Origin of the sequence: Variovorax ginsengisoli, assembly GCF_030486595.1 — a bacterium.
GTDB classification, from domain to species: domain Bacteria; phylum Pseudomonadota; class Gammaproteobacteria; order Burkholderiales; family Burkholderiaceae_C; genus Variovorax; species Variovorax ginsengisoli_B.
Genome location: NZ_JAUJZH010000005.1, coordinates 110,510 through 220,533, shown reverse-complemented (window position 1 = coordinate 220,533; position 110,024 = coordinate 110,510). Strand labels below are relative to the sequence as shown.

General features: G+C 69.5%; 111 protein-coding genes and 1 tRNA gene (2 of these 112 running past the window's edge). 47 read left to right on the top strand and 65 right to left on the bottom strand.

Features of this window, described 5'->3' with window-relative positions:
• On the bottom strand, window positions 1-903 hold the 5' portion of the coding sequence (gene hrcA, locus QZH52_RS09485; RefSeq protein WP_286525301.1) for a heat-inducible transcriptional repressor HrcA. 105 nt of this gene lie to the left of the window's left edge; 903 of the gene's 1,008 nt are visible here — the first part of the coding sequence; the start codon lies at window positions 901-903; its stop codon lies off the left edge, out of view.
• A gap of 28 nt (window positions 904-931) precedes the next feature.
• Between hrcA and QZH52_RS09480 the strand changes: the two genes are divergently transcribed.
• From QZH52_RS09480 to rapZ, 3 genes are read left to right on the top strand one after another with little or no spacing between them, the layout of a single operon-like run.
• Window positions 932-1,828 (top strand): NAD kinase, encoded by an 897-nt coding sequence (locus QZH52_RS09480; RefSeq protein ID WP_301807279.1) that lies wholly within the window; start codon window positions 932-934, stop codon window positions 1,826-1,828.
• 1 nt (window position 1,829) lies between these two features.
• Window positions 1,830-3,512 carry a DNA repair protein RecN gene (gene recN / locus QZH52_RS09475; protein ID WP_301807276.1) on the top strand — a complete coding sequence of 561 codons (1,683 nt, stop codon included), beginning with the start codon at window positions 1,830-1,832 and terminating at the stop codon, window positions 3,510-3,512.
• A complete protein-coding gene (rapZ, locus tag QZH52_RS09470; RefSeq protein WP_286534703.1) occupies window positions 3,509-4,384 on the top strand; it encodes an RNase adapter RapZ in 876 nt (291 codons plus the stop codon). The genes recN and rapZ overlap by 4 nt, the downstream gene beginning before the upstream one ends.
• 10 nt (window positions 4,385-4,394) lie before the next feature.
• Here the strand turns inward: rapZ and mutY are convergent, their stop codons facing one another.
• The 3 genes from mutY to mutM form a co-directional block, all read right to left on the bottom strand.
• Window positions 4,395-5,429, bottom strand: a complete 1,035-nt coding sequence (mutY, locus tag QZH52_RS09465) for an A/G-specific adenine glycosylase (protein ID WP_301807273.1) — start codon at window positions 5,427-5,429, stop codon at window positions 4,395-4,397.
• A gap of 19 nt (window positions 5,430-5,448) precedes the next feature.
• Complete coding sequence (locus QZH52_RS09460; RefSeq protein ID WP_301807271.1) at window positions 5,449-7,407, bottom strand: dynamin family protein; 1,959 nt, start codon at window positions 7,405-7,407, stop codon at window positions 5,449-5,451.
• Between the two features lie 72 nt (window positions 7,408-7,479).
• Window positions 7,480-8,295 carry a bifunctional DNA-formamidopyrimidine glycosylase/DNA-(apurinic or apyrimidinic site) lyase gene (mutM, locus tag QZH52_RS09455; protein ID WP_301807269.1) on the bottom strand — a complete coding sequence of 272 codons (816 nt, stop codon included), beginning with the start codon at window positions 8,293-8,295 and terminating at the stop codon, window positions 7,480-7,482.
• Window positions 8,296-8,378: 83 nt separating this feature from the next.
• Between mutM and QZH52_RS09450 the strand changes: the two genes are divergently transcribed.
• From QZH52_RS09450 to QZH52_RS09415, 8 genes are all read left to right on the top strand, one after another.
• Window positions 8,379-10,169, top strand: coding sequence for a tetratricopeptide repeat protein (locus QZH52_RS09450; RefSeq protein ID WP_301807267.1), 1,791 nt, complete (start codon window positions 8,379-8,381; stop codon window positions 10,167-10,169).
• Window positions 10,170-10,180: 11 nt separating this feature from the next.
• Window positions 10,181-10,660, top strand: a complete 480-nt coding sequence (locus tag QZH52_RS09445) for a lipoprotein insertase outer membrane protein LolB (RefSeq protein WP_301807265.1) — start codon at window positions 10,181-10,183, stop codon at window positions 10,658-10,660.
• Entirely contained in the window at window positions 10,657-11,523 is an 867-nt protein-coding gene (gene ispE, locus QZH52_RS09440; RefSeq protein ID WP_301807261.1) for a 4-(cytidine 5'-diphospho)-2-C-methyl-D-erythritol kinase, read from the top strand. Before QZH52_RS09445 ends, ispE begins: the two co-directional genes overlap by 4 nt.
• A 72-nt stretch (window positions 11,524-11,595) precedes the next feature.
• A tRNA-Gln gene (locus QZH52_RS09435) sits at window positions 11,596-11,672 on the top strand.
• A gap of 65 nt (window positions 11,673-11,737) precedes the next feature.
• Window positions 11,738-12,712, top strand: a complete 975-nt coding sequence (locus QZH52_RS09430) for a ribose-phosphate pyrophosphokinase (RefSeq protein WP_286506086.1) — start codon at window positions 11,738-11,740, stop codon at window positions 12,710-12,712.
• An 85-nt stretch (window positions 12,713-12,797) separates the two neighbouring features.
• Window positions 12,798-13,457 carry a 50S ribosomal protein L25/general stress protein Ctc gene (locus tag QZH52_RS09425; protein WP_286534711.1) on the top strand — a complete coding sequence of 220 codons (660 nt, stop codon included), beginning with the start codon at window positions 12,798-12,800 and terminating at the stop codon, window positions 13,455-13,457.
• A gap of 79 nt (window positions 13,458-13,536) precedes the next feature.
• The gene (gene pth, locus QZH52_RS09420; RefSeq protein WP_301807257.1) at window positions 13,537-14,169 is read left to right on the top strand and encodes an aminoacyl-tRNA hydrolase; all 633 of its coding nucleotides are present in this window, start codon (window positions 13,537-13,539) and stop codon (window positions 14,167-14,169) included.
• A gap of 39 nt (window positions 14,170-14,208) precedes the next feature.
• Window positions 14,209-14,646 (top strand): hypothetical protein, encoded by a 438-nt coding sequence (locus QZH52_RS09415; RefSeq protein ID WP_301807254.1) that lies wholly within the window; start codon window positions 14,209-14,211, stop codon window positions 14,644-14,646.
• Here QZH52_RS09415 and QZH52_RS09410 read toward each other — a convergent pair.
• Window positions 14,643-14,936, bottom strand: coding sequence for a YfhL family 4Fe-4S dicluster ferredoxin (locus tag QZH52_RS09410; protein ID WP_286534714.1), 294 nt, complete (start codon window positions 14,934-14,936; stop codon window positions 14,643-14,645). The genes QZH52_RS09415 and QZH52_RS09410 overlap by 4 nt on opposite strands.
• A gap of 63 nt (window positions 14,937-14,999) precedes the next feature.
• Here QZH52_RS09410 and QZH52_RS09405 point away from each other — a divergent pair, with 63 nt between their 5' ends.
• The 7 genes from QZH52_RS09405 (at window position 15,000) to QZH52_RS09375 (ending at window position 23,074) form a co-directional block, all read left to right on the top strand.
• Window positions 15,000-15,950, top strand: coding sequence for an ABC transporter permease (locus QZH52_RS09405; RefSeq protein WP_286534715.1), 951 nt, complete (start codon window positions 15,000-15,002; stop codon window positions 15,948-15,950).
• A gap of 82 nt (window positions 15,951-16,032) precedes the next feature.
• On the top strand, window positions 16,033-16,914 hold the full coding sequence (locus tag QZH52_RS09400; RefSeq protein ID WP_301807249.1) for an ABC transporter permease: 882 nt from the start codon (window positions 16,033-16,035) through the stop codon (window positions 16,912-16,914).
• Window positions 16,915-16,921: 7 nt separating this feature from the next.
• Window positions 16,922-17,911, top strand: a complete 990-nt coding sequence (locus QZH52_RS09395; RefSeq protein WP_301807246.1) for an ABC transporter ATP-binding protein — start codon at window positions 16,922-16,924, stop codon at window positions 17,909-17,911.
• Window positions 17,908-18,738 (top strand): ATP-binding cassette domain-containing protein, encoded by an 831-nt coding sequence (locus QZH52_RS09390; RefSeq protein ID WP_301807243.1) that lies wholly within the window; start codon window positions 17,908-17,910, stop codon window positions 18,736-18,738. The genes QZH52_RS09395 and QZH52_RS09390 overlap by 4 nt, the downstream gene beginning before the upstream one ends.
• 91 nt (window positions 18,739-18,829) lie before the next feature.
• Entirely contained in the window at window positions 18,830-20,323 is a 1,494-nt protein-coding gene (locus QZH52_RS09385) for an ABC transporter substrate-binding protein (protein WP_301807240.1), read from the top strand.
• Window positions 20,320-21,726 (top strand): amidase, encoded by a 1,407-nt coding sequence (locus QZH52_RS09380; RefSeq protein WP_301807237.1) that lies wholly within the window; start codon window positions 20,320-20,322, stop codon window positions 21,724-21,726. The genes QZH52_RS09385 and QZH52_RS09380 overlap by 4 nt, the downstream gene beginning before the upstream one ends.
• A 13-nt stretch (window positions 21,727-21,739) precedes the next feature.
• On the top strand, window positions 21,740-23,074 hold the full coding sequence (locus QZH52_RS09375) for a tetratricopeptide repeat protein (RefSeq protein WP_301807235.1): 1,335 nt from the start codon (window positions 21,740-21,742) through the stop codon (window positions 23,072-23,074).
• On the opposite strand, the gene glxR is transcribed toward QZH52_RS09375, so the two are convergent.
• From glxR to QZH52_RS09335, 8 genes are all read right to left on the bottom strand, one after another.
• Window positions 23,075-23,953 carry a 2-hydroxy-3-oxopropionate reductase gene (gene glxR, locus QZH52_RS09370; RefSeq protein WP_286534722.1) on the bottom strand — a complete coding sequence of 293 codons (879 nt, stop codon included), beginning with the start codon at window positions 23,951-23,953 and terminating at the stop codon, window positions 23,075-23,077. It lies immediately after the preceding gene.
• A 13-nt stretch (window positions 23,954-23,966) separates the two neighbouring features.
• Complete coding sequence (locus tag QZH52_RS09365) at window positions 23,967-24,755, bottom strand: HpcH/HpaI aldolase family protein (RefSeq protein ID WP_301807227.1); 789 nt, start codon at window positions 24,753-24,755, stop codon at window positions 23,967-23,969.
• 16 nt (window positions 24,756-24,771) lie between these two features.
• Window positions 24,772-26,103, bottom strand: coding sequence for a glucarate dehydratase (gene gudD / locus QZH52_RS09360; protein ID WP_301807225.1), 1,332 nt, complete (start codon window positions 26,101-26,103; stop codon window positions 24,772-24,774).
• Between the two features lie 144 nt (window positions 26,104-26,247).
• Window positions 26,248-27,207 carry a Bug family tripartite tricarboxylate transporter substrate binding protein gene (locus tag QZH52_RS09355; RefSeq protein ID WP_301807223.1) on the bottom strand — a complete coding sequence of 320 codons (960 nt, stop codon included), beginning with the start codon at window positions 27,205-27,207 and terminating at the stop codon, window positions 26,248-26,250.
• 97 nt (window positions 27,208-27,304) lie between these two features.
• Window positions 27,305-28,336, bottom strand: coding sequence for a LacI family DNA-binding transcriptional regulator (locus QZH52_RS09350; RefSeq protein WP_301807219.1), 1,032 nt, complete (start codon window positions 28,334-28,336; stop codon window positions 27,305-27,307).
• Window positions 28,337-28,363: 27 nt separating this feature from the next.
• Window positions 28,364-29,182 carry a phytanoyl-CoA dioxygenase family protein gene (locus QZH52_RS09345; protein WP_301807218.1) on the bottom strand — a complete coding sequence of 273 codons (819 nt, stop codon included), beginning with the start codon at window positions 29,180-29,182 and terminating at the stop codon, window positions 28,364-28,366.
• Between the two features lie 35 nt (window positions 29,183-29,217).
• Window positions 29,218-30,600, bottom strand: coding sequence for an amidase family protein (locus tag QZH52_RS09340; RefSeq protein WP_301807216.1), 1,383 nt, complete (start codon window positions 30,598-30,600; stop codon window positions 29,218-29,220).
• A 74-nt stretch (window positions 30,601-30,674) separates the two neighbouring features.
• Window positions 30,675-31,343 (bottom strand): histidine phosphatase family protein, encoded by a 669-nt coding sequence (locus QZH52_RS09335; RefSeq protein WP_301807214.1) that lies wholly within the window; start codon window positions 31,341-31,343, stop codon window positions 30,675-30,677.
• A 71-nt stretch (window positions 31,344-31,414) separates the two neighbouring features.
• On the opposite strand from QZH52_RS09335, the gene QZH52_RS09330 reads away from it, so the two are divergent.
• A complete protein-coding gene (locus QZH52_RS09330; protein ID WP_301807211.1) occupies window positions 31,415-32,125 on the top strand; it encodes an alpha/beta fold hydrolase in 711 nt (236 codons plus the stop codon).
• A gap of 179 nt (window positions 32,126-32,304) precedes the next feature.
• Here the strand turns inward: QZH52_RS09330 and pcp are convergent, their stop codons facing one another.
• The 8 genes from pcp to QZH52_RS09290 form a co-directional block, all read right to left on the bottom strand.
• Complete coding sequence (gene pcp / locus QZH52_RS09325) at window positions 32,305-32,952, bottom strand: pyroglutamyl-peptidase I (RefSeq protein ID WP_301807209.1); 648 nt, start codon at window positions 32,950-32,952, stop codon at window positions 32,305-32,307.
• A complete protein-coding gene (pxpA, locus tag QZH52_RS09320) occupies window positions 32,949-33,686 on the bottom strand; it encodes a 5-oxoprolinase subunit PxpA (RefSeq protein WP_286506060.1) in 738 nt (245 codons plus the stop codon). The genes pcp and pxpA overlap by 4 nt, the downstream gene beginning before the upstream one ends.
• Entirely contained in the window at window positions 33,676-34,716 is a 1,041-nt protein-coding gene (locus QZH52_RS09315) for a 5-oxoprolinase subunit C family protein (RefSeq protein ID WP_301807205.1), read from the bottom strand. The genes pxpA and QZH52_RS09315 overlap by 11 nt, the downstream gene beginning before the upstream one ends.
• Window positions 34,716-35,375, bottom strand: coding sequence for a 5-oxoprolinase subunit PxpB (gene pxpB / locus QZH52_RS09310; protein WP_301807203.1), 660 nt, complete (start codon window positions 35,373-35,375; stop codon window positions 34,716-34,718). The genes QZH52_RS09315 and pxpB overlap by 1 nt, the downstream gene beginning before the upstream one ends.
• Before the next feature lie 61 nt (window positions 35,376-35,436).
• On the bottom strand, window positions 35,437-35,940 hold the full coding sequence (gene coaD / locus QZH52_RS09305) for a pantetheine-phosphate adenylyltransferase (RefSeq protein WP_301807200.1): 504 nt from the start codon (window positions 35,938-35,940) through the stop codon (window positions 35,437-35,439).
• Between the two features lie 45 nt (window positions 35,941-35,985).
• A complete protein-coding gene (locus tag QZH52_RS09300; protein WP_301807197.1) occupies window positions 35,986-36,639 on the bottom strand; it encodes an RsmD family RNA methyltransferase in 654 nt (217 codons plus the stop codon).
• Window positions 36,640-36,676: 37 nt separating this feature from the next.
• Window positions 36,677-38,020 (bottom strand): M16 family metallopeptidase, encoded by a 1,344-nt coding sequence (locus tag QZH52_RS09295; RefSeq protein WP_301807194.1) that lies wholly within the window; start codon window positions 38,018-38,020, stop codon window positions 36,677-36,679.
• A 17-nt stretch (window positions 38,021-38,037) separates the two neighbouring features.
• Window positions 38,038-39,501 (bottom strand): M16 family metallopeptidase, encoded by a 1,464-nt coding sequence (locus QZH52_RS09290; RefSeq protein ID WP_301807191.1) that lies wholly within the window; start codon window positions 39,499-39,501, stop codon window positions 38,038-38,040.
• Window positions 39,502-39,530: 29 nt separating this feature from the next.
• Here QZH52_RS09290 and ftsY point away from each other — a divergent pair, with 29 nt between their 5' ends.
• From ftsY to rpoH, 3 genes are all read left to right on the top strand, one after another.
• Window positions 39,531-40,760: a signal recognition particle-docking protein FtsY gene (gene ftsY, locus QZH52_RS09285; RefSeq protein ID WP_301807188.1), complete on the top strand. Its 1,230-nt coding sequence runs from the start codon at window positions 39,531-39,533 to the stop codon at window positions 40,758-40,760.
• Window positions 40,761-40,824: 64 nt separating this feature from the next.
• Complete coding sequence (locus QZH52_RS09280; RefSeq protein WP_286534739.1) at window positions 40,825-41,286, top strand: Mpo1 family 2-hydroxy fatty acid dioxygenase; 462 nt, start codon at window positions 40,825-40,827, stop codon at window positions 41,284-41,286.
• A gap of 105 nt (window positions 41,287-41,391) precedes the next feature.
• Window positions 41,392-42,333, top strand: coding sequence for an RNA polymerase sigma factor RpoH (gene rpoH / locus QZH52_RS09275; protein ID WP_286506051.1), 942 nt, complete (start codon window positions 41,392-41,394; stop codon window positions 42,331-42,333).
• 49 nt (window positions 42,334-42,382) lie between these two features.
• Here the strand turns inward: rpoH and QZH52_RS09270 are convergent, their stop codons facing one another.
• Genes QZH52_RS09270 through QZH52_RS09245 form a run of 6 tightly spaced genes read right to left on the bottom strand, consistent with a single transcriptional unit; the run spans window position 42,383 to window position 47,442 of the window.
• On the bottom strand, window positions 42,383-43,219 hold the full coding sequence (locus QZH52_RS09270) for a DNA alkylation repair protein (RefSeq protein WP_286534740.1): 837 nt from the start codon (window positions 43,217-43,219) through the stop codon (window positions 42,383-42,385).
• A 4-nt stretch (window positions 43,220-43,223) separates the two neighbouring features.
• Complete coding sequence (locus QZH52_RS09265) at window positions 43,224-43,829, bottom strand: SCO family protein (RefSeq protein ID WP_286534741.1); 606 nt, start codon at window positions 43,827-43,829, stop codon at window positions 43,224-43,226.
• 8 nt (window positions 43,830-43,837) lie between these two features.
• A complete protein-coding gene (gene cyoE, locus QZH52_RS09260; RefSeq protein ID WP_301807177.1) occupies window positions 43,838-44,743 on the bottom strand; it encodes a heme o synthase in 906 nt (301 codons plus the stop codon).
• A complete protein-coding gene (locus QZH52_RS09255; RefSeq protein ID WP_301807172.1) occupies window positions 44,740-45,927 on the bottom strand; it encodes a COX15/CtaA family protein in 1,188 nt (395 codons plus the stop codon). Before QZH52_RS09255 ends, cyoE begins: the two co-directional genes overlap by 4 nt.
• Before the next feature lie 8 nt (window positions 45,928-45,935).
• Entirely contained in the window at window positions 45,936-46,661 is a 726-nt protein-coding gene (locus QZH52_RS09250) for a redox-active disulfide-containing membrane protein (RefSeq protein WP_301807169.1), read from the bottom strand.
• On the bottom strand, window positions 46,603-47,442 hold the full coding sequence (locus QZH52_RS09245; protein WP_301807166.1) for an SURF1 family protein: 840 nt from the start codon (window positions 47,440-47,442) through the stop codon (window positions 46,603-46,605). The genes QZH52_RS09250 and QZH52_RS09245 overlap by 59 nt, the downstream gene beginning before the upstream one ends.
• A 36-nt stretch (window positions 47,443-47,478) precedes the next feature.
• Between QZH52_RS09245 and QZH52_RS09240 the strand changes: the two genes are divergently transcribed.
• Window positions 47,479-47,700 carry a twin transmembrane helix small protein gene (locus QZH52_RS09240; RefSeq protein WP_286525382.1) on the top strand — a complete coding sequence of 74 codons (222 nt, stop codon included), beginning with the start codon at window positions 47,479-47,481 and terminating at the stop codon, window positions 47,698-47,700.
• Between the two features lie 71 nt (window positions 47,701-47,771).
• Here the strand turns inward: QZH52_RS09240 and QZH52_RS09235 are convergent, their stop codons facing one another.
• The 8 genes from QZH52_RS09235 to QZH52_RS09200 form a co-directional block, all read right to left on the bottom strand.
• Entirely contained in the window at window positions 47,772-48,653 is an 882-nt protein-coding gene (locus QZH52_RS09235) for a cytochrome c oxidase subunit 3 (RefSeq protein ID WP_301807161.1), read from the bottom strand.
• A 49-nt stretch (window positions 48,654-48,702) separates the two neighbouring features.
• Window positions 48,703-48,912, bottom strand: coding sequence for a DUF2970 domain-containing protein (locus tag QZH52_RS09230; RefSeq protein WP_286525386.1), 210 nt, complete (start codon window positions 48,910-48,912; stop codon window positions 48,703-48,705).
• Window positions 48,909-49,541, bottom strand: coding sequence for a cytochrome c oxidase assembly protein (locus QZH52_RS09225; RefSeq protein ID WP_301807158.1), 633 nt, complete (start codon window positions 49,539-49,541; stop codon window positions 48,909-48,911). The genes QZH52_RS09230 and QZH52_RS09225 overlap by 4 nt, the downstream gene beginning before the upstream one ends.
• A gap of 19 nt (window positions 49,542-49,560) precedes the next feature.
• On the bottom strand, window positions 49,561-49,671 hold the full coding sequence (locus QZH52_RS09220; RefSeq protein WP_286525389.1) for a cytochrome oxidase small assembly protein: 111 nt from the start codon (window positions 49,669-49,671) through the stop codon (window positions 49,561-49,563).
• A 13-nt stretch (window positions 49,672-49,684) separates the two neighbouring features.
• A complete protein-coding gene (gene ctaD / locus QZH52_RS09215) occupies window positions 49,685-51,322 on the bottom strand; it encodes a cytochrome c oxidase subunit I (protein ID WP_301807151.1) in 1,638 nt (545 codons plus the stop codon).
• 36 nt (window positions 51,323-51,358) lie between these two features.
• Window positions 51,359-52,543: a cytochrome c oxidase subunit II gene (coxB, locus tag QZH52_RS09210; protein WP_301807148.1), complete on the bottom strand. Its 1,185-nt coding sequence runs from the start codon at window positions 52,541-52,543 to the stop codon at window positions 51,359-51,361.
• Window positions 52,544-52,610: 67 nt separating this feature from the next.
• Window positions 52,611-53,087: a DUF2244 domain-containing protein gene (locus QZH52_RS09205; protein WP_286506034.1), complete on the bottom strand. Its 477-nt coding sequence runs from the start codon at window positions 53,085-53,087 to the stop codon at window positions 52,611-52,613.
• Window positions 53,088-53,209: 122 nt separating this feature from the next.
• The gene (locus QZH52_RS09200; protein ID WP_301807145.1) at window positions 53,210-54,124 is read right to left on the bottom strand and encodes a methyltransferase domain-containing protein; all 915 of its coding nucleotides are present in this window, start codon (window positions 54,122-54,124) and stop codon (window positions 53,210-53,212) included.
• A 22-nt stretch (window positions 54,125-54,146) separates the two neighbouring features.
• On the opposite strand from QZH52_RS09200, the gene QZH52_RS09195 reads away from it, so the two are divergent.
• Window positions 54,147-54,863: a ComF family protein gene (locus QZH52_RS09195; RefSeq protein WP_301807142.1), complete on the top strand. Its 717-nt coding sequence runs from the start codon at window positions 54,147-54,149 to the stop codon at window positions 54,861-54,863.
• A gap of 26 nt (window positions 54,864-54,889) precedes the next feature.
• A complete protein-coding gene (locus tag QZH52_RS09190) occupies window positions 54,890-55,351 on the top strand; it encodes a tRNA (cytidine(34)-2'-O)-methyltransferase (protein ID WP_301807140.1) in 462 nt (153 codons plus the stop codon).
• Between the two features lies 1 nt (window position 55,352).
• Here QZH52_RS09190 and QZH52_RS09185 read toward each other — a convergent pair whose 3' ends face one another.
• Together QZH52_RS09185 and QZH52_RS09180 are read right to left on the bottom strand one after the other, a co-directional pair.
• On the bottom strand, window positions 55,353-55,811 hold the full coding sequence (locus tag QZH52_RS09185; protein ID WP_301807139.1) for a MaoC family dehydratase: 459 nt from the start codon (window positions 55,809-55,811) through the stop codon (window positions 55,353-55,355).
• Between the two features lie 73 nt (window positions 55,812-55,884).
• The gene (locus QZH52_RS09180) at window positions 55,885-56,505 is read right to left on the bottom strand and encodes a ParA family protein (protein WP_301807137.1); all 621 of its coding nucleotides are present in this window, start codon (window positions 56,503-56,505) and stop codon (window positions 55,885-55,887) included.
• 78 nt (window positions 56,506-56,583) lie between these two features.
• Here QZH52_RS09180 and kefF point away from each other — a divergent pair, with 78 nt between their 5' ends.
• Complete coding sequence (gene kefF / locus QZH52_RS09175; RefSeq protein WP_301807135.1) at window positions 56,584-57,222, top strand: glutathione-regulated potassium-efflux system oxidoreductase KefF; 639 nt, start codon at window positions 56,584-56,586, stop codon at window positions 57,220-57,222.
• Window positions 57,223-57,224: 2 nt separating this feature from the next.
• Window positions 57,225-59,078 (top strand): glutathione-regulated potassium-efflux system protein KefC, encoded by a 1,854-nt coding sequence (gene kefC / locus QZH52_RS09170; RefSeq protein ID WP_301807132.1) that lies wholly within the window; start codon window positions 57,225-57,227, stop codon window positions 59,076-59,078.
• Between the two features lie 9 nt (window positions 59,079-59,087).
• Here kefC and QZH52_RS09165 read toward each other — a convergent pair whose 3' ends face one another.
• The gene (locus QZH52_RS09165; protein ID WP_301807129.1) at window positions 59,088-59,954 is read right to left on the bottom strand and encodes an amidohydrolase family protein; all 867 of its coding nucleotides are present in this window, start codon (window positions 59,952-59,954) and stop codon (window positions 59,088-59,090) included.
• Between the two features lie 116 nt (window positions 59,955-60,070).
• Here QZH52_RS09165 and QZH52_RS09160 point away from each other — a divergent pair, with 116 nt between their 5' ends.
• The 10 genes from QZH52_RS09160 to QZH52_RS09115 all read left to right on the top strand — a co-directional run bounded on the left by QZH52_RS09160 (window position 60,071) and on the right by QZH52_RS09115 (window position 72,537).
• A complete protein-coding gene (locus QZH52_RS09160) occupies window positions 60,071-60,844 on the top strand; it encodes a crotonase/enoyl-CoA hydratase family protein (RefSeq protein ID WP_286525407.1) in 774 nt (257 codons plus the stop codon).
• A gap of 20 nt (window positions 60,845-60,864) precedes the next feature.
• A complete protein-coding gene (locus tag QZH52_RS09155) occupies window positions 60,865-62,775 on the top strand; it encodes a feruloyl-CoA synthase (protein ID WP_301807125.1) in 1,911 nt (636 codons plus the stop codon).
• A gap of 77 nt (window positions 62,776-62,852) precedes the next feature.
• Complete coding sequence (locus QZH52_RS09150) at window positions 62,853-63,617, top strand: SDR family NAD(P)-dependent oxidoreductase (protein WP_301807122.1); 765 nt, start codon at window positions 62,853-62,855, stop codon at window positions 63,615-63,617.
• Between the two features lie 45 nt (window positions 63,618-63,662).
• Entirely contained in the window at window positions 63,663-64,802 is a 1,140-nt protein-coding gene (locus tag QZH52_RS09145) for an ABC transporter substrate-binding protein (protein WP_301807119.1), read from the top strand.
• Window positions 64,803-64,938: 136 nt separating this feature from the next.
• Window positions 64,939-65,979 (top strand): branched-chain amino acid ABC transporter permease, encoded by a 1,041-nt coding sequence (locus QZH52_RS09140; RefSeq protein WP_301807117.1) that lies wholly within the window; start codon window positions 64,939-64,941, stop codon window positions 65,977-65,979.
• A gap of 1 nt (window position 65,980) precedes the next feature.
• A complete protein-coding gene (locus tag QZH52_RS09135) occupies window positions 65,981-67,792 on the top strand; it encodes a branched-chain amino acid ABC transporter ATP-binding protein/permease (RefSeq protein ID WP_286534761.1) in 1,812 nt (603 codons plus the stop codon).
• A gap of 1 nt (window position 67,793) precedes the next feature.
• A complete protein-coding gene (locus QZH52_RS09130) occupies window positions 67,794-68,522 on the top strand; it encodes an ABC transporter ATP-binding protein (protein ID WP_286534762.1) in 729 nt (242 codons plus the stop codon).
• Between the two features lie 23 nt (window positions 68,523-68,545).
• Window positions 68,546-70,273 (top strand): tannase/feruloyl esterase family alpha/beta hydrolase, encoded by a 1,728-nt coding sequence (locus tag QZH52_RS09125; protein WP_301807112.1) that lies wholly within the window; start codon window positions 68,546-68,548, stop codon window positions 70,271-70,273.
• A gap of 10 nt (window positions 70,274-70,283) precedes the next feature.
• Complete coding sequence (locus QZH52_RS09120) at window positions 70,284-72,014, top strand: acyl-CoA dehydrogenase family protein (RefSeq protein WP_301807110.1); 1,731 nt, start codon at window positions 70,284-70,286, stop codon at window positions 72,012-72,014.
• Between the two features lie 40 nt (window positions 72,015-72,054).
• Complete coding sequence (locus QZH52_RS09115; RefSeq protein ID WP_286534765.1) at window positions 72,055-72,537, top strand: MarR family winged helix-turn-helix transcriptional regulator; 483 nt, start codon at window positions 72,055-72,057, stop codon at window positions 72,535-72,537.
• Between the two features lie 71 nt (window positions 72,538-72,608).
• Here QZH52_RS09115 and QZH52_RS09110 read toward each other — a convergent pair whose 3' ends face one another.
• Both QZH52_RS09110 and QZH52_RS09105 read right to left on the bottom strand, forming a co-directional pair.
• Complete coding sequence (locus QZH52_RS09110; RefSeq protein ID WP_301807107.1) at window positions 72,609-72,827, bottom strand: hypothetical protein; 219 nt, start codon at window positions 72,825-72,827, stop codon at window positions 72,609-72,611.
• Window positions 72,828-72,882: 55 nt separating this feature from the next.
• On the bottom strand, window positions 72,883-73,641 hold the full coding sequence (locus QZH52_RS09105) for a sulfite exporter TauE/SafE family protein (protein ID WP_286534767.1): 759 nt from the start codon (window positions 73,639-73,641) through the stop codon (window positions 72,883-72,885).
• A 63-nt stretch (window positions 73,642-73,704) separates the two neighbouring features.
• On the opposite strand from QZH52_RS09105, the gene lhpI reads away from it, so the two are divergent.
• Window positions 73,705-74,631: a bifunctional Delta(1)-pyrroline-2-carboxylate/Delta(1)-piperideine-2-carboxylate reductase gene (gene lhpI, locus QZH52_RS09100; protein WP_286534768.1), complete on the top strand. Its 927-nt coding sequence runs from the start codon at window positions 73,705-73,707 to the stop codon at window positions 74,629-74,631.
• On the opposite strand, the gene QZH52_RS09095 is transcribed toward lhpI, so the two are convergent.
• From QZH52_RS09095 to QZH52_RS09075, 5 genes are read right to left on the bottom strand one after another with little or no spacing between them, the layout of a single operon-like run.
• Window positions 74,628-75,638 carry a Bug family tripartite tricarboxylate transporter substrate binding protein gene (locus QZH52_RS09095; protein WP_436411555.1) on the bottom strand — a complete coding sequence of 337 codons (1,011 nt, stop codon included), beginning with the start codon at window positions 75,636-75,638 and terminating at the stop codon, window positions 74,628-74,630. The genes lhpI and QZH52_RS09095 overlap by 4 nt on opposite strands.
• Window positions 75,639-75,691: 53 nt before the next feature.
• The gene (locus tag QZH52_RS09090; protein WP_301807105.1) at window positions 75,692-76,420 is read right to left on the bottom strand and encodes an SDR family NAD(P)-dependent oxidoreductase; all 729 of its coding nucleotides are present in this window, start codon (window positions 76,418-76,420) and stop codon (window positions 75,692-75,694) included.
• A 58-nt stretch (window positions 76,421-76,478) separates the two neighbouring features.
• Window positions 76,479-77,684: a 3-oxoadipyl-CoA thiolase gene (gene pcaF, locus QZH52_RS09085; RefSeq protein ID WP_301807103.1), complete on the bottom strand. Its 1,206-nt coding sequence runs from the start codon at window positions 77,682-77,684 to the stop codon at window positions 76,479-76,481.
• 21 nt (window positions 77,685-77,705) lie between these two features.
• Window positions 77,706-78,347 carry a 3-oxoacid CoA-transferase subunit B gene (locus tag QZH52_RS09080; protein WP_301807101.1) on the bottom strand — a complete coding sequence of 214 codons (642 nt, stop codon included), beginning with the start codon at window positions 78,345-78,347 and terminating at the stop codon, window positions 77,706-77,708.
• Window positions 78,348-78,349: 2 nt separating this feature from the next.
• Window positions 78,350-79,051: a 3-oxoacid CoA-transferase subunit A gene (locus QZH52_RS09075; RefSeq protein ID WP_301807100.1), complete on the bottom strand. Its 702-nt coding sequence runs from the start codon at window positions 79,049-79,051 to the stop codon at window positions 78,350-78,352.
• 126 nt (window positions 79,052-79,177) lie between these two features.
• Here QZH52_RS09075 and QZH52_RS09070 point away from each other — a divergent pair, with 126 nt between their 5' ends.
• Complete coding sequence (locus QZH52_RS09070; protein ID WP_301807098.1) at window positions 79,178-79,963, top strand: IclR family transcriptional regulator; 786 nt, start codon at window positions 79,178-79,180, stop codon at window positions 79,961-79,963.
• 23 nt (window positions 79,964-79,986) lie between these two features.
• On the opposite strand, the gene QZH52_RS09065 is transcribed toward QZH52_RS09070, so the two are convergent.
• Complete coding sequence (locus QZH52_RS09065; RefSeq protein ID WP_301807467.1) at window positions 79,987-80,820, bottom strand: CsgG/HfaB family protein; 834 nt, start codon at window positions 80,818-80,820, stop codon at window positions 79,987-79,989.
• 181 nt (window positions 80,821-81,001) lie between these two features.
• Complete coding sequence (locus QZH52_RS09060) at window positions 81,002-82,351, bottom strand: TAXI family TRAP transporter solute-binding subunit (protein WP_301807097.1); 1,350 nt, start codon at window positions 82,349-82,351, stop codon at window positions 81,002-81,004.
• A 168-nt stretch (window positions 82,352-82,519) separates the two neighbouring features.
• Here QZH52_RS09060 and QZH52_RS09055 point away from each other — a divergent pair, with 168 nt between their 5' ends.
• A complete protein-coding gene (locus QZH52_RS09055; protein WP_301807095.1) occupies window positions 82,520-83,746 on the top strand; it encodes an ABC transporter substrate-binding protein in 1,227 nt (408 codons plus the stop codon).
• An 11-nt stretch (window positions 83,747-83,757) separates the two neighbouring features.
• Here the strand turns inward: QZH52_RS09055 and QZH52_RS09050 are convergent, their stop codons facing one another.
• Window positions 83,758-84,405 carry a GNAT family N-acetyltransferase gene (locus QZH52_RS09050; protein ID WP_301807093.1) on the bottom strand — a complete coding sequence of 216 codons (648 nt, stop codon included), beginning with the start codon at window positions 84,403-84,405 and terminating at the stop codon, window positions 83,758-83,760.
• Between the two features lie 196 nt (window positions 84,406-84,601).
• Between QZH52_RS09050 and QZH52_RS09045 the strand changes: the two genes are divergently transcribed.
• Complete coding sequence (locus QZH52_RS09045; protein ID WP_301807090.1) at window positions 84,602-86,077, top strand: metallophosphoesterase; 1,476 nt, start codon at window positions 84,602-84,604, stop codon at window positions 86,075-86,077.
• Window positions 86,074-89,754, top strand: a complete 3,681-nt coding sequence (locus QZH52_RS09040; protein ID WP_301807088.1) for an alpha/beta fold hydrolase — start codon at window positions 86,074-86,076, stop codon at window positions 89,752-89,754. Before QZH52_RS09045 ends, QZH52_RS09040 begins: the two co-directional genes overlap by 4 nt.
• Here the strand turns inward: QZH52_RS09040 and QZH52_RS09035 are convergent.
• From QZH52_RS09035 to QZH52_RS08960, 16 genes are all read right to left on the bottom strand, one after another.
• Complete coding sequence (locus QZH52_RS09035) at window positions 89,735-92,305, bottom strand: ATP-binding protein (protein ID WP_301807086.1); 2,571 nt, start codon at window positions 92,303-92,305, stop codon at window positions 89,735-89,737. The two genes, QZH52_RS09040 and QZH52_RS09035, sit on opposite strands and share 20 nt — an antisense overlap.
• A 173-nt stretch (window positions 92,306-92,478) precedes the next feature.
• Complete coding sequence (locus tag QZH52_RS09030) at window positions 92,479-93,246, bottom strand: class I SAM-dependent methyltransferase (RefSeq protein WP_286534781.1); 768 nt, start codon at window positions 93,244-93,246, stop codon at window positions 92,479-92,481.
• Between the two features lie 17 nt (window positions 93,247-93,263).
• Window positions 93,264-94,136 (bottom strand): intradiol ring-cleavage dioxygenase, encoded by an 873-nt coding sequence (locus QZH52_RS09025; RefSeq protein WP_301807083.1) that lies wholly within the window; start codon window positions 94,134-94,136, stop codon window positions 93,264-93,266.
• Window positions 94,120-95,196: a branched-chain amino acid ABC transporter permease gene (locus QZH52_RS09020; protein ID WP_286534783.1), complete on the bottom strand. Its 1,077-nt coding sequence runs from the start codon at window positions 95,194-95,196 to the stop codon at window positions 94,120-94,122. Before QZH52_RS09020 ends, QZH52_RS09025 begins: the two co-directional genes overlap by 17 nt.
• A gap of 7 nt (window positions 95,197-95,203) precedes the next feature.
• Window positions 95,204-96,175, bottom strand: a complete 972-nt coding sequence (locus QZH52_RS09015) for a Bug family tripartite tricarboxylate transporter substrate binding protein (RefSeq protein ID WP_301807078.1) — start codon at window positions 96,173-96,175, stop codon at window positions 95,204-95,206.
• Window positions 96,176-96,207: 32 nt separating this feature from the next.
• Window positions 96,208-97,809, bottom strand: coding sequence for an alkaline phosphatase family protein (locus QZH52_RS09010; RefSeq protein ID WP_301807076.1), 1,602 nt, complete (start codon window positions 97,807-97,809; stop codon window positions 96,208-96,210).
• Window positions 97,810-97,815: 6 nt separating this feature from the next.
• A complete protein-coding gene (locus QZH52_RS09005; protein ID WP_286534786.1) occupies window positions 97,816-98,676 on the bottom strand; it encodes a branched-chain amino acid ABC transporter permease in 861 nt (286 codons plus the stop codon).
• Between the two features lie 15 nt (window positions 98,677-98,691).
• A complete protein-coding gene (locus QZH52_RS09000) occupies window positions 98,692-99,393 on the bottom strand; it encodes an ABC transporter ATP-binding protein (protein ID WP_301807074.1) in 702 nt (233 codons plus the stop codon).
• A gap of 55 nt (window positions 99,394-99,448) precedes the next feature.
• On the bottom strand, window positions 99,449-100,168 hold the full coding sequence (locus tag QZH52_RS08995) for an ABC transporter ATP-binding protein (protein ID WP_301807072.1): 720 nt from the start codon (window positions 100,166-100,168) through the stop codon (window positions 99,449-99,451).
• A 5-nt stretch (window positions 100,169-100,173) separates the two neighbouring features.
• On the bottom strand, window positions 100,174-101,433 hold the full coding sequence (locus QZH52_RS08990) for an ABC transporter substrate-binding protein (RefSeq protein ID WP_301807070.1): 1,260 nt from the start codon (window positions 101,431-101,433) through the stop codon (window positions 100,174-100,176).
• Window positions 101,434-101,457: 24 nt separating this feature from the next.
• On the bottom strand, window positions 101,458-102,921 hold the full coding sequence (locus QZH52_RS08985) for an aldehyde dehydrogenase family protein (RefSeq protein WP_301807465.1): 1,464 nt from the start codon (window positions 102,919-102,921) through the stop codon (window positions 101,458-101,460).
• Between the two features lie 53 nt (window positions 102,922-102,974).
• On the bottom strand, window positions 102,975-103,436 hold the full coding sequence (locus QZH52_RS08980) for a nuclear transport factor 2 family protein (RefSeq protein ID WP_301807068.1): 462 nt from the start codon (window positions 103,434-103,436) through the stop codon (window positions 102,975-102,977).
• 120 nt (window positions 103,437-103,556) lie between these two features.
• A complete protein-coding gene (locus tag QZH52_RS08975; RefSeq protein WP_286534791.1) occupies window positions 103,557-104,564 on the bottom strand; it encodes a hydroxyquinol 1,2-dioxygenase in 1,008 nt (335 codons plus the stop codon).
• 18 nt (window positions 104,565-104,582) lie between these two features.
• Window positions 104,583-105,092 (bottom strand): cupin domain-containing protein, encoded by a 510-nt coding sequence (locus QZH52_RS08970; RefSeq protein WP_301807065.1) that lies wholly within the window; start codon window positions 105,090-105,092, stop codon window positions 104,583-104,585.
• Window positions 105,093-105,248: 156 nt separating this feature from the next.
• Entirely contained in the window at window positions 105,249-105,620 is a 372-nt protein-coding gene (locus QZH52_RS08965) for a hypothetical protein (protein ID WP_286534793.1), read from the bottom strand.
• A gap of 12 nt (window positions 105,621-105,632) precedes the next feature.
• On the bottom strand, window positions 105,633-106,583 hold the full coding sequence (locus QZH52_RS08960; RefSeq protein WP_286525468.1) for a LysR family transcriptional regulator: 951 nt from the start codon (window positions 106,581-106,583) through the stop codon (window positions 105,633-105,635).
• 57 nt (window positions 106,584-106,640) lie between these two features.
• Here QZH52_RS08960 and QZH52_RS08955 point away from each other — a divergent pair, with 57 nt between their 5' ends.
• Window positions 106,641-107,075, top strand: coding sequence for a DUF1841 family protein (locus QZH52_RS08955; RefSeq protein ID WP_301807062.1), 435 nt, complete (start codon window positions 106,641-106,643; stop codon window positions 107,073-107,075).
• Between the two features lie 146 nt (window positions 107,076-107,221).
• On the opposite strand, the gene QZH52_RS08950 is transcribed toward QZH52_RS08955, so the two are convergent.
• A complete protein-coding gene (locus QZH52_RS08950; protein ID WP_286534796.1) occupies window positions 107,222-107,899 on the bottom strand; it encodes a c-type cytochrome in 678 nt (225 codons plus the stop codon).
• 130 nt (window positions 107,900-108,029) lie between these two features.
• Here QZH52_RS08950 and QZH52_RS08945 point away from each other — a divergent pair, with 130 nt between their 5' ends.
• The 4 genes in view from QZH52_RS08945 to QZH52_RS08930 are tightly spaced (at most 6 nt apart) and all read left to right on the top strand, a layout consistent with a single transcriptional unit that may run on beyond the window.
• Complete coding sequence (locus tag QZH52_RS08945) at window positions 108,030-108,872, top strand: AAA family ATPase (RefSeq protein ID WP_286525473.1); 843 nt, start codon at window positions 108,030-108,032, stop codon at window positions 108,870-108,872.
• Window positions 108,869-109,129 (top strand): hypothetical protein, encoded by a 261-nt coding sequence (locus QZH52_RS08940; protein ID WP_286370025.1) that lies wholly within the window; start codon window positions 108,869-108,871, stop codon window positions 109,127-109,129. The genes QZH52_RS08945 and QZH52_RS08940 overlap by 4 nt, the downstream gene beginning before the upstream one ends.
• Window positions 109,130-109,131: 2 nt before the next feature.
• Window positions 109,132-109,752, top strand: a complete 621-nt coding sequence (locus QZH52_RS08935) for a GNAT family N-acetyltransferase (protein WP_286534799.1) — start codon at window positions 109,132-109,134, stop codon at window positions 109,750-109,752.
• Window positions 109,753-109,758: 6 nt separating this feature from the next.
• Window positions 109,759-110,024, top strand: the start of a protein-coding gene (locus QZH52_RS08930) for a vWA domain-containing protein (protein WP_286534800.1). It continues 922 nt past the right edge of the window; only the first 266 of its 1,188 coding nucleotides appear in the window; its start codon is at window positions 109,759-109,761; its stop codon lies beyond the right edge, outside the window.

Here is a 110,024-nt window from a genome sequence, read left to right as displayed (position 1 = left end):
GCCGACCACCTGGCCATCGACCTCGTAGTTCGCACTGACGATCGACAGGTCGTCGAAGGGCACGACCTGGCTTTCGCCGCCGATGAAGATGCGCACCCCCTCAGCCTGGCTCGAGACATCGAGCAGGCGCATCAGCTGGGTCTTCTGCTCGAACAGCTCGAAGGCGCGCCGCAGGTGGCCCATGTCGCTGGAGAAATCGGTGACCGCCAGCAGGTTGCGCTCGCCGGCGATGACGACTTCGTCCTGGGCCTCGGTCATGACTTCGGAGCTGACCTGCACCGCGGCCTGCATCAGCGCCGCGATCTCGCCGCGCAGCTGCTCGACCTCGGACTGCAGACGGTCGCGCACCTGCTCGATCGACAGCCCGGCGAAATGGGCGTTGATGTAGTTCGCGGCCTCGACCAGCTGCGACTGCGTGTAGTCGACCTCGGGGAAGATGACCCGGTTCTGGACGTCGCCGTCGGGCGCCACGATGATCACCAGCAGCCGGCGGTCCGACAGCCGCAGGAACTCGATCTGCCGGAACACCGAGGCCCGCCGCGGCGCCATCACGACGCCCACGAACTGCGACAGGTTCGACAGCAGGTGGGCCGCATTGGCGATCACCTTCTGCGGCTGGTCGGCGGCCAGGCTCGGCGCCGACGCGAACTGCTCGCGCTCGGCGGTCAGCATGGTGTCGACGAAGAGGCGGTAGCCGCGCGCGGTCGGGATCCGACCCGCCGACGTGTGGGGGCTTGCGATCAGCCCCAGCACCTCGAGGTCGGACATCACGTTGCGGATCGTCGCCGGCGAGAGATCCAGGCCCGGCGCACGGGAAAGCGTGCGCGAGCCGACCGGCTGCCCGTCGGCGATATAGCGCTCGACGAGAGTCTTCAACAGCAACTTGGCACGGTCGTCCAGCATCGAATGATTTTAATGTTGTAATTTGTGAATGAGCTCCCGCTTTCGGCATGTCGCACTGATCGGTAAATACCAGGCCTCCGGCGCCCGGGCGCAATGCGGCGCGCACGACGACGTGATGGAAGGCATCGGCGCCTTCCTCGAATCGCAGGGCTGCAAGGTGTTCGTCGAGAAGTCGCAGGCCGACCCGGTCGAAACCGGCCCCTACCCGGCGCTGACGGTCGAGGAGATCGGCCAGCACTGCGACCTGGGCCTGGTGGTCGGCGGCGACGGCACGATGCTGGGCATCGGCCGCCAGCTGGCGCCGCACGACGTGCCGCTGATCGGCATCAACCGCGGCCGCCTCGGCTTCATCACCGACATCTCGCTCGACAACTACCAGGCGACGCTGATCCCGATGCTGGCCGGCGAGTACGAGGAAGACCTGCGCACCCTGATGCAGGCCAAGGTGATCCGCGACGGCCAGTCGGTGTTCGACACCCTGGCCATGAACGACGTGGTTGTCAACCGGGGCGCCACCTCGGGCATGGTCGAGCTGCGGGTCACGGTCGGCCGCCACTTCGTGGCCAACCAGCGCGCCGACGGCATGATCATCTCGACGCCCACCGGCTCGACCGCCTATGCCCTGTCGGCCGGCGGGCCACTGCTGCATCCGGCGGTGCGCGGCTGGGTGCTGGTGCCGATCGCGCCGCACACGCTGTCGAACCGGCCGCTGCTGCTGCCCGACGCCGACGAGGTCACGATGGAGCTGGTGGGCGGTCGCGATGCGAGCGCCAATTTCGACATGCAGTCGCTGGCCACGCTGGCCATCGGCGACCAGGTGATGGTGCGCCGCTCCGACTACCGGGTGCGCTTCCTGCACCCCAAGGGCTGGAGCTATTTCGATACCTTGCGCAAGAAACTGCATTGGAACGAAGGGGGATCTTGAGATGGCGTTGAGGCGCATTGCGCTGCGGGACTTCGTGATCGTGCGGGCCCTCGAGCTCGATTTCTCGGCCGGCTTCACGGTGCTCACCGGCGAGACCGGTGCCGGCAAGTCGATCCTCATCGATGCGCTGCAGCTGGCGCTTGGCAACCGGGCCGATGCCGGCGCGGTGCGCGAGGGTGCCGATCGGCTCGACGTCAGCGCCGAGTTCGACGCCGACCCGGGCCTGGCCGGCTGGCTGGACGAAGGCGGATTCGAGGCCGGCGACGCCCTGCTGCTGCGCCGCACGGTCGACCTGCAGGGCCGCAGCCGCGGGTGGATCAACGGCAGCCCGGCAACGGCCACCCAGCTGCGGGAGCTCGGCGACCGGCTGCTCGACATCCATGGCCAGCACGCCTGGCAAAGCCTGACCCGCCCCGAGGCCGTGCGCGGCCTGCTGGATGCCTATGCCGGCGTCGACACCGGCGCGCTCGACAGCGCCTGGCAGGCCTGGCGGCAGGCGATCGGCGCGCTCGACACCGCCCGTTCGGCCCAGGATTCGCTGCAGCGCGAACGCGAGCGCCTCCAGTGGCAGGTCGCCGAGGTCGCCAAGCTGGCGCCGGGCGAGGACGAATGGGAAGAGCTGTCGGCCAGCCACACCCGGATCTCGAATGCCCAGGCCCTGATCGATGCCGCCGAAGGCGCCGCCAGCGCCCTTGAGGACGACGACAGCGGCGCCCTGGCGGCCCTGAGCCGCGCGGTCGCGCTGCTGCAGAACTGCGAGCACATCGAGCCCGAATTCAAGGCGCTGGGCGAGGTCCTGGCCTCGAGCGTGGCGCAGGCCTCGGATGCCGCGCATTCGCTGCACAGCTACCTGCGCCAGGCCGACACCGATCCCGAGCGGCTGGCCGAACTGGACGAGCGCATGGGCAGCTGGATGTCGCTGGCGCGCCGTTACCGGCGTCCGCCGGCCGAACTGCCGGCCCTGCTGGCGGGCTGGCAGGCCGAACTGAAGGCCCTCGATGCGCAAAGCGACCTCGACGCGCTCGAGCGCACCGAACAATCGGCGCGGCAGACCTATCTGAAAGAGGCCAAGGCACTGGCCAAGGCCCGCAAGCAGGCGGCGCCGAAGCTCTCGCAGGCGGTCACGCAGGCCATGCAGGATCTCGGCATGAAGGGCGGCCGCTTCGAGGTCGCGCTGCAGCCGCTGGCGCAACCCGGCCGCGCCGGTCTCGAGGAGATCGCGTTCCTGGTCAGCGGCCATGCCGGCAGCACGCCGCGCTCGATCGGCAAGGTGGCGTCCGGCGGCGAGCTGTCGCGCATCGCCCTGGCCATCGCGGTCACGACCAGCGAACTCGGTGCCGCCCAGACCCTGATCTTCGATGAGGTCGATGCCGGCGTCGGCGGTGCGGTCGCCGAGACCGTCGGCCGGCTCATGAAGCAGCTCGGCCGCGACCGCCAGGTCCTGGCCGTGACCCACCTGCCGCAGGTGGCGGCCTGCGCCGACCACCATCTCGTGGTGGCCAAGCGGCAGACCGCCGCCAAGGGACAGGACGCCGCACGCACCGAAAGCAGCGTCGCGGTGCTCGACGCCGAGGGCCGGGCCCAGGAAGTCGCACGGATGCTCGGCGGCGAACGCGTCTCGCGCACCTCGCTCGCCCATGCGCGCGAGATGCTGGGCCAGAAGACGGAGGCCGCGGCATCGTGAACCTCGAACTGGTCCTCATCACCGGGATGTCCGGTTCCGGCAAGTCCGTCGCGCTGCACGCGCTCGAGGACGCCGGCTACTACTGCGTCGACAACCTGCCGCCCGAGCTGCTGTCGCCTTTCATCGCGCTGCAGCAGCAGCAGCAGGCCACCAAGGTGGCGATCGCGATGGACGTGCGCAGCGGCGTCTCGCTGCCGCTGGTGCCGCAGCAGCTGGAGGCGCTGCGCCAGCAGGGCGTGTCGCTGCGCTCGCTGTTCCTCGACGCCACCACCGATGCGCTGGTGCGCCGCTATTCCGAAACGCGGCGCCGCCATCCGCTGTCGCGCCAGGAAGGCCGCACCGACATGCCCGAGCAGCAGCGCGTGCTGATGCAGGCGATCGAGCTCGAACGCGAGCTGCTCGCCGACCTGCGCGACGGCGCCGACGTGGTCGACACCAGCATCATCCGGCCGCCGCAGCTCCAGAGCTACGTCAAGGCGCTGATCTCGGCGCCCGACAGCGCGCTGACCCTGGTGTTCGAGTCCTTCGCCTTCAAGCGCGGCGTGCCGCTCGATGCCGATTACGTGTTCGACGTCCGAATGCTGCCCAATCCGCACTATGTGCCGGCCCTGCGCGCCCTGACCGGGCGCGACACGCCCGTGATCGAGTGGCTGCGCGAGCACGAGGACGTGGCGCGCATGTACGGCGACATCGAGCAGTTCCTGCAGCGCTGGCTGGATGCCCTGGCGCGCGACCATCGCAGCTACGTCACGGTGGCGATCGGCTGCACCGGCGGCCAGCACCGGTCGGTGTTCCTGGTCGAACAGCTGGCGCGCGGCTTCGGCGAGCGCTGGGCGGCGCTCAAGCGCCATCGCGAACTCGACGGAGCTTGAGCGTCCAGCCTCAGCCGCGCTCGCTGACCAGCAGCTTGCGCACCGGCGCCGGAAGTCCCAGGCCGCGCCATTCGGCGCCCGCGAACCACCCGCCGCTCTCCGCCAGCGGCCGCACGCCGCGGCTCTCGACGGCGACCGGATGCAGATGCAGGTCCTTGTGCGTCAGCACGTGCACGAAGGGCGGTTCGTCGCGGGCGCCGGCGCGGTCCCGGGCGCCCAGCGTCTCCAGCAGCGCCTCGCGGCTGTCGAACACCGGCAGGCTGTAGAGACCGGCCCAAATCCCGCGCGCGGGCCGCTTTTCCAGCCACACGCGCCCATCGACGTCGTGCGCCAGCAGCATCCAGAGCGACTGCGCGCTGCGCCGCAGCTTGCGGGTCTTGACCGGGTAGCGCTCGGGCGCACCCTGCTTGCGCGCCCCGCACAGGTCGCTCACCGGGCAGATCATGCAGTTCGGCTTGCGCGGCAGGCAGACGGTGGCGCCCAGGTCCATCAGCCCCTGGGTGTAGCGGGCGATGGCCTTTCGATCCTCGGCCGGCGGCAGCAGCCCGGTGGCCTCGTTCCACAGCAATCGCTCCTGGGCAGCCGACGACAGGTCGCCGTCGAATGCCAGCAGCCGCGTGAGCACCCGCTTGACATTGCCGTCCAGGATCGCGACCCGCTCGCCGAAGCAGAAGGCCGCGATGGCCGCCGCGGTGGAGCGGCCGATGCCGGGCAGGCTCTGCAACTCGGCTGCGGTGCGCGGGAATTCGCCGCCGAAACGCGCGACCACCTCCTGCGCGCAGCGGTGCATGTTCCGCGCGCGGCTGTAGTAGCCGAGCCCGCTCCAGAGCCCGAACACCTCGTCCTCGGTGCCCGCGGCGAGCGCTGCCACGTTCGGAAACCGCTCGAGAAAGCGCGCGAAGTAGCCGAGCACGGTGCTCACCTGGGTCTGCTGCAGCATCACCTCGGAGAGCCAGACGCGATAGGGGTCACTGGTGTTCTGCCACGGCAGTTCGCTGCGGCCGTGGCTGGCCTGCCAAGCGACGACCCGCCCGGCAAAGTCCACGACTCTTCCCTGCGGGTCTTCAGGCGACAAGTTCGGTCCGCGCCGCGGGGGCGTGCGGCGCTTCGTTGCTCGCGAGCAAGGTGGTGAGTTCGGCCAGCCGCCGATGCAGCTCGCCCAGGTTGGCTTCCTGGGCCGCCAGCTCGGCCAGGCGCTCGTCCAGATTGCCCGCCGCGCCCTGGATGCGCTCCACGGCCTCGATGCGCTTGGTGAAATTGCGGCGCCGTTCCTTGAGCTGGGCGTCGAGCTGGGCGCCGGCGCCCTTGCTCCAGCGCTCCACCTCGGTCATGGCCGCCTCGTTGACCACCCGCAGCCGGCTCGCCAGCGCGCGCACCAGCTTGTCGCAGAAGTCGGGCTGTGCCAGCTTGAGCATGTTGCCCACGCCGAGGTAGTGGATGTGGCTGCGCTCGATCTGGTCGAGCTGCTGCTCGAAGCCCGACAGGTCGGGCTCGGGCGGCGCCTGCAGCGTGAAGCCGTGTTCGGCGTTGAGCTGCCGGAAGGTGGCGTGCAGCATCGACTGGATCTCGGCGCTGGTCGCCTGCACTTCGCGCAGGTTGTTGCGCAGCGACTCGAAGGTCTCGCCATAGACCTTGCGCACGCTGAACTTGATGCCGCGGCGCTTCAGCGCGGCCGACAGGCGGCCCATGTCGGCCTTGAGCGCGGTGCTGCCGAGCACCGCATAGACCTCGCGCAGCAGCTTGCCCTGCACCGAGCGCAGCGCCAGGATGCGGGTGTTGCTGCCTTCGAACTCGGTCTGCTCCGCCTCGATGCGGCTGCGCATGTGGCGGATCACCGATCCGTTCTTGCCGCGCAGGCCCTGCAGCTCCAGCGCCTGCTCGGACAGGTCGCGCTGGCGCACGTTGAGGATGCGCGCCGCCTCGGTTCGGAGCGCGACGATGCCGGCGTCGACGGCAAGCCGCAGCATGACTTCGCGCTTGCCGAGCAGGCCTTCGCCGAGCACGGCCTCGAGCGCCGGCAGCCGGCTCGCCTGCAGCAGCGGCACATCGCGGCGGATCTTGGCCTGCAGCCCCTTCTGCGCCGACACCGGCAGCACCTGCGCCAGCGGCACGCCCAGCAGTTCGGCCGCGCCCTTTCGCTGGCGCTGGATCTGGGCATCGATCTGGGCCGGCGTGCTCAGGATGTCCCACATCGTGTCGATCTTGTTCAGCACCACGATGCGGGTTTCGCTCAGGTCGCCCTCGGTGACCAGGTGCTGGCGCCAGATGGCCAGGTCGGAGCGGGTCACGCCGGTGTCGGCACCGAGGATGAAGACCACCGCATGGGCCTGTGGAATCAGGCTCACCGTCAGTTCGGGCTCGGCGCCGATCGCGTTCAGTCCGGGCGTGTCGAGGATCACCAGGCCCTGCTCCAGCAGCGGGTGCGGCATGTTCAGCACCGCGTGGCGCCAGCGCGGGATCTCGACCCGGCCATCGGCATCGGGCACCGGGTTGTCGTCGGGGACGTCGTCGCTCCAGAAGCCGAGCGCGCGCGCCTCCTCGAGCGGCACCCAGCGCACCTCGGCGACCTTGCCCATCGCCTGCGACAGCAGTTCGGCGTTCTCGACGTCGATCGCGATCTCGGTCCAGCGCTCGGGTTCGTCGCGCCAATGGGCGAGCGAATGGGCCTCGAGCCGGGTTTCGATCGGCAGCAGGCGCAGGCTCGGCTGCAGCGCCGGGTCGTAGCCCAGCTCGGTCGGGCACATGGTCGTGCGGCCGGCGCTGGCCGGCATGATCCGGCGCCCGTAGCCAGCGAAGAAGATGGCGTTGATCAGCTCGGACTTGCCACGCGAGAACTCGGCCACGAAAGCCACCATGACCTTGCTGGTGCGCAACTGCGACTCCAGGTCGCGCAGCCGCTCGGCGACGCTCTGGTTCAGCAGGTCGTTTTCATTCAGCCAGCGGGACAACCACTTGAGGCGGTGCGCAAAGTTGCGCCGCCAAGCGCCGTGCTTGTCGAATTGCTGATTGAAGGAATCGGTCAAAGCAGGATTTGTAAGGGCGACTTACAAAATATAGCATCGCAGGCTGCGTACCGCCTCATTCGCCGTTGGGATTCAGTGCTTTTGGCACACTGGGCAGAAATACGTGGCCCGCTGGCCCTGGCGCATCATCCGCACCGGTGTCGCGCAGACCCGACACGGCTCGCCCTTGCGCCCGTAGACCGTGGCCTCGAGCTGGAAATATCCGCTCTGGCCGTCGACATTGGAGAAATCGCGCAGCGTGCTGCCGCCGCGTTCTACCGCCCGCGCCAGGATGTCGCGCACCGCCGCATGCAGGCGCAGCGCCCTCGGCCGGCTGATGCGCGCGGCCGACAAGGTCGGCCGGATGCCGGCCAGGAAGAGGGCTTCCGAGGCGTAGATGTTGCCCACGCCCACCACCACGTCGCCGGCCAGGAGCACTTGCTTGATCGGGGCCCGGCGGCGGCGCAGGCCGGCATGGAAGGCCTCGAAGTCGAAGCCGTCGCCCAGCGGCTCCATGCCGAGTCCGCCGAGCAGCTTGCGCGCCAGCGGCGAAGCCTCGTCCTCGACGTAGACCACGGCGCCGAAGCGGCGCGGGTCGTTGAGCCGCAAGGTGCCGCGGCTGGTGACGAGGTCGAAGTGATCGTGCGTGCCGGGCGCCGGCAAGGCGGTGTCGAAGCGCAGGCTGCCCGACATGCCCAGGTGCATCAGCAGCAGGCCGGCGTCGAGGTCGACCAGCAGGTACTTGCCGCGCCGGCGCACGCCGAGCACGCCGCGCCCGGCGAGGGCGCCCGGCTCGACCGCCAGTGCCCAGCGCAGCGGCTTGCCGACCCGCACGGACTCGATCCGGGCGCCCGCGATGCGATCCGCGAATCCGCGACGGGTGACTTCGACTTCGGGGAGTTCTGGCATGGGCGAGCAGGCTGACACGAAAAAACGCCGGCGTTGAGACCCCACGTCCCATGGCGCAAAAGCCTTGGATTATTATGGCTGCGATGACCTTCACGCTCCGCCGATCCCGCCTTGCGGCGGCCGCTTTCCTGGCCCTGATCGCGCTTGCGGCGCAAGGCCAGACCCCGCCCCCCGCCCCTCTCGTCGATCCGGCACAGGCTGCGGCAAAGCCGGAATCCGCCAAGTCCAGCGCCCCCGCCCAGCCCTCGGCGATGACCGCCGACCTGTTCTACGAAGTGCTGCTGGGCGAGCTCAGCGCCCGTTCCGACCCCGGCGCCGCCTACGGCCTGGTACTCGACGCCGCCCGCCGCGCCCGCGACGGCAAGCTGTTCCAGCGCGCGGTCGAGATCGCGCTGCAGTCGCGCTCCGGGGACTCGGCCCTCGAAGCCGCCCGGGCCTGGAAGGACAGCCTGCCTGATTCGCGCGAGGCGCGCCGCGTCGAGCTGCAGATCCTGATCGCGCTGAACCGCATCGCCGATACGGTCGAGCCGCTGCGGGCCGAGATCGCCGCCACGCCGCAGATCGAGCGTCCATTTCTGATGGCCGTGATCGCCCGCAACTATTCGCGGGCCACCGACAAGAAACTCGCCGCCTCGGTGGTCGAACAGGCGCTGGTCGACGAGCTGGCGAACCCCGCCACCGCGGGCGCCGCCTGGGCCACCGTCGGCCGGCTGCGGCTGGCCGCCGGCGACACCTCCGGCGCGCTCGATGCGGCCATCAAGGGCCAGCAGCTGGATCCGACCTCCGAAGGCCCGGCCATGCTGGCGCTCGAGATCATGGATCCGGGCCAGCCGCTGGCCGAGCCGATCGTCAAGCGCTACCTGGCCGGCCCCAAGGTCCTGCCCGAAATGCGCGTGGGCTATGCCCGCGCCCTGGTCGAGGGCCGCCGCTACGCCGAGGCCTCGAGCGAACTCGCCGCCCTCACCGCAGCCCGCCCCGAGCTGCCCGAACCCTGGCTGCTGCTCGGCAGCCTGCAGACCCAGGCGCGCCAGGACAAGGCGGCCGAAACCTCGCTCAACCGCTTCATCTCGCTCGCGCCCGACATTCGCGACCCGGAAGGGCGCGAGCGCGGCCTGACCCAGGCCTACCTGCTGATGGCGCAGCTGGCCGAGCGGCGCAAGGATTTCACCGCTGCCGACGGCTGGCTGGCCCGCATCGACAGCACCGACGACCTGGTCGGCGCCCAGGCGCGCCGCGCCGCGCTGCTGGCCCGCCAGGGCAAGCTGCCGCAGGCGCGCGAACTGGTGCGCAGCCTGCCCGAACGCACCGCCGACGAAAAGAAGCAGAAGTTCCTCACCGAAGTGCAGCTGCTGCGCGACGCCAAGCAATACCAGGCCGCTTTCGACATGCTGGCCCAGGCCAGCGCCGCGGCACCGACCGACGTCGACCTGATCTACGACCAGGCCATGGTGGCCGAGAAGCTCAACCGCCTCGACGAGATGGAGCGCCTGCTGCGCCGGGTGATCGAGCTCAAGCCGGACAACCAGAACGCCTACAACGCGCTCGGTTATTCGATGGCCGATCGCAAGGTACGGCTCGAAGAAGCGCGCACGCTGATCCAGAAGGCCGTGCAGCTGGCGCCCGATGACCCGTTCATCGCCGACAGCCTGGGCTGGGTCGAGTACCGGCTCGGCAACACGACCGAGGCGCTGCGCATCCTCGAAGATGCCTACAAGCGCCGGCCCGACCCCGAGATCGGCGCCCACCTGGGCGAGGTGCTGTGGGCCGCCGGCCAGCGCGATCGCGCGGTGAGCATCTGGAAGGAAGCGTCGCTCGCGGATGCGGACAACGAGACGCTGCAGGAAACGCTCAAGCGCCTGCACGTGAAGCTTTGAACCGGCGCGGGTTGCTGCTAGCCGGCGGCGCCGGCCTGCTGGTGCTGGCGGGCTGTGCGAGTCCGGGCGGCGCGCCCGGACCCGGCACCACCACCGAAGCCTGGAGCGGGCGCCTGTCGCTGCGCCTCGAAGGCGACGCCAGCCAGAGCTTCTCGGCGCTGTTCGAACTGCGCGGTGCGCCGCGGGCCGGCGACCTGATCCTCACGAGCCCGATCGGCAGCACCCTGGCCCAGCTCCACTGGGCACCGGGCGAGGCCGTGCTCAGGAACGGCAGCGAAACCCGCCGCTACGACTCGGTCGACGCGCTGATCGAGGCCGCCACCGGCGCCGCGATCCCGGTCGGCGCGCTGTTCGCCTGGCTGGCCGGCCGCGACGAGCAGGTGCCCGGCTGGCGGCCCGACCTGTCGCAAGTGGCCGCGGGCCGCCTGCAAGCCACGCGCGAATCACCGAGGCCCCGGGCCGACCTGCGGATCGTCTTCGAACGCGCATGAAGGCGCTCTACGACCTGCCGGCGCCGGCCAAGCTCAATCTCTTCCTGCACATCACGGGCCGGCGCGCCGACGGCTACCACCTGCTGCAGTCGGTCTTCATGCTGATCGACTGGTGCGACACGCTGCATGTCGAGCGGCGCGCCGATGGCGCGATCAGCCGCGAGGACCTGACCACGCCGCTGCCGGCCGACGACCTGGTCGTGCGCGCGGCCAGGGCCTTGCAAGCCGAGGCGCGAACGACGCTGGGGGCCCACATCGGGGTCGCCAAGCAGGTGCCGGCCCAGGCCGGCATGGGCGGCGGCTCCTCCGACGCAGCCACCTGCCTGCTGGCCCTCAATCGTCTCTGGGGGCTGAACCTGCCGCTCGCGACGCTCGGGCGCATCGGCCTCGCACTGGGCGCCGACGTTCCTTTCTTCCTGCGCGGACGCAACGCCTGGGTCGAGGGAATCGGCGAGATAATCACGCCCGTCGAACTCCCACCGGGCTGCTTCGCGGTCGTGAAACCGCCCGAGGGAATCGATACCCGAGAGATTTTTTCAGCAGAGGATCTGCAACGCGCAACTCCTACTGCTATAATCTCGGGCTTTGCTGCACATAGCGAATCGCGTCAGGGCCAGATCGAAAAAAGATGGGACTTTGGCAGAAACGACCTGCAGCCAGTTGCCCAGCGGCTTTGTCCCGCGGTCACCGAAGCCATCGAATGGCTCGGCCACCAAGGACTCGAAGCGCGGATGACCGGTTCGGGAAGTTCGGTGTTTGCAGCGATGCCGCATGACGCGGAACTCGCCGAGGCCCCCGAGGGCTGGCAGGTTCGCAAATGCAGCAACCTGGCCGTTCACCCCCTCGTGGGTTGGGCGGTCTGAGAAGATAATCAGGTCGCTCACGCGATCTGATGCGACATATATCGGTTGGCGACATTGGTCGTCGACCCGTGTAGGGGAGTCGCCAAGCTGGTTAAGGCACTGGATTTTGATTCCAGCATGCAAAGGTTCGAATCCTTTCTCCCCTGCCAAATTCACTCACGAGAATTTTGGCGGCTCTCCCGAAAGAGCCAATTCGCATTGCCGGGACGCACTCATGCAGGCTCAACACCCTGACTTCATGGTTTTCACCGGCAACGCCAATCCGGGCCTTGCCGCCGAGATCTCGCACAACCTGGGCACTTCGCTGGGTGCCGCGCGGGTCGGTCGCTTCTCCGACGGCGAAGTCACCGTCGAGATCAACCAGAACGTCCGCGCCCGCGACGTGTTCGTGGTCCAGTCGACCTGTGCCCCGACCAACGAAAACCTGATGGAACTGCTCATCATGGTCGACGCGCTCAAGCGCGCATCGGCCGAGCGCATCAGTGCCGTGATCCCCTACTTCGGCTACGCGCGCCAGGACCGCCGTCCGCGCTCCAGCCGGGTGCCGATCTCGGCCAAGGTGGTGGCCAACCTGCTCGAGACCGTGGGCGTGGCCCGGGTGCTCACCATGGACCTGCACGCCGACCAGATCCAGGGCTTCTTCGACATTCCGGTCGACAACATCTACGCCTCGCCGGTCCTGCTGGGCGACCTGCGCCAGAAGAACTACGAAGACCTGATCGTGGTCTCGCCCGACGTCGGCGGCGTGGTGCGTGCCCGGGCGCTGGCCAAGCAGCTCAATTGCGACCTCGCGATCATCGACAAGCGCCGCCCGCGCGCCAACGTGAGCGAAGTCATGCACGTGATCGGCGAGATCGACGGCCGCAACTGCGTGATCATGGACGACATGATCGACACCGCCGGCACGCTGGTGAAGGCGGCCGAAGTCCTGAAGGAACGCGGCGCCAAGAAGGTCTATGCGTATTGCACGCACCCGATCTTCTCGGGCCCCGCCATCGAGCGCATCGCCCAGGGCTCGGCGCTCGACGAAGTGGTCGTGACCAACACGATCCCGCTGTCCGACGCCGCCGTCGGCTGCACCAAGATCCGCCAACTGTCCGTGGCGCCGCTGATCGCCGAAACGATCCAGCGCATCGCCAAGGGCGAGTCGGTGATGAGTTTGTTCTCGGACCAGGAAAACCTGTTCTGAGCAAAGAGCCGGGCTTCCCGCAGCGGAAGCCCATTTTGAAAACCGGAGCCGCACTGGTCGCGGTCGGCTTCCACAGGAGTTATCCATGAAATTCGTCGCTTTTGAGCGCGCCAAGCAGGGCACGGGTGCGAGCCGCCGTCTCCGCATCACGGGCAAGACGCCCGGTATCGTCTACGGTGGCGAAGGCCAGCCGCAACTCATCGAGATCGATCACAACGCGCTGTGGCACGCCCTCAAGAAGGAAGCCTTCCACTCGTCGATCCTCGAGATGGAACTCGCCGGCGCCACCACCAAGGTGCTGCTGCGCGACGTGCAATACCACCCGTTCCGCCAGCTCGTGCAGCACGTCGACTTCCAGCGCGTCGATGCCCGCACCCGCATGACGGTCAAGGTGCCGCTGCACTTCAAGGGTGAAGAAGAGTCGACCGCCGTCAAGCTCGACCACAACCTCGTGAACCACGTGATGAACGAACTCGAAGTCAGCTGCCTGCCGGCCGACCTGCCCGAGTTCATCGAAGTCGACCTGTCGGGCCTGACCAAGAACGCCACCGTGCACGTCAACGACATCAAGCTGCCCAAGGGCGTGAAGTTCGTGAGCCACGGCAAGATCAACCCGGTCGTGGTCTCGGCCGTGCCGCCGCTGGTCGCCGAAGAGCCTGCAGCCGGCGCCGAAGGCGCTCCGGCCGAAGGTGCCGCCGCACCGGCCGCCAAGGCCGACGCCAAGGCACCCGCGAAGAAGAAGTAATCCCGCTTCGCGATCGCGCCTGAACGGCCCGCCCAGTGCGGGCCGTTTTCGTTGGCGCGCCAAGTCACAATCCGTCCTCATGATCAAGCTGTTTGTAGGCCTCGGAAATCCGGGCCCTGAATACGAGGCCACGCGCCACAACGCGGGCTTCTGGTGGATCGACGCACTGGCCCGCGACCTGAAGCTCACGCTGGCGCCCGAGCGCAGCTACCACGGGCTGGTGGCGCGCACCCAGGTCGGCGGCAAGCCGCTCTGGCTGCTCGAGCCGCAGACCTTCATGAACCTTTCGGGCAAGTCGACGGCCGCGCTGGCGCGCTTCTTCAAGATCGAGCCCAGCGAGATCCTGGTCGCGCACGACGAACTCGACGTGGTGCCGGGGCAGGCCAAGCTCAAGTTCGGCGGCAGCCACGCCGGCCACAACGGCCTGCGCGACATCCACGCGCAACTCGGCACCGGCGACTACTGGCGGCTGCGGATCGGCATCGGCCATCCGGGCGTCAAGTCCGAGGTCGTGAACTGGGTGCTCAAGAAGCCGCTGAAGGAACAACGCGAGGCGATCGAGGATGCAATTGTGCGCTCGCTGCATGCTTTTCCGGCCCTGGTGGCCGGCGAGATGGACAAGGCGACCCTGCTCATCCACACGAGCAAGCCGCCGCGCCCCAAACCACCGCGGCGCGAGCCCGGCGACGGGGGTGCACCCGCCGCGGGCTAGCGGAAGCAAGCGAGAAGAAGGAAAGGGAGACAACAAAAAATGAGTCTGTCACAAGCACGAATCGCCACCCGCGGCAGCCTGCTGCTGGCCGGCGCCTGCCTGCACTGGGCCGCCACGGCACAGGGCGCCAGCGGCATCTGGCGCTGCGGCAACAGCTACACCGATCAGCCCTGCGACACCGGCCGGGCCCTGCCGCTCGACGAGGCGCCGGGCGCGGCGCGAAAACGCGAAGCCGACCAGGCGACGCGCGAAGCCCGCGCCGAGGCCCAGCGCATGGAGCGCGATCGCCTGCGGCTCGAAGCCGCGCAGGGTCCCGGGCAGGCGATCCTGATCGACAACGCGCCACGCGCCCGGGCGGCCGCGCCGGAACCCCGTGATGTTTCGATGAAGAAGGGCAAGCCGCGTAAGGACCCGCAGTACCTGAGCCCGCGGGATCCCTCGGCAGCGCCCAAGAAAAAGCGCCCTGCGAAAGACTAGGGCGCCGGGACCGGCCCGGGCTGCGCCGCGGCCCTGGCCGCTTTCTCGGCTGCCAGCCGCTCGAACTTCTGCCACAGCGTCTCGCGCGTCTCGACATGCGCGGGATTGGTCGGGATGCACGCGACCGGGCACACCTGCACGCACTGCGGTTCGTCGAAGTGGCCCACGCATTCGGTGCACTTGTGCGGGTCGATCTCGTAGATCTCCTCGCCCATGTAGATCGCGTCGTTGGGGCACTCCGGCTCGCAGACGTCGCAGTTGATGCATTCGTCGGTGATCATCAAGGCCATGGCCCGATTATCGATGCTCTCGGGCACGGACGTTGCGTGTCGGGTTATGCTGCGCCCCGCCCTATGAGTCTGTTCCTGTTCAAGCGTTTCCTGACCCTGATCGCCACCCTGATCGGCGCCTCGGTCATCGTTTTCCTGGTGCTCGAGATCCTGCCCGGCAATGCCGCCCAGATGCTCATGGGCCCGGACGCCTCACCCGAGGCGGTGGCCGCGCTGGCCGCCAAGCTGGGGCTCGACCAGCCGGCCTGGAGCCGCTACTGGCACTGGATCGGCGGCCTGCTCACCGGCCAGCTCGGCGACAGCTACGCCTACAGCTCGCCGGTCCTCGACCTGATCCTCGAGCGGCTCGCCCTGACCGTGCCGCTGGCGCTGCTGGCGATGGCCTTCACCACGGTGCTGGCGCTGGCGGTCGGCGTGACCGCGGCGGCCCGCCACAACAAGCTCGGCGACGTCGGGCTGATGGGCCTCACGCAGGTCGGCATCGCGATCCCGAATTTCTGGTTCGCGATCCTGCTGATCCTGGTGTTCTCGGTCCAGCTGCAGTGGTTTTCGGCGGGCGGCTTCGAGGGTTGGGGCGAGGGCATCCTGTCCGGGCTCAAGTCGCTGCTGCTGCCGGCCCTGTCGCTGGCCGTGGTGCAGGCCGCGATCCTGGCGCGCATCACGCGCTCGGCGGTGCTGGAGGTGATGCGCGAGGACTTCGTTCGCACCGCCCGCGCCAAGGGCGTGTCGCAGCGGGCGGTGCTCTGGGGCCACGTGCTTCGCAACGCCATGATCCCGGTGGTCACGGTCATGGGCATGCAGTTCTCCGAACTGCTGGCCGGCACCATCGTGGTCGAGAACGTGTTCTACCTGCCCGGCCTGGGCCGGCTGATCTTCCAGGCCATCAGCAACCGCGACCTGATCGTGGTGCGCAACTGCGTGATGCTGCTGGCCGCGATGGTGGTCATCGTCAATTTCGTGGTCGACGTGCTGTATGCCGTGATCGACCCGCGCATCAAGGCTTCCGACATATGAGCGCAGCGCCGGGCCGCCCCAAGCAAGCTCGCGCCCCCTCGGGGGGCAGCGAGGACACGAAGTGCCGAGCGCGGGGGCACGCATGAGCGCAGTACCCGCTGCGGTGCCCAGCGCGGCCGCCTTCAAGGTCCCCGGCTTCTGGCGCCGCGCGCTGCGGCACCGCAGCTTCACGATCGGCGCAGTGCTCAGCCTGCTGCTGGTGGCGGCGGCCGCCGTGTCGCTGGTGTGGACCCCCTGGTCGCCCTACGAGATGGACCTCGCGAGCAAGCTGCAGAAGCCGAGCTGGGCGCACTGGCTCGGCACCGACACCTTCGGCCGCGATGTCGCCTCGCTGCTGCTGGTGGGCGCCCGCGCCTCGATCCTGGTCGGCGTGATCGCCGTCGGCATCGGCCTCACGGTGGGCACCGCGCTCGGCCTGCTCGCTGCAGCTCGCCGCGGCTGGGTCGAGGAAGCGATCATGCGCCTGACCGACTTCACGATGGCCTTCCCGGCGATCCTGTCGGCGATCATGATGACCGCGGTGTTCGGCGCCGGCATCGTCAATGCGATCGTCGCCATCGGCATCTACAACATCCCGACCTTCGCGCGCATCACGCGGGCCTCGGCCAACGCGATCTGGTCGCGCGAGTACGTGGCGGCCGCCCGCGCCTGCGGCAAGGGCGCGTTCGCCATCACGATGCAGCACGTGCTGCCCAACATCTCGGCGGTGCTGATCGTGCAGATCACGATCCGCTTCGCGGTCGCGATCCTGGCCGAGGCGGCGCTGTCCTACCTCGGCCTGGGCACGCAGCCGCCGCAGCCTTCGTGGGGCCGCATGCTGAGCGAGGCCCAGACCATGATGTTCCAGGCCCCCCTGCTGGCCGTGTTCCCCGGCATGGCGATCGCGCTGGCGGTGCTGGGCCTCAACCTGCTGGGCGACGGCCTGCGGGACCTGCTCGATCCCCGCCTTGCGCGCGCCCGCTGAACCTCCCATGCCTCTTCTCGAAGTCAACGACCTTCATGTGCAGCTGCAGACGCAGCGCGGCCCGGCCGAGGCGGTGCGCGGCATCGGCTTCACGCTGGAGCGCGGCGAGACGATGGGCATCGTCGGCGAATCCGGCTGCGGCAAGTCGATCACGGTGCAATCGCTGATGGGCCTGCTGCCGGCCAGCGCCAAGGTCAGCGGCAGCATCCGCTTCGAGGGATGCGAACTGGTCGGCCTGCCCGAGCGCGAGATGTGCAAGCTGCGCGGCGATCGCATCGGCATGATCTTCCAGGAGCCGATGACCGCGCTGAACCCGGTCCACACGATCGCCCGCCAGGTCGGCGAGCCGCTGCGGCTGCACCGCGGCCTCTCGGCCGCCGAGGCGCGCAAGGAGGCGCTGGCGCTGCTCGAGCGCGTCGGCATCCCCGATGCGGCCTCGCGCCTCGACGCCTATCCGCATCAGTTCTCGGGCGGCCAGCGCCAGCGCATCGGCATTGCGATGGCGCTGGCCTGCGGGCCCGACCTGCTGATCGCCGACGAGCCGACCACCGCGCTCGACGTCACGATCCAGAAGCAGATCCTCGAGCTGATCCGCGGCCTGGTCGCGGAGCGCGGGATGGCGTTGATCCTGATCTCGCACGACCTCGGCGTGATCGCCGAGAGCGTCTCGAAGATGCTCGTGATGTACGGCGGCAGCGTGGTCGAGAGCGGGCCGACCGCCGCGGTCTTCGCCGAACGCGCGCATCCGTACACGCAAGGCCTGTTCGCGGCCCGCCCGGCGCTCGGCGCGCCGCGCGGCCTCAAGCTCGCGACCATCCGCGGCAGCGTGCCTGAACTGGTCGACCTGCCGCCGGGCTGTCCGTTCGCGGGACGCTGCCGCTACACGGTCGACGCCTGCGAGGCCACGCGCCCGCCGGCGGTCTCGCTGCCGCGCGACCACCGGGTGCGCTGCATACGGCTCGACGAGATCGCGGCCGTTGCGGGAGCCGCCGCATGACGCAGTTCGATCCGGACCCGAAGTCGGCCGCGCTGCTCGAAGTCACGGACCTGGTGCGCCACTACACGCTGCCGCGCGAGCGGCTGTTCGGCCCGGCGCCGATGGTGAAGGCGCTCAACGGCGTGAGCTTCAGCGTCCGGCCCGGCCAGAGCCTGGGCATCGTCGGCGAATCGGGCTCGGGCAAGTCGACCATCGCGCGGCTCGTGATGGCGCTCGACCGGCCGACTTCCGGTCACGTCAAGCTCCTCGGACGCGACCTGCACGCCTTGCCGAAAGACGCGCTGCGCGCCGCCCGCCGCGATGTCCAGATGGTGTTCCAGGACCCCTACGGCTCGCTCGATCCGCGCCAGACGGTCGCGCGGATCGTCGCCGAGCCGCTCGAAGCGCTGGCCGAGACCAGCCGGGCCGAGCAGCGCGAACGGGCCGGCGAATCGCTGGCCGCCGTCGGCCTGCGCAGCACCGACCTGCACAAGTACCCGCACGAGTTCTCGGGCGGCCAGCGCCAGCGGATCGCCATCGCGCGGGCGCTGATCACGCGGCCGAAGCTGATCGTGGCCGACGAGCCGGTGAGCGCGCTCGACGTCTCGGTGCAGGCCCAGGTGCTCAACCTGATGCAGGACCTGCAGCAGCAGTTCGGCATCAGCTACCTGCTGATCAGCCACGACCTGGCGGTGGTCAACCACCTGTGCGACGAGGTCTGCGTGCTGCATCGCGGCCTCGTGGTCGAGCGTGGCGCGCCGCGGCACCTCTTCGCGCACGCGCAGCATCCCTATACCCGGGCCCTGCTGGACGCCGTGCCGCGCGCCGAACCGCTTGCTTCGGCATGATCGCGCTTGAGCAAATGCTTGCCGCACGGGCGCCGCTTCGCGATGATGTAACACTGTATTTCCCATCCGCCTTTCCCTGGAGTCCTGAACCATGCTGAATCGCCGCACCCTCCTGACCACCGCCGCACTCGCCACCGTGCCGCTCGCGCTGCCGCAGGCCGCACTGGCGCAGGGCCGAAAGGACGCGATGGTGATCGGCATGGCGCTCGAACCGCCGGGCCTGGACCCGACCGCCGGCGCCGCCTCGGCGATCGGCGAGATCGTCCTCTACAACATCCTCGAGACACTGACCAAGATCAACTCCGACGGCAGCGTCACGCCGCTCTTGGCCGAGAGCTGGGAGGTCTCGCCCGACCTGCGCACCTACACCTTCAAGCTGCGCCGCGGCGTCAAGTTCCAGAATGGCGAGCCCTTCAATGCGCAGGCGGTCAAGTTCTCGTTCGACCGCGCCGGCGGCGAGAAGAGCACCAACAAGGACAAGCGCACCTTCGCCAACTTCAGCACCCAGGTGGTCGACGACCACACGGTGGTGATCATCAACAAGGAAATCGACCCCGACCTGCCCTTCGTGCTGGGCCAGGCGACCGCCGTCATCGTCGAGCCCAAGAGCGCCGACACCAACGCCACCAAGCCGGTCGGCACCGGCCCCTACAAGCTCGACAGCTGGAACAAGGGCAGTTCGCTGGTGCTCTCCAAATGGGACGGCTTCCGCAATCCGGGCGCCGCCAAGATCAACAAGGTCAGCTTCCGCTTCATTGCCGACCCGGCGGCCCAGGCCGCCTCGCTGCTGGCCGGCGACGTCGACGCTTTCCCGCGCATCGGCACGCGCGTCGTGCCGCAGTTCAAGAACAACCCGCAGTTCCAGGTCATCCTGAGCGGCTCGCGGGCCAAGACCATCCTGGCGATCAACAACAAGCGCAAGCCCCTGGACGATGTCCGCGTGCGGCGCGCGATCCTGATGGCGATCGACCGCAAGGCCTTGATCGAGGGCGCGGTCGACGGCTTCGGCGTGCCGATCGGCAGCCACTACGTGCCGGGCGCCGCGGGCTATGTCGACACCACCGGCGTGAACCCGTTCAACATCGAGAAGGCCAAGGCGCTGCTGGCCGAGGCCGGCGTGAAGACGCCGCTGGAACTCACGATGACCTTGCCGCCGCCGCCGTATGCGCGCCAGGGCGGCGAGATGATCGTGGCCCAGCTGGCCAAGATCGGCATCAACGTGAAGGTCCAGAACGTCGAATGGGCCCAGTGGCTCAGCGGCACCTACGGCGGCGGCCACGACTTCGACCTCAGCATCGTCTCGCACGTCGAGCCCTTCGACCTCGGCAACTATGCCAAGGCCGACTACTACTGGGGCTACCAGTCGAAGGACTTCAACGCGCTGTTCGACAAGATCAAGACCACCGGCAACGCGGCCGAGCGCAACAAGCTGCTGGGCGACGCCCAGCGCCTGCTGGCCAGCGATGCGGCCAACGGCTTCCTGTTCCAGCCCGTTTGGCCGACCGTGGCGAAGAAGAGCGTGCGGGGGCTGTGGAAGGACATGCCGATCTTCGTCAACGACCTGTCGGCGCTGTCCTGGTCGTGACGGGCGCGCTGCATGACCTGTCGGCGCGCGAACTGATCGCCGGCTACCGCGCCAAGCGCCTCTCTCCGGTCGAGGTGACGCAGTCGGTGCTGGACCACGTCGGGCGCTGGGAGCCGCGGCTGCAGGCCACCTGGCTGCTGCGCCCCGAGGCCGCGCTGGAACAGGCCCGCGCGGCCGAGGCGCGCTGGACCCGCGGCGAGCCGCTGGGCCCGCTCGACGGCGTCCCGACCACGATCAAGGAGAACATCGCGACCCGCGGCGACCCGATGCCGGCCGGCACCGCGGCCACCGACCTGCGGCCGGCGGCGGTCGACGCGCCGCCCGCGGCCCGGCTCAAGGAAGCCGGCGCGGTGATCCTGGCGAAGACCACCATGCCCGACTACGGCATGCTGTCCTCCGGCCTGTCGAGCTTCCATGTGCTGGCGCGCAATCCCTGGGACCTGTCGCGCACGCCGGGCGGATCGAGCGCCGGCGCCGGCGCCGCGGCGGCCGCGGGCTACGGCCCGCTGCACATCGGCACCGACATCGGCGGTTCGCTGCGCCTGCCGGCCGCCTGGTGCGGCATCTTCACGCTCAAGCCCAGCCTGGGCCGGATCCCGATCGACCCGCCCTACATGGGGCGCGCCGCCGGTCCCATGACGCGCACGGTGGCCGACGCGGCGCTGATGATGGCGCCGCTGTCGCTGGCCGACGCGCGCGACAGCATGAGCCTGCCGCCGGAGGCGATCGACTGGTCCGGCTTCGACGTCGGGGTCGAACACCTGCGCGGCCTGCGCATCGGCCTGCTGCTCGACGCCGGCTGCGGCCTGGCGGTGGAGCCCGAGATCCGCGCCGCGGTCGAGCATGCGGCACGGCTCTTCGAACGCGCGGGCGCGATCGTCGAGCCGATGCAGCCCTTCATGACGCAGACCATGCTCGACGGCATGGACCACCTGTGGCGCATGCGCTCGCGGGTCGACATGAACGCGCTGCGCCCCGACCAGCGCGCCAAGGTGCTGCCCTACATCCGGCAGTGGGCCGACAGTGCCGAGGGCTTCAGCGGCGAGCACGTGTTCAGGGCTTTCAGCCAGTTCCACGCGACCCGCGTCGCCGCGGTGGCGGCCTGCGCCGGCTACGACTATGTGATCTCGCCGACCGCACCCAACCTGCCGGCCGCGGCCGAGGCGCCGTCGCCCACCAACGATCCGCTGCGCCCGCTGGAGCACATCGGCTTCACGGTGCCGTTCAACATGTCGGAGCAGCCGGCGGCCTCGATCAACTGCGGCTACAGCAGCGGCGGACTGCCGATCGGATTGCAGATCGCCGGCAGGCGTTTCGACGACCTGGGAGTGCTGAAGGTCTCGCGCGCCTTCGAGCAGATCCGCGACCCGCAGCGGCCCTGGCCCGAACCGCCGCGCGACTGAGCGGCGCGACGCCATGCGCAGCACCGACAGCCTCGGCAATCCGGTCACGCTGGACGACGCGGCGAGCCTGCCGGCGGTCAATGCCTTCGTCGAGGGCTTCATCGCCTGCGAGGCCCGGGCGGTCGACACGCTGGCCGCCGCCCATGACCCGAGCCCGCTGGTGCAGGCCTACTGCGCCACCCTGCACCTGTTTGCCGAATCAAAGGATGCAGTGGCCAACGCGCGCCCCTTCCTCGAACGCGCCCAGGCCGGCGCGTCGCGCGCCACTCCGCGCGAGCAGCGCTACATCGACGCGGTCGCCGCCTGGGCCGCGGGCGACATCGCGCGCGCGATCGCGCTGCACCAGGAGCAGGCACTGGAGCATCCGCGCGACCTGGCCTCGCTCAAGCTCGGCCAGTACCACTGCTTCAACAGCGGCGACTGCCCCGGCATGCTGCGGCTCGCGCTGGCCGCGCTGCCGGCGGCCGGCGACGTCGCGTACCTGCACGGAATGGCCGCCTTCGGCTACGAGCAATGCCACCTGATGCGCGAGGCCGAGGCCAGCGCGCGCCGCGCAATCATGATGCGTCGCAAGGAGCCGTGGGCACACCACGCGCTCGGCCACGTGATGCTGACCGAGGGGCGCCTGGCCGAAGGGCTGGCCGTGATGCGCGCGCTCAGCGACACCTGGGTCGGGCTCAACTCCTTCATGGTCACGCACAACTGGTGGCACGTGGCGCTGTTCCTGATCGACCTCGGCCGTGACGCCGAGGCGCTCGAGGTCTACGACCGTGAGGTCTGGGGCGTGGTCAAGGACTACTCGCAGGACCAGATCGGCGCCGTCTCGTTGCTGGCGCGCTTCGAGCTCGCGGGCATTCCGGTCGAAGATCGCTGGCAGGACCTGGCCAGCCACCTCGCGCAGCGCCTCGACGACCACGTGCTGCCCTTCCTGGACCTGCAATACCTCTACGGCCTGGCACGTGCGGGCCGGGACGAGGCCGACCTGCTGCTGCGCAACATCGAATCCTTCGCACCGCATGCGCCGCCTTCGAGCCGCGATGCCTGGCAGCGGGTCTGCGTGCCGGCGGCGCACGGGCTGCGCGCCCACGCCCGCGGCGACTTCGCGGCGGCGATCGATGGCCTGGGGCTGGCCCTGCCGCGCCTGGTCGAGATCGGCGGCAGCCATGCCCAGCGCGACCTGTTCGAGCAGGTGTACCTCGATGCGCTGGTGCGCCTCGGCACCGAGGCTTCGCTGGCCGGCGCCCAAGGCATCCTGCAGCAGCAGGTCAACCGCCAGCCGGAGTCGCTGCGCTTGAGAAAGCAGGCCGCCGCGGTCTGCGCACGGCTGGGCCTGCCTGCGTTCGGCTGATCAGCCCGCCGCCACCTCGTGCGCGGCCATCTGCTCCAGCGCCTTGACCAATGCGGAATGGTCGAGCTGGTCCCAGCCATGGGCGGCGCAGGACTGCATCAGCTGCGCCGCCGAAGCGGTCTGGGGCAGTGACACGTCCATCTCCTTGGCACCGGCGAGCGCCAGGCTCAGGTCCTTCTGATGCAGCGCGATGCGGAAGCCCGGATTGAAGGTGCGCTTGATCATCCGCTCGCCGTGCACCTCGAGGATGCGGCTGGCCGCGAAGCCGCCCATCAGTGCCTGCCGCACCTTGGCCGGGTCGGCGCCGGCCTTGCTCGCGAACAGCAGCGCCTCGCCGACCGCCGCGATGTTGAGCGCCACGATGATCTGGTTCGCGACCTTGGTGGTCTGGCCGTCGCCGTTGCCGCCGACCAGCGTGATGTTCTTGCCCATGGCCTCGAACAGCGGCCGGGCGCGCTCGAACACGGCCTCGTCGCCGCCCACCATGATCGTCAGGCTGCCCGCCTTGGCGCCGACTTCGCCGCCCGACACCGGCGCGTCGAGGTAGTCGCAGCCGAGTTCATTGATCTTCTTGGCGAAGCGCTTGGTCTCCATCGGCGCGATCGAGCTCATGTCGATCACGGTCTTGCCCTTGGAGAGGCCCGAGGCCACGCCGTCCTCGCCGAACAGCACCTGCTCGACGTCGGGCGTGTCGGGCAGCATCAGGATCACGACCTCGGCCGCGCGCGCGACCTCGGCGTTGGTCTTGCAGACGGTGGCGCCCTGCAGGGCGTCGGGCACCTTGCTGCGCGTGCGCACGACCATCTCGTGGCCGGCCTTCATGAGGTTCTGCGCCATCGGCGCGCCCATGATGCCGAGGCCGATGAATCCGATCTTCATGTGATGTTCCCTTTCAGTAGGTGGAGGAGCCGGGCGCGGCCGGTGCGGCGCGCATCTTGGAAAGCACTTGCTGCGAGCCGGCGGCCATCAGGCGCGCATCCGAGCTCACGGTGACGAACTGGAAGCCCTTGGCGATGCGCGCCAGCGCGCCCTCGGGCGTGCCGTTGTGGATGCCGGCCACCAGGCCGTGCGCCTTGGCGCGCTCGAGGATGTGGTCGATCGCCTGCGCCGCCGGCGGATCGACGTCGTCGAACACCGGTCGGCAGCCGAGGGCCAGCGAGAGGTCCGAGGGACCGATGTAGACCGCGTCCAGCCCCTCGACCGACATGATGGCGTCGAGGTTCTCCAGCGCCTGTGCGGTCTCGATCATCGCGAAGGTGACGATGGTGTCGTTGGCATGCTGGGCGTAGTCGGCGCCGCCGTACAGCGAGGCCCGGATCGGCCCGAAGCTGCGCGTGCCGCGCGGCGCGTAGTGGGTGTAGGCGACCAGCCTGGCAGCCTCGTCGGGCGTGCTGATCATCGGGCAGATGACGCCGTAGGCGCCGGCATCGAGCGCCTTCATGAGTGCGCTCGGGTCCAGCCAGGGTACCCGCACCACCGGCACCGTGTCGGTGGTGGAGATCGCCTGCAGCATCGGGATCATCGACTGGTAGTCGACCACGCCGTGCTGCAGGTCGATGGTCAGCGAATCCCAGCCCTGGTGGGCCATGGTCTCGGCCGAGAAGCCGTTCGGGATCGCGAGCCAGCCGTTGACCGCGGCGCCTCCCGATTTCCATAGTGTTCGCAGGCGGTTCTCTCTCATAGGGACTCCTTGGGGGTCAGCGGTCGAAGGCCGGCCGCTTGGGATCGAATTTCCAGCCGGGAATGAGCGCCTGCATCGCCATCGCATCGTCGCGCGAGCCCAGGCCGTGCTGCTTGTACAACTGGTGCGCCTTCTCGACCTCGACCATGTCGAGCTCGACGCCCAGGCCCGGTTTCTTCGGCACCTGCACGTGGCCGCCGACGATCTGCAGCGGCTCTTTCGTGAGGCGCTGGCCGTCCTGCCAGATCCAGTGCGTATCGATGGCCGTAACACGGCCCGGCGCGGCCGCGCCGACCTGGGTGAACATCGCCAGCGAGACGTCGAAGTGGTTGTTCGAATGCGAGCCCCAGGTCAGGCCCCAGTCGCGGCAGGTCTGGGCCACGCGCACCGACCCGGCCATGGTCCAGAAATGCGGGTCGGCCAGCGGGATGTCGACCGACTGCAGCGCCAGCGCGTGGCTCATCTGGCGCCAGTCGGTGGCGATCATGTTGGTGGCGGTCGGCAGGCCGGTGGCGCGCCGGAACTCGGCCATCACCTCGCGGCCCGAGAAGCCTTCTTCGGCGCCGCAGGGGTCTTCGGCATAGGCGACCACGCCGCGCATCCGCTGGCCCAGGCGGATCGCATCCTTGAGCAGCCAGCCGCCGTTCGGGTCGAGCGTCACGCGCGCTTCGGGGAAGCGCTCGTGCAGCGCGACGATGGCATCGACTTCCTCGTCGCCGCGCAGCACGCCGCCCTTGAGCTTGAAGTCGTTGAAGCCGTACTTGTCGCGCGCCGCCTCGGCCAGTCGCACGATCGCCTCGGGCGTCATCGCCTTCTCGTGGCGCAGGCGGAACCAGTCGTTGTCGGCCTCGGGCTCGCGGGCGTAGGGCAGGTCGCTCTTGTCGCGGTCGCCGACATAGAAGAGGTAGCCCAGCATCTCGACCGCGTCGCGCTGCTGACCTTCGCCGAGCAGCGCCGCGACCGGCACGCCGAGGTGCTGGCCCAGCAGGTCGAGCAGCGCCGACTCGATCGCGGTCACGGCATGGATCGTGGTGCGCAGGTCGAAGGTCTGCAGGCCGCGGCCGCCGGCATCGCGGTCGGCGAACTGCTTTTGCACCTGCTGCATCACGCGCTGGGCGTTGCCGATCGACTGGCCAACCACCAGGTCGCGGGCGTCCTCGAGGGTCTGGCGGATCTTTTCGCCGCCAGGGACTTCACCAACGCCGGTGCGGCCGGCGTTGTCGCTGAGGATCAGCAGGTTGCGGGTGAAGAAGGGGCCGTGGGCGCCGCTCAGGTTGAGCAGCATGCTGTCGCGGCCAGCGACCGGGATGACGCGCAGGTCTGAGACAAGGGGGGTTGAATGCGGCATGGCGGATTTCAAAATGGTTCAGCAGGCTGGTTCGTTCAACATCCGAGGCCAGAAACACCGCGGAACCGGCTTCGTCGGGCCGCTGGTGTTGCCCCCGGTCGGGGGTGGGAGGGCTACACGCAGTGAGCCCGACCTGGGGCGAGCTCAATCGATAGTGATCTTGCCTGTCTCGATCACTTTCTTCCAGCGGGCGGACTCCTGCTGCTGGAACTTGGCGAACTGCTCGGGCGTGTTGGCGACCACCTCCAGGCCGATGGCGGTGAACTGCTGCTTCACGGCTGGGTCGTTCAGCGCCGCGGTCATCGCATCATGCGCCTTGCTGCGCAGCGCCGGCGGCAGGCCCTTGGGCGCGACGATCGCCTGCCACGAATACACCTCGAGGTTCTTGACACCGGCCTCGGCTGTGGTCGGCACGTCGGGCAGTACCGGCGAACGCTTGTCGCCGGTGACCGCGAGCGCCCGCAGCTTGCCGGCGTTGATGTTCTGCACCACCGCATTGACGTTCTGGAACGAGGCATCGACCTGGCCGCCGAGCAGGTCGGTGATCGCCGGCGCGCCGCCCTTGTAGGGGACATGGAGGCCCTGGGTGCCGGTCTGCTGCCAGAACAGTTCGGCCGTGAGATGGTCGCTGGAGCCGTTGCCCGACGACGCGAAGGTCATCTTGCCGGGATGCGCCTTCAGGTTGGCGATCACCTCGGCCACCGTCTTGAACGGCGACTTGGCGGGGACCACCAGCACGTTGGGCGCCTGCACCGCCACTGTGATGGGGTCGAAATCCTTCAGGGCGTCGTACTGCATGCCCTTGATCAGGTGCGGCGCGATCACCAGCGGGCCCAGGGAAGTCACGAGGAAGGTGGCGCCGTCGGGTGCGGCCCGCTTCACGAAGGTGGCGCCGATGGTGCCGGTGGCCCCGGCCTTGTTGTCGACCAGGAAGGACTGGCCCAGCTTCTCGCCGAGCCGGGGCGAGATGGCACGCGCCACCATGTCGGTCGATCCGCCGGCCGGGAACGGGACCACCAGCGTGACGGGTTTCTGGGGCCAGTCCTGGGCCTGGGCGCCGAGGGCCGCGAGGCCGAGCGCGAGGGTGCCGAGCAATCGTTTCATGTCTGTCTCCTGCGGATGAATGGAAATGGTAGCGCTACCTTCGGATGCCGAATGATAGCGCTACCTTTTCAAAACGACTGCTAGGGGTTTGTACTGATCAGGCGCTCTGGCGCTCGATGATCGAGAAGCCGATGTCCACCACCCGCGGGCCGCGCTGGCCGCCTTCGGCCCGCTCGACGATGAACTGCGCCGCCTGCCGGCCGATGGCTGTGCCGTCGATCCGCACCGTCGTCAGGGCCGGGTGGAGATCGGCGGCGAATTCGAGGTCGCCGAAGCCGACCACCGCCAGCTGCCCTGGCACCGCGATGCCGCGCGCCTGCGCCTGGGTCATGACGCCGAGCGCGAGCAGGTCCGAGCTGCAGAACACGGCGTCGATGCCCGGCGCGTCGCGCAGCACTTCGGCGAGCGCCGCGCGGCCGCTCTTGAGCGTGGTCGGGGCCGGCACCCGCACCACGGCCACCTCGGGCAGGCCGAGAGCCCGCGCGCTGTCCTGGAAGGCCTGCAGCCGGCGGAACGCGCGCTCGTCGTCGCCGGCGATCGCCGCCAGCCGGCGCCGGCCGCGGGCATGGAGGAACTCGGACACCGCGCGGCCGACTGCGGGATGCGAGAAGCCGACCAGCATGTCGAGCGGCGTCGGCGTCAGGTCCCAGGTCTCGACCACCGGGATGCCGGCCGCCAGCAGGCGCTTGCGGCCCTCGGTCGAATGCATGATGCCGGTCAGCACGATGCCGTCGGGACGGCGGCCGATGATGGCCTCGAGCAGCGCGTCCTCGCGCGAATCGACATAGCCGCTCTGGCCCAGCATCAACTGGTAGCCGCGCTCGGCCAGCGCCTGGGTCAGCGCCTGGACCGTCTGCAGGAACACCGGGCCGGCGATGGTCGGCACCACCGCCGCCACCAGCCGGCTGCGGGTGGACGCCAGCCCGCCGGCCAGCACGTTGCGCACGTAGCCGGTGCGCTCGACGGCCGCGGTGACCTTCTGCAGCACCTCGGCCGACACCTGCCGGGGACTGCTCAGCGCGCGCGAAGCCGTGATCGGCGCGACGCCGGCCAGCTTGGCGACATCGTGCAGCGTGACCGCGCCGCTGCCGCGGCGGGCCCGTCGAACCGGAGGTTCCTCATTGCTCATGGCCCGGATTCTAGGCCCGCGGTAGCGCTACCGATCCAGCCCCACCGCCCGGTGCCCGATCTCGAAATCGTTGCGGCCGCTGCGGTCGGTGCCGCGCAGCAGCCACAGCGGGCGGCGGGCGAAATCGACCGCCACGCCGCTCTTGCCGTCGACCGGCCGCAGATCACGCTGGAACACCGAGGTCGCGGGCATGTAGCGTAGGGCGACGCCGGTTCGGCGTTTCGCAGAGGTGTTGGCCTGGGCGCCGTGAATCATGTAGACGTCGTGCAGCGACATCTGGCCCGGCTGCAGTTCGAGGTCGACCGCGGAGGCCTCGTCGAAGCTTCCCGCCGACAGGCGCTGGTTGAGGGTCAGGTCGGTGCGATCTTCATGCAGGTGCTCGTGCAGCACCTGGCTGCGGTGCGAGCGGGGTATGACGCGCAGGCAGCCGTTCTCGACCGTCGAAGCTTCCAGCGCCACCCAGACCGTGCAGTTGGCCAACGGCCGGATCGGCCAGTAGTGGCCGTCCTGGTGCCAGGGGGTTTCGTAGCCTTCGGCGGCCGGCTTGCAGAACACGTGGCAGCCCCACAGGATCACGTCGTCGCCGATCACGCCCGACACCAGTTCGACGATCTCGGGGTCCATCGCCAGTTCGAGAAAGCGCCGGCTGCCGCGCACGCCCTCGCCGTTGTCGCCCTCGACATGTGCCGAGACCAGCTTCTCGGGACGCACGCCGGGGTTGTTGCGGATCAGTTCGTCGAGCGCCTCGCGCATCGTCGCGACCCGCGCCTCGGGCAGCCGGAACTGCGGGATCACCCAGCCTTCGGACTGGTACTGCGCGATCTCTCGTGCGGACAGTTGCGCCATGTGTGCACCTCGTGGAGGCGCCCATTATGGGCAGATCAGCCGCCGTAGCCAGGCGGCGGGACGAAGCCGCCGAAGGCGCGCTCCACGGCCTCGGCGAAGGCGATGGTCGTGCGGTCCTCCAGGTACGGGCCGATGATCTGCACGCCGACCGGCAGCCCCTCCTCGCTCAGGCCGATCGGCATCGCGGTCGCGGGCAGCCCGGTCAGCGTCGCCAGGCTCGACCAGGGCGACTGGTCCTTGTAGGCGATCTCGTGGTCGTCGATCCGCAGCCGCCGGGTCTCCATCTCGCCCGGATCGTGCGGGAAGGCCGGCGTCGGCGACACCGGGCACAGCACCACGTCCCACTGGGCGAACAAGGCGCGCCACCGGTGCGCCGTGGCGGCGCGCATGCGATCGGCGTGAATCCAGTCGCGATGGCTGATCCCCGCTTCGGCGCCCGGCATGTCCGCACCGAGCTGGGCCCACAAGAGCTGGCCCCAGAGCGACGCCACCCGGGCCAGGTCGGGCAGCAGCGGGCTGCCGCGCTCGACCCGGCAGCCGGCGCGCGCCAGGCCGTCGGCCAGACGCTGCAAGGCCGAACGGACCGCCGCGGAGGTCGGCACCAGCGGATGGGTGTCGAGCAACAGCACGCGGAAATCCGCCAGCGCGGCATGGCGCGACGGCGGCAGCGCCAGCCGGTACGCAATCGCCTGCGCATCGTCCGGGCCGGCGATGGCATCGAGCGCCAGCGCCAGGTCGGCGGCGCTGCGCGCCATCGGGCCGACCACCGCGAGGTCGACCCAGGGGTCGGCCGACAGGGCCGGCGTGCCCGGCGGCGCGCTGCCGCGCATCGGCACCAGTCCGTGCGTGGGCTTGTGCGCGAAGACGCCGCAGAAATGGGCCGGCACGCGCAGCGAGCCGACCAGGTCGGAGCCGAACTCGAGCGACACGTAGCCCGCCGCCAGCGCCGCCGCACCGCCGCCCGACGAGCCGCCGGGCGTGCGCGCCAGGTCCCAGGGATTGTTGGTGCGGCCGTAGACCGGATTGCTCGACTGCCAGTCCGCCAGCTGCATCGCCACGTTGGTCTTGCCGATGACGATGGCGCCGGCCGCCTTGAGCCGGCGCACCAGCACCGCGTCCTCGGCCGCGGGCGGCTGCCCGGTGCCGGGGATGCCCCAGGTGGTCGGCAGGCCCTCGACGTTGAAGGCCTCCTTGACCGTGACCGGTACGCCCAGCAGCGGGCGGCGATCGCCCCGCGCCAGCGCGGCATCGGCGGCCAGCGCGGCCACGCGGGCACGCTCGAAATCGCGCACTGCGACGGCGTTGAGCGCCGGGTCGAACTGTTCGATTCGCGCGATGGAATCCGCCAGCAGTGTGGCTGCGGAGGTCTTGCCGGAATGCAGGGCTTCGACGAGTTCGCGGGTGGTCGCGTAGGGCATGGGAGCGGGCTCCTCTAGTCAGTTGAGGACAGAGCAAAAACTGCTGCGCAGTTCTTGGTCTGTCCCGCAAAGTCTCAGGAATGCCGCCGCTGGTCGTACGTAGGCTGCTCCGGCAGGTCAGCCAGATGCCGCGTATCGGCCCAGTCGACGATCTCGATCTGGTCGGGCTTCGCGGCCTCGGCGATGCGGATTCGGTTGAAGCCGGCATTGGGAATGTCGCTCTGGCGCGGCCCGTTGAGTCCCAGCCCGCGCGCGGTGCGCCAGACCATGTCGAGCACGCCGCCGTGGGTGACCACCAAAAGCCGCTGCCCCGTGTTGGCGGTCGCGATGCGGCCCAGCGCCTCGATGATGCGGGCGTGGAACTGGCGCGGCGATTCGCCTTCGGGCATCGCATGGTCCTCGCTGAACTTCAGCCAGTCCTCCCAGGCACGCGGATGCCGGGCCTGGATCTCTTCGGCGCGCATCCCCTCGACGATGCCGAAGTTCTGCTCGCGCAGCGAGACGGTGGTGAGGATCTCGAGCCCGAGCTGCCGCGCGGCCGGCGCCGCGGTCTGCTGCGCCCGCATCAGGTCGCTGCTGATCAGCTGCTGCACCGGTTCGCCGGCCAGGCGCAGCCCGAGGCGGCGCGCCTGCTCGTGACCCATGTCGTTGAGGGGCACGTCGATGTGGCCCTGGAAACGCAGCTCGCGGTTCCAGTCGGTCTCGCCGTGGCGGATCAGGATGAGTTCGGTGGGAGTGGACATAGGCAGGGTCTATTCTCCCCGCAGCCGGTGTCAGGCACGCGACCGTTCGCGGCTTCACCGAGAATCCGGGCATGCCAAGCCTCGTGTTGCTCCCCGGACTCGCCTGCGACGAACGCCTCTGGGAGGCCCAGCGGCCGGCCCTGCCCCCGGCGCTCGATGTCCGCGTGAGCGACGCCCACATGCGCTGCGACCGCATCGAGACCATGGCCGCCGCCGTGCTGGCCGACCACCCGGGCTCGCTGATCCTCTGCGGAGCCTCGATGGGCGGCATGGTCGCGATGGAGGTCGCGCGGCAGGCGCCCGCGCGCATCGCCGGGCTGGCCCTGCTCGGCACCAACGCGCGCGCCGAAACGCCCGAGATGTTCGAACTGCGGCGTTCGGCGATCGAGCTGTTCGAGAACGGCGAGGCCCGCGACGTGATCGAGCTGAACGCCGGCTTCGCCTTCCACAGCTCGCGCGGCGGCGATGCCCCACTGCTGCGGCGCTACGTCGAACTGGTGCTCGATGCCGGCGCGGCGCAACTGGTGCGGCAGAACCGAGCCCTGATGGCGCGCCCGGACGCCCGCCCCCACCTGCCCTCGCTGCGCTGTCCGGTGCTGGTGATGTGCGGCGACGGCGATCGCCTGACGCCACCCGAGTGCTCGAGCGAGATCGCCGGCCTGGTGCCGCAGGCCGAGCTGGTCTGGGTCCCGCAATGCGGCCACATGCTCACGATGGAGCGGCCGGAGCTCGTCAACGCCACGCTGGGGCCCTGGCTGCAGCGCCTGCTGGTCGCGCCATAGGTCCGATGTTCGGGGTGGGCTCACGCCGACGATGGGCTCTGCTCCGCAAATGTCCCCCGCCCTTCGGGCTCCTCCTTTATCTCGCTGCGCAGAGCACGCCATCGGCGTGAGCCGTCAAGTCGGCGGTTCATCCTCGGCAGCACCGCACGGCACGCACCCCGGACTTTCGGAAACCGCGATCAGTGCAGTTGGCCGCCGGTCTCGCGGATGTCCTCGCCGACCGCGAGCGACGTGGCGATCGCGACGCGCAGCGCGGCGACCATGGTGGCCAGCGCCATGCTCGGCTGCCCCGGCAGTCGCGCCACCTGCTCGGGCAGGTACGGGACGTGGATGAAGCCAGCCCGCATGCCGGGCACCGGGCGGGTCGCGGCCCGGTGCATCAACCCGAAGAACAGGTGGTTGCAGACGAAGGTGCCGGCGCTGTTCGACACCGCGGCCGGGATGCCCGCGGCCCGCAGGTCGCGCACCATGGCCTTGATCGGCAAGGTCGAGAAGTAGGCCGCGGGCGCGCCCGCCACCACCGGTTGGTCGATCGGCTGGTGCCCGGCGTTGTCGCCGATGCGGCCGTCGTCGACATTGATCGCCACCCGTTCGGGCGTGAACTCGCTGCGGCCGCCGGCCTGGCCGACGGCGAGCACCAGCTGCGGCTGCAGTTCGTCGATCGCCGTGTCGAGCGCGCGCAGCGCGGCGCCGAAGACGCAGGGGATGCGGCGCGCATGCACCACGACAGCGCCCTGGCGCCAGCCGTCGAGCGCGCGCACGGCCTCCCAGGACGGATTGACCGTCTCCCGGTCGAAGGGCTCGAAGCCGGTCAGCAGGACGTTCACGTCGCCGCGACCGCGATGCCTTCGGCCGCCAGCCGCTCGCGGATGCGGCGCGCGAAGGCCAGCGCATGCGGGCCGTCGCCATGCAGGCAGACCGTCTGCGCATTCACCGCCACCAGGCTGCCGTCGATGGCGCGCACCTGCCGGTCGCGCACCAGCGACAGGGTCTGGGCCAGCGAGGCTTCTTCGTCGTCGATCAGGGCGCCCGGCTGGCTGCGCGGCACCAGGCTGCCGTCGGGCATGTAGCCGCGGTCTGCGAAGACCTCCTCGACCGGCCGCAGGCCGGCGCGCTCGGCCGCGCCGATCATGCCGCTTCCGGCCAGCCCGAAATAGCGCAGCGAGGGATCGAAGCGGCGCACCGCCTCGCAGATCGCCTCGGCCAGCGCCGGCTCCTTGACCGCCTGGTTGTAGAGCGCGCCGTGTGGCTTGACGTGGGCCAGCCGGCCGCCTTCGGCCTTGACGATCGCGGCCAGCGCGCCGATCTGATAGAGCACGCCGGCGACGATCTCCTCGGGCGGCAGGTGCATGGTGCTGCGGCCGAAGTTCTCGCGGTCCGGGAAGCTCGGGTGGGCGCCGATCGCGACGCCGTTGGCGATCGCCCAGCGCACGCACTGCTGCATGGTGCGGGCGTCGCCGGCGTGCCAGCCGCAGGCGATGTTGGCCGAGCTCACCAGCCCGAGCAGGGCCTCGTCGTTGTCGCATCCCTCGCCGAGGTCGGCGTTGAGGTCAATCTGCATCGCTTTCTCCTTGGGGAGGATTCTGCGCCGGTGCGATCCACCCCGCCGACGCCAGGCCTTGCGCCACCTGCGAGAGATAGCGCCGGCGCTCGTCCCAGGCCGCCAGCGCCTGTGCCGAATCGACCTGCTGCAGCCGCAGCCGGCCATTGAGCGGCGCCTGCGCCAGCTTCCAGAGGTCGGCGCGGATCACCACGCCGATGCGCGGATAGCCGCCGGTGGTCTGGGCATCGCCCATCAGGATGATCGGCTGGCCCGCAGGCGGCACCTGGATCGTGCCCGGGATCACGCCCGAAGACAGCATGTCGACGGCGCGCCGGCGCTTGAGCTCGAAGCCCTCGAGCCGGCTCCCCATGCGGTTGCTCTGCGGCGTGAGGCGCCAGGACCCGCCCCACAGCGCCTCGCGCGACGCGATCGTGAACTGCTCGAACTCGGGGCCGGGCATGACCCGCAGCACGGTCGCGCCGTCGCTGCCGCGGCCCGGGTCGGGGCTGCGCACGCCGAAGGGCCGCCGCGCCAGCTGCTGCGCGTCCAGTGCCGTCGTGCCGAGTGCCAGCTTGTCGCCCTTCTTGAGGGCCCGCCCGTGGTGGCCGCCGAAACCGGCCTTGAGGTCGGTGCTGCGCGAGCCGAGGATCACCGGGACATCGATCCCGCCGGCCACCGCCAGCCAGCTGCGCAGCCCGGCCTTCAGTGCCGACCGATTGGCCCCGGCCAGCTTGAGCACCTGCCCCGCGGCCACCGGCAGGCTCCAGCACGGCCACAGCGGCACGCCGTCGAGCGTGGCGCCGAAGTCGTCGCCGGCGAGCGCGATGCGGGACGGGACCTCGAAGCGAATCTCGCAGCCGCCCATCGTGAGTTCGAGGCCGGCGGCGCCGTCGGGGTTGCCGGCCAGCCGGTTGGCGAGGGTCAGGGCCAGCGTGTCCAGCGCGCCGCCCGGGCAGATGCCGAGCTGGCGGTGGCCCGGACGCCCGAGATCCTGCACCGAGGCCAGCATGCCCGGTCGCAGGACCGTGAGTCCGGAAGCGCCCGTCATCAGGCTTCCATGCTTTCGACCACGAAACGCACCTGGTCGCCCGGCCGCAGGAGGGTCGGCTCGGCCGCGCCCGGATCGAACATCTCCAGCGAGGTGCGGCCGATCAGCTGCCAGCCGCCCGGCGAGACCAGCGGGTAGATGCCGGTCTGCTCGCCGCCGATGCCCACCGAACGCGCCGGCACGGCCAGGCGCGGCTCCTTGCGCCGCGGCGTCGCCAGCTCCGGCGGCAGGCCGCCCATGAAGGCGAAGCCCGGCAGGAAGCCGAGTAGGTACACCACGTAGTGACCCGCGCTGTGCCGCTTCACGACCTCGGCCGGCGACAGGCCCGTGTGGCGGGCGACCTCGGCCAAGTCGGGGCCGGATTCGCCGCCATAGGCGACCGGGATCTCGACCTGCCGGCCCTGAATGCCGGCCGCGGCCAGTTGCGGCCAGGCCGACAGCACCTGCATCTCGAGTTCGACGACATCGATCTGCGCCGGATCGAACAGCAGGCTCAGGTTGTTCATGCCCGGCAGCACCTCCTGCACGCCGCGCCACTGCATCGCTTCCGCGGCCAGCGCCCAGATGCGCTGCTGCTGGACGAGCGTCGCCGGCGCCGGCAGCTCGCACAGCAAGGCGGCCTCGCCCAGCGAATGCAGCCGAAGCGGCTGGGGGGTCAAACGGCAACCTCCGTGCTTCGCACTGCGGTGCGAGCCCCCTTCGGAGCGGCCGGGCGGGGGCTCATTCGCGCACGAGGCCGCGGACCTTGGCGAGCAGGCTGTCCTGGACGTTGGGCGAGACGAACTTGTCGACCTCGCCGCCCAGCATCGCGATCTCGCGAACGAAGGTGCTGGAGATGAACTGGTACTTGTCGCTCGGCGTCAGGAACACAGTCTCGACCTCGGGCATGAGCGAACGGTTCATGCCGGCCAGCTGGAACTCGTAGTCGAAGTCGGTCACGGCGCGCAGGCCGCGCACCATCGCCTTGCCGCCGCGGGCGACCACGAAGTCGCGCAGCAGGCCCGAGAAGCTCTCGACCGTGACCTGGTCGCTGTAGGGCTTGACGGCGTCGCGCGCCATGTCGATGCGCTCCTGCAGCGTGAACAAGGCCTTCTTGTGGTGTCCCGCTGCCACCGCGACGATGACCCGCGAAAACAGCTGGGTCGCGCGCCGCACCACGTCCTCGTGACCGAGCGTCATGGGGTCGAAGGTGCCGGGATATACGGCGATCACGTTGCTGGACATGCTTCTTTCCTCCTGATTCGGCCGCCGTCGGCCAGGTTCGGCGGATTATGCAGCGGGGCTTGCCGCGGCCTGCAGAAGGTGGGCGTGCACGGCGCCGGCCTTCAGGTAGCGGAAGACCGAAAGGCCGAGCGCGGCGAGCTCGTCGTCGCTCCAGCGCCGGGCGGCCTCCAGGTAGACCACGCCCTCGGGCCGCAGAGCCCGCAGGGCCGCACGCAGGGCCGGCTCGTACAAGGCGGGGTTCTCGAACGGCGGGTCCAGGAACACCGCATGCAGGCTCCCGGCCGGCACCCGCTCGAGCGCCGTGACGCCGTTGCCGCGCTCGACGCGCACGGCGTCGGCGCCGAGCTTGGCCTTCAGGCCCTGGAGCTGGGCGACCAGTGCCGGGTCCTGTTCGCACAGCAGCACCGAGGCGGCGCCGCGCGAGGCGGCTTCGAGGCCGATCGCGCCGGTGCCGGCGAAGGCATCGACGCACTGCCAGCCGGGCAGCTCGCCGCCGCCGACGCCGGCCAGGCTGGCGAGCCAGTTGAAGAGGGTTTCGCGCACCCGGTCGGGAGTCGGGCGCAGGCCGGGCTTGTCGGCGACCGCGAGGCGGGTTCGCTTCCACTGGCCGCCGATGATGCGGACGAAATGCGGTGCCTTGGCGAGTTTGGCTGGCTTGGCCGGTGCCGCGGGGGCGGGTGTTCGGGACTTTGGTTTCACACCCGGGAGCTTAACGGCAGCCGCCTGCACCGGGCCTTCAAGGTTGCCCGCCCACCACCACCGTCACCATCTTCTCCGGCTGGAGCTTGCGCGCGAAGGCCGCCTTGACGTCGGCCACGGTGATCGCGTTCACGCGCGCGGTCCAGGTCTCGAGGTAGTCGAGCGGCAGGTCGTTCCAGGCGATGTTGGCGACGTTGCCGAGCAGCTTCCGGTTGCTGTCCAGCAGCAGCGGAAAGCCGCCGATCAGGTTGTCTTTCGCGGCCTTGAGCTCGGCCTCGGTCGGGCCGTCGGCGACGAACTTCGCCAGTACGTCCTTCGAGACCTTGACGGCTTCATCGGCCTGGTCGGGCCGGGTCTGGAAACCGATGCGGAAGGCGCCCGCATGCAGGCCCGGCGAGAAGCCGCTGTAGACGCTGTAGGCCAGCCCGCGTTTCTCGCGCACCTGCTCGGTCAGGCGCGAGACGAAGCCACCGCCGCCGAGCACGTAGTTGCCGAGCGTGAGCGCGAAGTGGTCGGGGTCGGCGCGCCGATAGCCGGGCTGGCCGATCAGCACGTGGGCCTGGGCCGAATCGAAAGGGATGCGATCGTCCTTGGGCGCCGCCAGCGGCTGCACTTCGGGCACCGCCGGCAGCGCGGCGCAAGCGCCCCCGGCGGGCAGCCGCGACAGCAGCGTGGCGGCGATGCCGTCGGCCTGCGCCCGCGTGACGGCGCCGACGATGCTGATCTTGGCGCGGCAGGGCACGATCAGCTGCGCATAGCGCGCACGCATCGCGGCGACGTCGATCTGAGCCAGCGTGGCCTCGGTGGTCTCCAGGCCGTAGGGATGGGTGCCGTAGACGCCCTGCGAAAAGGCCCGCTCGACCCGGGTGGCGGGCTTGGTGTTGGCTTCCCGGATCGAGGCCCCGATGCGCTCGCGCTCGCGCTTCCAGACGTCCTCGGGGAAGGCCGGCTCGCCGATCTCGCGCGCGGCCAGGCGCACCGCCTTGTCGAGCAGCACCGGATCGGACAGCGTGCGCAAGGTGAAGCTGGTGCGGTCGGAGCCGGCACCGGCGTCGAAATTGGCGCCGAGATCGGCCCAGGCTTCGCCCAAGGCGTTCTGGTCCAAGGCGGGGTCGCTGCCGTTCGCACGAATGCCTTTCTCGACCATCCCTGCGGTCATCGAGGCCAAGCCGGCCTGGGCCGGAGGGTCGCGCCGCCCACCGGCGTCGAAGTCGACCTGGACATCGACGATCGGCAGCGCGTTGGTGGCGGCCAGGTAGACCTTGGCACCGTTCGCGAGGCTCCAGTGCTGGATCGGAATGGCGGCCTGGGCGGCGGCGCCGATGAAAAGCGCGGCGCCGGCCAGCAGGCTGCGCAGCGCGAACTGTCGTGTGTCGAACATGGGGATGCAACCTCGTTTCAACGCAGATCGCCGGCAGGCGCTGCAAAACCGCGCGGGCGGCGGTTGGGTTCGGGCGGCAGCGGCCGCAGAACGGCGGCCGTCATCTGGTCGTCGCCGAAGTATTTCGCCGCCACCGCCTGCACCTGCTCGGCCGTGACCGCCTGCAGCTTCGCGATGATCCGCTCGCTGGCGTCCAGCGGCAGGCCCTGCACCCAGTTGCTGCCGAGCTCGCGGGCCTGGGCCATCACCGAGTCGAGCTTGTAGGTCTCGCTCGCCACCCACTGGGTCTTGACGCGGGCCAGTTCGGCCGCGCCGACGCCCTCGCGCGCCACCTTGGCGACCTCGGCGCGCAGCGCGGCCTCCACCGCCTCGGGCGTCTTGCCGGCGGCGGGCACGCCGTCGAGCCCGAATATCTGCGGCCCGCGGCCGATGAAGCCTGCATAGGCGCCGGCCGAATCGGCCACGCGGTCGGGCCCCTGCGTCAGGGCGCGGTCGAGCCGGGCACCGGGATAGCCGTCGAGCAGGGCCGCCAGCACCACCAGCGCATAGGCGTCGCTGTCGGCCGCGGCACCGAAAGCGTCGCCGGTCGAGATCTGCGGCGCGCGGAAGGCCAGCGACACATAGGCCTGCTCGGCCGGCGCCTTGAATTCGACCCGGCGCACGCCGCGCTGCGCCGGCTCGGAGCGCGGCTTGCGCTCCGGCACGGCACGGGTCGGGATCGAGCCGTAGTATTTCTCGGCCCAGGCCCGCACCTGGTCGACATCGACGTCGCCGGCCACCACGATCGCCGCATTGGACGGCACGTACCAGCGCTGGAAGAAGGCGCGGGCGTCGGCCGGCGTCATCGCTTCGAGGTCGCTCATCCAGCCGACCACCGGGCGGTGGTAGGGCGAGGCGGTGAAGATCGCCGCGTTCTGCTGTTCGCCGAGCAGCGCCCGCGGCTGGTCGTCGGTGCGCATCCGGCGCTCCTCCTTGACGACCTCGATCTCGCGCTTGAATTCGTCGTCGGGCCACTGGTTGCTGGCGAAGCGGTCGGATTCGAGCTTCATCACCTGCTCCAGCTGGCCGGCCGGAATCTGCTGGTAGTAGCCGGTGTAGTCGCGGGTGGTGAAGGCGTTCTCGCGCCCGCCGAGCGCAGCCACGCGGCGCGAGAACTCGCCCGGCTTGAGCTGCTTGCTGCCCTTGAACATCATGTGCTCGAGCACGTGGGCGACGCCCGAAGTGCCGTCGACCTCGTCGACCGACCCGACCCGGACCCAGAGCATCTGGACCGCGGTCGGCGCCCGGCGGTCGGGCTTGACGATCAGGGTCATGCCGTTGGAAAGCGTGAATTGCCGGGCCGGAACCGGCGCCGTGGGCGCGGCCGTCTCGGCGGTGGGCGAATGGGCGGACTGGGCCAGCGCAGGCAGGCTCGGCAGTGCCAACAGCACCGAAGCCAGCACCGCGACCGACGCAGCGCGGCGTGGCAAGGGGTGTTTCATAGAATGGCTCGGATTGTAAAAAGCGCCCAATGTTCAGTTTCTTCAAGAAAAAACCTGCGGTCGAGAGCCCGGCGCCGGCTCCGGAGCCGGCGGCCCCGCCGGCCGAATCGCCCGCGCCCGCCCCCAAATCGGTCTTTTCGCCCTCCAGCTGGTTCGGCGGCAAGGCGGCGCCTGTGGTGGAGCCGCCGCCGCCAGCCCCCGTGGCTGCGCCGACACCTCCTGCCCCCGTCGCGGTGCCGGCCCCGGTGCCCGCGCCTTCCGCGGCTCCGCCGGCCCTGCCCGCTGCGTTGCCGCCGGTGCCCGAATCGCCCCCGCCTCCACCACCTCCCCCTCACCCTCCCGCGCCAGCGGCCGAACCCGCGCGCAGCGGCTGGCTCGGCAAGCTCAAGAACGGTCTGCGCAAGACCGGCAACAGCATCGCCGCCACCTTCGTCAACGCCCAGATCGACGACGCACTCTACGAAGAACTCGAGGAAGCGCTGCTGATGGCCGACACCGGGGTCAAGGCCACCGAGCACCTGCTCGAAGACCTGCGCCGCCGCGTCAAGAGCACCATGGCGAGCGACGCGGCACAGGTCAAGCTGCTGCTGGCGGACGCCATCGCCGACCTGCTGCGCCCGCTGGAGAAATCGCTGGTCATCGGCGAGCACACGCCGACCGTGATCATGGTCGCCGGCGTCAACGGCGCCGGCAAGACCACCTCGATCGGCAAGCTCACCAAGCACCTGGCCAACGAGGGTGCCTCGGTGCTGCTGGCGGCGGCCGATACCTTCCGCGCCGCGGCGCGCGAGCAGTTGCTGGTCTGGGCCGACCGCAACACGGTCGAGATCGTCAGCCAGGAGGGCGGCGATCCGGCTGCCGTGAGCTTCGACGCGGTCAATGCCGGCAAGGCGCGCGGCAAGGACGTGGTGCTGGTCGACACCGCCGGCCGGCTGCCGACCCAGATCCACCTGATGGACGAGCTCAAGAAGATCAAGCGGGTGGTCAACCGGGCCGACCCGACGGCGCCGCACGAGGTGCTGCTGGTGATCGACGGCAACACCGGCCAGAACGCGCTGGCGCAGGTCAAGTCCTTCGACGAGGCGCTGGGCCTGACCGGGCTGGTCGTGACCAAGCTCGACGGTACGGCCAAGGGCGGCGTGCTGTGCGCGATCGCGCGCGAACGGCCGATCCCGGTCTATTTCATCGGCGTCGGCGAGAAGCTCGAGGACCTGGAAACCTTCGACGCGCGCGAGTTCGCTCAGGCCCTCCTCGGCTAATTTGTGCGCCGCGGGGCGCTCTGGCATCATGGCCGGAGCCCGCCAAGAGGCCCCGGAGACCCGCATGAACACCGCTTCCGCCCCCCTCGCCGGCGCCGACCGCAAGGTCGACCGCCTGCTCGCCCACTATGGCGAGAGCCACCGCAACCCGACCAACGAGGCGATCCACGTGGTCGCGATCCCAGCGATCATGGTCAGCATCGTCGGGCTGCTGTTCGCTCTCCATCCCTGGGTGGCCTATGCCTTCGTGGCGGCCAGCGCGGTCTATTACGTCGGGCTGCGGGCGCCGGTCTTCCTGGTGGCGATGCTCGCGGCCACGGCCGCCGCACTGGCGCTGGTCCACGCCATGGGGGACCTTGTGCTGCCGATTTCCGCCGCCATCTTCGTGGTGGCCTGGATCTTCCAGTTCATCGGCCACAAGATCGAAGGGCGGAAACCTTCCTTCTTCGAGGACATCCAATACCTTTGGGTCGGCCCTTTGTTCGTGCTGTCGCTGCTTTTCTCTCGCCTCGGCATTCGCTGGTAGGCGCTGGAAAAGGCTATCGGCCCCATAGAAAATAGGTGGGAACCCTTAGCTTAGCACTCCCTCTAACCGAGTGCTAATATGGCCATGAACGAAGGAGTTCCCCGAATGACAACACTGTCTGGAGCCTCTGCCAACCAGCTCGCCGTCGCCAATCCGTGGTCGATGGTCCCGCCGCTGGGTAACTTGGACGCCTACATCTCGGCAGCCAACCGCCTGCCGTTGCTCACGCTCGAAGAAGAGCAGGGCTTTGCGCGCAAACTGCGCGACAACAACGATCTCGAAGCTGCTGGTGCGCTTATCTTGTCGCATCTGCGCCTTGTTGTGTCTATCTCCCGCCAATATCTGGGCTACGGGCTGCCGCACGGCGACCTGATCCAGGAAGGCAATGTCGGCCTCATGAAGGCCGTGAAACGCTTCGATCCCGACCAGGGCGTCCGGCTGGTGAGCTACGCCATGCACTGGATCAAGGCCGAGATCCACGAGTACATCCTGAAGAACTGGCGCATGGTCAAGGTCGCGACGACCAAGGCCCAGCGCAAGCTGTTCTTCAACCTGCGCTCCATGAAGCAGGGTTTCAAGGCCGATTCGGCCGCCGCCGATGCGGGCACCCACCGCGAGACGCTGAGCCCTGACGAGGTGTCGCAGATGGCCACCCGGCTCAACGTGAAGCCCGAGGAAGTGCTCGAGATGGAAACCCGGCTCTCGGGCGGCGACGTGCTGCTCGACCCGAGCCCGTCCGACGACGGCGACGAAGGCTTCGGCCCGATCGCCTACCTGGCCGACGCCACGCAGGAGCCGACCGCGCAGATCGAATCGCGCCAGCGCGACCGCCTGTCGACCGACGGCATCTCGACCGCGCTCGAGGCGCTGGACGACCGCAGCCGCCGCATCGTCGAGGAGCGCTGGCTCAAGGTCAACGACGACGGTTCGGGCGGCATGACCCTGCACGACCTGGCCGCGGTCTATGGCGTGAGCGCCGAGCGCATCCGCCAGATCGAGGTCGCCGCGATGAAGAAGATGAAGAAGGCCCTGGCCGAATACGCCTGAGCGGCTCCGCCCCCGAAAAAAGCCCGGCCCGCGCCGGGCTTTTTCGTTGTCAGGCTGCTTCTTCGGGCGGCCGCTTGGCCAGCGTGCGCAATGCCCGGCGCGCGATGTAGCGGGTTTCGGCGGCATCGCTGTCGGCCAGCCAGCGCTCGCAGGTGGCTTCGACCCAGTCCGGCTGGGTCCGGCTGGCATCGTTGAGCCAGTTGGCGACCGAGTTCTGGACGTAGCGGCTGGGGTCGGCGCGCAGCGGCTCCAGCAGCGGCAGGGCCAGCCAGGGCTCGGCCTTGAGCCGCTCGATCTGGGGGCACCAGACCCCGCGCGGACGGGTCAGCTCGCTGGCGAAGCGGCGGATGTTCGGATCGGGATCGGCGGTCCAGGGCTGGAGCAGGGCCAGCGCCTGGTCGAGCGCGCGGATGGTCGCCTCGCGCACCCCCATCCAGGCCATCTCGCGGACGCCGAAATGCGGATCGGCGGCAAAGCGGCGCACCGCCGCCAGCTGCTCGGGCAGCGCGAGCCCCGACATCGGGAGCCACTGGGTCGCCCAGCAGCGCGCCACGTCGCTCGCATGGGTGGCCAGGCGGTGGGCCACGGCGTCGCGCTCGGGGTGGGCGCCGGCCAGGTCGTAGAACGCCCGCGCGATGTGGCCGTGGCGCTGCATCGGCTTGAACGCGGGCAGCATGGCGCAGGTGTCGGCCAGCCGTTCGCTGGCCGGGTCGAGCCCGATCTGCGCCGCCACGCTGCGCGCCAGCCGGGGCAGCTCCAGCGCCATGAATTCGTTGAGGTTGACGGTCTCGAGCAGGCCGTCGTTGAGCGCGTCCAGCACCTCGGGCGGGATCAACGCGATGCGGAAGGCGCCCTTGCGCTGCTTCAGGTGGTCGACCGACGCCACGGGTTCAGGACTTGAGCAGGGTCTTGAGGTCCGACACCATCGGGGCCACGCCGGCGCCGTAGCGCGCGTACAGCCGCAACCGGCCCTGCGGGTCGTAGACGAAGCTGGCCGCCGAGTGGTCCATCGAATAGCTGGTCGGCGTCTTGCCCTCGACCTTCTTGAAGTAGACCTTGAAGTCCTTGGCCACCGCGGCGAGCTGGTCGGGCGTCGGGATCAGCGCCACGAACGACGGGTCGAAGGCGCCCATGTAGGCCTTCATGACCTCGGGCGTGTCGCGCGCCGGGTCGACCGTGACGAACACCACCTGCAACTTGTCGCCATCGGCACCCAGCTGCTGCTTGACCTGCGCCATCTCGCTCATGGTGGTCGGGCAGACGTCGGGGCACTGCGCGTAGCCGAAGAACAGCACCACCGCCTTGCCCTTGAAATCGGCCAGGGTGCGGACCTTGCCGTCGGCATCGGTCAGCGAGAAGTCGCGGGCGTAGTCGGCGCCCGTGATGTCGACCGCATTGAAGCTGGGCTTGGCCTCGGTGCAGCCGGCGAGCTGGACGCCCGCGGCCGCGGCGACGCCGACCCAGGCCAGGGTCCGGAGTGCTTGGCGCTTGTTCATGGATTCGGTCATTGGAGGTAGTGGTCGACCAGCAGCGCCGCGAACAGCACGCTCAGGTGGATCAGTGAAAAGCGAAAGGTCTTGCGCGCCAGCGCGTCGGAATAGTTCCGCCACAGCGCGAAGGCATAGCCGGTGAAGCCGATGCTGACGCCGATCGCGACCACCAGATAGAGCCAGCCGCTCATGCCGTAGATGAAGGGCATCAGGCAGGCGGCGAAGAGGATGAATGTGTAGAGCAGCACCTGCAGCCGCGTGAACTCGTTGCCGTGCGTCACGGGCAGCATCGGCAGGCCGGCCTTGCGGTAGTCCTCGACCCGGTACAGGGCCAGGGCCCAGAAGTGCGGCGGCGTCCACAGGAAGATGATCAGGAACAGGATCAGCGCCTCGGGGCCGACGTCACCGGTCATCGCGGCCCAGCCCAGCACCGGCGGCATCGCGCCCGAGGCGCCGCCGATCACGATGTTCTGCGGCGTCAGCGGCTTCAGGATGACGGTGTAGACCACCGCGTAGCCGACGAAGGTGGCGAAGGTCAGCCACATGGTCAGCGGGTTCACGGTGAACCAAAGAAGCGCCGAGCCGGCGGCGCAGAGCCCGGCCGAGAAGATCAGCGCCTGCTTGTCGCTCAGTTGCCCGCGCGCCGTCGGCCGCCAGGCGGTGCGCTTCATCTTGGCGTCGATGCCCTTCTCGACCAGGCAGTTGAAGGCGGCCGCCGCGCCGGCGACCAGCCAGATCCCGAGGCAGGCGAGTGCGCCCTGCTGCAGATCGGCCAGCGACGGCACGCCGGGCACCGCGAGCACCATGCCGATCAGGGCGCAGAAGACGATCAGTTGCACCACCCGCGGCTTGGTCAGCGCATAGAACTGGCGCAGCACGCTGGCGGTGGTCGGGGCGGGGACAGACACGGGGGCGCTCATCGGGCCACCTCCATTTTGGGAACACGGGCGCCGGCGCCGGCCGCGCTGCGCGCGCCTTCGCGACGGCTTTCGCAGAGGGTCCAGGTCAGCACCACCGCGAGCGCGGCGGCGCCGCCGGTGTGGAGCAGGGCCGCCGCGAGCGGCCATCCGAGCAGCACGTTGCCGAGGCCGCTGGCGAGCTGCAGCAGGGCCAGGCCTGCCAGCCAGCGCGATTGGGCACGCAGCGGCCGGATGCGGCGCAGCCGCCAGGCCAGCAGCCCGATGGCGACGAACACGAGGTAGGCCATCAGGCGGTGCACGTAGTGGATGGCGGTGAGCGCCGCGAAATCGATCGGGCTGCCGGCGGCGGTCTCGCCCAGGTGGCGCCAGACCTGGAAGCCCTGGGCGAAGTCCATCGGCGGCCACCAGCTGTCCTGGCAGGTCGGGAACTGGGTGCAGGCCAGCACCGCATAGTTGGTGCTGACCCAGCCGCCCAGGGCGATCTGCAGCGCGAGCAAGGCGGTGGTGCCGACAAGAAGGCTGCGCAGCGGCGACGGCAGGGGCGTCGGCAGGCGCTGCGTCGCCGCCTGCTGGTAGCGCACGGCCTGGATGCACAGCAGCGCCAGCAGCACCACGGCGCCCATCAGGTGCAGCGTCACGATGGCCGGGAACAGCTTCCAGGTGACGGTCAGGGCACCGAAGGCGCCCTGCAGGCAGACCCAGGCCAGCGTGGCCGCGGGCCACCAGGCGCTGAGCGCACGCTCGCCGCGGTGGTCGGGCCGGCGTTGGCGGCGGCGCGCGACCCAGGTCGCGATCGCCAGCACCAGGATCAGGAAGCCGACCCCGGTGGCCAGGTAGCGGTGGACCATCTCGACCCAGGCCTTGCTGTGCGTCACCGGCCCGGTCGGCTGGGCGGCCTGCGCCATCGCGATGTCGTGCCGGGCACCGACCGGGCTGGCGTTGCCGTAGCAGCCGGGCCAGTCGGGGCAGCCCAGGCCCGAATCGCTCAGGCGGGTGAAGGCGCCGAACAGGGTCAGGTCGAAGGTCAGGAACAGGGTCAGGACGGTCAGCGCATGCAGCCGGCGCGCGGCAGCGGCGCCGGCGTTGCGGCGCCAGACCCAGACCAGCGGACCGAGGGCCAGCAGGACGCCGACCGCCAGCAGCCAGGCGATCGGCTTGAGGTCGTAGAGCGAGGTCGTGTCCATGGCGTTGATCAGCGGCCGGCTTCGTCCCACGAAGACGAGGCGCGCAGCAGCCGGTCGAGGTCGCGCTTGCCGCGGCTGGCGCCGGCGGCGTCCATGCGGGCCGGGAACCGCATCATCAGGTTGCCCAGCGGATCGACCACGAAGAGGTGCTCCGCCGGCGCATGGCCGGCGGCAGCCGGCAGCCACTTGGCGACCTCGGCCGCCGGCAGGCGCAGCACGGTGGCGCCGCGCAGGCCGTTGGCGAGCCGCTCGGGCAGCGGCTTGTCGTCGCTGACCAGCCAGACGCGGTCGAGCCGGTCCTTTTCGCGCCCGAGGCTCTCGCGCAGCTGACGCTGCAGGTACAGCTGTTGTTCGCAGAGCGCATCGCAGCCGGCATCGGCCACGGTCAGCAGCAGCCACTGGCCCTTGAGCGAGGGCAGGCGCTGGGTGGTGCCGTCCGGCAGCGTCGCCGCGATGTTCGGCAGCGGTCGCTGCGGGTCGATCAGCTCGCCGTAGACGCTGCGGCTTTCGGGGCGCACCACGTAGTAGGTGAAGTAGGAGGCGATCACCGGGGCCGCGCAGCACAGCAGCACGAAGATCATCTTCCAGCGGCCCTGGACCGTGCGCCGGCCCTCGGCGCCCGCCAGGGCCTGGCGCGGCGACGGCATCGAATGCACGGTCAGGCCGAGCGGCTCGTCAGCCGCGGCGGGCAAGGCGTGCACGGCGGAAGGGGGCGATGAGTTGGAACCAGACATAGAGGAATACCACGAGGGCCGCGAGGCCGAACCACTGGAATGCGTAGCCGTAGTGCTTTTCGACCCCCAGCGCGGGGGCCGGCCAGTCGCGCTGCAAGCCCTCGGAGGCCGGACCGGTCTGCTGCAGGGAAACGTCGGTCCGCAGGGGCAGGCCGGTTTCGGCGCGGAACGCTTCCAGGGCGAGATTCTGCCGGATGCGCGAAGACCCCACGGAATCGGGCGTGGCCGCGGCCGTCGGGGCGGCCGGGGCAGAAGCGGCGGGCGCGGGCGCCGCCGCGCCATCGCCCTTGCCCAGTTCCAGCAAATGGGCGGGCGGCGGCGCGATCCGGGCCGTCACCTCGACCAGGCCGCTCGGCGTCTCGATCGGCTCCAGCTTGGCGCGGTCGGTGAAATTGCGCTGGATCCAGCCGCGCTGGATCAGCACCGTCTGTTCGGTGCCTTCGAGCGCGAAGGGCGTCAGCACGTAGAAGCCCGGCACGCCATGCATCTGTCGGTTGTCGAGATAGACGGTGTGCGGGGCCAGCCAGAGCCCGCGCAGACGCACCGGCCGGTGCATCGCGGTGGTCGCGTCGGCGAGCGCCAGGAAGGCCTGTGGGTCGAGAGGCGGCAGGTTCTTCTGGGCCTCGATCTCGGCCTGCAGAGCCTCTTTCTGGGCCGCGCGAGACAACTGCCAGCGGCCGAGCGAAAGGGCGGCGGCGAGCACCAGCACGGCAACCGCGGTGACGAACCAGAAGCGGCCGGCACGGCCGGGACGAGAGGTCTGGAGCGGTTGCGCATTCACGGCAGGAGGCGGCGCTGGCGGCCGATAATGGGGGTCATGAAATATCTGGTCGCCCTCGCCTTCCTGGGCATCCTGGCGAGTCTCGCGGTGGCGCTGTTCTTCATGCTGAGGGACGGGCGCAACGGCCGCGCCAAGAGCGGCGGCATGGTGCGCGCGCTCACGGTTCGGATCGGGTTGTCGGTGCTTTTGTTCCTCTGCGTGCTCCTCGCGTGGAAACTCGGCTACATCCAGCCCGGGGGCCTCCCGATCGGCAAGTAGGTGGTGCTCGTTCCACGAGATCCATGAAAAAAGCGCCTTGCGGCGCTTTCTTGTCGTGCCGTTGCCGATGCTCAAAGCCAATAGACCAGGAAGTAGAGGCCGAGCCACACCACGTCGACGAAGTGCCAGTACCAGGCGGCGCCTTCGAAGCCGAAGTGCCGTTCGGGCGTGAAGTGGCCGCGGCGCAGTCGCAGGGTGATGAAGAACAGCATCAGCATGCCGATGAACACGTGCAGGCCGTGGAAGCCGGTCAGCATGAAGAACGTGGAGCCGTAGGCGCCGGAGCTGAGCTTGAGGTTCAGTTCGGTGTACAGGTGGTGGTATTCGTAGCCCTGGACGCACAGGAAGGTGAAGCCCAGCAGCACGGTCAGCCACATGAAGCGCACGCTCTGCGCGCGATGGCCGGCACGCAGCGCGTGGTGGGCGATGGTCAGCGTGACGCCGGAACTCAGCAGCAGCGCGGTGTTGATGGTCGGCAGCCAGAACGGGCCGACGGTCTGGAAGGGCTCGACGATGCCGGCGGGCGAACCGGTCACGCCAGCCGCCGTGGTCGGCCAGACGGCCTTGAAATCGGGCCACAGCAAGGCGTTGTCGAGGCTGCCGAGCGCCGGCAGCGCGTGGGTGCGGGCCCACCACAGCGCGGTGAAGAAGGCGCCGAAGAACATCACTTCGGAGAAGATGAACCAACTCATGCTCCAGCGGAACGAGAGGTCGACCTTGTGGCCATACAGGCCGCCTTCGCTTTCGCGGATCGAGGCGCTGAACCAGACGTAGAGCGTGCCGAGCCAGATGATCATGCCGGCCAGCAGCGACCACATGCCCCATTGGTGGCCGTTGATCCACTGGGCCGCGCCCAGGATGACGAAGAGCAGGCCGGTCGCGGCCATGACCGGGAAGGCCGATGGCCCGGGCACGAAGTAGTAAGGCGTGGTGCCGTGGGTGGTTGAGCTCATTTCAGGTCCTGGTTTTCTTCTCTAGCTTCGATTTCTGTGGGATCTTGATTCAGGAGGCGGCCACCCAGCGCACCAGCAGGATCAGCGCGGCCACGAACAGCGCCACGGCGACGAAGGCGACCGCGATGATGTGCAGGGGATTGAGCTTCGCGAGGTCGTCCTGGTAGCCGCTGTTCTTGCGGATGCCGAAGAACGACCAGCAGACGGCCCTCACGGTCTGCCACAGCGACGCCTTGCGAGACAACGGCGAGACGCTCACGAGCGCGGCTCCGTTGCAGGCACGGCCAGCGCGCCGTTGGCGGCCACCGGGGCCGGCGGGGTCTTGCCGCCGACCTCGAAGAAGGTGTACGACAGCGTGATCGTCTTGACGTCCTTGGAGATCTTCGGATCGATCACGAAGGCGACCGGCCACTCTTTCTTTTCGCCCGGGTCGAGCGTGTACTGGTTGAAGCAGAAGCACTCGAGCTTGTTGAAGTAGGGCGCGGCCTGCTGCGGCGCGTAGCTCGGGATCGCCTGCGCCGCCATCCGGCGGTTCTGGACGTTCTGGAACTCGTACATGACGGTGTTGAGCTGGCCCGGGTGCACTTCCATCGAACGCTGGGCCGGCTTGAAGTCCCAGAGCCCGCGCACGTTGGCGTCGAACTCGACCGTGATGGTGCGGCTCATGTCGACCTGGGTGTTGTCGGGCACGCGCACCTGGTTGCCGCCGCTGGCGCCGCCCGGCACCTGGAGCTCCGAGAGCGCCAGGATGTTGATGCCGGTCATTTCGCAGATCGCGCGGTACATCGGCACCAGTGCATAGCCGAAGCCGAACATGCCGGCAGCGACCACGGCCAGCTTGCCGACCATGCGGACGTTCTCGCGGCGGATGCGTTGACCGATGCCCATGCCGTGCCCTCGTCGCGGCCTAGCGGCCGATCCAGACCATGCGGACGATGAATCCGACGAAGAACAGCAGCGCGATGGAGGCCAGCGTCAGCCCCATGCGGCGGTTGTTCCTTTTCTGCTCGGGCGTCATGTCGCGGCGCGCTTCAGCCGATCACCTTGGTCGCGGTGGGGTCCAGCCGCGGCGGGGTCTCGAAGGTGTGGAACGGCGCCGGCGAGGGGACTTCCCACTCGAGGCCTTCGGCCGCTTCCCACGGCTTCTGCGGGGCCTTCTCGCCCTTGCCGAGCATGGTCGGCAGCACGATGAAGAAGAAGAAGTAAACCTGCGCCAGGCCGAAGGCGAAGGCGCCGACGCTGGCCACCGCATTGAAGTCGGCGAACTGCATCGGGTAGTCGGCATAGCGGCGCGGCATGCCCGCCAGGCCCAGGAAGTGCATCGGGAAGAACGTGATGTTGAACGAGATCAGCGACCACCAGAAGTGGACCTTGCCGCGGGTCTCGTTGTACATCACGCCGGTCCACTTGGGCGCCCAGTAGTAGTAGCCGGCGAACATCGCGTAGAGCGAGCCGGCCACCAGCACGTAGTGGAAGTGGGCGACGACGTAGTAGGTGTCTTGCAGCTGGGTGTCGATCGGGGCGACCGCCAGGATCAGGCCGGTGAAGCCGCCCATCGTGAACACGAAGATGAAGCCGACCGCGAACAGCATCGGCGTCTCGAAGGTCATCGAGCCCTGCCACATGGTGGCGACCCAGTTGAAGATCTTCACGGCCGTGGGCACGGCGATCAGCATGGTCGCGTACATGAAGAACAGCTGGCCGGTGAGCGGCATGCCGGTCGTGAACATGTGATGCGCCCAGACGATGAACGACAGGATCGCGATCGACGAGGTGGCGTACACCATGGAGGCGTAGCCGAAGAGCCTCTTGCGTGAGAAGGCCGGCACGATCTGGCTGATGATGCCGAAGGCCGGCAAGATCATGATGTAGACCTCGGGGTGGCCGAAGAACCAGAAGATGTGCTGGTACATCACCGGGTCGCCGCCGCCGGCGGGGTTGAAGAAGCTGGTGCCGAAGTGGCGGTCGGTCAGCGTCATCGTGATGGCACCGGCGAGCACCGGCATCACGGCAATCAGCAGGTAGGCGGTGATGAGCCAGGTCCAGCAGAACATCGGCATCTTCATCAGGGTCATGCCGGGGGCGCGCATGTTGAGGATGGTGACGATGATGTTGATCGAGCCCATGATCGACGAGGCGCCCATGATGTGCATCGCGAAGATGCCGGCGTCCATCGAGGGGCCCATCTGCAGGGTGAGCGGCGCGTAGAGCGTCCAGCCGGCTGCCGGTGCGCCGCCGGGCATGAAGAACGAACCGACCAGCATCAGCGCCGCCGGGATCAGCAGCCAGAAGCTGAAGTTGTTCATGCGCGCGAAGGCCATGTCGGATGCGCCGATCTGCAGCGGGATCATCCAGTTCGCGAAGCCCACGAAGGCCGGCATGATGGCGCCGAACACCATGATCAGGCCGTGCATGGTGGTGAACTGGTTGAACAGTTCGGGGTTGACCAGCTGCAGGCCGGGCTGGAACAGCTCGGCGCGGATCAGCAGCGCGAGCACGCCGCCGACCATCAGCATGGTGAACGAGAACAGCAGGTACAGCGTGCCGATGTCCTTGTGGTTGGTCGCGAACACCCAGCGGCGCCAGCCGGCCGGTGCGCCGTGGTGGTCGTCGTGGGCATGGTCGTCGTGACCTGGTGCGTGGCCGTGGGGGTCGAGGACTGCGCTCATCTTGGGTTTCCTTGCAAACTCTGCGTGGGCGCCGGCTTACTTGGCCTTGGCGCGCTCGGCCAGCACTTCGGAGGGCTGCACCAGCTGGCCGGTCTTGTTCGACCAGGCGTTCTTGGTGAAGCTCACCACGGCTGCGATGTCGGTGTCGCTCAGCTGCTTCCAGGCCGGCATGGCGCCGTTGTTCTGGCCGTTGAGCACCACGTGGAGCTGCTTCTGGTGGTCGGCGTCGAGGACGGTCGGGGAACCGTCGAGCGCCTTGATCGGGCCGGCGCCGCGGCCGTTGGCCTGGTGGCAGGCCGCGCAGTTGGCCGCATAGACCTTCTCGCCGCGGGCCAGCATGTCGGGCAGGGTCCAGACCTTGGTCGGGTCGTCCTGCTTGGCGGCGGCTTCCTTGCGCTTGGCATCGACCCAGGCGGTGTAGTCGGCCGCGGCCAGCACCTTCACGTGGATCGGCATGTAGGCGTGTTCCTTGCCGCAGAGCTCCTGGCACTGGCCGTAGTAGTCGCCGACCTTCTCGGCCCGGAACCAGGTGTCGCGCACGAAGCCGGGGATCGCATCCTGCTTGACGCCGAGCTGCGGCACCGCGAAGGCGTGGATCACGTCGTTGGCGGTGGTGATGATGCGGATCTTGGCGTTGACCGGCACCACCAGCGGGTTGTCGACCTTCAGCAGGTAGTCGTCGGGCATGTCGCCGCGGGCGCCGGCGTTGGACATCGCGCGCTGCGAGCTGTCGAGCGTCGAGATGAAGGACAGGCCCTCGCCCTCGCCCTTCAGGTAGTCGTAGCCCCACTTCCACTGGTAGCCGGTGGTCTTGATGGTGAGGTCGGAGTTGGTGGTGTCCTTCTGGGCCACCAGCACCCGGGTCGCCGGCAGCGCCATCAGGATCACGATCAGGAAGGGCACGATGGTCCAGATCACCTCGACCACCACCGATTCATGGAAGTTGGCGGCCTTGTGTCCGACCGACTTGCGGTGCTTCCAGATCGAATAGAACATGACCGCGAACACGGCCACGAAGATGACCGTGCACAGCACCATCATCACCGTGTGCAGGAAGTGCTGCTCCTGGGAGATCTTGGTCACGCCGATGGGGAGGTTCAACTGACGAACCGACGGACCGCCGGGCAGGTCGTTGACTGCGTGCGCCGCGCCGCTGAACGCCGCGCCGGCCGCCAGCAGCAGATTCGCCGGCCACATCTTGTTCCGCCAATTGCTCTTCATCGTGTTCACTTCTTCATTTTCCTGTTAACCCCACCGGTCCCCACGGTGCGTCATTGCGCGCGCCCCCTCAGGCGGCCCGCAATGCCATGCGAATCTCGCGCGCCAGCGCCGCGCGCAACTCCGGACGCACATAGCGCCCCACCCTGACCGAACGACCCTGACCCGAGACCTCGATCAGCGAACGATCGCTGTCCTGGGGCTCGACCCGCACCTGGTGCGGCAAGAATTCCGTGCGCTCGTAGTGCCCGCCGTTCTCGAGTTCGACCACCAGCCTGCCGCCCTGCAAGGCGATCTTCTCGCCATCGGTCGCGTGCCGCGCATAAAGCACGAACGCGAACCCGACCGCGGCGAGTTCGAGCCACGCGAACGGCAACACGAGCCGCGCGCCGTTCAGCCAGAAGACCGTCCCGATGCCGAGCGACACCACGCAGAGCGACGCGTAGAGCCAGCCGAGCTGGCTCGGCGTGACCGAGCAGTTGCGCTTCAGGAACCAGTGGATGCTCTGGCCAGAAACAGTGGCAAAACGAAACACGGAATTCGACACGGGCGAGTTCAGCAAATCGGTGCGTCGACGACTGTCAAAAATGAATCGGACAGGCCTCGATCACGGGACAATACCCGGGAGTTCACGCAGCGCCGAATTGTAGCGGGTCAACCGAGCGGGCCTCAGTTGCCTACACGACCTCGCTGCAGCATGGAACGCATTTCCCGCAAGGACACTGCACTTTCCGCAGACAGCGCGACACGGGGGGCCGGTTTGAAGGCATGCCCGTAGATGATCTCGAAGGTCAGCCCGATCCGCCCGCCGCCCTCCTCGGCCGGCGCCAGCTCGGGCAGGGCGGCGCCGAGCGCGCGGCGCCACTCCCTGCCGCGCAAGGCCGGAAAGCGGGCCGGGTGCAGGTTGCGCCCCAAGGTGCGCAGCTCGGCCAGGGCGGCGTCGGCGCTGGTCCAGGTCAGCACGATGCGCTCCATGTCCATCACCGGTTCGGCGAACCCGGCGCCGACCAGCATGTCGCCCCAGTCGTGCATGTCGGTGAACTCGTGGCTGGCCGGCGGCCAGCCGAGCTGCCGGTGCAGGGCCCGCAGTTCCATCAGCGTGTCGGGCCCGAAGCAGGAGAACATCAGGAAACCGTCGGTGGCGACCCCCCGGTGCCAATGCGCGATCAGCGCCTGCGGGTCGGCCGCCATGTGCAGCGCCATGTTGGCCCACAGCAGGTCGACGCCGTCCTCGGGCGGCGGATCGAAGCTGGGCCGGGCGCCCTGCCAGCGGCGCGCGGTCCACCACGGCGCGCTCAGCGACCGGGCGGTGGCGGCGGCCAGCACGGGATCCGGCTCGATCACGTAGGGCGTGGCATCCCGGTAGCGGCGCGCGACCAGGCCGTGGGCTTCCAGGCCGCCGCGCAGGGGCGACCAGTCGGCCCAGTGGCGCGGCTTGGCCGTGATCCATTGCAGCCGATCTTCCATCCGGCGGCCGATTTCCTCATGAAGCCAGGGGGATTGCGAAGCCGGCGCCAGCCGGCTCCAGCGACCGGCCGCCGTGGCATCGATGGTCGGCGGGCGCTGTGCGGAGTCGGTGGGCATGGGGCGCTGAGTATATTGACGGATGTTCAAGCCCTGGGCGGCACGGCCTTTCTCGGCCCTGGCGGCACGACTGCCGGGCCAGTGCGCGGTCTGCCGCGCCTGGCCCGCGGCGTCGATCTGCGAGGCCTGCGTGGCTCGTTTCGCGGCGCCGGTGGCACGCTGCCCGACCTGCGCGCTGCCGTTGGGCCCGGGCGACACCCGCTGCCGCGACTGCCAGCGGCAGCCGCCGCCGCTCGACGCCTGCCTGGCGGCCTGCGCCTATGCGTGGCCGTGGCCCGAATGCATCTCGGCCTTCAAATTCCATGGCGATGCCGGACGCGCGGCACCCTTGGCGACGCTGATGCGCAGCGCACCCTGGGTCGAGCCGGCGCTGGAACAGGCGGACACCGTGCTGCCGATGCCGCTGGCGCCGGCCCGCTTGCGCGAGCGCGGCTTCAACCAGGCGTACGAGCTGGCGCGGCGGCTGGCGCCGGACAAGTGCGATCCCCGGCTGCTGCTGCGCACCCGCGACACCGCGCCGCAGAGCGGCCTCGCGCGACAGGACCGGCTGCACAACCTGAGCGACGCCTTCGCGCTCGATCCGCGGCGCCCCGGGGCGGTGCACGGCCGGCGCCTGGTACTGGTCGACGACGTCATGACCAGCGGCGCCTCGCTGTACGCGGCGGCCGAGGTCCTGCGGGCCGCCGGCGCCGCCCGCATCACCGCGATCGTGCTGGCGCGGACCGACGCGCCGGACTGATTCGGGCGGCGACCGACAATCGCGCCATGTTCCATATCGTTCTCGTCGAACCCGAGATTCCGCCCAACACCGGCAACGTGATCCGGCTGGCGGCCAACACCGGCTGCACCCTGCACCTGGTCGAACCGCTGGGCTTCTCGATGGATGACCGCCTGCTGCGCCGCGCCGGACTGGACTACCACGAGCACGCGACCCTGCTGCGCCACGCCGATTGGCAAACCCTGCTCGACACCCAGCAACCGCCGCCGGACCGGATGTTCGCGCTCACCACGCGCGGCACGCAGCGCGTGCACGACGTGGCTTTCAGGCCCGGCGACTGGCTGGTGTTCGGATCGGAGACCCGCGGCCTGGCGCCCGACCTGCGCGAGCGCTTCGCCCCGCCGCAGCGGCTGCGGCTGCCGATGCGCGAGGGCCAGCGCAGCCTCAACCTGTCGAACGCGGTGGCGGTGACGGTGTTCGAAGCCTGGCGCCAGAACGGCTTCGGCTGAGCTACTTGTACCGCCGGACGACGGACTCGGCGACGCAGGCCGGTTTCGGCGAGCCTTCGAGCTCGATCGTGGTTTCCCAGGTCATCTGCAGCCCGTCGTTCGGAATCGGCTCGGAGGCCAGCAGCTTCATGCGGCCCCGCACCCGGCCGCCGACCGGCACCGGCGTCATGAAGCGGACCCGGTTCAGCCCGTAGTTGACCCCCATGCGCGACTCGGCGACGTCGAACGCGGCTTCATAGAGCCGCGGCAGCAGCGACAGGGTCAGGAAGCCGTGCGCGATCGGGCCACCGAAGGGGCCGGCCTTGGCGCGTTCGACGTCGACGTGGATCCACTGGTGGTCGCCGGTCGCCTCGGCGAACTGATTGACTTGCTCTTGGGTGATGGTGATCCAGTCGCTGACCGCGACTTCCTGGCCGACGCACGCGGCAAGGTCCTGGAGGGTCTGGAAGGTCTTTTTCATCGCGTCACTGTAGCGGCGCGCCGGCACCCCTCCTGTCCACGCCGGGACATCGGGGCTCGGGGTAAACACGGACTCAGGCGTCCAGCCAGTCGATGATCGGCTGCCATTGCTCCAGGTCGCGCTGCACCCGCCCCGGCGCGATGTCGAACAGGGTCAGCCCGCGGGCCGCCAGCTGGACATAGTTCTGGGTGTCGCGCAACTCGCCGAGCACCGGCACGCCGAGGCCGGACACGAACTCGCGCAGCCGGTCCGCGGCCAGCGTGCGGGCGTCGACCCGCATGCCCACCAGGGCAATCTGGGTCTTGCCCGCGTGGCGGTTGGCGAGCAGCTTGTCGAGGAAATCGCGCGTGGCGTAGATGTCGAAGATGCTCGGCTGCAAGGGCACCAGCACCTTGTCGGCCAGCGCCAGCGCCTCCTTGAAACGCGATCCGTGCAGCCCAGCGGGGGTGTCGATGACCGCATGGGTGGTGCCGCGGGGCGGCCGAACCACGCTGCCGTCCTCGGACGCCTCCCAGCTCAGGATCTGCCGCGCCTGCGACGGCCGCAGCCCGAGCCACAGCCGCGACGACTGCTGGCGGTCGATGTCGCCCAGCATCACGGCATGACCGCGGCTGGCCATGTAGCCCGCGATATGGGTGGCGAGGGTGGATTTTCCGACGCCGCCCTTGGGATTGGCGACCAGGACTACCGGCATGTTGGACTCCGACAGGCTGAACAAAGGCGCCATGGTAGCCGCGCGCGAAGCGCCCCGGAGTGCGCTAATGTTCGCGCCATGTCGACAAACACCAACAACAACAGTCCGGCGCGCATCTACGTGGTTGCCGCCCATCCGCATTGGCGCGAATCGCGCGTCAACCGCCGTCTGCTGGAAGCCGCTCGGGCCACGCCAGGCGTCGACGTCAACGATCTCTACGACACATACCCCGACTACGCCATCGACGTCAAGGTCGAGCAGGCCCGTCTGGCGCGCGCCGACCTGCTGGTGCTGCTGCATCCGATCCAGTGGTACTCGATGCCGGCGCTGCAGAAGCTCTGGATCGACGACGTGCTCGACTACGGCTGGGCCTACGGCACCGGCGGCCGGGCCCTGGAGGGCAAGGACTGCTGGCTGGTCGCGACCACCGGCGGCCCCGAGGGCAGCTACCACCCGCAAAGCTACAACCGCTATTTCTTCGACGCCTTCCTGCCGCCCTACGAGCAGACCGCGGCGCTGTGCGGCATGCGCTTCCTGCCGCCGCTGCTGTTCCACGGCGCCCGCAGCGCGCCCGCGGCCGAGGTCACGGCCCACGTCGAGGTCTTCAAGGAGCGGCTCCTGAGCTATCCGGACTGGCCGGAACTCGAGGGGCTCGACGTCTGCGTCAGCTGCCCGGTGCCCGAGATCGACCGACCGACGGCCCAGGAGGAAAGCTGAGCATGGAGCACGCACCCGCCTGGCTCATCAATACGCTGATCTACCTGGGCGCCGCGGTGCTCGTGGTGCCGTTGTCGAAGGCACTGGGGCTCGGCGCCATCATCGGCTACCTGGTGGCCGGCATCGCGATCGGGCCGTGGGGCCTGGGCCTGGTCACCAACGTCGAGGACATCCTGCATTTCGCCGAGTTCGGCGTCGTCCTGATGCTGTTCCTGGTCGGCCTCGAGCTCGAACCCAAGCGGCTGTGGAGCCTGCGGCGGCCGATCTTCGGCTGGGGCTCGGCCCAGGTGCTGGCCTGCGCCGCGGTGCTGTTCCTGGTCGGCTTCGCCGCGGGCGCCGACTGGCGCGTGTCGCTGGTGGCGGCGCTCGGGCTGGCGCTGTCGTCGACCGCGATCGCGCTGCAGGTGTTCGCCGAGCGCAACCTGCTGCTCGCGCCCAGCGGCCAGGCCGGCTTCTCGATCCTGCTGTTCCAGGACGTGGCGGCGATCCCGATCCTGGCGCTGCTGCCGTTGCTGGCGATCGGCTCGGCGGCCGGACCGGCCATGACCGGCTGGGAGCGCACCTTCGAGGGCTTGAAGATCGTCGGCGTGATCGCCGCCATCGTGGTCGGCGGCCGGCTCGCCTTGCGCCCCCTGCTGCGCTGGATCGCGCGCAGCAACACGCCCGAGATCTTCACCGCCACCTCGCTGCTGCTGGTGGTGGCGATCGCCGCGCTGATGCAGTTCGTCGGCCTGTCGATGGCGCTCGGCGCCTTCCTGGCCGGCGTGCTGCTGGCGGAGAGCGAGTACCGGCGCGAGTTGGAGACCGACATCGAGCCTTTCAAGGGCCTCTTGCTCGGCCTGTTCTTCATCGCGGTCGGCATGAGCATCGATTTCGGCGTGCTGCTGGAGCATCCCGCGCTGATGGCGCTGGTGGTGATCGCCTTCCTGGCGGTCAAGTTCGTCGTCATCTACGCACTGGCGAAGGCGATGGGGGTGCCCTACCAGCAGCGGCCGGTGTTCACGCTGCTGCTGGCGCAGGGCGGCGAATTCGCCTTCGTGGTGTTCCAGGCCGCCGGCCCCGACGTGCTGCCGCATGGCGTCGCCTCGTTCCTGATCGCCGCGGTGGCGCTCTCGATGCTGGTCTCGCCGCTGCTGCTGGTGGCGATCGACAAATGGGTGCTGCCGCGCTTCGGCGCCCACAAGCCGACGACGATGGAGGAGATTTCCGAGCAGCAGGACGCCAAGGTGGTGATCTGCGGCTTCGGGCGCTATGGCCAGATCATCGGCCGGCTGCTGACCGCGCAAAGCGTGCGCATCACGGTGCTCGACCACGACCCCGACACCATCGAGGCGCTGCGCGAATTCGGCATCAGCGTGTTCTACGGCGACGCCACCCGGCTCGACCTGCTGCGCACCGCGGGTGCCGGCACGGCCCAGGTGCTGGTGGTCGCGGTCGACGACATGGAGCAGTCGCTCAAGATCGTCGACCTGGCGCAAAAGCACTTCCCGCAGGCCAGGCTGGTGGTGCGGGCGCGCAACGTCACGCACTACTACCAGTTGCTCGACCGCAAGGTGGAGTTCGTCGAGCGCGAGCTCTTCGAGTCCTCGCTGCGCAGCGCCCGCTCGGTGCTCGAGGCCATCGGCTGGCCGGCCCACGAGGCGCGCGAGGACGCGATGCGCTTCCGGCGCCGCAACATCGAGCTGATGCTCGAGACCTACCCGCACTACAAGGGCGACCGCGCCCAGCTGATCGCGGTGGCCAAGAAGGGCCGCCAGCAGTTCCAGGAGCAGATGGCGCGGGAACGCGAGGAACGGCGCCAGCGCAGCGGCGCCCACTGGGACCGCGACAAGGTCGAGGAAGAGCGCCTGCCCTGAACCCGAGGCCTACTGGTCAAGCTTGAGCAGCCGCACCGCGTTGCCCTTGAGGATGCCCGGTATCACCTCGGGCTTGAAGCCGGCGTCCTCGAAGTCCTTGAGCCAGCGGTCGGGCGTGATCAGCGGATAGTCGCTGGCGAACAGCACCCGGTCCTTGAGCAGCGTGTTGGCGTACTGCACCAGCTGCTTCGGGAAATACTTCGGGCTCCAGCCCGAGAGGTCGATCCACACGTTCGGCTTGTGGGTCGCGACGCTGAGCGCCTCGTCCTGCCACGGGAAGCTCGGGTGCGCCATCACGATCTGCATGTCGGGGAAGTCGATCGCGACGTCGTCCAGGTGCATCGGGTTGCTGTACTCCAGCCTGAGGCCGCCACCGCAGCGCATGCCCGAACCGATGCCGCTGTGGCCGGTGTGGAAGACGGCCGGCAGCGCGTATTCGGCGATCACCTCGTAGATCGGCCAGGCCATCTTGTCGTAGGGGTGGTAGCCCTGCACCGTCGGGTGGAACTTGAAGCCCTTGACGCCGTGTTCCTCGATCAGCCGGCGGGCCTCGCGCGCGCCCATCTTGCCCTTGTGCGGGTCGATGCTGGCGAAGGCGATCATGATGTCGGAGTTCTTCTGCGCGGCCTCGGCGATCTCCTCGTTCGGGATCCGGCGGCGACCCATGTTCGACTCGGCATCGACCATGAACATCACCAGCCCGATCTTGCGCTCGCGGTAGTAGTCGATGCTTTCCTGGATGGTCGGGCGGCGGCCCGACTTGAAGTATTTGTCGGCGGCGCGGTCGTACTCTTCGCCATAGTTGTCGAAGGGGTTCCAGCAACTCACCTCGGCGTGCGTGTGAGTATCGATCGCGATCAGGTTCTGGTGGTCCATGGGGGTTGTCTCCGAACGGTTTGAAGCCTAGGGTAAATCCTTACGCCACACAGCGTCATGCGGCTTGAATTGATTATTTTTCATAACCATAATCGATCGTACTCCGGAATGCAATCATGACCTCCAACGACCTCCACCTCGACATCCAGGACGACATCGCCATCATCCGCCTCGCGCGGGGTGCCAAACGCAACGCGCTGTCCGACGGCCTGATCCTGGCACTGCGCGACGCTTTCGAAAAGCTGCCCTCCACCGTGCGTGCCGCGGTGATCGATGGCGAGGGTCCACATTTCTGCGCCGGCCTCGACCTGTCCGAGCTGAAGGAGCGCGACGCCGGCCAGGGCCTGCGGCATTCGCGCATGTGGCACGCGGCGCTCGAGCTGGTGCAGCATGGCCCGGTGCCGGTGGTGGCGGCGCTGCACGGCGCGGTGGTCGGCGGCGGGCTCGAACTGGCGAGTGCCTGCCACATCCGGGTGGCCGACAGCACCACCTTCTACGCGCTGCCCGAGGGCTCGCGCGGCATCTTCGTCGGCGGCGGCGGCTCGGTGCGCATTCCCAAGCTGATCGGCGCCGCCCGCATGACCGACATGATGATGACCGGCCGGGTCTACAACGCCGAGGAGGGCGAGCGCGCCGGCTTCGCCCAGTACCTGGTGCCCGAAGGCACGGCCTTCGACAAGGCGCTGGAGCTCGCGAAGCGCGTGGCGACCAACGCGCCGCTGACCAACTACGCGCTGATGCACGCGCTGCCGCGCATCGCCGAGCAGCCGGCCGACCACGGCTTCTTCACCGAAGCGCTGATGGCCGGCATCGCGCAGGCCGCGCCCGACGCCAAGGAGCGCGTGCGCGCCTTCCTGGACGGCAAGGCGGCCAAGGTCCAGAAAAGCTGAGACTCACCGAGGAATTCCCCATGCAAGCCCCCCGTCCGACGACCCAGACGCCACGCTATCGGCCCGTGACTTTCGGCGTGCGCCGCGTCAACGTGCGCGAGGGCGCGGCGGGCGTGCGCTACCTCGAGGCCGCCGAGCCGCTCGGCCCCTACGCCGAACGCATCACCGACCGCTTCATGCACTGGGCCGAGACCGAGCCCGACCGCAGCTTCATGGCGCGCCGCGAACAACTGCCCGACGGCAGCACCGGCGAATGGCAGCACCTGAGCTACGCCCGGGCGCTGCAGGACGCCCGCCGCATCGGCCAGGCGCTGCTGAACCGCGGCCTGGACGCCCAGCGGCCTGTCATGATCCTGAGCGAGAACAGCCTGGAGCATGCCCAGCTGGCGCTCGGCTGCATCTACGCCGGTGTTCCGTACTGCCCAGCCTCGCCCGCCTACTCGACCGTCAGCCAGGACTACGAGAAGCTGCGCCACATCGTCGACACGCTGACCCCGGGGCTGGTGTTCGCGAGCGACGGCGCGCGCTACGGCCGCGCCATCGCGGCGGCGGTCCCGGCCGATGTCGAGGTGGTGCTGCAGCGCGGCCACGGCGGTGCCGGCGATCCGGGCACGGCCGCCCCCGAGCTGGCCGGCCGCGCCCTCACCGCCTTCGACAGCCTGCTCGCCACGCCCGCCACGCACGCGGTCGACGCCGCCATGGCGGCCACCGGGCCGGACACGATCACGAAGTTCCTGTTCACCTCGGGCTCGACCAAGATGCCCAAGGCGGTGGTCAACACCCAGCGCATGTGGTGCGCCAACCAGGTGCAGATCGCGCAGTCCATGCCGGCCCTCGCGGAGGAGCCGCCGGTGCTGGTCGACTGGCTGCCCTGGAACCACACCTTCGGCAGCAACCACAACGTCGGCATCACGATCTACCACGGCGGCACGCTCTACATCGACGACGGCAAGCCGACGCCGGCGGGCATGGCGGAGACGCTGCGCAACCTGCGCGAGATCGCGCCGACCGTCTACTTCAACGTGCCGACCGGCTTCGAGGCCATCGCGCAGGCCATGCAGACCGATGCGCAGCTGCGCCGGACGCTGCTCTCGCGGGTGCGCATGTTCTTCTATTCCGGCGCCGCGCTGGCGCAGCCGATCTGGGACCTGCTGCACCAGATCCAGGAAGCCGAGATCGGCGAGCGCATCGTGATGGCGACCGGCCTCGGCATGACCGAGTCGGGCCCCTCGGCGATGTTCATCAACAGCCCGGACGTGCGCGCCGGCGACGTCGGCGTTCCGACGCCCGGCATGACGCTCAAGCTGATCGATGTCGACGGCAAGGTCGAGGTGCGCTACCGCGGCCCCAACGTCACGCCGGGCTACTGGCGCTCGCCGGAAGCCACGCGCGAGGCCTTCGACGAAGAAGGCTTCCTGTGCACCGGCGATGCCGTGCGCTGGATCGACGACGCCGACATCCACCGCGGCCTGCGCTTCGACGGCCGCATCGCCGAGGACTTCAAGCTCGCCACCGGCACCTTCGTGAGCGTCGGGCCGCTGCGCGCGAAGATCAACACCGCCGGCGCGCCCTACGTGCACGACGCGGTGCTGACCGGCATCAACCTGAAGGAGGTCGGCGCGCTGATCTTCCCGACCCCGGCGATCCGGACGCTGGCCGGCCTGGCGCCCGAGGCAACCCTGCAGCAGGTGGTCGAGAGCGCGCCGGTGCAAGCCTGGCTGCAGCAGCTGCTGGACACGCTGGCCGCCGCCAGCACCGGCAGCGCCAACCGCATCGCGCGCGCCCACATCGTTTCCGAGCCGCCCTCGATCGACAGGGGCGAAGTGACCGACAAGGGCTCGATCAACCAGCGCGCCGTGCTCAAGCACCGTGCGGCGCTGGCCGAGGCCCTGCATGACGGCACGCTGGCGTTCACGCTCAAGCCCACCTGATACTTTGCGGGACAGACCAAGAAACTGCGCAGCAGTTTTTGCTCTGTCCTCAACTGACTAAACAAAAGGAGACTCGCATGAACATCCAAGGACAAGCCGCACTCGTGACCGGCGGCGCATCCGGCCTCGGCGAAGCCACGGCGCGCGAGCTCGCGCGGCTCGGCGCCAAGGTCGCAGTGCTCGACGTCAATGCCAGCCTGGCGGAGAAGGTCGCCGCCGAGATCGGCGGCGTCGCCTGCGTCTGCGACATCACCGACACCGACAGCGTGAACGCCGCGCTCGACAAGGCCGAGGCCGCGCACGGTGCGGCCCGCATCCTCATGAACGTGGCCGGCATCGGCAGCGCCAAGCGGATCGTCGGCAAGGACGGCAGCGCCGCGCCGCTCGAGGACTTCGTGCGGGTGGTCAACATCAACCTGATCGGTGCCTACAACGTCAGCCGCCTCTATGCGGCGCGCTGCGCCAAGCTGGACCCGAACGAAGGTGGCGAGCGCGGCGTGATGCTGTTCACGGCCTCGGTCGCAGCCTTTGACGGCCAGGTCGGCCAGCAGGCCTACAGCGCCTCGAAGGGCGGGCTGGTGGGCATGACGCTGCCGATGGCACGCGACCTCGCGCAGCACGGCATCCGCGTCTGCACGATCGCGCCGGGCCTGTTCGCGACACCGCTGCTGAAGACCCTGCCGGAGCCGATCCAGCAATCGCTGGCCGCCTCGATCCCGTTCCCGCCACGCCTGGGCGACCCGGCGGAGTTCGCCGCGCTGGCCTGCCACATCGTCACCAACGGCCACCTCAATGGCGAGGTGATCCGGCTCGACGGCGCCCTGCGCATGGCGCCGCGCTGAGCCGGCCGCCACCCTGTTTCTTCGTTCGCCCCTCCAGGAGACATCATGAACATCAAGAAAAGCATCCTCGCAGCCGCGCTGGCCGCCGGCCTCTTCGGCGCCGCCCATGCCGACCTCACGGTCGGCGTCGTGCTGCCGCTGACCGGCCCGGCCTCGGGCCTGGGCATCCCGGTCAAGAACCAGATCGCGCTGTGGCCCAAGACCATCGCCGGCGAGAACCTCAAGGTCGTGGTGCTCGACGATGCCACCGACCCGACCACCGGCGTCAAGGACACGCAGCGGCTGGTGACCGAGGACAAGGTCGACGTCATCATCGGCTCGGCCGCGACGCCGGTCGCGATCCCGATGGCCGACGTGGCCGCGGAATCGGGCACCGTGCAGCTCGCCGCCTCGCCGGCCGGGCTGCCGCCGGGCAAGGACAAGTGGACCTTCCGGCTGCCGCAGTCCAACGACGTCATGGCCTACGCCGTGGTCCAGCACATGAAGTCGCAGAAGGTCAAGACCATCGGCTTCCTCGGCTACACCGACGCCTACGGCGAACTCTGGCTCAAGGCGCTGACCGCCGAGGCCGAGAAGAACGGCATGAAGGTCGTCGCCACCGAGCGCTTCGGCCGCGCCGACACCAGCGTCACCGCCCAGGTGCTGAAGCTGACCTCGGCCAACCCCGACGCGATCCTGATCGTTGCCTCGGGCAGCGGCGCCGGCATGCCGCAGAAGGCGGTGATGGAGCGCGGCTTCAAGGGCAAGGTCTACCAGACGCACGCCGCCGCCACGCAGGACCTGATGCGCACCGCCGGCAAGGATGCAGAAGGCACCTTCGTCGTCTCCGGCCCGGCCACCGTGGCCGAGCAGCTGCCCGACAGCCACCCGTCGAAGAAGGCCGCGGTCGACTTCGTGCAGCAGTACGAGAAGGCCTACGGCCCGGGCTCGCGCAACCAGTTCGCCGGCCACGGCGCCGATGCGCTGACGGTGCTCGAGAAGGCGGTGCCGATCGCCCTCAAGAAGGGCAAGCCCGGCACGCCGGAGTTCCGTGCGGCACTGCGCGACGCGATGGAGACCATGGGCCGCACGGTGCTCGCGCACGGTGTCTTGAACTGGACGCCCGACAACCACTGGGGCTACACCAACGAGACCGGCGTCATGCTGAAGGTCGTGGGCGGCCAGTTCAAGGTCGAAGCACCGTAGCTCGCCCCCAGGTTGCCCGCACTTCGTGTCGGGCGCCCACCCCCTACCGGGGGCAACACCAGCGGCCTGGCGAAGCCAGTTCCGCGGTGTTCCACGAAGAGAAAAGAACACGGAGAACGCGCGCCGCGAAGCCCTCATGGATATCTCAATCGCCAGCATCCTGACGCTGGACGGACTCACGAACGGGGCGATCTACGCGCTGCTGGGCATGGGTATCGTGCTCGTGTTCACGGTCACCCGCGTCATCTTCATTCCGCAGGGCGAGTTCGTCGCCTATGGCGCGCTAACGCTCGCCATCTTCCAGACCGGCAAGGTGCCCGGCACGGTCTGGCTGCTGCTGATCCTCGCCGCCGTCGCAGCGCTCATGGAACTGGTGAGCACCTGGCGCCACCGCGGCCGGGCCGCACCGGCCCTGGTGGCCGCCGCGCGCATGTTCGTGCTGCCGGCGGTGGTCTGTGCCGTGTCGGCGTGGGCGGCGCCGCGCAACCTGCCGCTGGCGGTCCAGGCCTTCCTCACGCTGTGCATCGTCACGGCGTTCGGGCCGCTGGTCTACCGCGTCGCCTACCAGTCGCTCGCCGGCGCCAGCTCGCTGGTGCTGCTGATCGTCTCGGTCGGCGTGCATTTCGCGATGACCGGGCTGGGCCTGCTGTTCTTCGGCGCCGAGGGCTTTCGCAACCCGTCGTTCTGGGACGACCGCTTTGCGGTCGGCCCGCTGAACGTCAACGGGCAGGCCGTGATCATCTTCCTCGCCTCGGCGGCGCTGATCGTGATGCTGTGGCTCTACTTCGAGCGCACCCTCTACGGCAAGGCCCTGCGGGCGACGGCCGTGAACCGGCTCGGTGCACGGCTGATGGGCATCTCCACGCAGGCGGCGGGCCAGCTCACCTTCGCGATGGCGGCGCTGATCGGCGCGCTGTCGGGCCTCCTGATCGGGCCCACCACCACGATCTTCTACGACTCCGGCTTCCTGATCGGCCTCAAGGGCTTCGTCGCCGGCGTGATCGGCGGCCTGGCGAGCTATCCGGGCGCGCTGCTCGGCGCGCTGGCGGTCGGCGTGATCGAGTCCTTCGGCTCGTTCTGGGCCAGCTCGTTCAAGGAGGTGATCGTGTTCACCATCATCCTGCCGGTGCTGTTGTGGCGCTCGCTGACCAGCGCCCACTCGGACGAGGAGCATTGACATGGAAGCCACCTTGAATCCTCCAGCGGCCAAGCCGCCCGCGAAGAGCCGCCTGCGCACCTGGGGCCCGCTGGCGCTGGTGGCGGTGCTCGTCGCCCTGCCGCTGCTGCCGCTGCCCAACTTCTGGATCATCCAGCTCAACTACATCGGCATCTACACGCTGCCGGTGCTGGGGCTGGTGCTGCTCACCGGCGTCGGCGGACTGACCTCCTTCGGCCAGGCGGCGTTCGTGGGCATCGGCGCCTACACCACCGCCTACCTGAGCGTGAACTTCGGCCTCTCGCCGTGGCTCACCCTGTTCGTCGGCCTGGCGCTGACCGGCCTCAGCGCCGCGATCATCGGCGGCATCACGCTGCGCATGTCGGGCCACTACCTGCCGCTCGCCACCATCGCCTGGGCGCTGGCGCTCTACTACCTGATGGGCAACCTCGAGGCGCTGGGCAAGTACGACGGCATCCTGGGCGTCAAGGGGCTCACGCTCTTCGGCCTCGAGGTCGGCCAGCAGCGGGTGTTCTATGCGGTGGTCTGGACTTTCTCGCTGCTCGCCTGCTTCGCGGTGATCCGGCTGCTCGATTCACGCAGCGGCCGGGCCATCCGGTCGCTGGCGGGCGGCTCGCAGATGGCCGAGGCGATGGGCGTGAACACGCTGCGCTTCAAGGTCGGGATCTTCGTGCTGGCGGCGCTGCTGGCGTCGCTCTCGGGCTGGCTGTTCGCGCATTTCCAGCGCACCGTGAACCCCTCGCCCTTCGGCCTCAAGATGGGCATCGAGTACCTCTTCATGGCGGTGCTCGGGGGCGCGGCCCACGTGTGGGGCGCGATCGCCGGCGCCGGCGTGGTCAAGCTGCTCGAAGACCAGCTGCAGGTGCTGCTGCCCAAGCTGATCGGCACCAGCGGCAGCTACGAGCTGATCGTCTTCGGCATCCTGATCGTGCTGGTGCTCAAGTACCTGCCCGACGGCCTGTGGGACTTCATCGACCGCCGGCTGCCGCGCCCGCAGCGCCCGGTCGACTGGCGCGATGCGCCCGACCTCCCGGCGCGCGCCAAGCCGGCCGCCGGCGAGGTGGTGCTCGACGTGCAGGCGATCCGCAAGACCTTCGGCGGGCTGGTGGCGGTCAACGACATCAGCTTCCAGACCCGGGCCGGCCAGGTGGTCGGCCTGATCGGGCCCAACGGCGCCGGCAAGTCGACCACCTTCAACCTGGTCACCGGCGTGCTGGGCCTGAGCGGCGGCGCCGTGCGCTTTCGCGGCGAGGCGATCGGCGGGCTGTCGTCGCGCGCCATCGCCGAGCGCGGCGTCTCGCGCACCTTCCAGCACGTGAAGATGGTGCCCGACATGACGGTGCTCGAGAACGTTGCGCTCGGCGCCCACCTGCGCGGCCGCAAGGGGGCGATCGCGGCCATGCTCCACACCGACCGCGCCGAGGAGCGCGAGCTGCTGCGCGAGGCCGAGCGCCAGCTGCAGCGCGTGGGCATGGGCGACTGGATGCACGAGCTGGCCGGCAACCTGGCGATGGGCCAGCAGCGGCTGCTGGAGATCGCGCGCGCCCTGTGCGCCGACCCGGCCCTGCTGCTGCTCGACGAGCCGGCCGCCGGCCTGCGCCACAAGGAAAAGCAGGCGCTCGCCGACGTGCTGCGCAGCCTGCGCGCCTCGGGCATGAGCATCCTGCTGGTCGAACACGACATGGACCTGGTGATGGACATCTGCGACCACATCGTGGTGATGGAATTCGGCACCCACCTGATGGAGGGCACGCCCGCCGAGGTGCAGCAAAGCCCGAAGGTGCGCGCCGCCTACCTGGGCACGGAACACTGACATGAGCGCTCCCCTCCTCCGAATCCACGACCTGCGCGCCGGCTACGGCCGTGCCGAAGTGCTGCACGGCATCGACCTGCAGGCGGGCGAAGGCAGCGTCGTGACCGTGATCGGCCCCAACGGCGCCGGCAAGTCGACCCTGCTCAATGCGCTGATGGGCGTGCTGCCCGCCAAGGGCGGCATCGAGTTCCGCGGCCAGCCGATCGGCGGCCTGTCGCTCGAGGAGCGCGTGATGCTCGGCATCGCGCTGGTGCCCGAGAAGCGCGAGCTGTTCGCCACCATGCCGGTCGAGGACAACCTGGTGCTCGGCGCGTTCCGGCAGGTGCGGCTGCGCAACCGCGATTGGCGCGACCAGATCGAGCAGGTCTACACGCTGTTCCCGCGCCTGAAGGAACGCCGGATGCAACTGGCCGGCACGCTGTCGGGCGGCGAGCGCCAGATGCTGGCGGTCGGCCGGGCGCTGATGTCGCGGCCCACGCTGCTGATGCTCGACGAGCCCAGCCTCGGCCTCGCGCCGCTGGTGGTGCAGGAGATCTTCCGCACCGTGAGCGCGCTGCGCGCCACCGGCGTGACGATCCTGCTGGTCGAGCAGAATGCGCGCGCCGCGCTCGAAGTCGCCGACCACGGCTACGTGCTCGAGATGGGCAGCGTCAGCGCCGAAGGCGAGGCCCGCCAGCTGGCCGGCGATTCGCGCGTGATCGATACCTACCTGGGCGCGGCCCGGGCCTGAGCGACCGGCCAGCAGGAGACACGATGAAGACCCCCACCCGCAGCCATCTCCAGCTCGGCGCCGTGGCGCTGGCCGGCGCTTCCCTGCTCGCCGCCTGTGCCGGTGTCGGCCGGACTGCGCCGACCGCGCCGCTGGCCGCGGCCCGGCCCGGCACGCTGCTGTCGTGCAGCGCGCTCGCGGCCAGCGCGGCGCCGCCCGGCACCTTGTACACCCAGGCCGTGGCGGTGCCGGCCGGCACGGTCGCGCTGGGCAACGCCAGCGTGCCGGTTCCGGCCCACTGCCTGGTCCAGGGCCGCATGAACGAGCGCATCGGCCCGGTCGACGGCAAGCGCTACGCGATCGGTTTCGAGATGCGGCTGCCGGTGGCCTGGAACGGCCGCTTCTTCTACCAGGCCAATGGCGGCCTCGACGGCGTGGTCGTGCCGGCGGTCGGCGGCATCGGCGGCGGTGCGCCGGTGACCAACGCCCTGCAGATGGGCTTCGCGGTGATCAGTTCGGACGCCGGCCATCCCGGTTCGCTCGGCCCCGCCTTCGGCCTCGATCCGCAGGCCCGGCTCGACTACGGCTACAACGCGGTCGCGCAGCTCACGCCGATGGCCAGGAACCTGATCGCCCAGGCCTACGGCCGCGGCCCCGACAGGTCCTATTTCGGCGGCTGCTCCAACGGCGGCAGGCACGCGATGGTGGCCGCCGCCCGCGCGTCCAGCCAGTACGACGGCATCCTCGCGGGCGACCCCGGCTACAACCTGCCGCGCGCCGCGGTGGCGCAGCTCTATGGCGCACAGCAGTACGCCAAGGTGGCGACCGCGGCCACGCCGGCAGGCCTGCCGGACCTTCAAAGCGCGTTCACGCCGGCCGAGCTGCAGCTGGTGTCCGACCGCGTGCTGGCCCGCTGCGATGCGCTCGACGGCCTGGCGGACGGCATCGTTTCCGACGTCAAGGCCTGCCAGGCGAACTTCGACCTGCAGCGCGACGTGCCGAGCTGCAGCGGCACGCGCGACGGCCAGTGCCTGACGGCGGCGCAGAAAGGCGCACTCGCCAACGTGTTCACGGGCGCCCGCGACAGCGCCGGCAAGCCGATCTACAGCAGCTTCCCTTTCGACGCCGGAATCGGCGGCAGCAACTGGCGCGAATGGAAGTTCTCGAGCTCCCAGACCCGTGACCCGGGCGCGGTGGGCTTCATCTTCACCTCGCCGCCGCTGGCCACGCGGCCGGGCGGCCTCGCCTTCGCGCTCGGCTTCGACATGGACCGCGATGCGCCGCTGATCGACGCCACCGACCCGGTCTATCGCGAATCGGCGATGGCCTTCATGTCGCCGCCCGACGCCTCGAAGCTGACGGCCCTGCGCGACCGCGGCGGCAAGCTGATCGTCTACCACGGCACCAGCGACCCCGTGTTCTCGTCCGACGACACCGCCGCCTGGTACGAGCGGCTGCAGTCGACCCATGGCGGCGACGCCGCGGCCTTCGCGCGCTACTTCCCGGTCCCGGGCATGAACCACTGCGCGGGCGGCCCCGCCACCGACCAGTTCGACATGCTGAGCGCGCTGGTCGACTGGGTCGAGCAAGGCCGGGCGCCCGAGTCGGTGGTGGCGAGCGCTCGCGGCCCCGGCACGGCGAGCGTCAACCCCGAAGTGCCGGCCAGCTGGTCGGCCCGGCGCACGCGTCCGCTGTGCCCCTACCCGCAAGTCGCTGCCTACACCGGCGGCGACACCGAATCCGCGGCCAGCTTCGCCTGCCGCGCGCCTTGAGATCCCCGCGATGACGACCTACAGCCCCCGCCCCGACGACGTCCGCTTCCTGCTGAACACCGTGCTCGGCGCCCCCGCGCGCCTGAGCGCCCTGGCACCGTTCGCGGAGGTCGACGAGGCGCTGCAGGCCCAGGTGCTCGACGAGGCCGGCAAGTTCGTGGCCGAAGTTATCGCGCCGCCGAACCGCGACGGCGACGAGATCGGCTGCCGCTTCGTGAATGGCGAGGTGCTCACGCCGCCGGGCTTCCGCGACGCTTACCGGGCCTTCGTCGACGGCGGCTGGCCCGCCCTGTCGGCGGCGCCCGAGGATGGCGGCCAGGGCCTGCCCGCGGTGCTCGAGGCGGTGCTGTACGAATGGCTCAGCGCCGCCAACCATGGGCTCACGATGGCGCCGGGTCTGCTGCACGGCGCCTACGAATGCATCCGGCACCATGGCAGCGACGAGCTCAAGCAACGCTATCTGTCGAAGATCGCCACCGGCGAATGGCTGGCCACCATGTGCCTCACCGAAGCCCACGCCGGCAGCGACCTGGGCCAGGTGCGCACCCGCGCCACGGCGCAGGCCGACGGCAGCTTCCGCGTCGCCGGCGGCAAGATCTTCATCTCGGGCGGCGAGCACGATCTGACGGACAACATCGTGCACCTGGTGCTGTGCCGCCTGCCCGACGCACCGGCCGGCCCCAAGGGCCTGTCGCTGGTGCTGGTGCCCAAGCGGCTGCCCGACGGCGCGCGCAATGCGGTGCACTGCGAGCGCATCGAAGAGAAGATGGGCCTGCACGGCAGCTCGACCTGCGTGATGCGCTTCGACGATGCCACCGGCTGGCTGATCGGCGAGCCGAACCGCGGGCTGGCGGCGATGTTCGTGATGATGAACGCGGCCCGGCTGCACGTCGCGCTGCAGGGCCTCGGCCTGCTCGACGCCGCCTGGCAGAAGGCCGACGCCTATGCCCACGAACGCCGCCAGATGCGCGCGCCCGGCCCGGCCCCTGCCAGCCGCGGCAGCGAGGCCGCCGACCTGGTGGCCGAGCATCCGGCGATCCGCCGCATCCTCGACACCCAGCGCGCCTGGATCGACGGTGCCCGGCTGATCGCCTACCGGACCGCGGTCCAGCTCGACATTGCACGCCACGACGCCGACCCCAAGGCCCGCGAGCGGGCGCAGCGCTGGTGCGCGCTGGTCACGCCGGTGCTCAAGGCGGCCTGCACGCAGCAGGCCTTCCATGGCGCCAGCGAATGCCTGCAGGTGTTCGGCGGCCATGGCTACGTGCGCGAATGGGGCATCGAGCAGGTGGTGCGCGATTCGCGCGTGACCATGATCTACGAGGGCACCAACGAGATCCAGGCGATCGACCTGCTGGTGCGCAAGGTGCTGGCCGACGGCGGCGCCGGGATGTCGGCCCTGCTGGTCGAGGTGCGCGACGAGCTCGAGGCCTCGCGCGACATCGACGCCGACGCGCAGCGGCGGCTGGCACAGCTGCGCTACCTCACGACCACGCTGGCGATGGCCGCGGCGGCCGACCCGGCGCTGCCCTACGAGGTGGCGGACGACTACCTGCGCGTGGTGATGATCGCGCTGCTGGCATGGGCCTGGGCCCGCATCGGCCGGGACGCGCCGCAGGACGCCCGCTGGGCGGCGCCCGAGGCGGCCTTCCGCCGCTGGGTGCTGCCCGAGTTCGAGATGCGGCTCGGCATCGTCAAGCGGGCCTGCGAGGCCGTCACAGCGCAGCGCGCGCCGGCCTGATCGGCAGGACGCGGGCGACCAAGCCGGTTACGCTTGCACCATGGCAGTTTCGCGCAAGAAAACCCCATCCGCCACGCACGGCCCAGCGGCGCGCCCCGACCGCCTCGACACCCGCGTGCTGGAGACCTTCGTCGGCTACAACGCACGCCGCGCCTGGCTGGTCGTGACCGAGGTGTTCGCAGAACGCATGGCGCCCTACGGACTCAAGCAGGCCGATTTCTCGGTGCTGTCGCTGCTGGCGCACAACCCGGGCGCGACCTCCCGCCAGCTGTGCTCGACGCTCGACATCCTGCCGCCCAACCTGGTGAGCCTGATCGCCTCGATGGACAGCCGCGGCCTGATCGAGCGCCGGCCGCATCCGCATGACGGCCGTGCGATCGGCCTGCACCTGACACCGGCCGGCGAACAGCTGGTGCGCGAGGCCGAACAGACCGTGATGCAGCTCGAGGCCGACACCAGCGCCCGCCTCACGCAGCGCGAGCGCGAGACGCTGATCAGGCTGCTGCAGAAGATCTATCACTGAACTTTGCGGGACCAGACCAAGAAACTGCGCAGCGGTTTTTGCTCTGTCCTCAACTGACTAGTTGCGGCAGATCACCAGAACTTCCACCAAGGCGTCGTGGCGCGCGAGGCCTCGGGCACCAGGATCTGCAGGCCCGAATCGCGGATCCGGCGGCGCTGCTCGGCTTCGAGGGCCCGAGCCATGCGATGCGCCAGCTGGTCGCCCTGCATCGCGCGCATGCGCCACTCGGTCGCGAGGCTCTGGAGCTCCTCGTCCTGCAGGGTGCCGGGTGCGGTCGACGGATCGGACATGCCGAAATTCTGCCCATCGCGCGCGGCGTCGGCAATCGTAGAGGTTTGCCTTACATCAAGCCAGGAAGCCATCCCAGCTGAGCTTGAGGCCCGTCAGCAGCATGCCGAGGTAGACGAAGCGGTAGAACCAGACCGGATCGATGCGGCGCGCGATGCGAATGCCCACCCACACGCCCAGCGGCGCGATCGGCAGCAGCACCACCGAGGTCGCCATGTTGCGCCAGTCGAGCAGGCCCAGCCAGGCATAAGGCACCCATTTGCTCAGGTTCACGACGAAGAAGAAGTAGGCCATCGTCGCCGTGTAGACCACCGGCGTGAGCCGCAGCGGAATCACGTAGGCGTTGACCGGAGGCCCGCCGGCATGGGCGATGAAGCTGGTGAAGCCGCTGATGGTGCTCAGCAGCGCGCCGCCCAGCTTCGAAGGCATGGGATCGTTCGGGCGCGGCGGGAACAGCAGGCGCTGGGCCAGGAACAGCAGCGTGAAGACGCCGACGATGCCCGCCACCGTGTGCGCCGGAAGCGCCTTGAAGAGCAAGGCCCCGATCACGGTTCCCAGCAGCCCGCACGGAATGAGGAAGCGCAGCAGCCGCGGATCGAAGTCGCGGCGGAAGGCCGCCAGGCCCAGCAGGTCCATCAGCAGCAGGACCGGCATGAGGATGGCGGCGGCCTGCGGCACGCTGACCACCAGCGCCATGAAGGGGACGGCGAGGGAGCCGAAGCCGGCGCCGAAGCCGCTCTTGCTGACGCCGAGCAGCAGCACGGCGGGAACGGCGACCGCATAGAACTGCGGGTCGGTGATGATCGGGAAATTCAAAACGAGGGGGAAGAGTCGGGTGCCTGGGCGCTACATTGTCCACGCACGCTTCCAACGCCCGCCATGAAGATCATCGACGCCGACCAGACCCGTCGCCACCTCGCCTTCGAAGGCCTGGTGCCGGCGCTGCGCGAGGCCTTCGCGCGCGAAGCGACGGTGCCGCCGCGCCACGTGCATTCGGTCGCCGCGGGCGACGACCGCGGCACCGTGCTGATCATGCCGGCCTGGAGCGAGGCCGGCTTCCTCGGCATCAAGACGATCAACATCTTTCCGGGCAACGGCGCGCGCGGCCTGCCGGGGCTGCACGCGACCTACGTGCTCTACGACGCCCACACGGGGGTGCCGCTGGCGCAGCTCGACGGCAACGAGATCACCGCCCACCGGACCGCGGCCGCCTCGGCGCTGGGCGCGGCCTTTCTCGCCCGCGAGGAGGCTTCGAGGCTGCTGGTGCTGGGCACCGGCCGGGTGGCGCGCCTGCTGCCGGCCGCCCACGCGAGCGTGCGGCCGATCCGCGAAGTCCGGCTGTGGAACCACCGCCCCGAAGGCGCGCAGGCCCTGGCCGCGGAATGGCGCCAAGCGGGCTGGGACGCGCAGCCGGTCGACGATCTCGCGACGGCCGTGGCGGCCGCCGACATCGTCAGTTGCGCGACGCTCGCGACCGCGCCGCTGGTGCGCGGGGAATGGCTGGCGCCGGGCAGCCACCTCGACCTGATCGGCAGCTTCACGCCGGCGATGAAAGAGGCCGATGCGGCCTGCTTCGCCGGCGCCCGCGTCTACATCGACACCGACGAGGCCCCGACCAAGGCCGGCGACCTGCTCGACGCCATCGCCGCCGGCGCGGTGTCGCTGGCGACGATCCAGGGCACGCTGGCGCAGCTGTGCCGGGGCGAGCGGCAGGGACGCCGCTCGGCCGCCGAGCGCACGGTCTTCAAGGCCGTCGGCAGCGCGCTGGAAGACCTCGCCGCCGCGACACTCGTCTGGCAGGCTTAGTCGAGGCTGGCGCCCGATTCCTTCACGACCTTGCCCCACTTGAGCGTCTCGCTCTCGATGAAGGCCGCGAACTGCTCCGGCTTCTCGCCATGGGGCTCGGCGCCCTGCTCGGCCAGCTTCTTCTTCACTTCCGGATCGGCCAGTGCCTTGAGGATGGACGCATTGAGCTTGGCGACAACCGGCGCCGGCGTGCCCGCCGGGGCCAGCAGGCCGAACCACGAGGTGGCTTCATAGCCGGGCACGCCGGCTTCGGCGATGGTCGGCACGTCGGGCAGCGCCGGCGAGCGCTTGGCCGTGGTCACGGCCAGGGCGCGCAACTTGCCGCCCTTCACGTGCGGAATGGCCGAAGGCATGTTGTCGAACATGATCGCGATCTGGCCGCCGAGCAGGTCCGACACCGCGGGCGCGCTGCCGCGGTACGGAACGTGCTGCATGTCGACACCGGCCATCTGCTTGAAGAGCTCGCCCGACAGGTGGATGGAGCTGCCGTTGCCCGACGAACCGAAGTTGATCTTGCCCGGGTTGGCCTTCGCGTAGGCGATCATTTCCTTCACGCTCTTGAAGGGCTGCGACGGATTGGCCACCAGCAGGTTCGGCACCATGGCCACGCGCGTGAGCGGCGCGAAGTCCTTGATCGGATCGAAAGGCATCTTCTTGTAGAGGCTCTGGTTGATCGCGTGCGTGCCCACGGTGCCCATGAACAGCGTGTAGCCGTCGGCCGGCGAGCGTGCCGCCGCCTGGCCGCCGATGTTGCCGCCGGCGCCGGCCCGGTTGTCCACCACGACTGGCTGGCCGAGATCGCGGCTCATGTACAGGCCGACCACGCGGGCCAGGATGTCGGTGGTGCCACCGGCCGAGAACGGCACGATGATCGTGATGGGCTTGCTGGGGAACGCGGCCTGGGCGTGGACGGCGAGAGGCGCCATCGCCAGGACGGCGGTGGCAGCCACGGCGGCCATGGCGAAGCTGCGGCGCGTGAGCGCGGCGTCGGAAGGGAAACGGGACATGGGAAACCTTGGAGAACTGGGAAAAGGAAGAATCGAGAGGGACGGCGTCCGGATCAGACCGGTGCGACGCCCAGCGTGGTGCCGCCGCACACGTACAGCACCTGGCCGGTGACGAATCCGTTGTCGGGCGACAGGAAGAACATCGTGGCGCGGGCCACGTCGTCCACGGTGCCGAGCCGCTTCACGACGATGCTGTCGATGATGCGGCGGGTCTGCGGTGCGCCTTCGGGGTTGCTCTGGCGGAACAGCTCGGTCGCGATCGGACCGGGCGCCACCGCATTGACCGTGATGCCGTCGCCGCCGAGTTCCATCGCCAGCGTGCGCGTGAGGCCGATCATGCCGGCCTTGGTGGCCGAGTAGACGATGCGCTCGGGCTTGCCCAGCGCCGCGCGCGACGACACGTTCACGATCCGGCCCCGGCCCGAGGCGCGCAGCGCGGGCAGCGCCGCCTGGATCAGGATCATGCTGGCCTTGAAGTGCAGGCCGACGACGTAGTCGAGGTCGGCCATCGAGGCCGTGTCGATCGTGCCGGGCCGCGTCGCGCCCGCGTTGTTGACCAGCGCCGTCACGGCATAGGCCGAGGTGATTTCGTGCGCGACCGCCTGCGTCTGCGCTTCCTGCGTCAGGTCGGCCTGGAAGGACACCAGACGCTCATGGCCCCAGTCGGGCTTCTTGTAGTCGAGATTGACGACGGTGCGTCCTTGGGCGAGCAGTGCCTCGCAGGTGGCCCGGCCAATGCCGGAGCTGCCGCCCGTGACCAGGGCGGCTTCTTGTTGACTCATCTTGCTTCCAGAACTTTCAATGCGGGCCGCGCGAGCGCGGCTCCGGGGGCGAACGCGCTCAGACGCGTTCGAGGATCAGCGCGATGCCCTGGCCGACGCCGATGCACATCGTGCACAGCGCATAGCGGCCGCCGCCCTTGTGCAGCTGGTTGATCGCGGTGGTGGCCAGCCGCGCACCGCTGGCGCCCAGCGGATGGCCCAGTGCGATCGCGCCGCCGTTGATGTTGACGCGCGCGTCGTCGTCCTTGAGCCCGAGCAGGCGCAGCACCGCCAGCCCCTGGGCGGCGAAGGCCTCGTTGAGTTCGATGACGTCGATCTGGTCGAGCTTCAGGCCGGTGAGCTGCAGCACCTTCTGGGTCGCCGGTGCTGGGCCGATGCCCATGATGCGCGGCGCCACGCCGGCGGTCGCCATGCCGACCACGCGGGCGCGCGGCGTCAGGCCGTGCTTCGCGGCGCTGGCTTCATCCGCCAGCAGCAGCGCCACCGCACCGTCGTTGACGCCGCTGGCATTGCCGGCGGTGACGGTGCCGTCGGGGCGCACCACGCCCTTGAGCTTGGCCAGCGCCTCGAGGCTGGTCTCGCGCGGATGCTCGTCCTTGTTGACGATGACCGGGTCGCCCTTCTTCTGCGCCACGCTGACCGGCACGATCTCGCTGTCGAAGAAGCCCGACTTCTGGGCCGCCACGGCGCGCTGCTGCGACGCCAGCGCCATCCGGTCTTGCGCCTCGCGCTCGATCTTGTAGTCGGTGGCGACGTTCTCGGCGGTCTCGGGCATCGAGTCGACGCCGTACTGCGCCTTCATGAGCTTGTTGACGAAGCGCCAGCCGATGGTGGTGTCGTAGACCGCGTTGTTGCGGCTGAAGGCGCTTTCCGCCTTGGGCATCACGAAAGGCGCGCGGCTCATGCTCTCGACGCCGCCGGCGATCATCAGGCCGGACTCGCCGGCCTTGATCGCGCGCGCCGCCGTCCCCACGGCATCGAGGCCCGAGCCGCACAGGCGGTTGATGGTGCCGCCGCCGACCTCGATCGGCAGGCCGGCCAGCAGCGCGGCCATGCGCGCGACGTTGCGGTTGTCCTCGCCGGCCTGGTTGGCGCAGCCGTAGAGCACGTCGCTGACCGCCTGCCAGTCGACGTTCTTGTTGCGTTCCATCAGGGCCTTGAGCGGCACCGCGCCGAGGTCGTCGGTGCGCACGCTCGAGAGGGCGCCGCCGTAGCGGCCGAAGGGGGTGCGAACGGCGTCGCAGATGAAGGCTTGCTGGCTCATGGTGATGTCTCCGCAGTGGGTTCAGATGGCGATCGGCAGGCCGACCAGTTCTTCGAGTTCCGCATGGCCGAGGCCGTCGACCTTGTCGATCAGCCGCAGGCCGGCGGGCGTGCATTCGAGCGTAGCAAGGTCGGAATAGACCCGTTTCACGCAGCCGAGGCCGGTCAGCGGATAGCTGCACTGGGCGACGACCTTGCTCTCGCCCTTCTTGGTGAGCAGGTCCATCATGACCCAGGTCTGGCGGGCGCCGATGGCCAGGTCCATGGCGCCGCCGACGGCCGGGATCGCGCCCTCCTCGCCGGTGCTCCAGTTGGCGAGGTCGCCGGTGGCCGAGACCTGGAAGGCGCCGAGCACGCAGATGTCGAGATGGCCGCCGCGCATCATCGCGAAGCTGTCGGCATGGTGGAAGAAGGCGCCGCCGGCGAGCAGCGTGACCGGCTGCTTGCCGGCGTTGATCAGGTCGAAGTCCTCTTTGCCGGCGGCCGGTGCCGGACCCATGCCGAGGATGCCGTTCTCGCTGTGCAGGATGACCTCGCGGCCGGCCGGCAGGTGGTTCGCGACCAGGGTCGGCTGGCCGATGCCGAGGTTGACGACGGCGCCGTCGAAGATGTCCTGGGCCACGCGGGCGGCCAGCTGGTCCTTGGTGCGGCGTTGGTAGCTCATGTTCAAGCGGCCTTCCTGAAACCGCCGGCCTCGGTGGCGACGCGGTCGATCTTGACGATCTGGTGGACGAAGATGCCCGGCGTGACGATGTGCTCCGGGTCCAGCGCGCCGAGTTCGACGATCTCGTGCACCGTCGCGATGGTGCGCGCCGCGGCCATCGCCATCACCGGGCCGAAGTTGCGCGCTGCCTTGCGGTAGACCAGGTTGCCCCAGCGGTCGCCCTGCTCGGCCTTGATCAGCGCCACGTCGCCGCGGATCGGGTATTCGAGCACATGGTTCTTGCCGTCGATCACGCGGGTCTCGCGGTCGCCGGCCAGCTGGGTGCCGAAGCCGGTCGGGCAGAAGAAGGCGCCGATGCCCGCGCCGGCGGCCCGGATGCGCTCGGCCAGGTTGCCCTGCGGCACCAATTCGAGCTCGACCTTGCCGGCGCGATAGAGGCCGTCGAACACCTGGCTGTCGGCCTGGCGCGGAAAGCTGCAGATGATCTTGCGCACCCGGCCCGCCTTCAGCAGCGCCGCCAGGCCGGTCTCGCCGTTGCCCGCGTTGTTGTTGACCACCGTGAGGTCGGTGGCGCCCTGCTCGATCAGGCCGTCGATCAGTTCGTTCGGAATGCCGGCGGTGCCGAAGCCGCCGATCAGCACCGTGGCGCCGTCCTGGATGCCGGCCATGGCGTCGGCGACCGAGCGTGCGATCTTGTCGATCATGGAATCTGTCCCCGGAGTGGAAGAAGAAGGACGAACCCGGCCACCGGAATGACTTCGATGGCCGTCAAATTTGTTCGCATGCCGAACATCTGTTCGTATAATGAATTCTAGAGAAATCCACCCCGCATGGCAACACATCAGCAATCCCCCTCCGTCCCGGCCCCCGGGGACAGCTACGTGCAGTCCTTTGCCCGCGGCCTGCAGGTGATCCGATCGTTCAGCGCCGGCGCGCCGCGGCAGACCCTGAGCGAGGTGGCGGCCGCCACCGGGCTGACCCGGGCCGGCGCGCGCCGCATCCTGCTGACCTTGCAGACGCTTGGCTATGTGACGAGCGACGGCAAGCTCTTCGCGCTGACGCCGCGAATCCTCGATCTCGGATTTGCCTACCTGTCGTCGATGCCGATCTGGAACCGCGCCGAGCCGGTGATGGAGGCGCTGGTGCAGCAGGTGCAGGAATCGTGTTCGGCGGCGGTGCTCGATGCCACCGACATCGTCTACGTGCTGCGGGTGCCGACCCACAAGATCATGCGCATCAGCCTGGGCGTCGGCTCGCGGCTGCCGGCCTTCTGCACCTCGATGGGACGGCTGCTGCTGGCCGACCTCGACGAAGACGAACGACGTGCGCGGCTCGAGGCCTCGCCGCGCGAAGCCTTCACCAAGCACACGGTGACCGATGTGGGCGCGCTGCTCGCCAAGGTGGCGCAGGCACGGCGGCAGGGCTGGTGCCTGGTGAACCAGGAGCTGGAGGAAGGACTGATCTCGATCGCCGCGCCGATCGTCGATCGCGCCGGCCGCACCGTGGCGGCGCTCAACATCAGCGGCCAGGCCAACCGGACCAGCGCCAAGGTGATGCAGGACAGCATGCTGCCGGCGCTGCTGGCCGCGGCGCGGGAAATCTCGCGCCTGCTCTGAAGCGAGGCCGCGCGGGGCTGCGCCTACTTGTGTCGGCGCCTGGCGCCGGGTGCCGAGGTCTGCGACGGGGCAGCCGCGCCGTCGACGCCCAGCCGGCCGCCGCCGCCCAGGCCCTGTCCCTGTACGGTCTGCGCCTTGTAGTCGCGCAGCGAGACGACCATCTGGTTGAAGGCGTCCATGAAGGCGGCCGCGATCACCTTGCCTTCGGCGGTCCGGGTGTAGCCACCGAGGCCGCCGGCACCGCTCATGCCGCCGAGGGCACCGAAGCCGCCGAAATCGGTCTTCGATGCGCTGCCTTCGGAGGCCGCGATCTGCACGCCCGAGCGGTTGTCGATCAAGGTCAGCAGGGTGGAGGCTTCCTTGGTCTTCAGGCTGCCGCCGATGGCGCCGATCAAGCCGGAGTAGCGACCGCCGACCAGGCCGCCGATCGCGGCGCCGGCGCCGCCGGCATCGTTGTTGTTGAAGATGACCTCGGGTGTCATGCCGTAGTCGGAGGCGACCATCTGGCCCTTGCCGAAATTGCTGCCGCCGCGCATCTCGCCGCCATCCATCAGCGCCCGCTCGCGGCCCATCGCGTTCATGCCGGCGGCGCTGCGCTCGACGACGATGAAGCAGTTCGACTGCTGCACCAGCAGGCGCAGCAGGTTGGCCGTGGGCGGCAGCTTGTACTGGTCGCGCAGGATGGTGTACCAACCGGCCGACTGGTTCTCGACCAGCGAGACCGTGCCCAACGGCGAGTCGCATCGCTCGAGCTGGCTGCTCGCGCCGCTGCTGCTGCCGCCCGCGGCGCTGCCGGTGGCCACGGTCTTGGCCGACTGGCTGCCCATCTGCATGTCGGTGGTCTGGCAGCCGGCCAGCGCGAAGAGGCGGCCATGACGGCGGCAGGCGGAAGTCGAGTGAGGATCATTGAACTGGAGGGAGACGAAATGCAGGGAAGGCTCAGGCCGAGGGCCAGCCTCTGAGGCGCTCGGCAGTCTATGAAGGCAGCCCCTGCAGGTCTGCGAGAAGCGTCCCGATCTTCTCCAGGACAAGTCCGATTCAGTCCTTCGCGTCCGGCTCGCTCTGCCGCCGCAGCTGCGCCCGCACATAGTCCACGTGCTGGCGCAGCGTGTAGACCCGGTCGGTGAAATCGAGCGGGAACTTGGTCTGGACGACCTCCTCCTCGATCCGGTCGAGCTGCGCCCGGGCCTCGCGGCGCTCCTCGTCGTCGAGCTTGCGCGAGGCCAGGTCCTGCTCAAGGAACTTGAGTTCGCCATAGCGGCGGTACAGGCGGCTGCGGCGGCGCCAGCCGATCAGCTCCGGCAGCACGCGGACCAGCGGCACCAGGATCGCCGCCAGCGGCACCAGCAGCAGCAGCAGCCGCTGCGCATAGTTCGCGGCCCAGAACGGGAGGTAGTTCTGCAGGAACGGGCGGCCGTTCTTGAAGTAACGCTCGGCCTGGGTCGAGAGCGGGAAATCGGTGCCGGTCGGGCTCGGGAATTCGCCGGGCCGGCTGATGATGCTGGGTTGCCGGTGCACCTGGCGCGCCGCCTCGAGCAGCAGGTAGGCGAGCGCCGGATGCAGTTCGTCGCGCACCACCAGGTTGGCGGTGGTTGCGAGCAGCTGGATGTCCTGGGGCGGCAGGTCGCGCTTCGGGTCGACCGAACCGCGCTTCAAGGTCACGGGCTGGAAGAACGGAAAGCGCCGTGCAAGCCCCTGCACATGGTCCAGCGAAGCCAGCCGCACGCTGCTGTCGGCGAGCAGCCGCTGCACCGCGGGCGCCTCCGGCGCGGCGATCATGATGGCCGCGTCGACCTCGCCGCGGGTCAGCAGGTCGGCCGCCGCCATGCCGCCTTCGCTGACGAAGCGGGTGGCCGGCGCGCCGCCGTCCGTCACGCCGTAGACCGCCAGCAGCTCGGTCGCGACCTTGAAGTTGCCGCTGCCGGGAACGCCGACCGCGATGCGCTTGCCGGCCAGCGGCCCGAGGCCGCTGGACAGGTCGATGGCGGTGCTGAAGATCCAGACCGGCTCGAAGGCGACGGTGGCCAGCGATCTCAGCGGCGTCGCCTCGGGCGGCGCGTCGGGGTCCTGCGCCAGCAGGCCGGTGCCGCCCTGCACGAAGCCCACCGACACGGTTCCTTCGTTGAGCCGCTGCAGGTTCTCGACACCGCCGCTCGAGGGCCGCAGCTCGAGCCGGATGCCGTTGGCGCGCAGGATCTCCTGGTAGCGCTCGCCGAAGCGGTGGTAGGCGCCGTCGGGCACGCCGGTGGTCATCGCCAGCGAACGCGGCGGTGCCGGGCTGATGTCGCCCACGATCGCCCAGCCCAGCGCGGTCAGGACGGCGACGCCGAGGAGCCAGTACAGCAGGCGGCGGCCGGTGGGCAGGACGGGCAAGGTGGGGGGCTTCATGCCGGGGCGCTGGGGGTGAAGGTGCCCGATTCTGCCGCCTGCCCGTGCAAAACCGCACGGAATCGCGCCCGGAACCGCATCGCACCCCGGACAAACACGGACCTCCGGCGCCGACCCGGCCCTCACGATGCGCCCGGCCGAATCCACCACAGAACAAAGGACAGAGACATGAAAAGCGCCGTCTTCGCACTCGTCTTCGCACTCGCCTCCCTGGCGCTCGCCGCCCCCGCCGGCGCGCAGGCCACGCCGGGCACCACCGGGGCCATCCGCATCGGCGTGATCGGTCCGCTGAGCGGCCCCTCGGCCGATTTCGGCCTGCCGATGCTCAACGGCGTGAAGCTGGCGATCGACGAGATCAACTCCTTCGGCGGCTACCTGGGGCGGCCGCTCGAACTGGTGATCAAAGACGACCAGGCCAACCCGGAGCTCGGGCTCAAGCTTTCGCAGGAGCTGGTCCGGGAGAAGGTGATCGCCACTATCGGCTTCTGCAACACCGGCGTGGCGATGAAGTCGATCGACGTCTTCCAGGCCAGCCGGACGCCGCTGATCGTTCCGTGCACCACCGGCACGCCGGTGACGACCCGGTTCCCGCCGGCCGAAAGCTACATCTTCCGCAACGCGCCGCCCGACGCGATCCAGGCGCCCTTCATGGTCGACGAGATCGTGGCCCGCGGCTGGACCCGGGTGGCGGTCTTCGCCGACACCACCGGCTACGGCGAAGGCGGGCTGCAGGACGTGCGCCGTGCGCTGGCGAAGAAGGGGCTGGAGCCGGCCTATGTCGGGCGCTTCGACCTCGGCGTGACCGACGTGACCGAGCAGCTGAAGGAGGCGCGCAAGGCCGGTGCCGACGTGATCTTCATCTACACGATCGCGCCGCAGAACGCGGTGATCGCCAAGGGCCGCCACGCGCTGGGCTGGAAGGTGCCCCAGGTCGGCGCCTGGGCCTTGTCGTTCCCGCTCTTCATCGACGGCGCCAAGGAGGCCGCCGAAGGCTCGCTGATGGCACTGAGCTTCGTCGCCGAGCCGACCAACGAGCGGCGCGCCACCTTCCTCGCGCGCTATGCGCGCAAGTTCGAAGGGCCGCGCATCCCGGTGCCGATGGCCGCCGCGCAAGCCTACGACGCCACCTACCTGCTGGCCCACGCGGTGCTGAGCCTGCCCGGCGACCGGCTCGACGGGCCCGGCATCAAGGCGGCGCTCGAAGCGCCCAAGCGCCCCTACTACGGCGTCGTGACCACCTACGACAAGCCCTTCGGCAGCCAGGACAAGGAAGCGCTGAGCGCCAACATGCTGGTCGTCGGCACGGTGAAGAACGGGCAGGTCACTTTCGCCCATGCGGAGGACGCGACCCGCAACCGCATCGTGCAGCGCAAGCAGGCAGCCGGTGGGCTGTAGGCGTGGCTGCGCTAGGGCCGCGGCACGAACGGGCCGGCCAGCCAGCGGCGCAGGGCGCCCAGCGGGCGCCGCTCCGGCTGCGGCGGCCGCGGTGCCACGCCGCGCTCCAGGCGCAGCAGGCCACCGCCGGGTCCCTGGGCGCAGGTCTGGAAGCCCATCCGGTGCAGGAAGCCGATCAGCCCGGTGTGGGACGCCAGCACGTCGCCGTACAGCCGGCGCAGGCCGGCGTCGCGGGCCGCTTCGAGCAGGCAGTCGATCAGGTGGTCGGCCACGCCCTGGCGCTGCCAGGCATCGGCGACGGCGATCGCCAGTTCGGCGCTGCCCGGCGGCTCGCCGACCCAATAGCGGGCCTCGCCGATGAGCGCCTCGCCGTCGACCAGCGGCAAGGTGGCGACCAGGGCCACCTGGCGCACGCCGTCGACGCTGACCAGTTGCTGCAGCGCGGCCGGTTCGCAGTCGCCGATGCCGGCATGGAAGCGGCAACCGCGCGACCCCTCCGACAGCTGGCCGACAAAGGCGCCGAAGCGCTGGGCATCTTCGGTGCGCAGCGGCCGGATCCGTGCCGGCGCGCCGTTGCGCAAGGTCGCGCTGCGCGGATGACCGACCGCGCGCAGCGACGCGGCGATGGCGACGGCGGGAGAGGTGGGCACTTGGCGCATGGCGTTTCGGCGGGGCTGGTGAAAGGGAGTCCCGAGCTTCGCGCCGGCCAGCCCGCCCGTCCTTAAGGCGTCCTGAAGCGTGCTGAATGCGCACGCCTGCCCTTGCGCTCGCGCGGGAGATTCAGGACGCTTCAGGACGGCTTCAGGACGCCGCGCGCGCCAGCAGGCACAGTCGCACATCACCAGGAGCCCCGCCTTGAGCACCCCCCGCTACGTCTGCCTTTCCGACCTGCATCTCGGCGCCGGCTACAGCACCCTCACCTCGACCGACGCCGAAGGCCGTCCCGACCCGACCCGGCCCAGCCCCACGCTGACGGCCCTGGGCCAGGCGCTGCGGCAACTGCTGCCCGCGCTCGGCGACGGGCCGCCGCCGACGTTGGTCCTGCTCGGTGACGTGCTCGACATGGGCCTGTCGCCGATGGGCAGCGTCGCGGCCGCCTTTGACTGTTTCGTCCGGGCCGTGATGCTCGATGGCGACCGGCCGCTGTTCGCGCCGCGCGTGCTGTGCGTGCCGGGCAACCACGACCACCACCTGTGGCGCATCGCCCAGGACCAGCACTTCCAGGACAGCCTGCGCGAGGGCCGCATCGAGAGCGACCTGATCGCCCACACGGCGCTGTTCCAGGATCCCGATGCCAGCGGCATCCCGTCGCCGATGCTGACCGGCCTGATCCACCGCCATCCGGCGCTGAGCGAGACCCGGGTCGAGATCGCCTATCCCAACCTCGGCCTGATCGACGCCGGGCGTCGGCGCTGCGTGGTGCTGCACCACGGCCACTACGTCGACCCGATGTACCGCCTGGTCTCCGCGCTCGATGCCCAGGCGCCGGGTCTCCACGGCCGCGGCCCGGCCACGATGGCTCAGCTCGAAGCGCGCAACGGCGCCTGGGTCGATTTCCTCTGGTCGGACCTCGGCAGCGCCGGGCTCACCGGCACGGCGGCAACGACGCTGTACGAGGTCATGCGCGACGGCGGTGCCTCGCAGCGCTTCGCGCAACGCCTGTCGGCCCTGCTGGTGGCCCGGCTCGGCACGCGCTTCGGCCTCAGCGGCAGCATGCCGATGGTGCAGGGCATCACGCTCGACCAGCTGCTGCTCGGCCCGCTCGACGCGACGCTGGGCCGGGGCGCCGAGTCGCAGCGCGACAGCTACCTCGCCCTGATGACCGCCGCCGACGTCGCCGACCTGCGCTGGTTCCTGTCGGGCCCGGTCAAGCTGGAGCTCGAGCGCGCCGGCCTGGAACCGTCCGGCCTCGATCTCGCCTTCGTCTTCGGCCACACCCACAAGCCGTTCCAGGACGAACTGCCGGTGGCGGGTTTCGACCGGCCCGTGCGCGTCTTCAATACCGGCGGCTGGGTCATGGACCAGCCGACCATGACCTCGACCCAGGGGGCCGCGGCGGTGTTCATCGACGAGGCCCTGAACCTCGCCTCGCTGCGGCTCTTCAACGACCCGGTCAACGGCCGCATGGCCCCGGTGCAGGCGCAGGGCGTGGGCGGCTTCGGCGACCGCGACAACCCGATGCTGGCCGCCCTGGCCGCCGGGATCGAACGCACGGCGCCTGCCTGGCAGGCCTTCTCGCGCTCGGCGCAGACGGCCACCGAGGCGCACGCCGCCCGGCTGCTCGACAAGTTCTTCCACGTTCCCGGCCGCAACCCGGCGACCGCCCCATGATGAAGCGAATCGCCCGACCGCTGTCCGAGCTGGCCTCTCACTACACGGTGGTCGTGGTCGGCTCCGGCTACGGCGCCGGCGTCGCCGCCTCGCGACTGGCGCGCGCCGGCCAGTCGGTCTGCGTGCTCGAACGCGGCCGCGAAATACTGCCCGGCGACTACCCGGACGACATGGCCGGCGCCCGGGCCGACATGCAGGTCGACGGCGCCCGCGGCAAGCTCGGCGCCGCCGACGGCCTCTACAACCTGCACCTCAACGACGACATGCTCGCGATGGTCGGCTGCGGCCTCGGCGGCACTTCGCTGATCAACGCCAACGTCGCACTCGAGATCGACCCCCGGCTGTTCGAGGCCACGCCCTGGCCGGCGCCGTTCCGCAACGACCCGGCCCTGCTCGACCCCTACATCGCGCGTGCGCGGCGGATGCTCGACCCTTCACCCTACCCCGACGACTACCCGCCGCTGAACAAGCTGCAGGCGCTGGAGAAGTCGGCCCGGGCGATGAAGCGCCCGTTCGAGCGGCCGCCGATCGCGGTCAACTTCGCCGACCAGCTGAACCCCTTCGGCGTCCCGCAGCCGCGCTGCACCTTGTGCGGCGACTGCACCAGCGGCTGCAACGTCGGCGCCAAGAACACGACCTTGATGAACTACCTGCCGGATGCGGCGAACCACGGCGCCGAGATCTTCACCGGCGCCCGGGTCAGCCACGTCGAGCGCGATGGCGAGCGCTGGCGCGTGGTCTTCGACCCGGTGGCGCTGCGCGGCGAGCGCGCGCCGGCGGCGGACGCGCCGCGCAGCGTGACGGCCGACATCGTGATGCTCGGCGCCGGCGCGCTCGGCTCGACCGAGATCCTGCTGCGCTCCAGGGAACGCGGGCTGGCGCTGTCGGACCGGCTGGGCACGCGCTTCTCGGGCAACGGCGACGTGCTGGCGCTGGGCTACGACAACGACTGGCAGGCCAGCACCGGCGCCGCCGGCAACACGGTCCGCAGCCCGATCAACGGCGTCGGCACCGGCCGCAACAAGCTGGCCCCGGCCGACCTGCCCGGGCCCTGCATCACCGGCGTGATCGACCTGCGCGATGCGCCCGAGGTCGGCGACGGCCTGGTGATCGAGGAAGGAGTGATCCCCGGCGCCCTGGCGTCGATGCTGACGCCCGCCCTGTTCTTCGCCGACGCCATGACCGGCGGCGAATTCGCCTACGGCGCGGCCCAGGCCAAGTCGCGCCTGCAGGATGCGCAGGCGATGGGCGAGGCGGTGCAGCACCCCGGCGAGCTGGCGGCGGCGGCCTACGGCGGCGCAGTGGCGCGCACCCAGACCTACCTGGTGATGAGCGTGGACGATGCCGGCGGCCGCCTGCACCTGCAGGACGACCGGCTGCGCATCGACTGGCCGGGCGCCGGCACCCGCCCGGTGATCGCCAAGGACCACCAGTGGCTGCGGGCCGCCAACGAGGCGGTCCAGGGCCAGTTCATTCCGAACCCGCTGTGGAGCGAGCCGCTCGGCCACAAGCTGATCACCGTGCATCCGCTGGGCGGCTGCGGCATGGGCGACAGCGCGGCCGACGGCGTGGTCGACCACCAGGGCCGGGTGTTCGCGGGGCGCGACGGGCAGGCGGTGCACGAGGGGCTGCTGGTCTGCGACGGCGCGGTGCTGCCGGGCGCGGCGGGCGTCAATCCGCTGCTGACGATCAGCGCGCTGGCCGAGCGTGCCTGCCAGCTGCTGTGCGACCGGCGCGGCTGGACCCTGGACCTCGGGATGGCGCCGCGCGGACCGATGCCGGCGTCGACCGGCGCCGGGGCGCCGCCATCGGGCCTGCTGCGGCGAGCCATCGACAAGGTCGAGGCCGGCGCCGTCGAACTCGCCAAGGAGGCGATCGGCGCGCTCATCCGCAAGGACCCGGCGCTGCTGAGCCCGAGCTTCCAGTTCACCGAGACCATGCACGGCTGGATCAGTACCGACGCGGTGCTGCCGCGCACCGGCCCGCAGCAGCGGCTGGCGAGCGACTACGAGGTCGCCTGCGCCTGGGGCAAGGCCCGGGGCCAGGCGATGCGCTTCGACCTCACGATCCACACCGCCGACCTCCACCAGATGGTGTCGGACCCGACCCACCCGGCCACCATTTCCGGCAGCGTGACCTGTCCGGCGCTGTGGAGCGAGCCGATGCCGGTGGCCAGCGGCGTCTTCCACCTGCTGCCGGCCGATGCGCAGCGGGTCGAGACCTGGACCATGACCTACGAGATGGTGCTGCGGCGCGGCGACTCGCGGCTGCGCTTCAAGGGCCACAAGGTGCTGCACCAGCGGCCCGGCGCATCGCCCTGGACCGACACCACCACGCTGTTCGTGCGGGTCTACGACGGCGACGGCATGGCCGGACGGATGGTGGCCCAGGGCATCCTCACGCTCGACCTCGAGGACCTGCTGTGGCAGGCCTCGACGGTCGAGGTCAAGCCGCCGGCCAGCCTCCCCGGCGTGCTCGAAGCGCATGTACCGGCGGCCGAGCGCGCCATTGCCAGCGCCTACCTCGCCCGCTTCGGCGCCTTCTTCGGCATGACGCTGTTCCGGGCCTACGGCGGGCTGCTGGCCGACCTGCACAACTTCCCGGCGCTCGACCTGGCGCAGCTGCCGCGCCGCGCCCTTCGCGCGCCGGCGCCGGTGGCACACAGCGTCGAGGTCGGCGACGGCTTCAGGATCAGGCTCACGCGCTACGCCGGCGGCACGCTCGGGCCGGTGGTGCTGGCGCCGGGCTTCTCGGTCCGGGCCTCGTCGTTCGCGACCGACACGGTGGACCAGAACCTGGTCGAGGCGCTGTGCGCGCGCGGCTACGACGTCTGGTTGTTCGACTACCGGGCCAGCCCCGATTCCGGCAGCCCGATCGCGCCCTACACGATCGACGACATCGCGCGCACCGACTGGCCGGCCGCGGTGCGCTTCATCCTGCAGGCCACCGGCGCCGCCGACCTGCAGGCGATCGCCCACTGCGTCGGCTCGATGAGCCTGCTGATGGCGCTGCTGGACGGCATGACCGGCGTGCGCTCGCTGGTGTCCTCGCAGCTCACGCTGCACCCGGTCACGGGCTGGCTCAACGATGCCAAGGCCGACATCGGCCTGGCCCGCGTGCTCGAAAGCTACGCCCCGCTCGACGGCCGCTTCGACAGCGTGCCCGGCAGCACCGAGCTCGACCGCGAGATCGACACCCTGGCCTTCAAGGTGCCGGTGCCGGACGGCGAGCAGTGCAACAACCCGCTGTGCCATCGCGTGTTCTCGATCTTCGGTGCGTCTTATGCGCACGCGCAGCTCAACCACGCCACCCACACCGCGCTGGCGGAGATGTTCGGCAGCGTGGCGCTGCATCCCTTCGAGCACCTGAGCCTGATCATGCAGCGCGCCAAGGCGGTCGACAGCGCGGGCCGGGATGTGTATGTCACGCCGGCCAACGCGCCGCGGCTGGCGCTGCCGATCTGCTTCGTGGCCGGGGCCGACAACCAGTTGTTCTTCCCGGAGGGCAGCCTGCGGACCCAGGCCTGGCTGTCGCGGCTGAACGACCCGTCGCTCTACACCCGCCATGTGTTCGAAGGCTACGCCCACATGGACCTGTTCGTCGGCCGCAACGCCGCGCGCGACGTCTTCCCGACGCTGATCGCGCAGCTCGAAAGTGTCAGCCCGGCAGCGCGCTGAGGCCGGCCGAGGCCAGCCCGATCGCGGCGTCCTCGTCGAGGCCGGCGCCTTCGAGGCGCCACGCCGCCAGCTCGGACGGCGGGTGAACGACGCCGACCAGCGCCAGCGTGGCCTCGAGCATGCGGGTATCGGCCCGGCTGCGCACCTCGCCGCGGCGGGCCCTCGCCGCGTCGTCGCAGCCGATCAGCAGCGCGGCATCGCGCAGCCGTCCCTGGCGCGCCGCCAACAGCGCCAGCATGCCGGAGAAGTGCCGGATGCCCAGCGTGCGCCGGCACTGCGGCAGGCTCAGCATGACCTGGGCCTGCGCCTCGGCCAGCGAGCCCTGCACCGTGAGGGCATGGGCGTACCAGTTGTGGGCGAAGGCCAGCATCTGGGCATCGGTCAGCGGCGAGCGGCGCAGATGCTCGATCACGGCGCGGAACTGGTCGACCGCCTCGTCGATGTGGCCGATCTCCTGGTGCAGCGCCGCCAGGTTGTTGAGCACGTAGAACCGGGTGCGGGCATCGCCGCCGCTGCGCACCAGCGGCAGCGCCTGGGCGAAGGCGGCCAGCGCCTCCTCGGTGCGGCCCTGGTAGCGCCGGACCATGCCGCAGTTGTAGAGCCAGAGGCCGCGGAAGCCGTGCATCGCCGGCGCTTCGATCAGCGCGCGTCCCTGCGCCAGGTGGCGCTCGGCGCTCTCGAAGTCGGCGGTCACGGCCGACACGTAGGCGCTCATGCACAGGGCGATCACCAGCCGGCCGTGGGCCTGCTCCTGCTCGAAGATGGCGCGGGAGCGCTCGAGCAGCTTCTCCCGCTCCTGGGCGTTGACCCCGCCGTGCAGGCCGATCATGGCCAGCCCACCGCAGAAATCCGCCACCACGAAAGGGGCGGTGCGCGCATCGACCAGCGGTTCGGCCATGCGCATCCAGCGCACGCCCTCGCCGTAGCGACCGGCCTGGTACATGAGCACCGCGGCGGTGTTCACCAGCTCGAGCGCCAGCGCCGGGTCGCCGCGCTCGCCGCAAGCCCATTCGATCGCGCTGCGCAGGTTGTCGACCTCGGGGATGCAGGTCATCACCCACTGGTCCATGGTTTCGAAGCCCATGCACCCGGCGCGCTCCGGACGGTCGATCGCCGCCCGCATGCAGCGCGCATGCCAGGCCCGCAGGCGCTCCCATTCGCCGGCCGCCTCGAGCTGCTCCCGGGCATAGGCGCGGGCGCTCTCCAGCAGGCGGTAGCGTGGCGTGGCACCGGCCTCCAGCACCACCATCGACTTGTCGATCAGGTTGCCGAGCAGGTCGACCACGGCCCAGGCATCGATGCCGTCGTCGGCCGCCACCTGCTGCGCCAGCTCGAGCCCGAAGCCGCCGACGAAGACACCGAGCCGGCGGAACACCGTGCGCTCGAGCGGGCTCAGCAGCGCATGGCTCCAGTCGAGCGTGGCGCGCAGGGTGCGATGGCGCGACGGTGCGTCGCGGGCGCCGTTGTTGAGGATCCGCAGGCGCTGGCCCAGGTGCTGCCGCACCCCCGGCACGCCCAGCAGCGGCACCCGGGCGGCCGCGAGCTCCAGGGCCAGCGGCATGCCGTCGAGCGCGCGGCAGATGGCCACCACCGCCTCGAGGTTCGAGGCGTCGAGCCGGAAGCCCGGCTGCACCGCAGCGACCCGGGCGGCGAACAGCGCCACCGCGCCGTGCGCCGCGGCGTCGGCGACCTCGGCGTCGGCCGGCACGGCCAGCGTGCCGAGGCGCATCGAGCGCTCGGCCGACAGCCGCAGCGGCTCCTGGCTGGTGACCAGGATGTGCAGCTCGGGCAGCGCCGCCCCCAGCTGGCCGACCAGCGCCGCGACCGGCTCGATCAGGTGTTCGCAGTTGTCCAGCAGCAGCAGTTCGCGCCCGCGCAGGCGTTCGGCCAGCTCGCGCGCCGGGTCGGCGTGGCCGGGCAGGCCGATGCGCAACGCGCGCGCCGCCGCGCCCGGTACGGCGCCGGGGTCCGAGACATGGGCCAGCTCGACCATCCAGGCACCATCGCGGAAGCGGTGCGCCAGGTCGCGGGCCAGCGCCAGCGCCAGGCTGGTCTTGCCGATGCCGCCCGCGCCCAGCAGGCTGACCAGCCGATGCTCGCGCACCAGGCCGCGCAGCTGCGCCAGGTCCTGGTCGCGCCCCAGCAACGGCGGCAAGCCGACCGGCAGGTTGCCGAATTCGGAGGGCAGCGCCACGGACGGCGGCGCGACCGCGGCCCGGGCCGCCGTCCGGTCGGCGGCGGGCGCGTCGTCCAGCGCAGCGGCGAAGCGATAGCCGCGGCCCGGCACCGTCACGATGGCCTTGGCGCCAAGCAGCTTGCGCAGCGCGCTGACCTGCACCTGGAGATTGTTTTCCTCGACCACCAGGTTGGGCCAGACGAGGTCGAGCAACTCGTTCTTGGTCAGCATGCGCTCGCGGTGGGTGACCAGCGCCAGCAGCACGTCGAAAGCACGGGCGCCGAGCTGGACCGGCTCGCCGCCGACCCGCAGTTCGCGGCTGGCGGGATTCAGTTCGGCATGGTCGAAGCGATAGACCGACTCAGTGGCCTGCATCCGCCACCCCGGTCACCCCGCCTCCGGTGCCGCGCACCGTGCCCATCCCGATTCCGACTGCCATGTCCGCTCCTGTTCGAGGGCGCGCATGTCCCGCCCGCCAGGCTGGGTTTGTAACTGATTGCGCGATCCTGCACATCATTGTCCGGGCACCTGCGCCCGACGGCGCTGGCTCAAGCCGGCTTGAATGCGCTGTACTCGGAAAAAATGCCGAGTTCGACGTGTCGCTTGACGTCCTGGAAACCGGCGGCGCGCAGCGCGGCCAGCACCGATTCAGGCGCGATGCAGGCCTCGATCGTGTCCCAGTAGTAGCGCCACAGTTCGGCCGTGTCCTGCCCCCGCGCCACCACCTTGGCGATCAGCGGAACCACGCCGCGCATGTAGCCCTTGAGCACGGCCGTTCCGACCCGGCCCGAGGGCTTGGTGATCTCGAGCACCAGCAGCCGCCCGCCCGGGCGCAGCACCCGGAAGAACTCGGCGAAGGCCGCATTGACGTCGGCGATGTGGCGCAGCGCGTAGCCCATGCTGATGAAGTCGCTGCTGGCATCGGGCCGCGGCAGCGCCTCGGCCCGGCCGCGCACCAGCGTCACGCCCGGCAGCGCCACCTGGCCCATCATCCCGGGGCTCGGATCGACACCGACCAGCTGCCCCTGCGGGCCGATCAGCGCCAGCGCCTCGCGCGCCACCAGCCCGGTGCCGATGCCGACGTCGAGCACCTGCGCGCCCGCCGCGAGGCCGCCGCGCTGCAGTGCCGAGCGCCGGTACCAGGGGCCCGAGCCGAAGGCGAGCACCCGTTCGATGCGGTCGTAGTCGGGCGCGGTGTCGTCGAAGATCCGGCGCAGGAACTGCTCGTGCTCCGCCTCGTCGGCGTAGTAGGCCGGCAGCGGCGTGTGCGGCGCGAGCGCCTCGGGCGAAGGGTGCGGCGAGCCAGGACTTTGCATCGGTCCATTATGGCCATTCACCCGGCCACCGCCGCCGGCTCCAGCACGAAATCGAAATTCAGCGTGTGGAACGGCGTCGACAGCACGCTGCCGTCGGGCCCGGCGCCGGCCGGGTGCGAGGCGAAGTCGCCGATCAGGGAGCTGCGCACGCCGAACACGGCATCGCTGTCGAGGTAGCGGTCGCCGTCGCGGAACACGTGCGTGATCAGCGTCTCGTAGCCCGGCGCCTGTATCATGAAGTGGACATGCGCGGGGCGCCACGGATGGCGCTTGGTGGCCCGCAGCATCACGCCGACCGGGCCATCGGTGGGGATCGGATAGGCCACGGGCATCACGCCGCGGAACCACAGCCGGCCCTCGCCATCGGTGCGGAAGACGGCGCGGCCCTGCGGCCGGTCGAGGCCCGTCCGCTGGACGTCGTAGAAGCCTTCGGCGTCGGCCTCCCAGACATCGACCTCGGCATCGGCCACCGGCTCGCCGTCGCGCCCGCGCACCACGGCCCGCACGAACAGCGGCTCGCCGGCAGCGCCGCCCGAGATGTCACCGCCGAGCGGGAGCCGGGGCGCGCCCTGGACGTGGAAGGGGCCGAACACGGTGGCCTCGGTGGCCTGGGCGCTCTTGGCATGGTTCATGGCCACGGTCAGCATCGACAGGCCCAGCGTGTCGGACAGCAGGATGAACTCCTGCCGCTTGCCATCGCACTTCTGCCCGGTCGCGGTCAGGAACTCGATGCCGGCGGCCCACTCGGCCTCGGTGAGCTTCACCTCGCGGGCGAAGTCGTGCATGTGGCGCACCAGCGCCGACATGATCTCCTTCAGCCGGGGGTTCTCGCAGTCCGCCATGCGCTCGAGCACGGCGGCCGTGATGGTGTGTTCATTGATGTTTCGCATGGGGATGGAGCTCCAGGTCGGTGGGACGTCTGAGGGGCATCGAACGTTTCGGGACCGGCGCATCATGCACTGCCAGCCGCCGCTGGGTCGGGAACAGCGACCAGCCCCAGCGCTGCTGCGCATAGCCCCACAGGCCCTGCTTGAAGAAGATGGTGACGACGATCGCCAGCAGGCCCAGCCCGAGCAGGTACCAGGTGCCGTAGTCGCTCAGGAACTTGTTCAGCGCCCAGAAGATGAGGGCCCCGACCAGCGGCCCCTCGATCCGGCCGATGCCGCCGATCACCACCATGAAGATCGCGAAGGCGGTCCAGTTGACGCTGAAGGCGGCATCGGGGCTGATGCGCAGGTTGCCGACGAAATAGAGCGCCCCCGCCAGGCCGGCGCCGAAGGCCGCGACCACGTACACCGCGAGCTTCATGCGCGCCACCGGGATGCCCTGCGACTCGGCCGCGACCTCGTTGTCGCGGATCGCCAGCAGCGCCAGCCCGCGCTTGCTGCGCAGGAACAGGTAGACCAGCGCGATCGCCGCCACCACGCAGGCCAGCGCCATCCAGTAGGTGGTGCTCTCGCGGGTCGCCTTGTCGATGCCGCGCAGCGCGGTGAGCGAGGTTCCCGAGCCGCCGCCCACCGCCGACACGTTGGCGAAGCTGAGCCGGAACACTTCGGCGATCACCCAGGTGCCGATCGCGAAGTAGCCGCCCGAGAGACGGAACGCGACGAAGGACACCGGCACCGCGATCAGTCCCGCCGCCAGCGCGCCGAGCGGAATCGCGACGAACGGATTGAGACCCGCGAAGTTGCCCAGCATCAGCATCACGTAGCCGCCGAAGCCGAAGAAGGCCTGCTGCCCGATGCTCACCATGCCGCCGTAGCCCGCCAGCAGGTTCCACATCATCGCGAAGATGAAGTAGCAGGCGATCTCGACGAACTCGCGCATCCAGCTCGATTCGCCCCAGAACGGCAGGCTCGCGGCGAGCACCGCCAGCACGACGCCGACGACGCCCGCCGTGCGGCTCATCGCCGTGGCGCGCTCGACCGTGAAGGGAAGCGGAGGCGTCATGGCGAGTTCAATCCAGTTGCAGGTTGATGCGTTCGGCCACCTTGGCCCAGCGCTGGCTCTCGGTCTGCAGGCGCTGTGCCGCCTCCTTGGGGGTGTTCGCGAGCGGCTCCAGGTCGAGCGTCGCGAGGCGCTCTCGCACCTCGGGCGCGGCCAGCGCCTTCGCCACCTCGACTTGCAGACGGTCGACCACCGCCGGTGGCGTCGAGCGCGGCATCGCCATCATTTCGGCAAAGCTCGCCTCATAACCCTTGGCGCCGGCCTCGGCGGCGGTGGGCACCGAAGGCTGGCTCGCAAGCCGCTTCGAGCCCGACACGACGATCGGCACCAGCTTGCCGTCCTTGATCAGCGGACCGACCACCGGCGACGCGAGAAAGCCGCAGGGCACCGCGCCGCCAAGCACATCCTGCATTGCGGGGCTCGGCCCGCGATAAGCGACATGCTGCATGCTCGCGCCGGTCGTCGAAAGCAGCATCTCCATCGCCATGTGGCCGGGCACGCCGGGACCACCCGAGGCATAGCTCATCGGCGTCTTCTTCGCGGCGGCGAGCAGTTCGGGCAGCGTCTTCACGCCGACGGAGGGATGACACACCAGCTCCTGGCTGAAGCTCGCGAGCTGCGTCACCGGCGCGAAGTCCTCCATCGGCTTGAACGTCAGCTTCTTGTAGAGATGGGGGTTGATGGTGAGCATCGTGTCCGGCCCCACGAGCACGGTGTGCATATCGTTCGCGCGCAGCACTTCCTGCATGCCGATGTTGCCGCCGGCGCCGGGCTTGTTGTCGACCACCACGGGTTGGCCCAACGCCTTCTGCAGGCTCGGCTGGATCAGGCGCGAAATGATGTCGCCCGGCGCGCCGGCCGGAAAGGCGACCACGAGGCGCACCGGCTTGGTGGGCCACGCCGCATCGGCGGCCGCGGCGCCGAGCGGCAGCATCGCAGCGGCGGCAAGCGCGACGGTCAGGGGTCTGGCAATGAAACGCATGATGTCTCCGTTGTGGGTTGTCGTCGCAGCGCTCACCACGCGCCGATCAAGATGCCGGCCTCTCGCTCGCGCCTGTTCCAGGCCTCGATCGCAGCCGGCGCGATGGTGGGAAAACGATGGCGCGCGCGCAGCCAGGCGAAGAGACGCGCGAGCATCTGCTCGCGCACCGCCGCATGCGCCGGGTCGCGCCCGAGATCGACCAGTTCCTGCGGATCGGACTCCAGGTCGAACAGCATCGGCGGCAGGTCCTCGAAGTGCACGAACTTCCAGCGCGCATCGCGCAGCATCGTCATGTGGCAGCGGTCGACCGGCTGGCCGATGGGCAGGCGCACCGCGTCGCGGAAGGCGTAGCTGTTCTCGCAGACGACGAACTCCTTGCCCTTCGCACCGTCATGCGCATGCACCAGCGGCAGCAGCGATTCGCCTTCGAGCCACTGCGAGGGCCGCTCGATGCCCAGCGCTTGGAGCACCGTCGGCACGATGTCGATGCACTCCACCAGCGCATCGCTGACCGTGCCGCGCGTGGCATTGGCCTCCGCACGCGGATCGGCCACGATCAGCGGCACGCGCACGATCGGCTCGTGGAACAGCTCCTTCTCGCCGAGCCAGTGGTCGCCGAGGTAGTCGCCGTGGTCGCTGGTGAAGACGACCAGCGTCTCGCGGTCCAGGCACTGCGCGCGCATGAAGGCGAACAGGCGGCCCAGCTGGTCGTCGACCTGTTTCACCAGGCCCATGTAGGTCGGGATCACGGTGCGGCGCACCTCGTCGCGGCTGAAGCTCTCGCTCGCGGTGTCGCGACGGAAGCCTTCGAGGACCGGATGCGCGTTCTGCCGCTCGGCTTCGCTGCGCACGGCGGGCTGCACGTCGTCGGGCCCGAACATCTCGTGATACGGGGCAGGGACGACGTAGGGCCAGTGCGGCTTGATGTACGACAGGTGCAGCACCCACGGCGTATCGCCGGCCTCCTTCATGAAGTCGATCGCGCGGTCGGTCGTGTAGGGCGTCTCGCTGTGCGGCTCCTCGATCGCCGCGGGCTTGTCGGCCCAGCGCATCTGCCAGCCGCTGAGGATCTCGCCGTTCGGCCCCCGGCCCGAGTTCGCGAAGTCGTGCCACGGGTTGTCGGACTCATAGCCGCGCTCGCGCAGCCAGTCGCAGTAGGCGTTGCCGCTGACCTTGAAGCCCGGCGGCCAGATGCCGTCGTCGCGGGCATAGGGCTCGAAGCCGCCTTCCATCGCGAGGCGTCCTTCGCCTTGCGAGACATCGATGCCGAGCCGCTTCGCGCCTTCGAGATCGGCTTCCACATGCGTCTTGCCGACCAGCGAGCACCGCACGCCATGCGGCCGAAGATGCTCGCCGAGCGTCTTCTGTCCGACCGAGAGCGGCACGAAGTTCCACATCGCGCCGTGCGTGCTGACATAGCGCCCGGTGTAGGTCGACATGCGCGACGCGCCGCAGACCGAGCCCTGCACATAGGCGCGATCGAATCGAACCCCGCGCGCCGCGAGCGCGTCGATGTTCGGCGTGTGCAGGCGCGGGTGGCCATAGCACGAGAGGTAGTCCGCGCGGAGCTGGTCGCACATGATGAACAGCACGTTGCGCAGCGGGCGGGAGGAAGAGGAGGAATTTCCGGTCATGTCCGTTCAGCCCACGGTCTTCGGGAAAAGCCCCTGCGGCCGCAACACCAGCACGCCCAGGAACACCAGATGTCCGACCCAGATGCCCCAGCCCGGATCGAGACGGAAGCCGATCTGCTGCGTGATGCCGAGGATCATCGCGCCCGCCAGCGTGCCCCAGAAGGAGCCCATGCCGCCGATGATCACGGCCTCGAACGCGAAAAGCAGCAGCAGTGGGCCGTCGGAAGGCGACACCGTCGTACGCATCCCTTGCAGCGCGCCGGCGATCGCGATGAGCACGAAGGCGATGGCGGTTGCGAGTGCGTAGACCTTCTTCGCGTTGAGACCCATGAGCTCCGCGATCTCGCGGTCGTCCGACACCGCGCGGAACGAACGCCCGAGTGCGGTGTTCGCGAACAGCCATTGCAGGCCGCCGGTCGCCACGATCGCGACCGCGAGCACGATCAGCGGCAGCACGCCGACCGACAGCGATTCGCCCAGGTGCAGGCCCTGCGTGTTGAGCCCTCCCGTCTCGATCGAGCGCGGGTCGGCGGAGAACAGTTCCAGCAGCAGGTTCTGGATCACGATCGACAGCCCGAAAGTCACGACCAGCGAGGGCAGCGGGTCCTTGCCCAGCGTGCCGTTGAGCACGTAGCGCTGCAGCACGTAGCCGAAGCCGAAGGCCACCGGCAGCACCGCGAGCGTGATGAGAAGCGGCGCGTCGCCGAAGAGCGCAGTGCCCGCGATCACCGCGAAGGCGCCGAGGATGATGAAGTCCCCCTGCGCGGTATTGGTCAGCCGCATCACGCCGAACATCAGCGACTGCCCGAGCGCGAACAGCGTGTAGAGGCCGCCGAGCAGCACGCCCTGGACGATGGTTTCAAGCACTTCGATGACTCCCGCTCACAGCCCGAAATAGGCCTGCGAAATCTGCTCGCGCGTGAGCGCATCCGAGCGTCCCTGCAGCGATACGCGTCCTTCCTGCAGGCAGTAGATGCGCTTCGACACGCGCTGCGCCATGGTCACGTCCTGCTCCACGATCACGACGGTCATGCCTTCGCGAACCAGCGTGGGCATCGCGGCGTAGATCTCATGGATCACGATCGGCGCGAGGCCGAGCGAGAGCTCGTCGCACAGGAGCACCTCGGGGTTGCTCATCAGCGCGCGGCCGAGCGCGACCATCTGCTGCTGGCCGCCCGAGAGCGCGGTGCCGGGGTTGTGGCGCTTCTCGGCCAGGATCGGGAACAGCTCGTAGACGCGCTGCATGTTCCACGGTCCCTTGCGCGCGGTGAGTCCGCCCATCTGCAGGTTCTCCTCCACGCTCAGGCTCGGGAACAGGCGGCGGCCTTCCGGCACCATCGCCAGCCCGCGCCGCACGATCTCGCCGGGCGGCAGGCTGCCGATCGCCTCGCCCTTGAAGCGGACCGCCTCGCGCGGCGCGCGCACCAACCCCGTGAGGCACTTGAGCAAGGTCGACTTGCCCGCGCCGTTCGCGCCGATGACCGCGACCACCTCGCCCTGCGAGAGAGAGAAGTCGACGCCGAAGAGCGCTTGCGCGTCGCCGTAGAACGCCGTGAGGCCCTGCGTGGCAAGAAGTGCCGTCATAGAGAAACCTCCGCGCTGCGCGCTGCGGTATTCGCCTTGGGAGCGGCCCGGCGGCTCATGCTTCCACTCCCATGTACACGCGCCGCACCTCGGGATCGTTCATCACCGCATGCGGCTCGCCTTCCGCGAGCTTCTGTCCGAAGTTGATGACGAAGAGCCGGTCGGCCAGCGAGAGCAAGGCATGCACCACATGCTCGATCCAGATCATGGTCACGCCGCGCGCCTTGATCTGCTTGAGCTCTTCCACGAGCTGCTTCGCCTCGGGCTCGGTGAGACCGCCCGCGATCTCGTCGAGCAGCAGCAGCTTCGGCCGCGTCGCCAGTGCGCGCGCGAGTTCGAGGCGCTTGCGATTCAGCAGCGTGAGCCCGCCAGCCGGCCTGTTCGCGTGCGGCATGAGGCCGGTCTGCGCGAGCACTTCGTGCGCGGTCCCCCACGCGTCCTGCTCACGCTCTTCGGCGCCGAAGCACGCGGCGGTCACGAGGTTCTCGAACACTGTCATGTTGCCGAAGGGCTGCGGGACCTGGTAGCTGCGGCCGATGCCCGCGTGGCAACGCTGGTGCGGCTTGAGCGCGGTCAGGTCGCGGCCTTCGTATTCCACGCGGCCGGCATCCACGCGCGCGTCGCCCGAGATCAGGTTGAACAGTGTGGTCTTGCCCGCGCCGTTCGGCCCGAGGATGCCCAGCGTCTCGCCTTCGGTCACCGCGAGCGAGATGTCGTCGGTGACCTTGAGCGCGCCGTAGGACTTGCTCACGGCATGGAGGGACAGCAGCGGCATGGTGCTCAGGTGGGCATGGCGCGCAGCGCTCCGCCCACGGGGATGTTGGGCGCAGCCTCGTTGCTCACGATGGTGAGTTCGTACTTGAACTTCTGGCCCTTGCCCCATTGGCCCAGCACCAGCGGCGTCTTGCTGACGTTCTTGAACGGACCCTGTCCGCCCCACTTCACCGGCCCGACGACGGTGTCGAGCGAGGTCGCGGCCACCGCGTCGCGCACATCCGCGGCCTTCGTCGACTTGGCACGCGAGAGCGAATTGGACGCCACCTCGAACAGCGCATGCGCGAAGCCGATGGGCTGCGTCCACTGTTTCTTCGTGCCGGCCTCGTAGGCCTCGGAAAGCGCCTTGGCGCTCTGCTTCGTCAGGCTCGACGTGAAAGGATGCGAGGGGCTCCACCACACCTCGGTCGACAAGCCATCGCCCAGATCGCCCAGCGCCTCGATCGCGCCCGGGAACAGCAGCGCCTTGCCCAGCGTGATGATCTTCGGCCGCAAGCCCTGCTGGCGCGCCTGCGTGAGGAAGGTCTTGGCATCGGGGGGGATCACCACGCCGGTGACGATCTCCACCCCAGCGTTCTTGAAGGCCGCGATCTGGGCGCTGAAGTCCTGCGTGCCGTTCTGGAAGCGGCCCGGATCGACCAGCGTGAAGCCCATCTGCGAGAGCGGCTTCGGAAAGCCGAGCTCCTTGTCGCCCCAGGCATTGCCGTCGCCGTCGTTGGGGAACAGGCCGCCGACCTTCTTGTTGGTCGGCACGGACTTCCAGCCGCTGGTGAAGTTGGCGATGACGTCTTCCAGGCCCCAGAACAGGTGGTAGGTCCAGTTGAAGCCCTTGGCCGGATCGCCCTTGCGGCCGAAGAACCAGGGCTGCCACGGCACCACGCTCGAGATGCAGGGCAGCTCGTTCAGCTCGCAGGCGTCGCTGACCGGGTTGGCCGTCTCGGGGGTGCCGGCGGTCAGCACCAGCGCCACCTTCTCTTTCAGGATCAGGTCGTTGGCGACCTCGCCGGCGCGGTTCGGATTCGACTGGCTGTCCTTCAGCACGATCTGCACCGCGTACTTCCTGCCGCCGACGGCGATGCCGTCCTTGAAGGCGGTCTTCATCTGGTCGATGACCCACTTGTCGGCCTCGCCGAAGGGCGCCAGCGGGCCGGTCTGCGGCGAGACGTAGCCGATCTTCAGCGTGTCGGCCGCGAACACCAGCGGCGTCGCACCGCCGGCGGCCAGGGCGGCCGCGGCCTGCGTGAACTGTCTGCGATTGAGGGTCATGGGAGTCTCCTTCTGTTGTTGTCTTCAGCGCACGAAATGGGGCGGAATCTCGGCATCGACGTTGATCCACACGCTCTTGACCTGCGTGTACTCGCGCATCGCATCGAAGCCCATCTCACGGCCGTAGCCGCTCTGGCCGACGCCGCCGAAGGGCGAGCCCGGATTCACGCGCTTGTAGCTGTTGACCCAGACCATGCCGGCGTGCAGGTCGCGCGCCACGCGATGGGCGCGCTGCAGGTCGCGGGTCCACAGGCCGCTGCCGAGGCCGTAGTCGGTGCCGTTGGCGATCTCCATCGCCTCCTCGTCGCTCTTGAAGGTCAGCACGGTGACGAAGGGGCCGAAGACTTCTTCCTGCGCCACGCGGTCGCGGTACGAGCTCGCACGCACGATGGTCGGCTCGACATAGCAGCCGCGTTGCAGTTCGCCGCCCGGCGCCTTGCCGCCGGCGAGCACTTTGCCGCCCTCGCCCTTTGCCACTTCCACGTAGTTCAACACGCGCTCCTGGTGTTGCGCGCTGGTGAGCGGACCCATCTCCGTCGCATCGTCCAGCGGATTGCCGAGGCGGATCGACTTGGCGAGCGGCAGGAACTTGTCGAGAAATTCGTCGGCGATCTTCTCGTGCAGCATCAGCCGCGAGCCCGCGATGCAGGCCTGCCCCTGGTTGTGGAAGATGGCCCATGCGCTGCCGTTGACCGCGGCGGGCAGGAAGGCGTCCTCGAACACGATGTTCGGCCCCTTGCCGCCGAGCTCGAGCTGCACCTTCTTGAGGTTGCCCGCGCTTGCCGCCACCACGTGCTTGCCGGTCGCGGTGCTGCCGGTGAAGGCGACCTTCGCGATCTCGGGATGCTCGGCGATGTATTGCCCCACCACGTGGCCCAGCCCCGGCACCATGTTGACCACGCCATCGGGCATACCGGCCTCGGCCATCAGCTCGACGATCTTGAGCGAGCTCAGCGGCGTGATCTCGGCCGGCTTCATCACGATGCAGTTGCCGGCCGCCAGCGCCGGCGCCATCTTCCAGCTGGTGAACATCAGCGGGAAATTCCACGGCACGATCTGGCCGACGACGCCGACCGGCTCGCGCAGCGTGTAGTTGAGGAAGCCGGCCTCGACCGGAATCGTCTCGCCCTGGAACTTGTCGGCCATGCCGCCGAAATAGCGGAAGCAGGCGGCGGTGCGCGGCACGTCGAGCTTGCGCGAATCGCGGATCGGATGGCCGGTGTCGAGCGATTCCAGGCGCGCGAGCTCTTCGCCGTGGGCCTCGATCAGGTCGGCCAGCCGGAGCAGGATGCGCCCGCGGTCGGCCGCCGCCATGCGGCTCCAGGCCGGGAAGGCGCGCTTCGCGGCGGCCACGGCGCGGTCGACGTCGGCCTTGCCGGCCAGCGAGACCTCGGCGATGGTCGAGTTGTCGTGCGGATTCAAGGTCGCCAGCGTCTCGCCCGACTCGGCATCGACGAAGCGGCCGTCGATGAAGAGCTGGTGGCGGATCGGCGTCTTCAGGCCGGCGGCCTGCTGGATGTCTGCGAGGGTCATGGAGTGATTCACTTGGTGAGCCAGGGGTAGCGGGCGGTGTCCTTGCCCGCGTAGTCGGGGTCGAGGTAGATGAAGCAGCGCTGGATCAGCCAGTCGCGGATCTCGAAGACGTCGCACCAACGGCCCGCGCCCCATTCGGGCACGCCGGCGCGCCACGGGCCATCCGCGTGCTCGCCGAAGCTGGTGCCTTCGCAGGCGAACAGGTCGCTGCCCGAGAAGATCCAGTTGAAGCCCGCGTAGTCGTGGCGGATCGACTTGCCGCGGCTGCCGACGTCGCCGAACAGCTGGCCGATCTGCGCCTTGCCGGTCGCCAGTCCCCACTTGGGGAAGTACACCTGGGCGTCGTCGGCGAACAGGTCGAGGATCGAGCCGCCGCTGGAGGTGACGCCGCCGTTGTCGTAGGCCTTGAGGTATTCGAGGGCCACCGACTTGCGTTGCTCGTCGGTCATGGTTTGACGGGTGAGTGCCATGGTGAGTCTCCTTCTTCGCTGCTGACGTGAGGGCGCACCGGCGCAGCCGGTCGGGGCTGCCGGAATCAGGTCGCTTCGCTGCGAGCGCCGCCCGGTCTCCGCGCGGCCTCGGTATCCGTCCTAGAACTGGACCGGGATTTCCGGGCTCTCGCCCTTCTGGATCTCGTAGACCAGGCTCGGCGAGCCGTTCTCCCAGACCAGCAGCATCGAGCGCTTCGGGCTGAAGCCCTGGTGGCGGCAGTAGGCAGGCATGGCTGCCATGTCGCCGGCCTTCATGATCACGCGGGCCATCGGCCGGCCGGTGTTCTTGTCGCCGCAGTCCCAGTGGATCTCGTCGGTCATCTGGAAGAACCATTCGACCCGGTCGTTGCCGTGGATGATCGGCAGGATGTGCTCCTCGGTGGTCGGGCACATGTAGCTGTGCTTGACGACCGAGGTGAAGCTCGGATTCCAGGTGACCTGCGAGCGGCTCAGGAAGCCGAAGAGATTGAAGGCGTGGACTTCGTTCTCGAAGCCTGGCTCCGGATGCAGTTCGGGCTGACCCTGCGGCACGTCGGCGAAGGCGCGGTTGACCGGCGCGCCGCGCTCGTCGCTGCGCAGGTCGAGGTCGCCCTTGAGACCGACGCAGCGCGTGGCCAGTTCGCGCGCCCGGGTGATCTTGGCCGTGTTGTTGCCGTTCTTGCGGCCATAGGGCGAGCCGGTTTCCTGCGGCGCGGAGAACGGGTCGAAGCTCTCGTTGGTCCAGTCGTCGAGCATGGCCTCGAAGGTGGCGCGAATCTGGGCAGTCGGGAAGTTCTCCAGCAGGTCGATGCCGGCGTCCTTCATGGTGCCGTTGAAGCTGCCGGCGTAGAGGTCGACCGACTGGTAGTGGTTGACCGTGCCGACCACGTCGTCGAAATTGACCCAGCCGTAGAAGAAGCCCCAGGCGACGTCGCGCATCAGGGCGCGCAGGTAGTTGCCGATGTCCATCGTGTGGCTCATCGGCCGGCCGTCGCGGGTCTTCCAGGTGATGTGGGCGAAGTACTCGTCGCGGCGAAAGCCGAAGCTGCCGAGCGAGAAATCCTTGTAGCCGAGCGTGGCGTCGGGTTGCGACGCGATGACCTTGGCGAGTTCTGCGGGTGCGTTCATGGCGGTGCTCCTCGTGGCTCAGTGCGTCTGGCAGATGTCTGCCCACTTCTCGACCGAGAGATCGCCCTTGCAGGTCTGCAGCACGATCACGCCGGGCTCGCCGGCGCTGCGGAACTGGTAGGCGGTGTTCTTCGGCAGCAGGCCCTGGTGGCCGCGCGAGAGCTTCATCCAGCCCATCTTCGGGCCCTTCGGTTCGCCCTTGACGAGCACGGCGCCGTTCTTCTCCGCGTCGGCCACGACCTGGCTCGGATCGAGCTTGACCAGGTGGATCTCGACCTCGCCGTCCATCACCAGCGCGAACTCGTCGTGGGCGCTGGTGTACCAGGGCGAGCTGCCTTCGGCGCGCAGCGTCTCCAGCACGTAGATCTGGTTCTGGCCGAACACCACCTTTTCATAAGGCTTGCTCTTGCTCGCGATGTCGAAGCAGTTCGAGAACGCGTAGTGGCGGACGTCGTCGGCGATCGGCTCGACGTGGCCCTTCTGGTAGTTCTTCAGCGACCCGAAGCGGGTCTGGTAGGCAGCGGTCATGGGTTGTCTCCTCAGGTGCCGGAAGGTGCAGCGGTGGACTGCGGTGTCTGCACTTTAGGAAACGGAAGGCGACTCCGGTAGGCCTCAAATCCGGTCCGCATTGTTCGGCGAATCCGGTCAATCCGCAGGGTTTACCCGGGCCCAGCGGCCACGGCATCAGGGCCTGCCCGACAGGACGATCGCCGCCAGCGACACCGAGACCAGCATGCCGCAAACCGAGCCGATGAACCACTTCACGGTGGTCCTGTAGGTCGCTTCGTCGTCATCCTCGACCAGCAGCGCACGGTAGAGCGTGTAGATCTCGGCCGCGATCGGGATCAGCAGCGCCACCAGCGCCACCACGGAGCGCGCCGTCCAGTCGCCCGGCGCCTCGAAGGCCCAGTAGCGCACGAAGGAAAGCGAGAAGCCGATGATCACCGTGATCGCGGTGATGATGCCTTCGCGATAGCCCGCCGGCAGCGGCGTGCGGGCACGCGGTTCGGGCCGGGGCGTGGCGAAGGGTTCGGGCGGTGTCGGGGTGTCGTTCATGGGCTGGACCTTTCAGGGGTCCGCGATCAACGTGGCCGGCAGCAGGCCGCGGTCGATCATGGCCGCGTCCCACGGCGGCACCCGCGTGAAGGCGGCGGTGAGGTGCTCGATGAAGAGCCTGAGCTTGAACGCATTGCGCGAGGTTCCGGCGTAGACCGCGTTCAGCGAGAACGACGACAGCTGGTGCTCGGCCAGCACCACCTGGAGGTCGCCGCGCAGGATCGCATCGCCGGCCACCAGCGTCGGCAGGCAGACGATGCCGGCGTGCTCCATCGCGTACTCGCGCAGCAGGTGGACGCTGTTGGTCAGGAGCGCGGCGCTCATGTAGAGCGTGACCTGCTCGCCCGCGTGGTGGAAGGTCCAGCGGTCGCGCGTCGGGTAGCCCGAATAGAGGCCCAGCGTGTGCTTGTGCAGGTCGCGCGGGTCTTCCGGCGTGCCGTGGCTGCGCAGGTACTCGGGCGTGGCGCAGAAAACGCGGCGAACCGGGAACAGCGGGCGCGACACCAGCTCGGTGGATGCCGCCGGGAAGATCTGCAGCGCGCAATCGACGCCGGCCTTGACCGGGTCGACCACCGCGTCGCTGACGATCAGCTCCAGATGGATGTCAGGGAAGCTGACCTGGAAAGCTCGCAGCAGGGTCGCGAAATGGCCCAGCACGAAGCCGGTCAGCGCATGGATGCGCAGGGTCCCGGTCGGCCCGGCCCGGGCGTCGCGCATCTGGTCCATGATGTCGTTGGCTCGCCCGACCAGCTCGGTGCAGTCGCGCAGGAAGGCCTGGCCGACGTCGCTCAGCCGCACCACCCGCGTGCTGCGGTGGAACAGCGGCGCGCCGACATGGTCTTCCAGCTGCTTCACGCGGCTGGTCACGACCGACTTCGCCACCCGCATCTGGCGCGCGGCCTCGGCGAAGCTCTGGGTCTGGGCGACGCGAACGAAGGTCTCGATGTTTTCCAGGCGGTCCATGGCTTCGCAATGTAGCGGTCCGGGGCCGTGCCGGCGAGGCGGTGCTAATCTTGGCGGATGTTCAATCCCTCCCAAGAGGAAGTGCGCCGCTTCTTTTGCGGCGTCTTCGCCAAGAGCCGCCGCGGCGAGCCGATGGAAGCGCTCGAGATCATCGCCAGCCGCTGGATCGACGAGCACCCCGAATACCATGCCGACCTGGCCGATGCCGATGCCGCGGTGGCCCGCGTCTACGACGGCCAGGACGGGCGCGAGAACCCCTTCCTCCACCTGTCGATGCACCTGTCCGTCAGCGAGCAGTGCTCGATCGACCAGCCGCGCGGCATCCGCCAGGCGGTCGAGCTGCTGGCGGCGCGGCGCGACTCGCTGCTGGACGCGCACCACGAGGCGATGGAATGCCTGGGCCAGATGATGTGGGAGAGCCAGCGCGCCGGCCGCCCGCCTGACGGCGAGGCCTACGTGGCCTGCGTCCAGCGCCGCGCCACCCGGGACTGAAAGCGGCCGCCACCATGCAAAAAGCCCGCGCGAAGCGGGCTTTTTCGTGAGCGTGGGCTCTCAGGCCGGCGCCGGGCCGCCCCAAGGCGGCCTGCGGCCCCCTCGGGGGGCAGCGATCCACACGAAGTGGGGGAGCGTGGGGGCCTTCAATCAGCGTGGTGGAAACGCGACTCCGGCACCGTCTTGAGTTCGCCCGGCAGCGAGCTGATGTAGGCGGCCAGTTCCTTGATTTCGGTGTTGGAATACTTCTTGGCCTGCCCGCCCATCACGCCGTTGGCGCGGCCCAGGTGGGCGTTCTGGACCTTGTACGACTTCAGGGCGACGTAGAGGTAGTCGGCGTACTGGCCCGCCAGCTTGGGCACGGTGCCGTCGTTGGGGGTGTTGAAATTGGCGCCGTGGCACTTGGTGCAGGCGTTGTCCTTGTCGCGCGAGATCAGCGCGTGGACGGTGTCGCTGGGGGCCTTGGCGGTGGCCGGGGGCGCATCGCCTTCCTTCAGGCCGAGCTGGCTGTAGTAGGCGGCCAGATCGGCGATGTCCTGCTCGCTCAGCGAGTCGGCGATGGCGCGCATGGTGGGGTGCTTGCGCTCGCCGCCCTTGTACTGCGTGAGCGCCGAGACGATGTAGGTGGCGCTCTGCCCCGCGATCATCGGCACCTTGTGGATCTCGGGGAAGCTGGCCTGGTAGCCGATGATGCCGTGGCAGCCCACGCACATGGCGGTCTTCTTGGCACCGGCCTCAGCGTTCCCCGTGATCTTTTGGGCCTGGGCCGAGACCGTCACGCAGGCGACAGCAAGGGCAAACATCGTGGTCAACAGCTTGTTCATTTTGCGCGCACAATCTCGTGGAGAAACTTGTTTCAAATCAACATTTGATTATATGGGGGCTCTTCGCGAGCCCTGCGGACGAAGAATCGATGTTGTGTTCTTTCAACCACCCTCCGCTTCAAGCCCATCCATGAAATTCAAGGGTTCAGACAACTACGTTGCCACTCAGGATCTGATGCTCGCGGTCAACGCGGCCATCACGCTCAAGCGCCCGCTGCTGGTCAAGGGCGAGCCCGGCACCGGCAAGACCATGCTGGCCGAGGAAGTGGCCCAGGCGCTCGACCTGCCGCTGCTCCAGTGGCACATCAAGTCGACCACCAAGGCGCAGCAGGGCCTCTACGAATACGACGCCGTGAGCCGGCTGCGCGATTCGCAGCTGGGCGACGAACGCGTCAAGGACATCCACAACTACATCGTCAAGGGTGTGCTCTGGCAGGCCTTCACGGCCGAACAGCCGGTTGCGCTCCTGATCGACGAGATCGACAAGGCCGACATCGAATTCCCGAACGACCTGCTGCGCGAAATCGACCGCATGGAGTTCTACTGCTACGAGACGCGCGAGCTGGTCCGTGCCAAGCACCGGCCGGTGGTGTTCATCACCTCCAACAACGAGAAGGAACTGCCCGACGCCTTCCTGCGCCGCTGCTTCTTCCACTACATCAAGTTCCCCGACGCCGAGACCATGAAGAGCATCGTCGCGGTGCACTTCCCGGGCCTCAAGCAGGAACTGCTCACGGCCGCGATGAAGACCTTCTACGACGTGCGCAACCTGCCCGGCCTCAAGAAGAAGCCGTCGACCTCCGAGCTGCTCGACTGGCTCAAGCTGCTGGTGGCCGAAGACATCCCGCTGGAGGCGCTGCAGAGCAAGGACGACAAGGTCGCGGTGCCGCCGCTGGTCGGCGCGCTGCTCAAGAACGAGCAGGACGTGACCTTGTTCGAGAAGCTCGTGTTCATGCAGCGCAACAACCGATGAGCGCAGCGCCCGGTGGACCCGGCAAGCACCCGACAAGGCAGTTGATGCTGCTCGGCGTGGCGCAGGCGGTGCTGTTCGTCGCCGGCGCACTGCTGGGCCGCTGGGTCGGGCTCCTGCTCGGGCTGGACGCTTTCGGCCCCGGCGGCTACACCAACAACGCGATCTTCGGCATCTTGCTGATCGGCCTCGGCGGCGGCGGGGGCGCCCAGCTCGCTCGGGCCTGGTACATCCGCAAATACGGCAATCCCAGGAGTTGAGGATGGCATTCGTCGAGCCTGTCACGCTCAAGTCGCGCGGCATCGCGCTGGTGCCGCTGTCGCTGCACCATGAGAACGGCCTGCGCGCCGCCGCCGCCGACGGCGAGCTCTGGAACATCCGCGTCACCTCGGTGCCCGAGCCCGAGAACACCCGCAGCTATATCGAGGCGGCCCTGAAGATGCGCGAGGACGGCAACCGCTTCGCCTTCGCCGTCACCGACGAAGCCAGCGGCACCGTGCTCGGCACGACCAGCTTCCACGACATCCTGCCCGCCGTGAAACGGGTCGAGATCGGCTACACCTGGTATGCCCGGCGCTGCCAGCGCACCCACGTGAACACCACCTGCAAACTGCTGATGATGTCGCACGCCTTCGATGCCCTGGGCTGCCACGTGGTGGGCTGGCGCACCGACAACTTCAACCACGCGTCGCAGCAGGCGATCGAGCGGCTGGGCGCCCGCAAGGACGGCGTGATCCGCGGCCATGCGCTGCGCCGCGACGGCACCATCCGCGACACCGTGATGTACAGCCTGCGCTCGGGCGAATGGCCCGAGGTCAAGGCCCAGCTGCTCTACCTGCTGGACAAGCCGCGCCCCCCCGCACCCTCTTCCTCCAAGGAGTGATTCGCGATGCTGATCGACTTCTTCTACACCTTGCGCTCGGCCAAGCTGCCGGTGTCGGTCAAGGAATACCTGACCCTGCTCGAGGCGCTGCAGGCCGACGTGGTCGGCCCCAACTCCGACGGCGCCTACGGCCTCGACGACTTCTACTACCTGTCGCGCACCGCGCTGGTCAAGGACGAGAAGCACTACGACAAGTTCGACCGCGCCTTCGCCGCCTACTTCAAGGGCGTCGAGATGCTGGCCGACTTCACCAAGGAAGTGCCGCTCGACTG

Excerpts from the sequence above, each read along its gene's own strand:
- QZH52_RS09480 (WP_301807279.1), top strand. The coding sequence starts at position 932 with ATGAGCTCCCGCTTTCGGCATGTCGCACTGATCGGTAAATACCAGGCC.
- recN (WP_301807276.1), top strand. The coding sequence starts at position 1,830 with ATGGCGTTGAGGCGCATTGCGCTGCGGGACTTCGTGATCGTGCGGGCC.
- mutM (WP_301807269.1), bottom strand. The coding sequence starts at position 8,295 with ATGCCAGAACTCCCCGAAGTCGAAGTCACCCGTCGCGGATTCGCGGAT.
- QZH52_RS09450 (WP_301807267.1), top strand. The coding sequence starts at position 8,379 with ATGACCTTCACGCTCCGCCGATCCCGCCTTGCGGCGGCCGCTTTCCTG.
- ispE (WP_301807261.1), top strand. The coding sequence starts at position 10,657 with ATGAAGGCGCTCTACGACCTGCCGGCGCCGGCCAAGCTCAATCTCTTC.
- QZH52_RS09430 (WP_286506086.1), top strand. The coding sequence starts at position 11,738 with ATGCAGGCTCAACACCCTGACTTCATGGTTTTCACCGGCAACGCCAAT.
- QZH52_RS09425 (WP_286534711.1), top strand. The coding sequence starts at position 12,798 with ATGAAATTCGTCGCTTTTGAGCGCGCCAAGCAGGGCACGGGTGCGAGC.
- pth (WP_301807257.1), top strand. The coding sequence starts at position 13,537 with ATGATCAAGCTGTTTGTAGGCCTCGGAAATCCGGGCCCTGAATACGAG.
- QZH52_RS09415 (WP_301807254.1), top strand. The coding sequence starts at position 14,209 with ATGAGTCTGTCACAAGCACGAATCGCCACCCGCGGCAGCCTGCTGCTG.
- QZH52_RS09410 (WP_286534714.1), bottom strand. The coding sequence starts at position 14,936 with ATGGCCTTGATGATCACCGACGAATGCATCAACTGCGACGTCTGCGAG.
- QZH52_RS09405 (WP_286534715.1), top strand. The coding sequence starts at position 15,000 with ATGAGTCTGTTCCTGTTCAAGCGTTTCCTGACCCTGATCGCCACCCTG.
- QZH52_RS09400 (WP_301807249.1), top strand. The coding sequence starts at position 16,033 with ATGAGCGCAGTACCCGCTGCGGTGCCCAGCGCGGCCGCCTTCAAGGTC.
- QZH52_RS09395 (WP_301807246.1), top strand. The coding sequence starts at position 16,922 with ATGCCTCTTCTCGAAGTCAACGACCTTCATGTGCAGCTGCAGACGCAG.
- QZH52_RS09390 (WP_301807243.1), top strand. The coding sequence starts at position 17,908 with ATGACGCAGTTCGATCCGGACCCGAAGTCGGCCGCGCTGCTCGAAGTC.
- QZH52_RS09385 (WP_301807240.1), top strand. The coding sequence starts at position 18,830 with ATGCTGAATCGCCGCACCCTCCTGACCACCGCCGCACTCGCCACCGTG.
- QZH52_RS09375 (WP_301807235.1), top strand. The coding sequence starts at position 21,740 with ATGCGCAGCACCGACAGCCTCGGCAATCCGGTCACGCTGGACGACGCG.
- glxR (WP_286534722.1), bottom strand. The coding sequence starts at position 23,953 with ATGAAGATCGGATTCATCGGCCTCGGCATCATGGGCGCGCCGATGGCG.
- QZH52_RS09365 (WP_301807227.1), bottom strand. The coding sequence starts at position 24,755 with ATGAGAGAGAACCGCCTGCGAACACTATGGAAATCGGGAGGCGCCGCG.
- gudD (WP_301807225.1), bottom strand. The coding sequence starts at position 26,103 with ATGCCGCATTCAACCCCCCTTGTCTCAGACCTGCGCGTCATCCCGGTC.
- QZH52_RS09355 (WP_301807223.1), bottom strand. The coding sequence starts at position 27,207 with ATGAAACGATTGCTCGGCACCCTCGCGCTCGGCCTCGCGGCCCTCGGC.
- QZH52_RS09350 (WP_301807219.1), bottom strand. The coding sequence starts at position 28,336 with ATGAGCAATGAGGAACCTCCGGTTCGACGGGCCCGCCGCGGCAGCGGC.
- QZH52_RS09345 (WP_301807218.1), bottom strand. The coding sequence starts at position 29,182 with ATGGCGCAACTGTCCGCACGAGAGATCGCGCAGTACCAGTCCGAAGGC.
- QZH52_RS09340 (WP_301807216.1), bottom strand. The coding sequence starts at position 30,600 with ATGCCCTACGCGACCACCCGCGAACTCGTCGAAGCCCTGCATTCCGGC.
- QZH52_RS09335 (WP_301807214.1), bottom strand. The coding sequence starts at position 31,343 with ATGTCCACTCCCACCGAACTCATCCTGATCCGCCACGGCGAGACCGAC.
- QZH52_RS09330 (WP_301807211.1), top strand. The coding sequence starts at position 31,415 with ATGCCAAGCCTCGTGTTGCTCCCCGGACTCGCCTGCGACGAACGCCTC.
- pxpA (WP_286506060.1), bottom strand. The coding sequence starts at position 33,686 with ATGCAGATTGACCTCAACGCCGACCTCGGCGAGGGATGCGACAACGAC.
- QZH52_RS09315 (WP_301807205.1), bottom strand. The coding sequence starts at position 34,716 with ATGACGGGCGCTTCCGGACTCACGGTCCTGCGACCGGGCATGCTGGCC.
- coaD (WP_301807200.1), bottom strand. The coding sequence starts at position 35,940 with ATGTCCAGCAACGTGATCGCCGTATATCCCGGCACCTTCGACCCCATG.
- QZH52_RS09295 (WP_301807194.1), bottom strand. The coding sequence starts at position 38,020 with ATGTTCGACACACGACAGTTCGCGCTGCGCAGCCTGCTGGCCGGCGCC.
- QZH52_RS09290 (WP_301807191.1), bottom strand. The coding sequence starts at position 39,501 with ATGAAACACCCCTTGCCACGCCGCGCTGCGTCGGTCGCGGTGCTGGCT.
- ftsY (WP_301807188.1), top strand. The coding sequence starts at position 39,531 with ATGTTCAGTTTCTTCAAGAAAAAACCTGCGGTCGAGAGCCCGGCGCCG.
- QZH52_RS09280 (WP_286534739.1), top strand. The coding sequence starts at position 40,825 with ATGAACACCGCTTCCGCCCCCCTCGCCGGCGCCGACCGCAAGGTCGAC.
- rpoH (WP_286506051.1), top strand. The coding sequence starts at position 41,392 with ATGACAACACTGTCTGGAGCCTCTGCCAACCAGCTCGCCGTCGCCAAT.
- QZH52_RS09265 (WP_286534741.1), bottom strand. The coding sequence starts at position 43,829 with ATGAACAAGCGCCAAGCACTCCGGACCCTGGCCTGGGTCGGCGTCGCC.
- cyoE (WP_301807177.1), bottom strand. The coding sequence starts at position 44,743 with ATGAGCGCCCCCGTGTCTGTCCCCGCCCCGACCACCGCCAGCGTGCTG.
- QZH52_RS09255 (WP_301807172.1), bottom strand. The coding sequence starts at position 45,927 with ATGGACACGACCTCGCTCTACGACCTCAAGCCGATCGCCTGGCTGCTG.
- QZH52_RS09250 (WP_301807169.1), bottom strand. The coding sequence starts at position 46,661 with ATGTCTGGTTCCAACTCATCGCCCCCTTCCGCCGTGCACGCCTTGCCC.
- QZH52_RS09240 (WP_286525382.1), top strand. The coding sequence starts at position 47,479 with ATGAAATATCTGGTCGCCCTCGCCTTCCTGGGCATCCTGGCGAGTCTC.
- QZH52_RS09235 (WP_301807161.1), bottom strand. The coding sequence starts at position 48,653 with ATGAGCTCAACCACCCACGGCACCACGCCTTACTACTTCGTGCCCGGG.
- QZH52_RS09225 (WP_301807158.1), bottom strand. The coding sequence starts at position 49,541 with ATGGGCATCGGTCAACGCATCCGCCGCGAGAACGTCCGCATGGTCGGC.
- QZH52_RS09220 (WP_286525389.1), bottom strand. The coding sequence starts at position 49,671 with ATGACGCCCGAGCAGAAAAGGAACAACCGCCGCATGGGGCTGACGCTG.
- ctaD (WP_301807151.1), bottom strand. The coding sequence starts at position 51,322 with ATGAGCGCAGTCCTCGACCCCCACGGCCACGCACCAGGTCACGACGAC.
- coxB (WP_301807148.1), bottom strand. The coding sequence starts at position 52,543 with ATGAAGAGCAATTGGCGGAACAAGATGTGGCCGGCGAATCTGCTGCTG.
- QZH52_RS09200 (WP_301807145.1), bottom strand. The coding sequence starts at position 54,124 with ATGCCCACCGACTCCGCACAGCGCCCGCCGACCATCGATGCCACGGCG.
- QZH52_RS09195 (WP_301807142.1), top strand. The coding sequence starts at position 54,147 with ATGTTCAAGCCCTGGGCGGCACGGCCTTTCTCGGCCCTGGCGGCACGA.
- QZH52_RS09190 (WP_301807140.1), top strand. The coding sequence starts at position 54,890 with ATGTTCCATATCGTTCTCGTCGAACCCGAGATTCCGCCCAACACCGGC.
- QZH52_RS09185 (WP_301807139.1), bottom strand. The coding sequence starts at position 55,811 with ATGAAAAAGACCTTCCAGACCCTCCAGGACCTTGCCGCGTGCGTCGGC.
- QZH52_RS09180 (WP_301807137.1), bottom strand. The coding sequence starts at position 56,505 with ATGCCGGTAGTCCTGGTCGCCAATCCCAAGGGCGGCGTCGGAAAATCC.
- kefF (WP_301807135.1), top strand. The coding sequence starts at position 56,584 with ATGTCGACAAACACCAACAACAACAGTCCGGCGCGCATCTACGTGGTT.
- kefC (WP_301807132.1), top strand. The coding sequence starts at position 57,225 with ATGGAGCACGCACCCGCCTGGCTCATCAATACGCTGATCTACCTGGGC.
- QZH52_RS09165 (WP_301807129.1), bottom strand. The coding sequence starts at position 59,954 with ATGGACCACCAGAACCTGATCGCGATCGATACTCACACGCACGCCGAG.
- QZH52_RS09160 (WP_286525407.1), top strand. The coding sequence starts at position 60,071 with ATGACCTCCAACGACCTCCACCTCGACATCCAGGACGACATCGCCATC.
- QZH52_RS09155 (WP_301807125.1), top strand. The coding sequence starts at position 60,865 with ATGCAAGCCCCCCGTCCGACGACCCAGACGCCACGCTATCGGCCCGTG.
- QZH52_RS09150 (WP_301807122.1), top strand. The coding sequence starts at position 62,853 with ATGAACATCCAAGGACAAGCCGCACTCGTGACCGGCGGCGCATCCGGC.
- QZH52_RS09145 (WP_301807119.1), top strand. The coding sequence starts at position 63,663 with ATGAACATCAAGAAAAGCATCCTCGCAGCCGCGCTGGCCGCCGGCCTC.
- QZH52_RS09140 (WP_301807117.1), top strand. The coding sequence starts at position 64,939 with ATGGATATCTCAATCGCCAGCATCCTGACGCTGGACGGACTCACGAAC.
- QZH52_RS09135 (WP_286534761.1), top strand. The coding sequence starts at position 65,981 with ATGGAAGCCACCTTGAATCCTCCAGCGGCCAAGCCGCCCGCGAAGAGC.
- QZH52_RS09130 (WP_286534762.1), top strand. The coding sequence starts at position 67,794 with ATGAGCGCTCCCCTCCTCCGAATCCACGACCTGCGCGCCGGCTACGGC.
- QZH52_RS09125 (WP_301807112.1), top strand. The coding sequence starts at position 68,546 with ATGAAGACCCCCACCCGCAGCCATCTCCAGCTCGGCGCCGTGGCGCTG.
- QZH52_RS09120 (WP_301807110.1), top strand. The coding sequence starts at position 70,284 with ATGACGACCTACAGCCCCCGCCCCGACGACGTCCGCTTCCTGCTGAAC.
- QZH52_RS09115 (WP_286534765.1), top strand. The coding sequence starts at position 72,055 with ATGGCAGTTTCGCGCAAGAAAACCCCATCCGCCACGCACGGCCCAGCG.
- QZH52_RS09110 (WP_301807107.1), bottom strand. The coding sequence starts at position 72,827 with ATGTCCGATCCGTCGACCGCACCCGGCACCCTGCAGGACGAGGAGCTC.
- lhpI (WP_286534768.1), top strand. The coding sequence starts at position 73,705 with ATGAAGATCATCGACGCCGACCAGACCCGTCGCCACCTCGCCTTCGAA.
- QZH52_RS09095 (WP_436411555.1), bottom strand. The coding sequence starts at position 75,638 with ATGTCCCGTTTCCCTTCCGACGCCGCGCTCACGCGCCGCAGCTTCGCC.
- QZH52_RS09090 (WP_301807105.1), bottom strand. The coding sequence starts at position 76,420 with ATGAGTCAACAAGAAGCCGCCCTGGTCACGGGCGGCAGCTCCGGCATT.
- pcaF (WP_301807103.1), bottom strand. The coding sequence starts at position 77,684 with ATGAGCCAGCAAGCCTTCATCTGCGACGCCGTTCGCACCCCCTTCGGC.
- QZH52_RS09080 (WP_301807101.1), bottom strand. The coding sequence starts at position 78,347 with ATGAGCTACCAACGCCGCACCAAGGACCAGCTGGCCGCCCGCGTGGCC.
- QZH52_RS09075 (WP_301807100.1), bottom strand. The coding sequence starts at position 79,051 with ATGATCGACAAGATCGCACGCTCGGTCGCCGACGCCATGGCCGGCATC.
- QZH52_RS09070 (WP_301807098.1), top strand. The coding sequence starts at position 79,178 with ATGGCAACACATCAGCAATCCCCCTCCGTCCCGGCCCCCGGGGACAGC.
- QZH52_RS09060 (WP_301807097.1), bottom strand. The coding sequence starts at position 82,351 with ATGAAGCCCCCCACCTTGCCCGTCCTGCCCACCGGCCGCCGCCTGCTG.
- QZH52_RS09055 (WP_301807095.1), top strand. The coding sequence starts at position 82,520 with ATGAAAAGCGCCGTCTTCGCACTCGTCTTCGCACTCGCCTCCCTGGCG.
- QZH52_RS09050 (WP_301807093.1), bottom strand. The coding sequence starts at position 84,405 with ATGCGCCAAGTGCCCACCTCTCCCGCCGTCGCCATCGCCGCGTCGCTG.
- QZH52_RS09040 (WP_301807088.1), top strand. The coding sequence starts at position 86,074 with ATGATGAAGCGAATCGCCCGACCGCTGTCCGAGCTGGCCTCTCACTAC.
- QZH52_RS09035 (WP_301807086.1), bottom strand. The coding sequence starts at position 92,305 with ATGCAGGCCACTGAGTCGGTCTATCGCTTCGACCATGCCGAACTGAAT.
- QZH52_RS09030 (WP_286534781.1), bottom strand. The coding sequence starts at position 93,246 with ATGCAAAGTCCTGGCTCGCCGCACCCTTCGCCCGAGGCGCTCGCGCCG.
- QZH52_RS09025 (WP_301807083.1), bottom strand. The coding sequence starts at position 94,136 with ATGCGAAACATCAATGAACACACCATCACGGCCGCCGTGCTCGAGCGC.
- QZH52_RS09020 (WP_286534783.1), bottom strand. The coding sequence starts at position 95,196 with ATGACGCCTCCGCTTCCCTTCACGGTCGAGCGCGCCACGGCGATGAGC.
- QZH52_RS09015 (WP_301807078.1), bottom strand. The coding sequence starts at position 96,175 with ATGCGTTTCATTGCCAGACCCCTGACCGTCGCGCTTGCCGCCGCTGCG.
- QZH52_RS09010 (WP_301807076.1), bottom strand. The coding sequence starts at position 97,809 with ATGACCGGAAATTCCTCCTCTTCCTCCCGCCCGCTGCGCAACGTGCTG.
- QZH52_RS09000 (WP_301807074.1), bottom strand. The coding sequence starts at position 99,393 with ATGACGGCACTTCTTGCCACGCAGGGCCTCACGGCGTTCTACGGCGAC.
- QZH52_RS08995 (WP_301807072.1), bottom strand. The coding sequence starts at position 100,168 with ATGCCGCTGCTGTCCCTCCATGCCGTGAGCAAGTCCTACGGCGCGCTC.
- QZH52_RS08990 (WP_301807070.1), bottom strand. The coding sequence starts at position 101,433 with ATGACCCTCAATCGCAGACAGTTCACGCAGGCCGCGGCCGCCCTGGCC.
- QZH52_RS08980 (WP_301807068.1), bottom strand. The coding sequence starts at position 103,436 with ATGGCACTCACCCGTCAAACCATGACCGACGAGCAACGCAAGTCGGTG.
- QZH52_RS08975 (WP_286534791.1), bottom strand. The coding sequence starts at position 104,564 with ATGAACGCACCCGCAGAACTCGCCAAGGTCATCGCGTCGCAACCCGAC.
- QZH52_RS08970 (WP_301807065.1), bottom strand. The coding sequence starts at position 105,092 with ATGACCGCTGCCTACCAGACCCGCTTCGGGTCGCTGAAGAACTACCAG.
- QZH52_RS08965 (WP_286534793.1), bottom strand. The coding sequence starts at position 105,620 with ATGAACGACACCCCGACACCGCCCGAACCCTTCGCCACGCCCCGGCCC.
- QZH52_RS08960 (WP_286525468.1), bottom strand. The coding sequence starts at position 106,583 with ATGGACCGCCTGGAAAACATCGAGACCTTCGTTCGCGTCGCCCAGACC.
- QZH52_RS08955 (WP_301807062.1), top strand. The coding sequence starts at position 106,641 with ATGTTCAATCCCTCCCAAGAGGAAGTGCGCCGCTTCTTTTGCGGCGTC.
- QZH52_RS08950 (WP_286534796.1), bottom strand. The coding sequence starts at position 107,899 with ATGAACAAGCTGTTGACCACGATGTTTGCCCTTGCTGTCGCCTGCGTG.
- QZH52_RS08945 (WP_286525473.1), top strand. The coding sequence starts at position 108,030 with ATGAAATTCAAGGGTTCAGACAACTACGTTGCCACTCAGGATCTGATG.
- QZH52_RS08940 (WP_286370025.1), top strand. The coding sequence starts at position 108,869 with ATGAGCGCAGCGCCCGGTGGACCCGGCAAGCACCCGACAAGGCAGTTG.
- QZH52_RS08935 (WP_286534799.1), top strand. The coding sequence starts at position 109,132 with ATGGCATTCGTCGAGCCTGTCACGCTCAAGTCGCGCGGCATCGCGCTG.